The organism is Yersinia massiliensis (assembly GCF_003048255.1).
GTDB classification, from domain to species: Bacteria; Pseudomonadota; Gammaproteobacteria; order Enterobacterales; family Enterobacteriaceae; genus Yersinia; species Yersinia massiliensis_A.
The window spans coordinates 1-115,343 of record NZ_CP028488.1; the positions used below are offsets into that span (position 1 = coordinate 1).

Here is a 115,343-nt window from a genome sequence, read left to right on the forward strand (position 1 = left end):
ATGACAACCTCAAAAAATAGTTCCCACCATTTCGGTTTTATGACACGCCGACATCTTCTGGGGACCCTCATTCTCTGTGGAATGATGGGAAATGCTTATGCGGGCTCTTGCTCAGGGGCTCTGGGTAATTATACTTGTTCTGGCGTAGAAGACACTGCAAATGATATTGAGCAGATTTTGACGGGAAACTCATTATCAGTTATGACGTTACCTGGGTTTGGCATCTCGACTAACAGCGGCAACGCATTTTCCTTAGCCGCTGATAATGAACTTGTCTTCACCGATAATAATGGCGCTACGATTACAGGAAATGTCGATGGTATTTATGCCGTTAACATTGCCTCAGGGGCGATACTGTCCATCACCACCACAGGTACTGTGACAGGGAGTCAAGGGCTTGGTATTTTTGGAAGTACTCTCGGCACAGATCTGACAATAGATACAGCCGATGTCTCGGGTAATACTTACGGTATTTATGCTGAAAACTATGGAACTGGTTCAATATCTATTACCGCTACGGGTTCCGTGACTGGTGCAGTAATCGAAGGTATTGTCGCTGTCAACGCCACTGGCACGGACATTACGATAGATGCTGTTAATGTCTCTGGCCAGCCTTCCGGTATTATTGCCCTTAACTATGGCACAGGTGCAACGTCTATTAGCACCACCGGCACCGTAACAGGAAAAGACTCTGTGGGACTTTATGTAGGTACTCTAGGCACTGGCTTGACGTTAGATACTGTTAATGTATTGGGCGGTAGTACAGGTATTCATGCTGAAAATTCTGGCTCTGGGGCAATGTCAATCACCACAACAGGCACTGTGACAGGGGCTCTAGCGGCAGGCATTCATGCTTATAATGCCGGTACGGACCAATCGATACGTGCAGCCGATGTTACGGGCTATACTAGCGCTATTTATGCTGAAAACTCTGGCTCTGGGGCACAATCCATTACCACCACAGGTACGGTGACCAGCATGACAGGTTACGGTATTGAGGCTCATAACTCGACAGAGTCCGCGTCACTGATTGTGCTTGGGGGCAGTACGGTGCAAGGTTATGCTGGCGGTATTTTCGTTGACTCGGCTTCGGTGACAGCCCCTGTTGATATCACCAACGCTGGTACGGTGCGTAACGTTTCAAGGCTTTCTTCAGACCTTGCTATCTTGGTAACAGGCGCTTCGGGTATCATCACTAATAATGGTTTGTTGCTAGGAACGGTTCAACTGAGCGATGAAGGCAACATTTTCCGCAATAACGTGGATGGAATTTGGAACACTGCCGGAGGAACCAATGATTTAGGTGCACTTATAGCATCCAATGCGGTATTCAATAACGGTTCTATCGTTGCAGCAAACGGTTCTGTTGCTGACCCCCTACAGGTTACGACCTTCAACAATGTCGGTACTTTCAGTAATGCTGGAGTCTTGACCATGGCCAATGGCCGTGCGGGGGATATGACGACCATCAACGGTAATTATGAGGGGAATGGTGGGACGTTGCTGTTCGATACCGTGTTGGGCGATGATAGTTCTGCGACCGATAAACTGGTGATTAATGGCAATACAGCTGGAAACACCTACGTGAGCGTGAACAACGCCGGAGGTAGCGGAGCCCAGACACTGAATGGTATTGAACTGATTCAGGTGAACGGTCAGTCAGATGGTCAGTTCGTGCAAAATGGCCGTATTGTTGCGGGGGCGTATGATTACTCTCTGGCCCGTGGCGTGGGAACGAATGCGACCAATTGGTATTTGAGCAGTGCAGTGGCTCCAGTCGACCCTACTGACCCTACTGACCCTACTGACCCTACTGACCCTACTGACCCATCATTAATGGTCGAACGTCCAGAAGCCAGTGCTTATACAGCGAACCTAGCTGCCGCAAACAATATGTTCGCCATGAGTCTGCATGACCGTTTGGGTGAGACACAGTATATCGATGCGTTAACCGGGGAACATAAAGTCACCAGCCTTTGGCTGCGTAACGCCGGTGGGCATAATCGTTCTCGTGATACGCTGGACCAGTTAAGTACGCAGGCTAACCGGTATGTTGTGCAACTGGGCGGCGATATTGCTCAATGGAGTCATGACGGGCAGGACCGTTTCCATCTTGGTGTGATGGGCGGTTATGCGAATAGCAAGAGCAGAACGGGAGCGAGTTTATCAGGTTATAGTGCCCGTGCTTCTGTTGATGGCTACAGCACGGGTGTCTATGGTACCTGGTATGCTAACGAAGCCGATAAATCGGGTTTGTATGTAGATAGCTGGGCACAGTACAGCTGGTTCAATAACACCGTTGATGGACAGGGGTTGAATACTGAAGAGTATAAATCTAAAGGGTGGACAGCTTCTCTAGAGAGCGGTTATACCTTTAAAGTCGGTGAGAATGCAGCTAAAAATGCCACTTACTTTATCCAACCGAAAGCCCAGGTGACCTGGATGGGCGTCAAAGCGGATGACCATAAAGAAGTGAATGGTACTCAAGTCTCTGGTGAAGGGGATGGCAATATTCAAACCCGCTTAGGTGTGAAAGCTTTTATGAACGGTTACAGTGAGCAGGACAAAGGAAAAGACCGGGTATTCCAACCTTTTGTTGAAGTCAACTGGGTTCATAACACTAAAGATTTTGGTACGACGATGAACGGCGTAAGCATTAAGCAAGATGGTGCGGCCAATATTGGTGAACTGAAAGTCGGTGTTGAAGGGCAAATCAATAAGCAGGTCAATCTATGGGGTAATATTGGTCAGCAAATTGGAAACAAAGGTTACAGTGACACCAGTGCCATGTTAGGGATTAAATACAACTTCTAATCATCATCAGTACTCGTCAATAACGGTGCCTAGGCACCGTTATTGACGTCCGGAATAATTAATAAATCGCATTGTAAATAAATTTAAATTGCCGGAAAGGACACATATAACATCATGAAAGTGATTGTGATTAGTGAGTGTGGATTAACAAACTTGTCGTTAAATATTATTGTTCAGGGAATAAAAAGTATTGTAGGTCTGGGCAGACGTATTAAGGTTGATTCATATTACGCTGTCGAAAATCAAGATATCTATAATCAGTTAAATAATCGAGATGTTATTATTCTGGATGTTGAAAACATTCCTCCTGTTTTTGTCTTAAAAACCATTAGTCAGATAAGAGATTCGAGCCCACTAGCTTACATTATGGTTCTTTTTCGTAAAAATGAAAAAACTGATGATATTATTTGCTTGTCTGAAATATCTGATGGGATTTTATGCAAAACCGCATCTATTGAACGAATTGAGAATTTAATTATTAATTTATTAACTTCACGTAAAGTGCCAAAGATATTTGATAAGTCAGGTTTGATACAAAAAATTAAAAGACAATTAACGCGCAGAGAAAATGAAGTGTTGGAATACCTCTTGTTAGGATTAACGAATGGAGATATCTCAAAAGTGCTGGGGATGAAGTATAAAACGGCCAGCGCGCATCGGCGCAACATATACAGTAAGTTAGGCGTCAAAGAAATTAATCAGACACTACAAAGTCTTTTGATACTGAAGTGAGATAGGGGTTCCATTCACATTTCCACGAAAAGTGCCACATGAAAGGTGTTAATTATGGCTCTGTCGCAGCCACTGTTGCAAATAGGCCGTGGTGATAAACTGAGCTCTCTTTTTTGGGTTCTGTCGCATTAAGGCGCTGTTCATGGTTAGGAAGTTGAATCCCTTTTTCTCCCTTAGGTCAGAGGCAAAATAGAGGGATAGGGCCATGACTTTCAACAGTCAGGGCTTTGTTAGATCGACGGTTGATTAAAATAAATACCGTTTTGATGCGAAATCCAAATTTCAGGCAGACCTTCCCTATGCCGCCTGCCGCAACCATCGCTCTGTTTTGAACGCCTGCCGACGTCGCGCCAATAACTCTTCTGCACGGATACCGGCTTCCGCACTGTTAAAAACCATCCAATTACCACACAACACGCACTGGTAAGGATCCACATTCGTAAATTGTTTCATCAGCGACGCAAAGCCCGGTTTCTGCGGTTTTTTCTTCATTTCAATCCCCAGGGCGGTGTAGACCTTAGGCAATAACTCACCCCGTTTGCGGTTGGCCAGAAAACCGTAATACCTCACCATCTTAAAATGACGTGACGGGATATGGCTGATATAGCGCCACAGCATCTCTTCCTGGCTGAGTCGTTGCGTGCGGTGTTGCTGAGTCCGATGGTCATAGTAATGATGAACAACGGCTCCGCCGGTGTAATGACGCAGTTTTGAGGCGGCAATCGGTGGCCGTTTCAGATAGCGGCCGAGGTAGTTGACGTTTTGCCGGGCATGTTTCGTCTTTTTAGCAAAGTGGATTTTCCAGCGACGCTGAAACTGCACCTCAAGAAACTGGCACCATTCCCGGTAGTCCCGGATAAGTGGATAGCCTGCAGCCGATAAATTGAGCGAGGCATAGCTTTCTCGCAACAGGGTGATGACGGCCTGACGCCAATAGCGCTCAACGATTTTCTTTTTGAAGTAAACCGGCCGCCAGACGCCGTATTTGAGGCACAAACCTCCACGCGTGACGGACAGATGAATGTGCGGATGCTGATTGAGCTGGCGGCCATAGGTATGCAGGGCTACAAACAAGCCTATTTCGATATCGAGTTTTTTAGCCCATTTCAGCAAGGTATTGGCAGCGCAGGCGAAGAGTTTGTTGAGTAGGGGCCAGTTGCTGGCAAAGGCGGGCCAGAGTTTATCGGGCATGGTGAAGGTGATGTGTTGCCATTCGCAGTCGGGCAGGATGTGCTGTTGCTCAGCAATCCATTGCTCGGTGGCTTTCATGCCACAGGCGCTGCAGCCTTTGCTTTTACAACTTTGGCAGAAGTATTTGGTGTGAGAACAGTGGGCAGAAGCGCAACAATAGCGGCGAACGCCCATGGCACCGGTCCCGCAGGCGAGCATCCGCTCGACGACCAGTTTGGTCCATTCGGGGATGAGGCTGCCGTGTTTAGCGAGTAACTGGCCCCAGCCATCATCAATCTGGAAGAGGAGTTTTGCCGGTCGAGGTATGTGCATACACGGGAGTATAGCGAGCTACGATGGCTGAATAAAGTCACTCTCTAACAGAGTCTTAGCTCCCGCCGCAGGCGGGCTAATGTTCATGGAATAACTTCAAATGGATGTAGGATAGAAATTCTGTTAGGTTGGGATAGAGTTCTAGATTATTTTTTCCTTGTAATAGAACCAGACCGCGACCCACCCCTTTACTCTAACTTGGATGAAAATGATTTTGCATCTCTATCTCTTGAATATTTTCAATCAGTTTTGGATAGGTTTGGAATTACGAATGTTAGTTTGAATATTGGGCATAGAGATAAACTTTATGAGAAATTAATGAAAGAAAGTGGCCGTACAGATTAACTAACAGGTTAAACCTAGTCAGTTACGGGGTTTGAGGTCCAATGGGGCGAAATTACCTGAGTGCTCAGAAAATTAAATCTTTCTGGGCACTCAGGTAATTCTGCCCATTGCTGGCATTTCGTTACCTAAATATACCAGCGAGTTAGGTGACGAAATATCTGGCTTACAATCCCAAAACGTAAGTTTCTGTTAAAATTCTCTAAGGAGAGCATAAGCCGGAACCGTCGATATTTACGGGCCGTAGTCTTGAGGTATATTAGTTAAGTTCCCTGTTATATCTACCGCGGCCATAACTGTACAAGGGTCGCGAAAGTGTATTTTCCTAGAGCCGTTGACGCTAATGATTTAGTCAGATGTCGCATTTTGCAACTTCGCTCCCACTAGGCCTATTTGTTATGGTGCGATTCCAACTTCCCATTTATAGGTGTTAGGGCCATTTTCTCCGGTGGTTGCATTAGTCACAATCTGAACGTAGCGTTCTCCAGCCAGCTCTCGGATCATTTGATCTAAGACCCATTGCAAATGATGCATTTCATCAGTTCCACCATATCGACAGGCCAGTTCGATAGCTCGCTCAATTCGTTGTTGTTCTTCTGTCATACAGAGTTCCTGTAGTGTAAAAAATGTGTTTAACGTTCAATATTGTCAGTTTCCCAAGCTGACCCAAAATTACACCATTACAAACCCACTGTATGGGAGATAGCTAAAGTTACAGCTGAATATCAATGTATGGGGAATACCTAAAGTTTATGTGCCAGAAAAAGAAGGCTCCGGATTTTTGGTTATGATGGTAAAAATTAATTTTCCGTCTTCGGTCTCTGACATCGATGCCGACAGTGGTGTTTCTTTACTGATTTTTTCTAGTGCGGGTTTGATGAACGTTCGCTTCATTTCAGCAAAATTATCGCGTTGGGATTGTGGTAATTGATAGCGTTCGGCAAGCCAGTTCGGTGTAGTGATCCATATACCTGACTTCCTAAACTGACACAGACTTTCATACAGACGGATTGCCCGGACACTGTTAATACGGCCACAGTCATACAAATTGTAAGTCGTAAATTGGCTGCTTAGATCAAGGAGATAAGGCATTACCTTATGATTGAATTCAATTGACCACGAACCCCGGCCACGTTTAAGACCAGCCTCAGCTAACCACGGGCGTTTACGTTCTTCATATTCACCGTCTGACGGGAAAAATGTCACAGAGCTATTAGATAAAGCATCAATTCCTTTTCTAACGTCGGTACTGGCGGTTGCCTGGCTTACTTTAAACAGGCGCTGATAATCTGCCACACGGACGGTAAACGTTCCCTGATGTTCTTCTTGGCGATAGGTTTCCATAAGGCATAACCAGAGCACTCGTTTCGCTTGTAGTGAGAGATAGTAGGCCGCTTCGGTAAGCTCATTTGATTGTGCAATGGCGGGACGGTTTGTTTTAATAATCCCTTTATTTTCATTCATATGAAAGCCTATGGGTTGTTTTCAATGTACCCATAGTGGCACCTGTTTTAGTTATCGGTCAAGACTAACTTGTGCTAGTTCCCATACACAACCAAACACAAAACAAACTTTAGCTATTTCCCATACCAACTTTAGCCATTTCCCATACGTACTTTAGCTATAACCCATACTAACTTTATGTTCTTCCCATTCTAAGTTGTGGTATTTCCCATATTGACAAGGCTGAGATGCGCACCAGTCAAGGCTTTACTTAAGGTCTAAAAAGCTTTAAAAAGCATTAAAAAGCAAGTAAAAAGGTTTTAAAAAACAATCCTGTATATATGTGGATAACTTATTTATGGGAAAGACCTATAGTATCCTTAGGTAAACTGCAGTACCCCCCATCGGCGAGCCGACGGGTCCCGTAATCTCAATTATTCATATCCAACAGATGAGAGTAAGAAAGGCATAGTAGCTCAATAACCGGTTAGTCAGGCATCGCAACGGCACGTTGCGATCCAAGCTTCGGTGGGGCTTCCTGCATCGTAAAAAGACAGGCCTAGCAGGATGGCGGGAATTACAGTGATCCTAATTGATCATTCATTGGGTTAATTAAGATGGAGGCATGTTGGGTAACGAAAATATAGGTTTAACTTGAACATATGGTAGGTTTTAAACACCATTAAACCAGCAGAGTGCCAGGGTTATGACACTCTTTACATAGCTACGCTATAGCCATACCGTTCCAACTATCTTTATAGATAATATTGCCGTCACAACATTTCCATGTGATGGATTCGTAGCGTAACTGAAGGGTTTCGAGGTGCGTTCCTGTTTGACCTCCAGGATGTAAGCTAGGTGTAATTGCCGTCACTTTAACGTTATCTAAAATTATATTAAAATATTCCTTTTCCACTCCTGAATCCAAAATACTATACATTTTTATTGTTGCAGATTTTAGCACCTGACCTTTACACAACGCTCTATACAGAATAGGTGTAGTTTTATCGAATTCTTTTTGCATAGAAAACGGTGCATGAACTCTTGTACCTGTCAGTCGGCCTGTGTTCCCGTCCGTTGGGATTGAAACATTATGATTAACTGACTTTAATTCAATAGCCCCTACTCTACCTGAAACCAAAGAACCACCAACAATGGGCGAACCATTTTCATCAACTAACCAAAGATATGCTGGAATAGACATATTAGGGGTCTGACGCTCAGTGGAACGAAAACTCACGTTAAGATTCTTTTCTGAAAGTAGGAGGCCAACAGAGCGAAAACTTACCGTGAGGTTAAACTTTCCGCCCTAAGGGCCATTTTAATTAATAGAAATGAGCGTTTTACTCTATTTCTCTGACAAAGCGAGATTTCTGTTGGAACTTAAGATCCTTCCAAGGCATCATTCTTTGTTTAGGGTACGTAACATAAAGCCAACGCTTTGCGCGAGTTACTGCCACAAAGGCATTATTACGTTCTTCATCAATTTCTTTTAATGAGTTAGCTCGGTAATCAGGGAAAACACCCTCACACATTCCCATCAAAAAAACGATGTCTTTTTCAAGTCCCTTCATAGTATGAACGGTACTCAATAACAACCCATTTTCTAATGAGTTTTCTGTTAACTGACCAAGGGCTAAAGCATTTCTAAAAGCGACTAAAGAATTTCCCAACCCTTTGCGTTTGAATAAGGTCCAAGCTCTGCTAAACTCATTCAATTCATCTAAACTTAATTTTATCTCTTCAGACTTCCCTTCAGATGGAGCTGTACCTTGACTAATTAAACTAGTTAACTTTTCTTCAAACAAACGAACGAACTTTCTTATATTAGGTTCATCAACGTCTAGGCTATTTATTGAATTCATCAACTCAGAATACAATTCAGCGTTTTCTCTATCCAGATTTTTAGTTTGATTGGCTAAAATATTTAAAACACCATTTGACCATGACGTAGGCGCTATAACTCCCAATAGCGAGCACAACTTTTTACCATCAACCCAATCTTTTGGATTTAGCTTTATGCGAATAGAGTAATCGAGAATTCTTCCAAAAATTGTCGTAGGCTCTAGTTGACGCTCTCCTTTTCTCATGGAAAAATGGATATTATTTTGTTTTAAACAAGCTTCTAGTTTATTAAAAACGAATCTATTCCTTGCTATAACCACCATTTTATCTAAAGATATGTCACCCTCTATTTCAGGATGTGTTTTTAACTCTAAGAGCAGCTTAACTGTAGATGTAATCCATTCAGCCTCAGCTTCTTCCGTATCAGCAGAAACTATCTTAACACCGCCTTCTAAGGCATAATCAAGTTCCGCTTGAGAGTTCGGCTTTAATTTATTCGCAGCCCTAATAATAGCCTTTGCGCTACGATAGTTTTCTCTTAATTCAAACTGAAATGGAGTAAAATCCTCCAAGAAATAGGTGCAAAGATACTCTTTTGAAGAACCATTGAACCCATAAATCATCTGATTCGGATCTCCCACCATGAATACACTGTGGATGACATCTCCGCACAATGCCTTAATAAACTCATACTGGGCTTTATTTAAGTCTTGAGCTTCATCGATACAAACATGTTTGTACTGAGAACGATAAATTTGAGCGATCCAGTTATGTGTTAATAAAATTTTGTGAGCATAAACTAATATGTCATCATAATCTATCCCACCACTATTGACTAAAGATGATTGATAGTCTTGAAAGACCTTCCAAATATTACTGTTTGGATATTTTTCTGTTACATCTGATTCTGTAAATAGCTCACGCTTGATCCTTGAAAATATATCCATATAATTTTGAAGATTTTTTTCTCGACTTTTTAGCTCCTTAGAATCAGAAATATTCAGATATTCATCAATATTTACGCCATCTTCACGTAAGGATTGGAGGAAAACTTCCATTCGATCTTTATCTCGATCATAAATATGAAGCTCTGCAGGTAATCCTACTGTATGCCCATACTTCTCAAGAATACGCTGAGCCACAGAATGAATTGTTGCTATCCAAGCCCTATCTTCCGCTTCAATACAGTCCTCTAGGCGAACAGACATTTCTTCCGCAGCTTTGTTTGTGAAAGTAAGCGCTATCACTCCATCTTTTTTTGTATTCTGCAATATATAGCGAACTCGTTCAGTTAAAACTCGTGTTTTACCAGAACCGGCTGAAGCAAGCACTTGAATCGCTTTATTAAATGGTGCGTGCACTATTTGAGCTTGACTTGATGATAAGTTCAACATCATTATCCCCACCCTTTTAGCTGAGTAAAAGTATCAATAACAGCCTGAGGTATTAATTGTTCCACTGTTTTATTGTTTGGATTTCTTAATATGACATCAGCTAGAAAACCAGCGTAAGATGCCTTGGAGGAACGCATTCTCTTTAGAAGCTCATCATCACTAAGCGCCTCGATTTCTCTAGTTTTAGCTTCATTATAGGCAGCATTACTTCCCCCCCTTGTCTCCGTATTAATCAGAGCCTCGATAATTTCTTGACGCATCCCCACAACATGAATTAACTCAGCCTCAATATCATTTTTAGGTGACAAATAGGAAACATGTAAATTTTTTTCAGACAGAATTAATGATGTGTTTCTTTCAATCTTCCTTAATTGAGATTCAATTTCCGTTTTAGTATTTCCATCGTTATCACTGACAATGCACACAGGAATGCCAAAACTCAATGCCATTTTTATAAATGGCGGGTAGTTTTTCCCAGAAACACTTATACAATTTACTCCAAGAGAAAATGCAGATTTTCTAAAAAAGGCTGAAAACATTGAAGGTATTATTTGTTCTTCAGTAACACCTTCGAATAATATTAGCGCTTTTGAGAACAATAGCTCGCCTCTGAATCGCATAATTTCTCGCTGAAGAATATTTATATCTTCTGGATCTAATCCACTAATTAATTGCGTAGCATTGATAGCATTTGATGTTCTAATCAACCCACGTAAGTTTTCAAGTTCTGACATCCCCACTAAATATGGGGAGTGTGTACTAATGATAACTTGGCCAGGACTATCTTGTAATTGTTGGAAAAGTGTTCTTTGCGCATTCGGATGTAAATGTGCCTCAGGTTCTTCCGCCGCTAATATTGGAAAGAATGGTTCAGCTTCTTTCTCATGGTTTGTCGCCATCAACTCTGTAAATGCTTTCACTGCTAATATAGACGCCCAACTGCGTGTTCCCATACCATGGTATTCCATAGAGAATGAGCTTTTATCAGACTCTCCAAAATGCACGCTGAATCGTTTTGAAAGATCTCTTATTTTTTTTGGAAATGGTGTCAGTTCAGTTTGTCCAGACCCTTCAAATGATTGATTTAGAGTATCAAGATGAATTTTTAAACGTTTAAGAGGTTCGCTTTTATTAATCGCTTCCTTGTTGATTTCGGCAACCATTTTTTCCAATTCTGCTACATCATCATCACCGTATTCAATACTTGATAGAACTCTACCAACAAACGAAGATTTTTCTTTCAACTCATTATGGATATCTCGCTGTGCATCTATAGAAATAAAAGGTATGGACTCGAGTCTCCTTCCCATCTTATTTTTACTGTTAATGCGAGAATCTTGCCAATTTTCGGCATTCGGCCAAACATCTAAATAAAATCGTTCGACGTTATATCCACCTTTAACTCTATCAGGCTTTGCAGTTGTTCGTATTGCTACAAATTGTTTCCCATCAGCCTCTGCTTGTATCGAATCACCAAATTCTTGTTGCCATGATTCTGAAAACTCAGCGGTTCTAATGCCGCGATCTAATGCAATAAAACGCAAGTCAATTGTAATGTTATCTTGTCTCTTTTCATCATCGCCAATATGAAAATCCTCATCAGATAAATACCGAGAATAATCCCCTAATGAAAGTTGCAGGGCTTTTATTATCGATGTTTTCCCTGCGTTATTTTGGCCAAACAATACAGTTACCCGAGGCAAAATAACCTCCACATTGGAGACACCTCTGAATCCACAAATTCGAACAACATCAATTTGGATATTCATTATTCAAGATACCTTTTTTGGCTCATTTGGAGCACTTTGTAAACCGAGGAGCGGGCAATGTTTAATATTCTCGATATATCTGTAGCCCCAATCCCTTGTTCCCTAAGAGCTAAGACCTTTTGTTTATCCACACTAGGTTTTCTCCCAAATTTAACGCCTCTACTCTTAGCTTCTAAGCGTCCTTCGTTAGTACGTTCCAGTATCCGTTGTCGTTCTGCTTGAGCTACAGCGGACAGGATAGTGACTATCATCTTACCCATTGTCCCTTCTGTGCTGATCCCATCATCCAGAAAGCGTATAGCGACACCCATTTCATCAAACTCTTTGATAAGTTGAATCATATCTGACGTATCTCGGCCAAGGCGGTCTAGCTTTTTTATTAGGATGACGTCGCCTTCCTCAATTTTTAGCCGAAGCATCTGGAGCCCTTCGCGATCCATCTTAGTGCCAGTCACTTTATCCGTAAAAATACGATTTGTTTTTACTCCCTCAGCTTTAAGCGCTTTTACTTGCGAATCAAGAGATTGCTGACTGGTGGAGACGCGAGCATAACCAAAGGTTCTCATGGCAAAAATGTCTCCTAAATCGATTTGTGTACATTTCATTCATTATTTGTCTATTATATGACATTTATCGATTTAATGGACACATCTTAACTATTAATTTAAGACGTCTATAAAGTTATAACATTTCGGACGGTTGCAAAAGTGTTACTAAATGCCCGTCAGGCAGGGAGACCGATATGCCCGTTGACTTTCTGACCACTGAGCAGACTGAAAGCTATGGCAGATTCACCGGTGAACCGGATGAGCTTCAGCTGGCACGATATTTTCACCTTGATGAAGCAGACAAGGAATTTATCGGAAAAAGCAGAGGTGATCACAACCGTCTGGGCATTGCCCTGCAAATTGGATGTGTCCGTTTTCTGGGCACCTTCCTCACCGATATGAATCATATTCCTTCCGGCGTCCGGCATTTTACCGCCAGACAGCTCGGGATTCGTGATATCACCGTTCTTGCAGAATACGGTCAGAGGGAAAATACCCGCCGTGAGCATGCAGCGCTGATACGTCAGCACTATCAGTATCGTGAATTTGCCTGGCCCTGGACATTTCGCCTTACCCGTCTTTTATATACCCGGAGCTGGATAAGCAACGAACGTCCTGGCCTGCTTTTCGATCTGGCGACAGGGTGGCTTATGCAACATCGTATTATTCTCCCCGGAGCCACTACGCTGACCCGGTTGATTTCAGAGGTAAGGGAAAAGGCGACGTTGCGCCTGTGGAACAAACTGGCACTGATACCGTCAGCCGAACAGCGTTCACAGCTGGAGATGCTGCTGGGGCCAACTGATTGCAGCCGCCTGTCTTTACTGGAATCACTGAAAAAAGGCCCTGTGACCATCAGTGGTCCGGCGTTTAATGAAGCAATTGAACGCTGGAAAACTCTGAACGATTTTGGCCTGCATGCTGACAACCTGAGTACACTCCCGGCTGTGCGCCTGAAAAATCTCGCACGTTATGCTGGTATGACTTCGGTGTTCAATATTGCCAGGATGTCACCGCAGAAAAGGATAGCGGTTCTGGTTGCCTTTGTCCTTGCATGGGAAACGCTGGCGCTGGATGATGCACTGGACGTTCTGGACGCCATGCTGGCCGTTATCATCCGTGACGCCAGAAAGATTGGGCAGAAAAAACGGCTCCGCTCGCTGAAGGATCTGGATAAATCTGCATTGGCGCTCGCCAGCGCATGTTCGTACCTGCTGAAAGAAGAAACACCGGACGAATCGATTCGTGCTGAGGTGTTCAGCTACATCCCCAGACAAAAGCTGGCTGAAATCATCACGCTTGTCCGTGAAATTGCCCGGCCCTCAGACGATAATTTTCATGAAGAAATGGTGGAGCAGTACGGGCGCGTTCGTCGTTTCCTGCCCCATCTGCTGAATACCGTTAAATTTTCATCCGCACCTGCCGGGGTTACCACTCTGAATGCCTGTGACTACCTCAGCCGAGAGTTCAGCTCACGGCGGCAGTTTTTTGACGACGCACCAACGGAAATTATCAGTCGGTCATGGAAACGGCTGGTGATTAACAAGGACAAACATATCACCCGCAGGGGATACACGCTCTGCTTTCTCAGTAAACTGCAGGATAGTCTGAGGCGGAGGGATGTCTACGTTACCGGCAGTAACCGGTGGGGAGATCCTCGTGCAAGATTACTACAGGGTGCTGACTGGCAGGCAAACCGGATTAAGGTTTATCGTTCTTTGGGGCACCCGACAGACCCGCAGGAAGCAATAAAATCTCTGGGTCATCAGCTTGATAGTCGTTACAGACAGGTTGCTGCACGTCTTGGCGAAAATGAGGCTGTCGAACTCGATGTTTCTGGCCCGAAGCCCCGGTTGACAATTTCTCCCCTCGCCAGTCTTGATGAGCCGGACAGTCTGAAACGACTGAGCAAAATGATCAGTGATCTGCTCCCTCCGGTAGATTTAACGGAGTTGCTACTCGAAATTAACGCCCATACCGGATTTGCTGATGAGTTTTTCCATGCTAGTGAAGCCAGTGCCAGAGTTGATGATCTGCCCGTCAGCATCAGCGCCGTGCTGATGGCTGAAGCCTGCAATATCGGTCTGGAACCACTGATCAGATCAAATGTTCCTGCACTGACCCGACACCGGCTGAACTGGACAAAAGCGAACTATCTGCGGGCTGAAACTATCACCAGCGCTAATGCCAGACTGGTTGATTTTCAGGCAACGCTGCCACTGGCACAGATATGGGGTGGAGGAGAAGTGGCATCTGCAGATGGAATGCGCTTTGTTACGCCAGTCAGAACAATCAATGCCGGACCGAACCGCAAATACTTTGGTAATAACAGAGGGATCACCTGGTACAACTTTGTGTCCGATCAGTATTCCGGCTTTCATGGCATCGTTATACCGGGGACGCTGAGGGACTCTATCTTTGTGCTGGAAGGCCTTCTGGAACAGGAGACCGGGCTGAATCCAACCGAAATTATGACCGATACAGCAGGTGCCAGCGAACTTGTCTTTGGCCTTTTCTGGCTGCTGGGATACCAGTTTTCTCCACGCCTGGCTGATGCCGGTGCTTCGGTTTTCTGGCGAATGGACCATGATGCCGACTATGGTGTGCTGAATGATATTGCTAGAGGGCAATCAGATCCCCGAAAAATAGTCCTTCAGTGGGACGAAATGATCCGGACCGCTGGCTCCCTGAAGCTGGGCAAAGTACAGGCTTCAGTGCTGGTCCGTTCATTGCTGAAAAGTGAACGTCCTTCCGGACTGACTCAGGCAATCATTGAAGTGGGGCGCATCAACAAAACGCTGTATCTGCTTAATTATATTGATGATGAAGATTACCGCCGGCGCATTCTGACCCAGCTTAATCGGGGAGAAAGCCGCCATGCCGTTGCCAGAGCCATCTGTCACGGTCAAAAAGGTGAGATAAGAAAACGATATACCGACGGTCAGGAAGATCAGTTGGGAGCACTGGGGCTGGTCACTAACGCCGTCGTGTTATGGAACACTATTTATATGCAGGCAGCCCTGGATCATCTCCGGGCGCAGGGTGAAACACTGAATGATGATGATATCGCACGCCTCTCCCCGCTTTGCCACGGACATATCAATATGCTCGGCCATTATTCCTTCACGCTGGCAGAACTGGTGACCAAAGGACATCTGAGACCATTAAAAGAGGCGTCAGAGGCAGAAAACGTTGCTTAACGTGAGTTTTCGTTCCACTGAGCGTCAGACCCCGAATAATGTCACCCGGTGCCGCATCATCGAGCAGTCGTAAAAGTTCTGGCCGTTGGAGTGAAGCCCCGGATACATTTTCGGTGTACCAGCTGGCCATCCGAAAACCTTTCTCTTCCACAAAGGCTTTCATGCGATTTTTGGCTCGGAGTGCGTCTTGTTCTTTCGTCGAGGCGCGGAGATAGCCGTGAATGTACATTTTTTACCCACAAGTGACGTTTAGGTGATGATCATAATGTACATGACAGATAAGTGATGATCCAACAGTGAAATGACCATAATTTTAGCTATGACATTAGGGTATACCGCTCACAAATTGCGCTGCTTTAATTCTGTCTAAACATGGCGGTAAAGCATCCCAAGAAATCGCGTAGCGTAATCCTACGTTAGATATTATCCTCGGATTTTCTCTGAATAATGGTTCGTATGAAGGCTGCTGATATGTGAAGTGCTAACTCAGCATCATATTCAAGAACCGAGGATACCTTGTTGCTCCCGTGCCTGACCGCAGGTTCAGCGTTCGTGTAGGCGTAAAACTTTTCTATTACGGTGATAAGCAAGGGGGAAATAGAACTTTCCTTCTTCATTATTTTTAGCGCATCCCCCAGTGTGGAGGCGGTCGGATATAATGTACGGCATACGCTTTCAACGGCACTGATCGACTCTTTGATCGAGTTCTCTGGGTCTTTTTGTGAACCGAGAGTGAAAGCACGTGCTTTCGCATAATGTTTTCTGGCAGGTTCGAACTTGTCTTTAAGGGACGAATCTGTCTGATTAACCCTGAGCTCTAAATCATGAGGCAGCGGCGTTTCTAAGGTACTTGATTCGTTCAGCTTCCACTCTATCTTATGCATGGAAAACAGATCGTTAACTTTTTGTCGGTAAGATGCATAGCTGAACTCTTCGTAGGTTTTCTTAGCCCAAGAAAAAGTTTGTTCACCTTCAATTTCTTTTAATATCTGCCCGATAATTTCTACTGTATCGTAAAATTTATACCACTCTAGATGTTGTATTCTCGTCTTTAAAGATTCATAACAATAAAATGAATCAAAGTCTTCTTGATCTGTTTCATGACCATTTTCAGCGCATATTCTTTCTATTAATGCTTTTATTCCCAGAGGTTTGTTTTCTGTATTTTGGACACGGCTATCTCCGTCAACAAAAATAAGGTTATCGAGTACTTTAAGAAAGAAGAAAGACTTTAGCCAGTCAGGGGCATCCTGTTTAATTGGCTCATTTTTGTAGTCTGGATCAAACCCATTACGATAAGAAAATTTCACAACAGCCTCGCTTCTGGCGGATTATGGATACTTATTGTTTATAACTGCATTATTGCTTAAAGCAATTTTATTCAAACTTCCTGTTGTTTCAGCATGGCCACGGCGTCCTGCCCCGGCATTGAGAACTGCACCCGGTGGCGTGCCGCCACGTCCAGCGCAAATATCCGTGTGTAAACTTCAGTCGATTTCAGGCTTTTGTGACCCATCAGGCTTTGCAACACTTTGAGCGGCACCCCGGCGTACAGCAGGTGCATGGCGTAGCTGTGACGAAAGGTATGCGGTGTCACCGGTACCGAGAACGTTACCCCATCGGCGGCGGCCCGTGTTACGGCATCATTGAGCCAGGTGCGCACGGTGCGATCCGTTACCTCCCAGAGGCGGGCGGGCTCCATGCGACCGGTACGTTTATTTTTGCGCTCAAGTGGAATGCGCAGTGTAGCCACCATGCTGTTCAGTTGGTTGACGTAATGGCTGTCTGACAGGGGGACCAGGCGGTGAGTCACGACTTTCCTGGGCGGTGCGCCGGGACCGCGTTCGGCTTTGGCCTGGCGCTGTTTGAGGGTGGCCAGTGACACGTAAGGCTGGGCGGCATTCAGGTAAAAATCCCCGCGTGTCAGTGCCAGCGCTTCGTTGATACGTGCGCCAGTATTCCATAAGGTGGCAATGAGGGTTTGCTGGTACAGGTCAGGGATATAGTGCAGCAAAGCGCCCACCTCAACGGCCAGCAGGTACTCCGGCATGTCACCGTGGGTCTGCGCCATGCGCCGTAGCGCCAGGGCAGCGGGGTAGTCGATGGCAACAGGGAGTTGTGTCGCTGAAGCATGAGGCGGACTGTAAAGAGTTATGCCTGTCATTGTCGGTATATACCTCAGTTATCCTGTGTTTGCACATTCAGTGAGCCCAGGGGGCAAGTGCCATCCCGATGTAAAAGAGCGCTGTTATGTGTGGGCCATTTCTGGACGTTACCTGTCACCCCATGTCTGCCCGCATTTCTGCGTCAAGCTCCTGAAGGTATCGCAGGTTGACGTCTATTCCATCCAGACAGTCGGAAGCGGCCCCCATTTTTTCACCAAAAAGACGGGTGTTGATGCAACGGATACCGTCGAGGCTGCGTGTGCCGTCATTTCTCCGCGCATAACGGAAGTCGGTGGCGCACTGATCCACTTTATGAAGCTCATTAACCACTTCTTTTACTATGCAAAAATCAGAAGATCTGTACCGGTCATCGACTTCCAGTACCAGTTTTTGAGCCACGGTGCAGAGGGTGATCAGGTTATGATTGTCTTTTTTGTATGGATGTTGTGCTGGATCCTCTGCCAGTGGCAGTGCCAGCTCAATAATTTGCTTGAGGAGTAACTCGATATGATGCCGGTAAAGAAATAGCACAGGGTAAACCAGAAAATCCTGATCCCGGCCGGACTCGTCAATGTGCTGAATGAGGATATCCGCTGCCCTCCGGTAACCTTCGGTATACGCTGTTCCGTGATCCTGCATGTAATTAAGTCCGGCGTTATTGTGCCAGTCGCTGTCACTTGCCAGCAGTGTGGATGGTGCGTCTTTTTTTCTGTTCATTGCCACTCCGGGATGTTCTGTTGGTCAATTGCGCCAATTCGCTGATCAGTGCCGCAAATCCTGTCGCCCATGATTGTCATCGCCCTTTAAACGGTTTCACATGAACCGGTTAGGTAAACTCTTTTCGATACCCGTTTGACTCTCCCCGTCTGCATTGCCAGGGGAGGTGGCTGATTAATGCGCGCCGCCGTGCTCTTGCGCGATCTCTTCGGCGATGTGGCAGAACTGTTCGTGCTCGGTTTCCAGGTAGTGATAGTAGATACGTGCGTCGCGTTCGCTCAGTCCGCGCGGGTTGCCGCTAAAAAAGCCCTGCAGGGTATCTATGGCATGCCGATAGGTGGCCAAATCGTAAGACCAGTCGGCCAGTTCACCGGCGGCCTCCAATTCCTGCTCAAAACTGGCGTACTGCCGTGCCAGGGTATCGAGTCCAAGTCGGGTGGCGGCATGAATATTGCCCTGACTGGGATCGGCGATGGCATGGCGGATCTTTTCAAACTGATACCCAAATCCCTCTTTACCCGTAATAGACGCAAACATCTTTTTCTCCATGGGTCATTAACGGCAGTGAACACACTATAAGTCAGTGTGATTGATTATTTCATATTTAATAAATATCAAAATTAATAATAAGTTTGATTAAAATAAATTTATTAATTATCACTATATAAAAAGTCACGCTAAGAACAGTCACTGTTAGCAATTACCTAACCCGCCGTTTTCTCTGTTCCGACTTTTTCCCTATTTTCCGTTTTCGGAACCTTATCACACTCGCCGCGCCGTCAACAGCCCCCAAAGCGCCGCTGTCGGATAGTCTCCCAGGGTCAATAAACACAATATGCAGTAACTTAACACGACATATGGATACTAAATATAGTGGTTGTGCAAAAAATTGCCCGTCGTGGAGGCCAGATCCGCTTCTACCACTTTTCGGATCTTCCATAAAAAAGAGAGCGTCTGTATGTACGTTCTGTATCATATGTATTGTATGTATTGTATGTATTGTATGTGTTTTGTATTGTGTACAAAACGCGGGCAGGTTAAAATGTACACATCCCTTCTGAACGGAGCATTTCATGACTAACCTGCCTGCTGACACCGTCCGCCGTATTGAGGACGCCGCCGCGGCCCTCATTGCCGCCGGCAACCCGAACCCGACAAACGAACAGGTTCGCGCGCACCTCGGCGGCGGCTCCCTGTCGCATATCTCCCCAGTGATGCGGGAGTTTCGTGCCCGTCAGCGTGCGCTGGCCAGCGAACAACCGTCGGTGCTGCCGCCGGAGCTGGCACAGCTGCTGACCGGACAGTTGGCCCTGCTGTGGCAGGCTGCGGTGAAACAGGCAGAAGCCGGGACGCTGGCGGCCCGTGAACAGGCCGACGCCGATATCGGCCAGGCCGACCAAGAGCGGGATGAGGCGCTGGCGAAAGTAGCCATGATGGAAAGTGAACTGGCGGTGTTGCGGGAGGTAGTGACCGAACGTGACCGGCTGCTGGAGGAAGTGCGCGAACTGCGCGCGGAAGCCCTGCCGCTGCGCGAGCAGGTGGCCCGTCTGACCGCCACCGGCGAACACCTGACGGCTCAGTTGAAGGAAACCAAAAGCGAGCTGAAAGAGTCGCGTGCAGAAAACCGCACCCTGCAGGCCGAGCTGCTGATCCTGGCCAGAGCCGAGCCAAAAAGTGCTAAGGATACAAAATGACCCCTGAAATTAAACGCCGTATCCATGCCTTTCGCAACGCCCTGGTGCTGGCCGCAGACACCCGCTCGAACGAATGTTTTGCGATGGGCCGCTGGCTAATGGAGATGAATCATTTCCCGTACGGCTGTTGTGACCTGGCTAGCAACTTTCTGGCACAGTACCTGCAGGACTGCGACCCGTCCTTGCAGCCGGTTATTGTGCATATGATGGCGACGGAGGACTTCCGGGAAGAACGCCATTCAACTATCCATTCCCACGTGATCGTGAGGCTGGACGACTGGTACATCGATCTCACCCTGAACCAGTTTGAGGAGTACCGGAACCGGGTGATGATCGATAAAAGCTCCGGCACGCTGGGCACCCTGCTGAAACACATCCGGTCTCATGACGGGACAGTCACGGAGCGCGGCATTCAACTGGACACGAGGACGGAACGTGGCCGCGAACTCTATGCCTGGCTGCGCGTCACTGCGGACAACCTGCTGGATCAGATTGAGGGAGAAACCAGAACCGGGGAAAAAATCAAATGAGCACAGGAAAATCGGGTTCAGGCTGGCTCCGGAGCAGCCTTTATGTCGCCGTAACAGCAGCCACCGGTACTGCCTTGCTGATACTGCTGATTGTCCTCGTGTATGACCTCAGGCTCACCGGCAGTGCCGCCGACTGGCTGGCGACGGTTTTCAATGGCGTGATGGCTACAGCAGCGGTAGCGGCCTTCCTTGTGGCCAGGAGCTGGCTGCCCCAGTTGACCACTCAGGAGGGCTATAAAACCGCAATCGGTCTGGTCAACGACCAGTACAGTCAACTGGGCAAAGACCATCTGCCTGGGGTTGCCGCAGATAAAGCGGTGGAGGCGTTCCGGGAACAAGCTGAGGCTGGTCTGGGCACCAGTCTGGACAAGTATGACAACGCGGTTAACCTGCTGAGGGTCAGTCTTGAGGCCGTACAGTCCATAACGTCAGAGATCAATAACGCCCGTTTCTGCCTCGCCACCTATGGTCTCACCGAAGCGCCACGTTATAAGACTGACCTGGGGGCGATGGTGTCAGCTTTTGAAGCATCGCTTCCACTTGGAGAGGAGTTGCTGAAAAAGCTGAATTCCGATCTCAGTCATAGACGTATTGCCAACACAAAGACGCAGTCGAAAAGTGGGATGACCGAAGGATACATGTTGTGGATAACCAGGCTCGAGCAGGATGGTCAGCTGCTTCTGGCTCAATATGAATCCTACAACAGCGCTATCACGACGCTCCAGCAAGCACACGCCGCCGTCTTCGACAAGCGCCCGGCGATTGGTAAACTGTTTGTACCCGAGAGACGTAAATACCTGTCTTGAGGCCACCTCTGGAAAATCCGTCAACAGCACAATAAGCCCAGTTTTGGGCTTATTGTGTGTAGCTGATAATATGGGAGGATGCAACCAGATATCCACCTGAAGCTGCCATAACTTAGAAGGGGTCAGGAAGCTGAGGCTCAGCCTCGACGACTGGCACATATTCAATATGTTCTGCGTTATCCAGGTCCAGTAAGAAAATACTGTCATCAAAACTCAGTATATGAACCTCCGCATTTGCCCTGATCCCATCCATAAATCCTATCTCAAGAGTGGCGGTGTACTGTTCAGTGTGCCGATAGGTGTCATTTGAAACCTCAATGCCATAGTACACACGATCTTCTTTATCCCAGTTCGCCCTTGAATAATCCTCGAAATCGTATGAGGCCGTTAAATCAACCCCGAAAGTAACCTCATAAGTGGCGTCATCTTTATTGACGCCAATCAGCTGTACGTCATCAATGCTTACAGATGATATCTCTGTTTCGTAGATCTCAGGATCGTATTCGCTTGTGGATGCCGGTATGAATTCTGCGTCACGCAGTCGTTCCCGGGCCATTCTTATTACATCTTCTTTCATCTGTTCCAGCACGCTGTCTGCAAATGTTGATAACTCAGCCAGCTCTTCGTCATTCCTGTTAACCAAGTTAAGGAGCGCATCGATGCTTTTAAGATGGATAAAATTATCGTTAGCCTCTGCTACAGCAGCCATGTCCCCATCATTACTGACAACATAAACTTTGTGATGACGGGCTCTTGCCACGGCATCGATTGCAGCAAGTGAAAATGCGTCCGGGAACTCTGACTTTTTCGCCTCACGGTGGAACGGCGCAGTTCCGGAAAAATAATCATCAAATATCTGTTTCGGATTAACGCCAGCGACGGACACTGTTTCAGTTAATCCGTTATCTACTAAGGCAATGAATTTACTCATCGCCGCATTAAGGACAGCATCTGAGGTGATCTCCGGGAAAAGACCGCCCCCTGTAATCTCATCCGCTACACATAAAAAACTGCCGTTTTTGCGGAAATTTTTATGCTCCCGTACAGCCACCTCAGCGAGTTTTTTCAGATGAATTTCGATTTCTGTACGAACCACATCGGTAATAAGCAGGTGAATTTTTTCATCTTCAACAAGATCCTGAAGCCTACCCAAGACGAAATGACCAAACTGAAGCTTTTTTGTTTCGTATGCGGAAGTGTCAATAAAAACGAGTCTTGTCTGTAGCTCCATGTGGTCCTCTGACCATTGAATTTACAGAGCACTATATCAGCCGTAAAAGCAGAGATGAAGACCATGGCATACAGTAACAACCTCTGATTATAACGAGTTTCCAATACCCGACTTTGCCACTTTTCGGATCTTCCCGTCCGGGAAATAACAATGCGGTCAAAAAATATCAATTTAGCACCATATTGCAATATTAATTAAATGTATCGACACATGAATCATGTATGCATACTATGAATGCACTGTTATTGATAACATCATAAATTCGTCAGGGGATACATAATTGACCAGCATAAATGAAAATGAGGAAAAAGGCGTCACAAGGACACTGACTGTACGAAATGTACCAATTGACATCGATATAGAGCTTACCGAGCAAGCGAAAGCCGCCGGAAAGTCAAAAAGCGATTTTGTCAGGGAATTTCTGACCGCCTCTTTTGGCGATTTGATCCGCAACTTTATGCAGAGCAGCGGTCTGGTTGCGCTGATGGACAGAGACCTGGCGCAAATGATGAACGCCGGACTGGCCGACTACTGGTTTGACGGCGCACAGACGCTGGCCGAAAACCGTGCCTGGTGCCGTCTGTTGTGCATCCGCAGTGAAGACGATCTGCAGCGGATCATGCGCGACGGCGTCCCACTGCTGGAAATACGCGCAAAGCAGCTCAGCGAGCTCACGCATATTTCTCACGGCACCTCGCTGCTGTTCGCGCTTTTCGCCGAGGTTGCTACTCGTGAGTTACCGGTGATGCTTGCCGTTCACCACGAACTGTTTTTCTTACAGAGGGTGGAGGACTTTCTGGATGCGATTGATGAAATTCGTGCAGCCAGGCGTCTGCCGCCTGTGGAACGAAGGGTGTGTTGACGTTCTGAAACGAGAAAAGCCACCCCGAGGGATGGCTTTTCCAAACAACTATTGTCGCGTGAGACCTCTGTAAGAGGCGGCTCCGCCTTGATGTGGCTTATTACGCCATAAACTGACCGACTCGTCAACTCAATTAAAGGCTGATGTCGTTGCATGGCATAAGGAAAGGACAATGCGTAATTATATCTCTACCGAGCGTCTTGATATCTACGAACAGCATCTCAAAATTGAAGCACATCAGGTACTGGCTGCTTATCACTGGAATAAGGCTCTCGCGGGGGCGATGCTACCCGCAATGCAGTGTCTGGAGGTAACTCTGCGTAATGCCATAGATATGGCTATCCTGTCGCATCCGCCCACTGGTGCTAATGGCCTGTGGCTGACGGACCATAACTGGATCTTCAGTCTGCCACGTTATATGGGGAAAAAAGCAAACCCCAAACTCTCAAAGCGTTACAAGATGGCCAGAAAGGCGACTGACTCCCAAGATAATCATGGCGTTCTACTTGACCAGTATGGCCATCGGGTCATTGCCCGCAAGGTCCGTGAAGAAACTCTGGTTGATCAGGCCCGTGACACCATCGTTTCCGAAGGAAAAATTATCACTCCGGCACGGGTGATTGCCGGTATGAACTTTGGGTTCTGGACAACGTTGTTGAGCCATAAATATGAAGATAAGGCCAGTAAGTCACTGTTGTGGCCAAACCTAGAAACGGTGGTGTTTCCGAACCTGCCTGAGGGATATACAATGGCGGATATCCGTCAGGATTTTCATCGCATCAGGGCACTGCGTAACCGACTTTCTCATCATGAGGCACTCTGGAAATTTCACTATGATGATCCTGCCACAGGTTTGCCGGACTACGGTCAACCAGTCTACGGAGTTCAAGCAAGCTGTAGCCTGTTACGCAAGCATTATGATGACATGCTGGAAATGATTGGCTGGATGAGTCCCGACAGGAAGGCCAATTTCTTAAGTCATTCGGCGCATTTGCGATTTTATGCGCTTTGCTCAGTTGATGGGTTAAACAGCTATATCGAACCGTCGAAAATTAAAGCAAAAGTAACATTGTCCCGGGGAGGAAAAGCTCTCAACAGGATCATTAAGGTACTTGAAAGGCATGAGTTTATTCGTATCGTCAGAGGAGGACAGACTGTAATAACTTTTGGAGCGGACAGTTCAACTCATAGTGTAATTATGGTCAACGACCAGCTTGGCCGCCTCTAGCTTAAATTCTGCCGTGAAATATTTACCCATGTGATCACCTGTCGTGTAGTTGAGGCAGGGACATGATCTCCGATCAGGTGGCCAAATTCACTATGCCATTACAATTGCAGTCGGAGGATTGCAGTAAGGAGTAATCAGGAAAATGCTGCTAAAGCAGGTTGTTCAAATGTAAGATAGAGGAACATAACTGAATGCACAAAAGCAAAACAGGGAGTTAAACCTTGGCGACAAGAAGACCATATTACGGTAACGATAGGGATCAGGAATACTTTGAGCGCGTATTTCAGTCTGCAAATATCAATTTTCTTATTGGATCAGGTGCCTCGCTACCCGCTATAAATGTGCTTGCTAATATTGAAAAAGAATTACAAAAATTAATTAACAGTGAAAAAGAAAAAGAATATTTCGAGGAAGCATCTACATTTCTTAAATCAGTGTGGGTGGCTAATAATATTTTGATCGGAAGAGAGTATGAGTCGATACTTTATCCTCCGGATAAAGTTTCTAACACTAAAAAGACGGAAAAATATTATGCGGATTTTTTGTCTTCAATAGAAAAAATTCTTACCCGACGAAGGACGGGGTTGCTGCCCCGCCGGGTTAATATATTTACTACTAATTATGACCTTTTTATTGAGGATGCTGCAACAAAAAATCATAATATTGAGGTTAATGATGGGTTTAGTCGTCGAGTGAATATTTTTAATCAGTATTCTTTTGATGCCGGAAGTTTCTACCGAAGTATTCACGCCACCGGGAATTTGTATAACTATAGCGTTGAATTACCCACGGTAAACCTCATAAAACTGCACGGTTCGCTTTCATGGAAAAAAGAAGGAGATAATATAATATATTCTCTACAGGATTTACCGCCTCTAAAATTCAAAGGACCGATTCATACTAAAAATTGGGTAAATAAGCATGCTATAATTTTGCCGAGAAAAGAAAAATTTAAAGAGACTCTTCTCGAGAACGTATACTATGATTTATTACGCACATACTCTAACGAGCTCGATAAAGAAGGCACAGTCCTTATTGTATTCGGTTTTTCGTTCGCGGATGAGCATATTGAACTTCTGACGAAGAAAGCCTTGCGCAATGCGACGCTTAAAATTCTTATTTTTGCTTATAATGAATCCGCGCTGGATATGTTTGTAGATAAGTTCAGGGATTTCTCCAATGTGGAAATAGTGTATCTGCCTGGGGGAACGCTGGAATTTGGCAACCTCAATCACATTATTACGAACTATCTACGTGGTTAATGATGAATACTAATTTTGTCGATGAAGAATCTATTTTACGTGTCGGAGAAGTGTGCGAAGTTTCTGGCAGAATGGTTACGATCCTTGTGGATAAGAATAAGAACCTGAGTGACCTATTCTACCAAGGAAAGGTTTTAAAAAATGTTTCAGTAGGCAGCTTTATCGAGATCAAAAAAGGGTTTATGAGCCTTATCGGTAAGGTAGAAGCCGAAAAAATCATTGAAGAAAGGCAGTATCAGGGCAGCGGTAGTGATGCGCAGCGTTATCGGCGCTACTTGACCGCTACCTTATCCGGCTATATTGATCGTCAGGGCCGTTTTATCGGCGGCATGCGAGAACTTCCTCTAATAGGAAATGAGGCGTTCATTGTCACCGAAGAGCTGGTTCAGATAATCCATCAGATCACCGAGGCAGGGAAACCCGGGTTGCATTTTGCCCGTACCGATCTCGAAGATATTGATATTACCCTACCGGTCAGTGGTCTGATGAACTCGCATATCGCTATCTTTGGCAATACGGGTAGTGGAAAATCTAACACCCTGGCTGCGCTTTATAAGCACGGGTACAGTGCTATCTCAGACATATTGGGCAAATCATTTATCGAGAAAAGCAAATTCCTGTTATTTGATTTTAACGGGGAATACGGTGCTACGGAATGCATCACCGAGAATAAAGTTGTCTATAAACTTAATACGCACTCTGCGTCAGGGAATAAAATTCCGATGTCGGCCAGTATATTAGTAGAACACGAAATATTAAGTGTTTTAACTGATGCCACGGATAAGACGCAAAAACCCTTTCTAAAAAGGGTCTTAGACCTTAAGGCCAGTGTTGATGGAGCAGATGATCCAATAGAGTATTTCAGGAGTATTTTAAAAAAGAGGGTGAAGGAAACTCTTTTTGGCAGTGAAAAGTCGCGATGCGATACGGTTTTTGATTTTTTTAGACCAATTTTCAACGACCATGAAAAGATGATATCGGATTTAGAGTTTCAGTTTTCAAGAAAAGTTTGGTATACCAAAAAAGGTCATTACTTTGATACTGCTGATGATACAGAAGATTCTAATCTTTTCAAATTAGCATGTCATTACGAGTTTCCGGAAGATTTAATTGAAAATTTACTTTCTTTTATGTATCTCCAACTGATCTCTGAGTTCCTTTCAAATCGCTCAAACCCAGAGCATATTTCACCTGTTATTAACAGGATGAGAAGTAATAGGAAAGACATTGCCAAGATTTTTGATACCCGAGGTGTTACAGACTTTTGGAAGGAGGGGAATTTTGTGGTCATTGACCTCAATATGGTAAATATCACCATGAAAAAAATGCTCCCACTGATATTAGCAAAATGGGTCTATAACGAGAAAAAAAATGAGACAACAAAGTCCACGTTGAATATCATCATTGATGAGGCCCACAATATCCTTTCGAATACCTCATTTCGCGAAACGGAGAGCTGGAAAGATTACCGGCTGGAAACGTTTGAAGAGATTATCAAAGAAGGCAGAAAATTTGGCGTATTTGTCACCCTCTCCAGCCAGCGACCTAATGATATATCTTCAACCATCATCTCGCAGGCACACAATTATTTTATTCACCGGCTGATTAATCAGAATGATCTCTTTGCAATTGAGAAATCGGTATCCTACATCGACCGTATGACAGAAGAGTCTATCCCTACGCTATCCACTGGCACCTGTATTTTCAGCGGCGTCGCCTGCCCGATGCCATTGAAATTACGCATCACAGAGCTGGACAATAAGGCTAAGCCGCATAGCCATACAGTTTCATTTGAGGAACTGAAACAAGACAACAAACCGTAGATAATTACGGGTCTGTACAGGTTGGCGTTACGACAGCTGGGAGCAGTTCTTCTATCAGCTCTGTCACGAATGCTTCCACCTGCTGGGTCCCCAGGTGGTACGAATGGTTTAACTGAAAGTCAGTGCGCTTGATGAAGGCGTGACCGTCGACTACGCAGAGGAGATGCTGGACAACTATCTGCCTTATATTGCTCGCTCTTTTGTTTACAGCCCTGTGATAAGTCTCAATCCATATTACTTTGCCTGGGATGGCGCATGTAAGCTGCCTGACGAGGTGCTGGGGACTATCCGCGAGACGTTCGGGGCCTTTGCGAAAATTAACGCCCGCGCCCGCTTCGTGAAACTGACGTCAAAGTAGCTCAATGAAAACGAGATCACGTTACTTTGTACCGACTTTGAATACACTAATATGACTAAACCAGTATAAATTCGCCACTTAGCCCATGTTATGTGGGCTACTTCCCAATTTTTTCAGCTTATGAATATGAAAAAGCATATGCGTCCCATTCTCGTCGTTTATTCGTATTCCCAGCGGTTTTGCTGCCAGCATTCTCATTTCAGTGCAATTCATGCAAAAAGATGATCTGCCACTGTTGCTGCTTCATGAGTAAAACCGGCCCGTTTCAGTTTTTCCACCGTCTGTGCGGGGTAATAAGGCCTACTGACGCTGCTCGTCCAGATACCGTCTATCTCAGCCTGCCATATCTCACTCCCCTTGTTGGCCATCGCATTCATCTCCTCGAGATAATACGCAAACCGATGGTCGTGCTCTTCACAGAATAAGTCTCCTCCGGAATGCTGCAGAGCGGTGATACCGGCCAGTTTTTCTGGGGTTGCCCATTGCTTAAATAGCTGGCCGGCCTGCCCCAAATCTTTTTGGGCTGAGTCGAGGAAATTCAGTTCCTCTGACATTGGTACCGGGCCAGAAAACGTAGAGGCGATTTCTCTTCCATATATATACTCCCGTAGTTTTTTGGCCAGCACACTACAATCCCACGCAGTCTTCCAAATATCGTTAAGTTCTATGAAGTCTGCTTCTGACAGGCCCGGTACCGTAACGGATAATCCGATCATCCGCGCCGTATCGCGGGTTTTCTGGATTTTCGCAAAGGCTAAACTCAGTTCCTTTCCGCTGAGGCCATACGTTGTCGAGATCAACGTCTTTGCGGCAGTAAAGTTTGCAGCCCCCCACTGCTTCCTAGCAGGCAGCAGCTCTGCAATGGAGACAATATCGGCACGGCTAAGATTACGGGTAAACGTGCCTGTGCGATATTCGAGCCTCAAATAGCCCATCAGGTGGCGGATTTTTTCAAAGTGTTCTTTGATGTCCTTAAATTGCTCCTGTAGAACCAATACGTTAATCAGGCTGACGTCCGTGAGGTGTTTTACGGATAGGGTGTCGTAACTGTACCTGAACGTCTGCCCGGTCGGGTCGGTTTCGGCAATGCATTTTATATGTGCGTCGAGAGGCGCGGTTTCCTGGCTGAAACGGCGGTCTACTACTGCCGATTTTTGTACAAAATAGTCCCACAAATTCTTGATGTCGTGTTGACCTATCACACTGTTAACATCTGCAGTCAGCGGTCTATTACTCACTTTCGCGAGCTGGGTCAAATCCCCTATCAGGGCTTTTATTGTCAGCTCTACGGAGTGCCTCAAGTTAAAACAGATTGGATAGATCAACGTGTCCAGTGACCCCTTATGTTGAGTTAACCCTTCAATGAGCAGAACTACACTTTCGGCAAAACCGTCAGCATATTCATAAATACCGGGCGCACCATTATTACCAACACAGGCATTGAAATTTGATCGCTGTGGGTCTCCGCGAAACAGGGTGTTCCATTGGAAGCGGGGATGCAGCGACGCTGCGGAAGCGCTTGATGAAGATATGTTAGTCATATGTTCGTCTATTAAGATTGTATGAGATTTAATAGTTTACCTGTATCTATAGCAGGGGCATTACATATGTTATTGGGGAATTGGTAGTTCACGTTGTTCGTTCGATGGGGCAAATTATGACTTCCAAAGCCAGTATGCAGGTTCTGTTATTTTTCTAGGTATGATTGTGACGTTTGGCCATACGTAATTGTCATAGGCTTCGAGCAGGATGAAATTTGTATATATCTTTGTATTGCTATTTTGAATGAAAAACTAACTGGCACATCAAAATGGATAGACTTATAATGAATGTAAGATTATGTCTTACATGAGGTGTTTATGGCCAGGACAATGACAGTAGATGTTGGCGAGGAACTTCGCGACTTCATCGATTCGCTGGTTAGCGCAGGTGATTATAGAACTCAAAGCGAAGTGCTCCGTGATGCTTTGCGTTTATTGCGTGAAAAGCAGGCTGAGTCCCATTTGCAATCATTACGGGACTTGTTGGCTGAAGGGGTGAGTAGCGGCACTCCAGAAACATGGAGTAAAGATGTATTCCTACAGCGAATAAAGGAAAGGGTTAATCTGAATGAAAGAGATTAATCTGACACCGAAAGCAATTGATGATTTGGAAAATATTTGGCTTTATGGTCAGGTACAATTTGGTGTAGCCAAGGCGGACGAATATGTCGCTCGCTTTTCTGAAATATTTGATATTTTGGCCAGACATGAAATTGGTACACAACGACCTGAGTTAGGTGAAAATATTTATTCACTCCCTATTGAGAAGCATGTGATTTTTTTCGTTCCTTCAGAGTCTTCTATCACTGTAATTCGTATTCTTAATCAATCACAAGATGTAAATCGTCACATTTCTTGGCGATAGAACTCCAGTCTAGGTACAAGGGCAGGACTATGCCCTGCCTTCTTATGGTCAAAAACCAAGCCAACTAATACCGCCAGCTACAGAAACCTTATATCAAGCCCGTTCTAGGCAACATCTACATTGAAATGTAGTGGCCTTAGCTCTGAAAAATCTCTCAGATTTCACGTAGCGTGATCGATATTCATGCGCATGCTCTTATTCTGATATGGAGATCTGCAACTAAAAATAAAATTCAGTTTATTTTAGAGTAAAAAATTTACATTACCGCCTATGTGTAGCATTATCGTGTATATTCTTAAATGCTACATGTTGAGGTGTTTTGTGACGGTAAATACTAAGCAAATCTATAGAGTGGCTGAGCGCTCTGAACACATGCTCACTCTTCTGACCAAACAGATTAAAGAACAAAAGGAAGAGCTGGAAGAAACGACTTATTTCCAGACTTATGCCAAGGCTGCTGTTGCCAAATTACCTAAATTGACTCGCGCAAGTGTTGACTATGCTGTCACCGAAATGGAAGAGCAAGGTTACACATTTTTGAAGAAGCCGGCAGGTACATCTATAAAATATGCAATGTCACTGCAAAATATTATAGATATTTATCACCATCGTGGTGTTCCTAAATACCGTGATCGCCACGATGAAGCCTTCACGATTTTTGTTGGTAATTTGAAAGGCGGCGTATCGAAAACAGTTAGTTCGGTTTCACTTGCTCATGGATTACGTGCCCACCCTCACCTACTTTATGAAGATTTAAGAATTCTGGTTATCGACCTTGATCCTCAATCTTCAGCTACAATGTTTCTAAATCACTCTCGTTCTATTGGGGCTGTAGATACAACCTCTGCTCAGGCAATGCTACAGAATGTATCCCGCGAAGAACTTTTGTCTGAATTTGTCATTTCTTCTATTGTGCCGGGTGTTGATGTTATCCCTGCTTCTATTGAAGATGCATTTATTGCATCGCAATGGAAAGAGCTATGTTCCGAACATTTACCTGGACAGAATATCTATACCGTTCTTAAAGAGAATATTATTGATAAACTCAAGAAGGATTATGACTTTATCTTTATCGATAGTGGCCCACATCTCGATGCTTTCCTGAGTAATGCTATTGCTGCATCGAACTTGCTTATGACGCCGATCCCCCCTGCCCAAGTCGATTTCCACTCCACCTTAAAGTATCTCACTCGTCTTCCTGAACTTATTGAGATGATAGAAAAATCAGGGGCTAAGTATCCCCTTCAGGGCAATATAGGATTTATGTCTAAATTGCAGAATAAATCTGACCACAAACTTTGTCATAGCCTGGCCAAAGAGATATTTGGAGGGGATATGTTGGATGTGGCCCTACCACGCCTTGATGGTTTTGAACGATGTGGCGAATCTTTTGATACGGTTATTTCCGCCAACCCCTCGACCTATGTTGGCAGCAGTGAAGCATTAAAAAATGCTCGTGCTGCGGCGGAAGATTTTGCTAAAGCTGTATTCGATCGCATCGAATTTATTCGGATGAACTGAGGTATTCCATGACAAAAAAACGCCCAACCATCGGCCGGACATTTAGTGGTTCCCCTTTGTCCAATGTATCAACTGATAATTATCGCCAGATTTTTACTCTTGCCTCAGGGAAAAAAGTTGTCTTCATGTTTGAAACTATTCCAGCAGAAGATATTGCTGAACGCTCATTTGTATCTCTAGCCACAAATGGTAGAGATCAAGCCGGTGTTACAGAGGAGTCACTTCAGGACATTATCAGGACCATTCGTTTTCAACAATTTTTCCCGGCAATTGGACGTATAATTGACGGAAAAATTGAAATTCTCGACGGGTCACGTCGCAGAGCTGCCGCATTGATTTGCCATGTCGATCTCAATGTGCTGGTTACTCAAGACGATATTGATATGGATGATGCGAGAAAACTCGCCGCTGATATTCAAACTGCAAAAGAACATAATTTACGTGAGATTGGATTAAGGCTTTTACTTCTCCGCGATTCAGGCATGAACCAAAAGGAGATAGCCCAATCGGAACGCCTATCTTCTGCGAAAGTTACTCGAGCTATTCAGGCCGCATCGGTACCTGAGATGATGTTAGAACTTTTCCCTGTTCAATATGAACTAACCTATCCAGATTATAAATTCTTGCTCGATATTGATGAACAATTACGGCTGCGTAGTCTCGAACTAGAAACATTCGTTGATTCGGTTAGGAAGCAAATAGAAAAAATTCCTAATGCTAATGAGCTGGTCTCTGATGAACTGAAAAATGAAATAATAAAATCGTTTCGACATGTTTTAGACGGGATTTTAGCTAAGCCTGAAAAAGAGGCTGCTGTTGTTGAAAAATTATGGGACTTTGAAGAAAAAGATAAATACGCTCGAAAACGTATCAAGGGACGCACTTTTAGCTATGAGTTCAGCCGTTTGCCAAAAGAGTTGCAGGTAGAACTTGACCGACTTATTTTGCACACAATGAAGAAACATTTATCACAGTAATTCTATCAATGAAGTGGCGATTTCAGGCTGAAATCGCCACTGAAATCAGTACTGTAATCTGCTTGATTTTATATCCACTCATGAAAATTCGCCATCAAATAAAATTCATTAATCAATTGTTTTATATTGATATTTTGTTTTTATTTCAGGGTGAAATCGCCAGTAACTCAATAAAGTTAATCTATTGAAAGTAGGCGCGTTAGCTATGGCGAACTTTTATGGTTATGGCTCGAAATATTATGCGCCTTTTCTCCTTTCATCAAATTTGGTTAAATAAAGAAAGTTAGCCACTGCAGATTTTGACAACAGATGTTTGTCGTATCTTTTTTTACTACATATTAAGCACTATTACACTTATCCTGATGCACTTGAATGACTCTATGCGTTGAGTGTTTGGACCTAAGCGAAAACGAAATTTGGTCATACTCGATGAGTTTTGGTCGTTAGTTTCATAGCTGTACTTTTGGTAAATCTCCCCAGCGGGTTGTATAAGCCGGGGAGAGCATTTGCCGTTTCATCTTCCAGCCTTTATCAATACCTTGTCCCGTAAACCACACCTTTCCAATCCCTTCTCGGTTTATGCGGTCGATAACATTCATCAACTGTTCACTATTGGCTCTTGGCGGTGTTTCGTCAAACATGTCTATCTGACCTGGACGGCTACAAAAATCATTCAGGATTATCCCTGCTTTTTGGTATCGATACCCATCACGCCAAATTTTTCCAGTGCTCTCATCGAGGCCGCCACAATATCTCGTGTGTCCTGGGTGGCCAGCATTAATCGATGGTTGGCATTGTTGCTGTAAAACGGTTCATTCGAATACGGACTGGTACGAATAAAGACGCTGATATAACGGCAATATTGCCGTTCCAGCCGCAGTTTTTCCGCCGCTCGCTCCGCGTACTGGCACACAGCCTGGCGCATATCCTGTAATGTTGTGATACGTTCCCCAAAACTCCGGCTGCATATGATTTGCTGTTTAGCGGGGAGTGCATCGATGGAGATACACTGTGTACCATTAAGTTCCCTCACTGTTCGCTCAACGACAACACCCAATGTTTTCTTTATCAGCTGAAGGTTGGCGTCAGCCAGCTGCAACACCGTTTCTATTCCCATCGTCTTGAGTTTTATGCTTAGCTGGCGACCAATTCCCCAGACTTCCTCTACCGGTAAAAGGGCCATCAACTTGCGTTGCCTCTCTCTGTCTGACAAGTCAACAACACCGCCGGTAGCCGGCCATTTTTTCGCACCGTGGTTGGCGAGTTTGGCCAGAGTAAGAGTCTGGCCGATGCCGATCCCGGACAATAAGCCTGTTTGTTGAAATACGGTATCTCGCACACGCTTTCCGTAGCTGGCCAGCGGCTCACAATGTTCGATACCATCAATCATCAAAAATGCTTCATCGATACTGTAGACAGTCAGCGATGGCGCTAACGATTCCAGGATAGTTGTAACGGCTCGCAATCGAAATCCCCCAGGCTCGCAATCAGCGCTATTTTCGGCTCAGATTAAGTGACAATGAAAATGGCTTCGGGCTCACATTAAGTGATAATGAGCTCGCTTTTATCTTTTTCCGGCTCGCAATCCATTACGCCGGGCTCACAATAACTGCAAATGAAATTCGTCATATCAGTAGGGCGTGTGCAAAGTTGTTTAACGGTAAATTCTCCATCTAAAGCAGCGATAACAATATCGCCATGTTCTGCTTGAAGAGATTTGTCGACCACAAGAAGATCGCCTGAAAGGATGCCCGCTTGAACCATAGATTCCCCCTGTGCAATCAAATAGAACGTAGATACAGGATGAGGCACGCAGTAATCGTTTAGATCTAAGGATTGCTCAATATAGTCCTGGGCTGGAGAGGGAAATCCGGCCACACAGTGATCGGCGAATAATGGAATAGTTGAAGTTGGTAAATCGATGCCCGCTAAGGATAGGAATTGAATTTTCATGGTGTGGCCCATCATTACTGTATGCATATGAGTCTCCCACCATGATCGGGGAAGACCCATGCATATACAGTAATGATGGCCGGAATTATCTCAATAGCAAGTAAGAGAACAACGCCGTATCAGGTCTTCGACCTAACATAATAATTTCAGAACAAATTAACTTCCGGCTATTCCTGCAATTCTCGGTGTACGCATTTTCTTATTCTCCCGCCCCGCTAAACAGTTCCACCGCCAGGCATGACAACAAGTGTGCGCTATCGCCGTCTACTACATCCGTTCTCACTCCCTGCGGTCGTTGCGCTGCGGCTTTGCAGACGCACTTGCAATCACGCTTATCTGGCAGAGGCCCTGACGCTTTACGGCGCGAGAAACAGAAAACTCGCGATTAACAGCAAAGGGGAATACACCAGATGAAAGTTCATAACGCCGAAATACCGGGCAACTCATTAAATTTAGGCCACCTGTTCTCTCGTTCACCACTCCAAAACCTGTTTGATTCCTCGAACCGGCGCCCTGGCGTGTCAGCTGCTCAGTATCGCAAGGAGTTTGTATCGATTTTCAAACACTTGGCACCACATCATCACCGTTTTGATGTATTTCGTGATTTTGTTCATGCAGCTGCTATTGCTATTCAAAATGCTTTTTTAAAGTCAGATGAGTTAGAACAAGAATATTTTGTAATTGAAAAACGTTTAGGCAAAGAGAATATGAGTCAGTTATCTCAATTGATTGGGTGTGTCATTGGAGCTTTGGACGCAGAGCCGAGTGACTTCCTGGGGAGTCTCTATATGGAATTAGAGTTGAGTGCGTCCAGTTTAGGTCAATTCTTTACGCCTTATTCATTATCGCAAATGATGGCGGCTTTAACGATGTCTGACGCAGTACAGAACTTAAACAGACGTCCCTTTATAACTTACAATGAACCAGCCTGTGGGGCAGGTGGGATGGCTATTGCAGCAGCTATGTATATGCGTGAAAACGGATATAACCCTCAAGAGCAAGTTTTTATGGTTTGTACAGACATTGATGGCATGGTTGCTGATATGTGTTACATCCAATTATCGTTGCTGGGTATTCCTGCCCAGGTTATTACCGGTAATACACTCACACTGACAGTGAATAGAACTTTCCACACACCTTTTTGGTATCTGGGTGGGTGGGAAGAGAAGTTAAAACACGCTGAAACCGTTGAGCGGATGATGACGATATTATCCCGCCTACAAGCAGTTTAACTGAACCTCTAAGCCGTTCATGACCGTTTGGAAGCGTTCAAAACCCCCAATGCGCCCTATCATGGAAATGTTGGGGCGGCTTATCTCACACCTCTGATTCTGCCAAATAGAAATCGCTCGGATGAGCGGTTTTTTCATCCCAAATCTGCCCATTTGCCTTTATTGGCCAGAACCGGCGTTGAGCCGGCACTGACCAATATACCCCCCCCGCTTGCAACGAGCTTCGCTCGTGCCGCTCTCACTGCTGGCACTGATGTGCCAGCGTCTGGGAAAGCCAGGCTAAAGCCAGGCCTTTCTGGTGATCCCCTTTATTCTGGCAATAGCGCTGCGAGTCTTTCGTCGTGACAGACGCTATGCCGGGGCGCAGTCAGCGCAAGGGTTCGCTGGCGCCGGCTACGCCGCCCTTGCACTGCCTGCTTATACCCCGTCTCGGTCTTAATGTCACAGCGCCAGACACCCCGCGCCGGCAAAAGCCAAAAAGGGTATACACCAGAAGAAAGTCGAAACGAGAGGGTTTTATGACTACAACACTGAGAGATGCATTAGTCGCACTGGTTGGGCCCGAAGAGGGGAATACCCCGTACAGAACGGATGAAGAGGATAACCTGGCCCGCAGTACGCTAGCTGCCCGTGCTTTATTGAATTTTATGGATAACAGTCAATGCGAAGAAATCGATGTTGAATCGGTATTCAGTGACCTTATAACTGATTTGTTTCATCTGGGGTCATTGTTGCATCGGCAGGGGTTGTACACCGATTTTGGTTTGTGGGAAGAACGTGTTCTTGTTCGTGCGATAAACCATTTCCGGGCAGAAACGGACATTGAAATTGATGTTAATGGTGCGCGCCCTGATGCTGCTTGCTCACTGCTGCTCTACATAAACAATAAAAAATCAACACAACACGTTGCGACAATGGCCAGCAGATTATCCGCTGAGTTATCACTCATTATTAAAAATGTAGAGGGGTTACCAACGGCGAATGCACTCCTGGCGGTTGTCAGTGAATGTCATAAATAGTTGTATGGCCAGTGTAAGGGGACGTATTTAACTATTTCCCCCCTTGTTCAGGGTGGTATCAGGGCAAGGGGGATCTGGGTCATGCATCACTAATGTTACTCATTCTGAGTAGCATTAGAATCAACTTTAACCTATCAAGAAATTAAAAAAAACTCAATTTGAGATAATTAATTGACTCATATTGAGTAATTAAACTCAAATTGAGTAACTTAAAAGGGCACTGAGATGAAACATATTTGCTGCGACGATGGCTCCACTAATGTAAAACTGGCTTGGTTTGATAATGACAACCTCCACACTTTCCTTTCCCCCAACTCTTTTCGCCCCGGATGGAAAATCGAAGGTATGGGGAGCCGTCGCACGTTCAACTATCAAATTGATGGCGTAAAATACACGTTTGATGACGTCAGCCACCAGGCAATAAACACAACTAATATTGAGTATCAGTACAGTGATACCAACTTGTTGGCGGTGCATCATGCTTTGCTCAACAGTGGCTTGGAACCCCAGGCAGTAAAATTGACAGTAACATTGCCCATCAGTGAGTTTTATACCGAGGACTGCCAGAAAAATACGGTGAATATTCAGCGTAAAATTGAGAATCTTTTACGGCCGGTAGTGCTGAATAAAGGTCAATGCTTTGAAATTTCGGCAGTAGAAGTGATGCCAGAATCATTACCCGCTGTTTTCTCTGCATTGGCCCGTGAGAATGTCGGGCCGCTTGAAACCTCACTTGTTATTGATTTGGGTGGTACGACGCTCGATGCAGGGGTGATTGTTGGCCAGTTCGATGACGTGACGGCAATTCATGGTAACCCGATGATTGGTGTTTCACTGGTGACGCAGGCTACCTTAACGGCATTACGTATCGCGGAGAGTGATACCAGTGCATTCGTAGCCGATACGGTTATTCAGCGTCGTCACGACTGGGAGTTTTTATCTCAGGTTATCAATGACGGCTCGCGGGTTGATAATGTGATTGATACGATTGAGACAGCCATCAGTCGCTTGGGTGACCGTGTTGTGAATGAATTAGCCCGTTTCCGTCATGTAAATCGGGTATGGCTGGTCGGTGGGGGCGCCCCACTGATAGAATCAGCGATACGAAATGCCTGGAAATTACCTGCAGAACGGATAACGCTAGTTCCCAATCCGCAATGTGCTCTGGTCAATGAAATGGCGTTGTTTAAGCTAAAGGGGTAACAGAACGTGAGCGAGAAAAGCAGTGATAACCGCCGGAAATTTACCTGCTATCTGCAACTGGATAGCGAAGCTGATCGCCATGCGTTGGAAGTCGTTGAGTCCATATCACAGCGGGTAAGGGGGGATTTCTTGCGTAATGCCGTTATTACGACAGCAGCACTGCATCAGCTCGACCCTCGGTTGCCGGTGCTATTGGCCACCCTGTTTAATGGCCAGTTGACGGCTGATCAACTGGTCAACTTGCTGACTCAAACTACCGGATGGAAACCCAGCCAGGCGGATATTCGTGACGTGATCGCCTCATTAGGGACGGTCGACACTGCCCCTAATGAGGCAGTAGAGCATAAGAAAGATGAGCCCAATTCAGATGGACTAGAGAATATTCGTAGAAAGATGGATAAACTCATATAACTGATATAAAAATAAGCAAAAATTTCCCCTTTCATTACTTAAAAGGTGCAAAAATTGCTTAAAACATATTAAATTTATGGAGCACAGGAGCCGTATTAAATGACTGGCTACGACTTGCGATTATGGCGCTCTGGACAATTTTGGGCGCGAGATGAGGTTAGATCAATTCGTATCGGAAGTCGGTGGCGGCAGGAGGATGCTGCGGAGCAACTTGGTGTAACTCTGCGAACCTATCGCACTTATGAACAATATACGCCACCCTTAATGGTTGAGTTAGGTGTACAAATTTTATCACTCCAAACCATGTTATCGGAGTTGGCCAGATTGCCTTTCGAACAGGCAATAAATCGTTTGCGAACTTTGACGGTATGCCCTAAACAAGAGCTCGGGGTCATGCCGACTTATCAGGTGGTGATGCCATCGTTAGGGTTAAAACAGTGGCGCTCAGCTCTAAATTGGACTCAAGTACAGGTTGCAGAAAAGTTAGGCGTCACTATTCGGACCTATAAGAGTTATGAACAAGAATCCTACAAACTTCCTCGACGGGTTATGTTAGCTATTCAGGCGCTGACCTTGCTGGTTATGCTTCCCCAACTGGCTAATGGCCAACCTGATGATCTCCTGCCACAACTCCGGTTGCTGCTACAAACCGACGGGGCATAGCCCGTAGTTCTATAGCGTCGATAAACCGCCAAAGTAATAGATATCCGCCAAGCTAACCAGGAATTGTAAGCTGATTTGGTTAAGTCACTTTTTGTGAACATATTTGTGTTCACGTATTGTGAACATTAGCGGAGGCGAGTATAATTATCTCACGCCTAACAGATAGAGGGATTTATGCGGGTTATTTCAAAGAAACCGTTTGATGAGGCGGGGAAGTTATTTCCGAATGATGCTGCGGCGCTAGATGATATTTATAAAGTGCTGCATACCGAGCGGTTTTTAACGCCTGATCATCTTAAAGCGCGTTTTCGAAGTTTGGACAGATTCAAATACAGACAAAAATGGTGGGTGATAGATATCGGTGGGAACAATTTACGAATAATCGCCTATATAAAGTTTGAAACTCAGAACGTGTTTATTAAGCACATTGTGACTCACAAAGAATATGACAGGCTCACCGATTACTACCGGAGAACTCCAGAATGATGACAACAAACAGTTATGAGGTTGCTTTAAATGCGACGGCCGCATTAATAAATGCCGTGCCCTTGTTGGGAGGGAGCCATAGCCGTGAAGACTACGAGCAGGCTCTTGAGATGGTAGAACGCCTAATCGATACTGACGACGAGAACCCGCTGATCGACCTGTTGGCTAAAAAAATTGCTGATTATGAAAATACTGCCCCCGAATTCGAGGCGTTCAACGCGCGTATAGCTGCATTACCGCAAGAGTTGGCGATGCTACGCGTGATAATGGATCAGCACGGGCTAAATCAAAGTAGCTTCAAAGAGGAAATTGGTGCCCGTTCTTTGGTCAGTATGATCTTGAAAGGAGAGCGTAAGCTGACTCTGGAGCACATGAAAGCTCTTTCAAAGCGCTTTGGACTACCTGTTTCTGCCTTTATTGATGAAAACGTATGACGTTTGGAATAAAAACGTCGTTCTTTGGTGGCCAGAAACTGGCCACATAAAGGATACCCGACCTTGTCGGGTCCCCCATGGACGATATTCTGCCCGATCACCGAAAATTCCCCTCACGCCGTGCCCTTACACTAATCCGGGCCACGGTTCCCACAAGGGAATGCTACGCCAGCTCTTTACCCGTTCGCACTCCCTCCCTGCGGTCGTTCGCTTGCGCGTGCGGCTTACAGTTCTGCCCTTGCAGGCTCCGTTATTTGCCCGTCTTGGTTTAGGGGCACGGCGTAGGCCGTTCTCTTAGTCTGATAACCCGGAGCGAATGTTATGAGCAATTTTATCCCTCTTCATGTCCAGCAAGCCCCCGTTTACGTTTTGTCATTGGAAAGTACCCCGTTTACCCGCTCGATATCTGACGATGATTGCTGTGCCTGGTGCCGACATCTTTTATATCGCCCAGGGGAACTGAGTTTGTGTCAGTTACATAACATGCATGATTGGCCTGCGCGTTTTAATGAAGATGGATATGCCCTGGACTGCGAACAGCAGCTGGCGTGTCGTTAATCTGTTGGCTGGCCTGCCTAGAGCGGGCCTGTTTCCTTTATCCAGGAATGTGAGTACTGAATTTCCAGGCTACGAACATGACCGGCCTCGAACCGGCCATGTCCGAGGTGACAATATCGACACTATCCTCGTTTGTAGTCAGGCATTCCGCCCTATGGGCGGGGGATTTAAATAGATTCTGTGTCTTTTGGGGCTTACGCCGTAGCCCGAACGTAGCCGGGCCGCTGCGCCAGCAAGGGTTCGCTATGCCCGTATCCTCACCCGTTCGCACTCCCTCCCTGCGGTCGTTCGCTTGCGCATGCGGCCTCCGGTCCGGCCCCTGCCTGCTCCACTTTTCGCCCGTCTGTGTTGTGGCTACGGCGCAAGCCGTTATCCGATAACCTTTAGATGGGAGTATGTAACATGCCAAATTGGTGCGCGAACCGATTAATTGTGACCGGCAGTAAAGAGCAACTCGATGCCGTTGAAGCTTTTGCGCTGGGTGAAATGCCGCATAAGTATGAAATGGCCATCAAACAGAGTATTCGCCTATTTGTCGCAGGATGCGCTGGTCTGCTGCAGACTGTGGATGGCTCGGAATATACGCCATACCTGGATCTTACCTCTACGGGGCGAGGTGTGATCTCGCCAGAAAATTTGGCGTTTACCGAGTGGGTCACGTTGCTATTGAATAACGTAGAACTGGATGACACAGCTTGCACATATATTGACCGGCTATATGGACAAAGCGGGATAGGGGATAAGACATGGGAAACCTTACCCGATGCGGCTCAGGAGACTATTGAGTCATTGTTTAAAGAAAAGGGATATGACTGGTTTAATTGTACAGTATCAGGGACATCGCCATCTTATTCAGAATATTGGGATCTCCCTTTATCTATCGATAATGGACAGCCGTTTGATATGCGGTCGTTGTTGCCGACACGGCTCGCGAATGAGGTCAATGGCTTTAATGGCCGACTTCTGGCGAATATAAGTAGCAGTTGTAGCCTATATCTCAGTCTGTACGAGGTTAAATGGCCAACAGCTTGTAGCCTTGATGTCTTCGGGGAAACATGTGAATTAACGTTAGATTTTGATACTCCTTGGGGACCCCCGTCAAATGATGTGTTAAGTGCGTTGAGTCGTCAATTTGACTGTGATGTTATGCACTATTTCAGTGAATCAGGATGTGGGTTCTGTGGGTATGGCGAATATAGCAAGGGGGATTTGCTTGATGGAGCGAATGATAATATCGAGTTTGAAGAGTTTATGGGGGATGATGGATATGAGTATTCCCGCGAAATTGGACCGGACTATATTATAGATAACCTCCCCCATTTTGGTGGCTAAAACTGATGAGCGTCCCTATGGGGCGCTCTTTTCTCGATTTAAGCCTCGTCCTGCCCGGTTAATTGCGAAAACGGACGCCATCGAGAGCGTCCGCTTTCGTTCCCTTTGCTATGTGCAAAGGGACGGTAGCTTGGCCACTGCAGGCAGTGGCGGTTATTAAATCTATTTCTTCTGCAATATTGTCGTTGTGACGGCTAACGCCGTGCCTTCACTTTAGACGGGCCGCTACGGCTGCAAGGGTTCGCTTCGCCGCTATCCTCACCCGTTCGCACTCATCCACTCAGTGTTCTTCCCGTTGCCCGCTCGTTCAATATTCACTCGCTGGCCGTCCAGTCCACTTCGCTCCTTCGCTTGCGCTGCGGCTTCCGGTAGCGCCCCTGCATCCTCCACTTTGCGCCCGTCTGTCGTGTCGGCACGGCGTAAGCCGGTGTTGTTATCCCACAACCTGCGGAGGAATTTACATGAGCACGATTTCACCTGCTGTCTATGTCGGCACGTACCATAAATACAACTGTGGCAGCATTGCTGGCCAGTGGTTGGATCTGACTGATTTTGACAGTGAAGAGGATTTTTACGCCGCTTGCAGCAAGATCCACTGCGACGAATCTGACCCAGAGTTGATGTTTCAGGATTGGGAAGGAATACCGTCAAAGCACGCTTCTGAATCCCATGTTGACTGGACGTTTATTGAAGCGTTCAGACAAGCTGGGGAAGAAGGGCGGAGCGAGGCATTTGTGGCTTGGGCTGAATACTCAGGAGAGTGTGATTTCGATAGATTTCAGGATGCATATATCGGGGAGGCGGGAAGTGAGGAAGACTACGCCCGCGAATACGTGGAGGAATCTGGTCTACTCAGTGAAGTTCCAGACTGTCTTCAGAATTATATCGACTTTGAAGCATACGCGCGGGATCTGTTTACCAGCGGCCTGACTTTTTATAGTGGTTTTGTTTTCACATCCTGACACTGTAAAGCGGCAAGAAGAACCTTGCCGCTAAGGAAATTTCATGCAACTCAAACCAGAAAGCCGTGACATCCTCAGACAGTATAAAAACCTGATCAATGAGCGTAGAAAGGCCAATGAACTGGCCCCCGTCACTACCGCGCAGATTGTCGATTCAATGTGTGAATATTTAACGTGGCAGGCATCAGTTTACATTTGTAACCAATTTATCATTCAAGGGGGGAATGGAAAACTCCCGGATGCATAAAGAACGAGGCAGGGGGACCTGCCAAATGCCGCGCAAAACCCTGGCAGGCTTCGCCTGCCGTAATGCGCCTAACGGCGCTACGCGTACTGATTCTTAGCATACTTTTGATAGCTTATAGCGACTCAGTGAACCGCAGAATATCAATGGAAACAAATAGCTAAAATTTTATATCTGACTGTTATTTATTGAATTTATAATGATTAATTTCATTATTCGCCTAGTGAAAGTAGACCCGAAAACCTTGCTTGCCACCTCCGGCTGCTGACCGGCTGGCGCCGTTCAACAGTCGAGCCACACTCCGCCAAGCAGTCTCCGCCGAACCCCTACAGGTTTCGGGCCATTCGGCTAGTGTCTGATGGATAACGTCAAATTCCACCCCGCAGCTGGCTATTGCCAGCGCCATCACCGCCCCGGCGATAACCCCTCCGGGGCTGCAAGGACGCCACGCCGTTTCGTCGTGTCGCGGTGTGTGCATTCTGTTTGCTTGTTCGGTGTGTTATCTCACGGCCAGCATCTTTGGCGGTGGGCTGTGTGTAGCACCATCCCCGTTCAAAAAACAAGGTAGGGTAAACGCCGCAAGCGGCCCCTTGTTTTCTGCCCAGGTCTGTCGCTCCTACGCCCATTGCCGCGAAAGATACTCACCGAGAGATATGAAAAACACCGAAAGGGGAGAAGCAGAATGCACACACAAATAACATCAACGTCAAAACCGCCGCTTCAAGAGCCTACCGAAAGATATGGTTTTACTGAGGCAATGTTTTGGGATGTTTATCAGCATGTTATCTCTTTGGTGGGGGGGCACAGTACGGGAACAATCGAAGCGCCAGCGCTACCTGCTGATGCGGTATGTCTGACCGTCAATTGCGGCCCTGATTATTACTCGGTTTGGTTGGTCGACAGTTGGCCAGTCGCCGCCAGTGATGAACTTTGCATGATCCATTGGTGCATAAGCTACACGTAAAAAAAAGCAGGGTTACCCCTGCTTATCCGGTTGTGTATGGAGTTCTAGCTTCATATACAACCTTAACAAGCAATAACTTACAGGAGTTATCACATGTCTAATATTGATACTAAAGCAACAGCCAAAGTGAAAGCAACCCCGAAAAACAGCAAGGTTGCAGCTAAGGTGAATGAAGCGCTAGCGAATACCCCAACAATTACCGTCCCACTTCATCGGTTGGTATCTACTGAACTGAATGCCCGTAAGAAAAAGTCGACTCCTGCTTCAATTGCAGGGCTGGCCGCAAGTATTGAAAGCGTTGGGTTGTTACAAAATCTTATCGTTTTTCTGACCGACGAGGGCAACTATGGTGTAGCAGGAGGGGAACGCCGACATTTGGCATTTGAACTGCTATTGAGTGAGAGCCGTTCTACTCCGGCTGGACTTGTTACCGCTGACTATCCTATTGATGTAAAAGTCTTTGATAAAAATATGGCGCGTCTGATCTCTTATACAGAAAACGGTAAGCGTGAAGATATGCATCCGGCAGACCAAGTGACCGCGTTTCGGGACATGGCTTCTGAGGGCAGAACTCCAGTACAAATTGGTAGCTTGCTGGGCTACAGCACTAAGCATGTTCAAAAATGTCTGCGTTTAGCATCAATGGCTCCCATGTTATTGGAGGCGCTGGCTAAAGATGAAATCAATCTTGACCAGCTACAAGCGTTATCTGCCAGTGAGGATCATGAGCGTCAGTCTACGGTTTGGAGTAACGCTTATGGCTATACCAAACAACCAGAATATTTGCGAAGTGAGGTTTTGAGGGGGGAGATTTCTGCTGAAAATAATGGGCAATTGGCATTTGTCGGTCGCGATGCCTACGAACAGGCTGGAGGCTCATTCAGCTATGACCTGTTTACCGAAGAGGGTTTTATTTCAGATCCTGTTTTGCTTGAGCGCTTAACCCGAGAAAAACTGGCTGAAATAGCTACCATTATTTCCAGAGAAGAGGGGTGGAAGTGGGCTGAGGGTCGTATGCATCGAGTCTACAGTACGGGTGAAGATGCCGAGTTATACAGTTTATTACGCCAGCCCACGCCAATTTTTACTGATGAAGAGTCAGCGCGGATGGCAATTCTGGAACAGCTTCTCGATGCTTATGACATCGAGCATATGGCGAGTGAAGAGGATGATCTTGAAAAAAATGCTGAAAGCGATGCATGTAAGGCAGAGTTAGACGCCATTACCGTAACGGCAGACATTCGCGGATGGTCGAATGATGTACGCGCACAGTCTGGCATTGTGGCGTATTTGAATGAGGGTGAGTTAGTCATTCAGCGCGGTGTCATGTTGCTGTGTGATGTACCACCTAGCGAAGAAACTAACGAAGAGTTGACCACTCAACAACCACAAAAAGCGCAATCAAAGCAGCTATCAGCTGTGCTGGTTAAAAGTCTTTCCTCAGAGAGAACGATGGCAGTTCAGGCCGCTTTGGCACAGCAACCTGATGTTGCACTGGCTATCTTCATTCATGATTGTATGAAGTCGGTATTTCGGAGCGACAGCTTCAAGTTAAAGACATTGGCCTTTAGTCTGCATCACAACAAATCAGCGTTAGAAAATAATGCACCTACTGTTGCCAATAGTAGGGCTATGCAGGTTCTTGAGGATATGCATCTCGCCTGGGTTGCGAATTTTCCTGATGGCTGGGAAAACGACTACGAATGGCTGATGGGATGGGATAAGGCCAGCCAAATTGCTTTGCTAGCATATTGTGTTGCCGGAACATTGGACGGTGTAACGGAACAAATGAGCCGAAATAATAAAGCCGGTGAGACGTTGGAATCAGTTGAAGCCTCACTGAATTTTGACATGCGGGATTGGTGGCAACCGACAAAAGCCAATTTCTTTGGTCGTATCAACAGAGACGGTATTTCAGATGCGTTGACTGATGCTGGATTAACGGGAGCCGCTTCTGATTCCCTGAAAATGAAAAAAGGTGATGCAGCCGAACTGGCAGAAGAGGTGATCAGTAGAACTCGTTGGATGCCAGCGTGTATCCAGCGTGATGCGGTCGAACAAACACAACCGCTTACCGAAACCTCAAATAACATTGATATTGCAGCCTAACAGGGAGATGCCGCCCTCAAGGGCGGCAATGACAAACAATGACAAAACAAGAAAGTTTCTCTCTGGTGGCCTTGCAAGGTTTAAGCCCTGTTGAACTGGAGCAATATTGGGAACGCGGGACGGATTATCGCCAGCGCCTATCCAGTGCAGTCTTACAATATCTGAATTTGCCGTCAGGATGGCTGGTTGATGTGGAATATGGGCGTGAATTCGGCGGCGTACATCCTGTTTCACTGCGTGTCAGTCCCACTGGCATGAGCGATATCGTGCTCAACGTGTGCAGTGCTGGGGAGGAAAACGAGTTTTGGACGATATCACTGCCTTTTGATGGCGGTGAATCAAGGGCATGGGTGTGTATTACCGAGTACTTTGATCCCAATATTATGAATAAGGTTCTGGCCCATGTGGCTGAGTATTATAAAGCCGGATTCCAACAGGCAACGGAACTGGCTAAAGCGCTTCACATGGGGGGGATTGCCGTATGATCCCGAATCATCTCGCATTAATATCCACGAACGTATATCAGCAGGCGGCAATCCATGCAATGGCCATTGTCGAACGGAAAAAAATACAAGGCCACCGACTGGCTGAATTTCCGTATGCCAAGGCATTTTTCCTTATGCTGAATGAGGGCCGGACAAAAATTCTGGCTCGTGATATCCGATTGGTTGCCAGTAATTACTGCCCGCAAATACGTGGGGGCGAACCAATGCAACGTTATATGCAAGCTCTGGATAGGTTGATTGAAAGTGGTGGCAAATATTGTCCGTTGCCTCTACCAGATGACACCCCTAATAAGTTGTTCCCCTCTTACGCCGTATTATGTCGAGAACGCCGTGATCGTAAATGGCTTATGCAATTTGAGCGCAAAGAGCGTAATAAGGCAAAGCAAAAAAAGCAAAAGAGGCGGCGCTATCAGTGCCTGGAAGCGCAGGCAGAAATTGAACTGGCATTTATTACCCCGAGCGAACTGGCGGCGTGGTACAAGCGTCAGGAACGGCAGGGTATAGATGACGATGATTTGGTTGATATGGTGCAGGCTTGGGGTCGCCAGTTTGTCAATTTACGGTGTGAACCTTTCTTCATGGGGAACCCGATGTGGTCTATTGTCAGAGAAATGCGCGAAGAATTGGAAAGTAGAACGTTTGTGGAACAATGGCTTGATTCACTAATGCTCTCAAATAAACTGGAAAACAGTGCAGGAGGGAAAGTGAAATTTGGGGGGAGTGCAAATGGCGAATAGGCTAAAGGAGCAACTGAACTACATAAAGAATATCAACTCATACAAGCGCTGGTTGCGTAAGAATTATTTCTATGATTACCACAACGATAAGCGAGTGATCTCAAAACGATGGCTAGAAGAGGGGCCGGAAAAATACCCTTGCTATGCGATACGTATGTGTACCAGTTGCAATTACGAAGAGTCAGAACCATTTTTCATCTACGGTGATGACTTAATGGACATGAGTCAAACCATACAACGAATGGTTACCTTGAGTTTGTAGGTGATGATCTGAAAAATTAACGCAGAGTGACTAAAAGGACTGTTAAGTCAAAAGGCTGTTGTGGATTCGCCACTACGGCCTTATCCCTCAATATGATATATATCGATATAATTCAGCATTGAATTAGGTCAGCATCTTCAAATTTTTTATCCTTTTCTCTGTTTTTTTACTCATCCCTATGGTGGCCATTTTATCTAGTCGATTTTCCTCGCTACATCATCAGGCAGGGATGGGGGCCCCTTCGGCTCCCTGTGCGCAAGCGCCCAGGTCGTCGCTTACACTCCAGCTCTCCCGCGCCTTGGGCGCAGTCCAGCTTCCGCAGAGCCCCGCGATGCGTGTCTCTGTCCTGCCGGATAGATACGCGATGCCTGAACGTCAATGGCCATCGCTTGCAGCGGCCTATGGCCGCGCCGCTTTCCACTAAGGACGCCACGCCGTTTCGTCGTGTCGCGGTGTGTTCATCCTGTCTGTGCAGTTCGGAACGCCATCACTCGGTAAGCTCTTTCGCGGAGGGCTGCTTGTAGCACCACCGCCAGGATGCCCGCAAGGGTAAATGGCACGCCGCAAGCGGCGCCCTTGCGTTCCTCCCGTCGTCGTTGCTCCTTTGCCCTTTGCCGCGATAGAACTCACAGAGAGATGGACAACCACCGAAGGAGAGCAACCAGGATGAACACACAAACGTCAAGACCGCCGCTTCCTGAATCTACAGAAAGATATGGGGAAGGACAAAATCACTACACACTTAACATAGCCGAAGGTGAGAAAGGAACCGGCTACGCAGACTTTGAATGCTACGGATTTGATTCACTGAAAGCATTACAGGGATTTCGCAAATCCTTTCCTGAAAAAATGAAAAATGAATATCACTACCAGTTGAGTCAATGCGTAATGTCGAAAGGTAGATATAGAAATATCGATATCGTGACCGCAAAGCATTACAAAAAATTCATCAAACTGGTTAAAGCGTCAGGGGTCAATTTTTAACGTTTATGCATAGCCAGCCGGTGGCTGACTTTAACTCGAGCAAGGAGAAACACGATGTATCAGACAGTGTGTAACACGAATGACCGTTTTAGCTGGGATAGCAATACTGAGGCAGCTTACTGGTTGTTAAGGGAAGAGGCGGCCAAGACTAAGCCAGCCGAAATTACGTTGGAACGCTACATGGATATGATCGGCACGATGTATCCGCTCGACTGGCGCGGCGACATGGTAAACGAATCGTTCAAGTTGGGTGAAATGTATTGCGGCAATGTGGCTTGTATCTACGCCAAGGTAGGAGATCGTTATTTTGAGTTTCGTGACGTTGTCACCCTGAGCCACGAAGAGATAATCGAACGGATAGAAAAGGAGGTGTTAAGCCAAAACCAAAAATGAAAAAAGCAGACTTTCGTCTGCTCTCTCTGCCGGTTTAGTCCCTCGAAAAGATGAACCGGCAATCAATAACATCACATGGAGCATAAACCATGAAACACATTGAAGCGTCAATAGTTACATCTACGGCCTGTTTTGTAAAGACCCCACAGAAAAAACAGCAGCGCGTAAACCATCCTGCAATTGCTGTAGACGAGATCAGCCTGTCAAGCAAAGCGCGGGCACGCCACATTGCCAAATGCCAGAGCAAAAAAAGGTCGGTCAGAGTACCGGCAATGCTTATCAGTGAACTGGGCCAGTTACTCCGCACGCTGGAACTTAAACGGGCTTATGCCTGATTAAACGCACCGCCCCAATGATGGGGCGGTATTCCATCGAACAGGAGTGATGCAATGAATGAACAAACAGTTTTAAGTGCCACTTATCTGGTTAGGGGCGCACTGGATCAACGCGAAGATTTTATTAAAGCGCTTGATAGGTCTGCGGTCAGTGAGATGGACATGATAGCGGGCTTGATTTCACAGGCAAAAGGGGTAGAAGCTGTTGTAGAATATGCATCTGAAAATTATGATTTTCCGGGTGTTTGGTTGTATGAGATTGTAGAGCCATTTGGCGCGGAGTTAATCAAGTTTCATGATATTCCTGATACATCCCTCGCGTCTGATGTACTGGCTGTTCTTCTCAATAATTGGCTAAGTATTGATGAAAATGAAAGAACCGTATTCATCGATACTATTAAATCTCTGTATCGGAATGCATTTGCCTAGTGTGAATATGAACCGTTAGATACCGTCTTTATGGGCGGTATTTTTTTGCTCGTCAATCGGTGGATGCCGGCATTGAACCGGCTCCCCCCGAAAAATCACCGCTTGCAGCGGGCAAAGCCCGCGCCGCTTCAACTGTTGCCACTGATAGTGGCAACGTCAAGGATACCTGGCTGCGCCAGGTTGAGAGTATCTGCATCACTCTTCCAGTCCACAGGCTGGGCACAGAGTGCCTTATGCCGTGACAGACACTAGGCTGGGGCGCCGGAGTCACAAGGGTACGCTTGCGCCGTTATCCTCTCCCGTTCGCACTCCCTCCCTGCGGTCGTTCGCTTGCGCGTGCGGCATGCGGTAACGCCCTTGCGCCTACGGCTTATACCCCATCTCGGTCTTATTGTCACAGCACAAGACGCTCTGAGCCCGGCAACGCCGGAAAAAGAGTTACACCAGAAACACACTCAAGGGAGAATCAATATGCAACGTCTATATAGCGGTTTTGGTAATGCGACAGTTATCCGTCAAGAGCGGCCGCTAACCAATGGTGAGCTAGAAAGATATGTACCAAGTGTTTTCTCAGAAGAAAAACACGAATCGCGTAGCGAACGCTATACCTACATTCCGACGATCACCCTTTTGGATAAATTGCGTGAAGAAGGCTTTCAACCATTTTATGCCTGTCAAACTCGTGTTCGTGATGAGAATAAGCGCGGACATACTCGCCATATGTTACGTCTACGTCGTAATGGTTTTAACAAAAATGATGAAGTTCCCGAAATTATTTTGCTTAACAGTCATGACGGTAGTAGTAGCTATCAAATGATCCCCGGCCTGTTTCGTTTCGTCTGTAACAACGGTTTGGTATGCGGTGATACGTTCGGTGATGTGCGTGTACCCCATAAAGGCGATGTGGCAGGACAAGTTATCGAGGGTGCCTATGAGGTTTTAGGTCTGTTCGATAAGGTGACTGAATCCCGAAACGAAATGAAATCCATTATGTTGAATAATGACGAGCAACATGCTTATGCAGAGGCCGCATTAGAGTACAAATATTCAAACGATCATCAACCTATTACCGCAGATCAAATTTTAAATGCTCGCCGTTGGCAGGATAAAAATTCTGATTTATGGACGACATATCAGCGAGTTCAGGAAAATATGATCAAGGGTGGGCTACATGGAATTAATGCGCAAGGTAAGCGCAGTAAAACCCGCTCTGTAAATGGGATTACAGGAGATATAAAACTCAATAATGCTCTTTGGAAATTGGCAGAAGAAATGAAAAAAATCAAAGCCTAATTATCTTTATGGCGGTGCTGATCACACCGCCTATAGGAGTACTTATGAGTAATGAACTTGAAGTTAAACGCTGCCTTGTTTGCTCCACAGCTCACATGACATTTGATGATAATACTGTTCTGGGCATGTACGGTTGTAGGATAACCCCACAAGTCAATTGGGTTTTAGAATATGAGTATGGATTTATCATTGACTTATGGGGCGGGAGAGTTTCTGTATTACGGTTGAAGCGTATAGGAATATCAAAAATTTTAAGGAAATTTGTTTATCAAATGATGATAAAACATGACATCAAAATGATTCAGTTTGATTGTGATGGTGGTGTAATTCCAGGAATGCCAATCTGCGACTGGTGATAACTCCTTATCCATCAGCAACACATTGAGTGTCGCTGATGGATATTAATTTATTCGAAATATGAATCTATATTGCATCAAATTTACCCTTTCTGTCGTTCACGGCATTGAGCCATGAACGGCAGACTTATCAGCTCTGTGCTGCCACATTAGTTCCGGTGTTTTCTACTTCTGATTTTTTAATGCTTCTTACTTTCGATGATGAAGGTGCTTTCTTTTTTGTCATAGCTACAGATTTAATGGCTTCCTGAATAGCCCTTTCACTGACAACAATTTCGCAACTTTCCAATGCCGATTTTATATCTTTAGCTGTATACCCTTTTTGCGTAGCCAGAATTAAAATTTGCTCTTTCAATCCTGCCAATACTTCCTTACCCGTGAGACGCTCTGTTCTCAAATCCGGTAATTCAGATAATTGTACTTTTGCTAATTCTAACTGCTCAGTACTGTAATGATTTTTTGCCGCCATATGCCATATTTCCTCATTCTAAAAATTATAGGTACGACAATAGTATACGGGCGTTTCAAATCGGCACAACTCCGAAAAAAGTTCTCCCATGGTGTAATGACTTCTCAGGCCATTTAGGGCAAAATACAAATATCCGGTTTCAAATACGGGACAGGATATGTTTTGTAGCACCGCCTGCACGCAGTCGGCCCTACAAAACGACCTGGTCAGGGCAGAGCCCCGACACCCGCTAGACTGAGACTACGAGACTGTAAGGGAAATTATCACCATGAGTAATAGCGAAAGCCGGAACAGAACAGCCCTGCTGCCCAGCATTCGCTGTTACCCCGAGGAAAAGGAAATCATTGCGACTAAAGCAAAAGCATCAGGCCTAAGTGTGGGAGCCTATATGCTTCGTAGTGGCCTGGGACGTCGTATTGAATCAAAATGTGATACAGAAATGATAATGGAACTACGCCGGCTTGGAGGATTGCAAAAACACCTGTTTAACGAAGGGCGTGGCAGTGTCAGTGAGGTATTTAGCAAAGAGTACTCTGAGGTACTTGTAGCTATAAAAAAGGCGATTATCAGTATAGACCTGGGCATTGATGGCTTAGCTGCTGAGCGAGATAAAGCATGATCCCAATTGTTCCAGAAAAACGGCGAGATGGTCGTTCCAGCTTCATTCAACTGGTGAGTTATTTGACTCTTCGCGATGAAGTCAAACCTGATATGCCTATCTCTCCTGATAATCCCTATATCCGACCTTCACGCTCTAAGGCAGCTATCTTTGATCGCCTGATTGATTATCTCGACCGGAAGGCTTCTGTAGAAGACCAAACTGTGTTGGCCATGTTTGATGATGGTACTCAGCAGATTAAAAGTGGAAACGTTGTTTGCGAAACCAATTGTTTCAGCCTGGAAACTGCGTCGGCTGAAATGAACGCTGTTGCGATGCAAAACACGCGTTGTGTGGATGCTGTTTATCATTGCATCTTGTCCTGGCGTGAAGAAGATACACCGACTGATGAGCAAATTTTTGATAGTGCTCGATACTGTTTGAAGCAACTCGGTATGGCCGATCATCAGTACGTCGTTGCCGTGCATAGAGATACAGATAATGTGCATTGCCATATTGCCGCGAACCGCATTAACCCTAAATCATACCGCGCCGCTAATCTCTATAATGATGTTGATACATTGCACAAAGCCTGTCGCCATCTGGAGATGAAGCATGATTTCACCCCGGATAATGGGGCATGGAAAGTGAATGGATCACACCAGGTCGTGCGCAGTGAAAATGACTTTAAATCTATCCCCCGTAAAGCTAAGCAATTGGAGTACTACGCTGACTCAGAGAGTCTGTTTAGCTATGCGACAGGAGAGTGTCGTCAAAGTATTGGTGAGATTGTGGCAGGGGATAACCCTTCATGGAATGCTATTCATACTGAACTTATTCGTGCAGGGCTGGAGTTAAAACCCAAAGGGGAGGGATTAGCGATTTATTCCCGCGAAGATGAAAGCCTGCCTCCTATAAAAGCCAGTAGTCTGCATCCAGACCTGACCTTGTATTGCCTTGAAGAGACACTGGGTAAGTTTGAACCGTCACCGGAAATTGTGATGTTGACCGATGATAATGACAACATTATTCATTCCAACTATAAACGAGAATTCATTTATGAGCCTCGTCTACACGCTCGGGATAACACTGCCCGTATCGACCGACGTCTGGCCAGAGCCGATGCGCGAGAGGATTTGAAAGCACGCTATCAGGCTTATAAATCTGCATGGGTCAAGCCAAAGTTGGAGGGCGGAACACTTAAGCAACGTTACCAAAATGTGGCTAAGCGTTTTGCTTGGCAGAAAGCCAGAGCTCGAATTGCCATTGGTGATCCATTGCTCCGCAAGTTGACTTATCACATCATTGAAGTTGAACGAATGAAAGCTATAGCTGCCTTGCGTATCGCGGTTAAAGCAGAGAAAAAAGTCTTCAATGCCGACCCGGATAATCGCAGAATGAATTATCACGCTTGGGTTGAGAAACAGGCCTTTAATCATGACCAGGCGGCTATTGCACAGTTGCGTGGCTGGTCGTATCGACTGAAACGTGCTAACAAAACACCACCGCTTTCTGAGAATGGTATCCGATGTGCAGCAGGTGATGATTGCAGACCATTCCACATGGAAGGTTATGATACTCAAATTAACCGCGACGGCGTCATTCAGTATCGGCATGATGGAATCATACAAGTACAGGATCGTGGTGAACTGATAGAAATAGCCAATCCATTTATTTCTGATGGCCAGCATATCGCGGGTGCTATGACGATTGCAGAAGAGAAATCTGGGGAAGTGATGGTCTTTGAGGGGAGCCGTACTTTTGTCAATCAGGCATGTGGATTGGTAGGATGGTTTAATGAGGGGGGCGAGAAACCGCTACCGCTTAGTGATCCTCAGCAACGTATTTTAGCGGGTTATGAGGTTGACCGGCAGGCGTCATCTTCGGGGGTTTTACAGCCAAAATCAGGTGCGGATAAGTTGCAAGAACTGGAGCAAGGTCATAAACCACAAGGTGGATATCGACCTCAGTAAGCTATCATAGGCACTAAACAAAAAAGCCGACTCCATTTAAATTGGGTCGGCTTTTTTGTTTTTAATTAATGTGTCCGCGCAGCAGCTGCATCGCTGGTTGATATGATAACCAGGCATTACTGTTGTCACCTGCAATCTCGGTAAAAATAGCTATCAAGCGTTGAAATACTTCATCGTGTTTCGTTTTATCAAATTGTACGGGCATTGAAAACAAGTTGAGCAATCGAGCGCACTCATCGCGCAGGTTCTCAGCACGAGACGCACTTAATGCTTGCAACCTGTGCCCCTCCCTGGTGTCTAGCTGAACTATCAGCATCATGGCACACAGTCGTACCATTTCGGTGTAACCTCGCTGATAATCCAGGTTGTTATCGCTCATCGATGTGCCTCAGTATTTAGGTAAAAGCGGCTGACTTTCCTGCCATAATCGTTCAAATTCCTATTCGTAGACCGCGACCAACTGCGGCTGGTTCCGCACGACTAGAACGTTTTCAGCATTACGCTTGTTTGCACTGGCCGAATAGTTATAGCTCCCTGTCTGGAGCGTATTACTGTCAGCCAGAATTATCTTATTGTGCATTATAGAGTAATTATCATTTAGGCGAATAGGAATGCCCTGATTGGCAAGGAATGTCACCGAGGTATAGCTATCGCTGTTACTTTTTTTGTCTGCTATCACCCTGACGCTAACTCCTCGTTGTTTGGCCGCCACCAAAGCTTGCGCTATTCCTTTATCGGTAAAAGAGTAAGCCTCCATGTACAGGGTGTTCTTGGTCTGGTTAATTACATCCAGTACGGCAACTCTGGCAGAATGCGAAGGGGAGAAGCCAACTGTGAACGTCGGCATCGCGAAAGCAGGCCAAGACAGTGTCAATGTGGCCAGGATTATCAACGGTGAGCTTTGCGCAAAAAGGCGATGTTTCATTTTTATATTTTCTCCATTCATCCTGGCGTTACTTCATTGGCTATCTCGATAACATTAAAGTCATCGGTCCCAAAAGCCTGGCAGTTGTGCCACATAGTTACGCACAGTGGGCAGGTAATTTTACCGTCAACGGGTGAAGGTATTAATTCGATGTCTGTTGCACGAAACTCAACGCAGCAAAGCGATTTAAAACCTATTACGTCGGTAGCTATGTGGGTCAGATATTCTTCTTTTCCCAAATGGGGGGGATAGAGATAACTGGAACGATAAGATACGGTGTGGGGATACAATGTGCCTGCCGCTAAGAATGATTGATCTTCCATTGCTGTGCTCACTTTTAGATATGTATTTGTTCCCTATGGTAGAGCCGAGGGAATATTGGGATATTATTGAAAGGCCAACAAGTCAGTTTGATATGGTATTTTGCTAGTCAGCATCAGCTAAGGAGGTAGCCACTTCTTTTGAGACCCGGATAGTTTTCGGTGGGGTTGGCTGATGACGCCATTTGCGTTTATTTTGATGTAAAGCTTCTCTGGCCGCTTCAAACAGCAGTATGCCCCGTTGGGTTGGGTTGTAGCTGATGTCAGCGCGGTTATCCAGATCAAGGGTGAGGTCTACGATACGTTTAAGAATTGGGTCCATGATGCCGATTTGATGGGTGCTGTCTTCTGGGCCGTCTAAGTGCAGTAATATATCTTCAATTTCTTGCGCGGATGGGGGTAGTTTACGCAATAAGGTCGGGTTGAGAGCAAACAGCTCGGCTTCTGTTGGGGTTTGTACTTCAATGAATCGGTTTATTCTCATCGGTAGTGCTGATGTCATTTTGTCATCATCCGGGATATAGATAGCACTACTTGGTACCAGAGCACTTTTGAAAGAAATCATCCCTTCACCAGGATTTAGCTCTTTCAGGTCACCGAGATCCAGCCGGTCTTTTTCACGAATGTAGTTGTTTGTGGCATCTTCATAGTTGGGTGTAATAATGCCGCCAGTTTGTTCAACTGCCCCCAATTCGGCGTAATATCCTTTCCCGCCAGTAATCTTGGCCAACTCAAAAGTATCTTTCTCATCCTGCAGGGCCATAAACCATTTGGTGAGCAAGTTAGCGTTTACCGTCATGTATTCACCACGATGTTCTGCGATAAACCGCTGAATATCCTGAGCAGAAACAATCAGCATATATCCCAAGCTACGCATCTGGCTGGCCAGGTTATCCATACCTGGACCAAAATAGGCACCTAACTCATCCATCGCGATGGCAAACGGAAATTTACCGCTGTATTTTTTAACGATTAACACATCGTTGAGCATTCCCTCGAGCTCACAACCCAAGTCTCTGGCCATGGTCATGCGAATAGCCGATATATACAGTTTACCTATATTGGACGCTTCGCCTTTTGACAGTTCCAAGGCTGGAATAGTGGTACACAAAATGCGGTCGTTGTGCAGTATATCCTCAATGTTTATGTCGCCGGCGTCGGTAGAGAAAATGTGGCCATACAAGTCGTTGAACATGGTGAGCATGCGGTTGAATTGCTGAATTAAGTAGCCGTGTTGATCATAGACACCTTGCTCCCAAGTTGAGGGCTGGCTAATGAGTTCAATGCGAAAGCCGGCTAATGTATTGAAATAGTTTTCTAATGGGTTATAGGCTTCTTTATGCCAGCCATCGCGTTTGGCTTCCAGGTAGAGTTCAGCCAATTTTCGTAAAGGTAAATACGATTGGATAACTGTTTGAGATATGGTCCGTTTTTCTTTTTTACATTTGTAGTAAACCGCATAGACCAACGCAGCATTCATGGATTTGGCTTTGTCCTGCCAGCCAGCATCACCGCTTCCCGCAGGAGGAAGCATGGATTCCATTAATTGGATGATGAAAGTGGTGTTGGCGGTACCAAACAGATTGATAGTGTTGGACGGTTGGCGTTTTTTGTCATTGAGTAGCAGCAGTAAAAGCTTGTCCATTCCTCCCGTCATAAAGTTAAGTACGTAAAAATCATCTTCCCGACCAAACCGGCGAGCTAGCGACCACATAGCAAAAGCCAGCGAGTTTTGCCCTTTACCATCTGAATAACAGATGCCTCGGCCCCAGCAGATGGCATTCAAGAAGACAGACAGCAGCGCTTCTGTTTTACCTGATCCCGTCGTGGCCAATAACAACATATGACGCAATGCATCATCCAATGTTAGCCAAAGCTCGCGAGCGAGGGCTTTACCTCTGGCAAAGCCCAGACACATAACACCTGCAGCTGGAAAAAATTTGCGGGTCCGTACCACATAGCGGAAAAATCCCCATAACCCATTACGATACTTGGGCATTTCTCGCTCCGTCGTCAGGTCTATTCCGCCCACATCTGTTGGCATGCGCAGGGGCATTCGAAAAGGCCGGTCACTGAACAACATGACATGGAGTAAAAGTCCGGGAACACTGATCAGAAGACTGGCAGGGAATATCCAGCCCATAACCAAGCCAGCAAGCAGGAAGAACTGGACGCCAAACGGGGAGAGTAGGGCGTCATTTATAAAGGTGTAGCCAAGCGGTCGCCGAACTCGGCGGGCTTCGATTTCAACTGATTGAGCCATTTACAAACCTCAACGACGGGTGAATATTTGAAAGGGGATACGGCGGGATTACAGACCAGAATTATTGTGGGAACGGTGTATTCAGGAAAGCTTCCAAGGCATCGTCACTTTTTAATGATGTTAGAGGGATGTAACGACCATCATCTGCTATTAATGACGGTGTACCTGGTAGGTTATATGCATCAAATGCGGTGTCATTACGGTTAATGGCTTCTGTACCGGTTTCACACGATGCGAGCGGGAGTGTGCTTTCATTTGGGCCCATACCTGAATCTATCTGGAATAGTTTTTTCCATAAGGTTTTACGAGACTGAGGTGTTTGGCAAAGGATAGGGCTCACCAAGTCAATGGTCTGTTGCTTACCCACCAGTGTGACTGGGAAAAGCTCGACATTATATTTTTGGGCTAATGCCTCCAGTGCTGGCTCAATGATTTGGCAGTTATGGCACAGCGGGTCTGAAAATACATAGAGTGTACGCTGATGGCCAGATGACAAGGCGATGGTGTAAAAGCCACTTTCAGCCGCATTACGTAATACCTGCGCCGTTTTTTGGTAGCCTGTTGCTGCAGTCGTAGAGGTGTTTGTCTGCGCTGGCATGGTTTTAGGTATTACCGGGACTTGTATTGGTGAAATGGGTTGTGGGGCGACAACGGGAGCTGACTGAATCGCTGTTGGGTTACTTGTGCTAAGTTGTGTCACTGGTGTCGGATTATTTCGGGTCATATGTTCGCCGAGCGTTGTAAACACATACCAGCCATATGTGATGCACAAGACGAGAGCCGTAACTAATAGAGTTAAGCACGCTATATTTCTGACCTTACAACGATGGTAGATAGCATTGTTGATAGCTTGTAAAAATAGCTCAGCTTCTTTGGTGGATGGTGCCTGATATATCATTGCGGAATTTACACCAAAGCTGTCGTGATATATCCCGTTGTCTTTTATGTAAAAACGGGAGCGCGAGCCAGGTTGAAGCAGTGTTATAAGGCAACTTGCACCAGATTGATGGGTATAAACGGACAGAGTGGAACCCTGCAAAGTGGCAGTATAGGTCTGAGTCATGAGGTAGCCTTAGTGTTTGGATTTAGCGTTTTTTAGGTCGGAACGGTGCGCGAGGAGCGGATTTTGTTGGTTGAACTGCTGGCACATCATCTTTAGGTATAGGTGTTGTTGAATTTTGGTTTTCTGATTTAATTGATGAAGCCCGTAATATGACTATATCGCTGTCATCATCTTCTTCGTCTTCACTGTCATATTCTTTGGCGCGGGATTCTGATTGTGCTTCTCGTTCTTCCAATACCAGGCCAATGCGGCGTGAGTCGGCAAGTAAACCCTCGATAGCTATATCCATTCTTGTTGCAGGTACTGGAATGGTTACCCGGAACTTTTCAGATATTTCAGCGATCAATGTTTCCCATTTTGCTGCTGCAATAACCCCTGCCCCTTCAATAAATACCTTGGGGCGCCCGGAGGACGTCAATGCGTACCAGAGTGTTCTGTCCAGGCCTTTTAGCCATCGAAAATTAGCACCAGGTAAACGTAAATCGCGGTCATGGAGTGCGGAGAGTGCTGTTCGTGTTGAGCTGTAATGACGCAGCCAGCGTACAGCAACGGGGGAGTTTGCCACTTTGTAGAAAGCATCATTTGCCAGGCGTAGAACGGGATAACCTTTTTGGCCTTTATCACGACGGCTTTTGATGAGGCAAGAGCGATTCAGACTATCCAAAAGTTTTTGGGCACCTTTGCGGTCGTTGAAAAATACTTGTAATCCAAAGACTGCCACCAGTGCGCGTTCGTGAGCATTAAAACTGGAGAAGTCTTTAAGTGGTGTGCCTAATTGTTGCTCAAATACTGTTTGGGCTCGAGTACGGTCAAGGCGTTCACCAATAACTAACTGGTGTTGTATGGCAAACTCATCTGGAGACTTGGCGCTACGATGCTCCGATGGATCGCAATTTAATAACTGTGTTTTTTTATCTCCGTAGCAGAGCGCTGGAATTATACTTGGCGAGAACTGCGCCATGATGTGGGGCAGCGTATATACATCAATATGTCTGCGGGTTAGGTTCCGAGGATGATTACGAATTGCCAACATACTTCCAACCACAATGATAGACAGTGGCACCATTAAGATGCCGGCAGTGCGATTCATGACAGCAATAAATTCCCCCCAGGTCATATTGTTTACTTGGTTACCAGCCAAGGCCAATAGATTGATGCGTTCTGCTACGTAAATATGTATGCGTGGAAAATCGCAGAGAGACCAAAGCTGGTAAATAAGCCAGATGCATCCATACATGATAGGGGGTTGGTATATCCAGATAAGGAAAATGAACATCAATGCGATACCGATAAACATAAGGCCATATTCTTGGCCCTGTTGTGGGTGTACAGCTCTTGTGGACATGGTTGCTCCGGGCATGGGAAAAGCCAGACGATCACATCGACTGGCGATAACAAGGTGGGTTCACACCAGAGAGAGTTTTATTGGGGGCAAAGAAAGAGCGCCGATAGGCGCTCCATTAAAACTAAAATATTGTATTTAGCTAACTTGATATTCTGTTAGTTTGTTACTAACGGACGATAGGTAGAAGAAAGTAGGTTGTCTAACTTATGGCAAAACACTTTAATCTTGGCGTTGCTATTGATGTTGAACGTTGGGCGCTTGATATTATTGAACTTCAAAGTTAGGTTGCAATCTTCTAACTCATATCCTTTCCATTCATCAAATTCAGCTATAAAGCCATTAGCAAATTCTTTATTATTTAAAGATACAATCAGCATTGCCTTACTATTAGAGTCGATACCTACATACTTTCCATTGTTGATATCAATAAAGGTCAGGTTTTTATCAGGAGAAAAGTTGGAATTAGTGTTATTAGCAACAATTGTTGCTATTCCATTGCTAATGGATTTTCTTAAGAAATATAAGACAGTCCATAATGATATGGCAATTAAACTTGTAACTGAAAAATAGGTAATTCCTGAATGGCCACGACTATCAAAGTAGTAATAGATGGTAAATAATGAAGCTATTGTGAAAATAGCAGCAAGAATATGAATCGTGCCGATCATTTTTATTGATTTCATTCATCTTTCCTTATCATAGCTATTTTATGCCATCGGAATTATCGCTACTTCCTTTATTCATTGATTTTAACCCTGGAGTCCTCTCAAGTCCACGACCAAATCCAGCAAATATGCTTTTAGTTGATTCAGCGATTCCACCAAGAATACCAGCTGCTTCACGCCCACCTAACCAAGAAATGATGTAGTCCGGCATGGTAACTTGCAGAGCAAAAACTCGGGTAACCGTCGTAGTGCAGATCCTTGCATAAACCAATAAAATTCCTGCTAGTGAAATCAAACCGGTAAATGAATTTGCCTGTACATTGGCTATTGTGGCACCGAACATTAAGTTAAGTAACGTGCCTAATGCGACAATAACTATGCTTGCAAAAACAAAGCCAAACACCATTAGCATAGGTCTAATCATGACATCGATAAGGAAGATGTAACCGTAAGCAGACCTGTGTCCCCCCTCTCTCTCAGTTGCAATATGGGTTGCTGCCCAAAGGGTTCCTCCTGTAGCACCAACCAATACACTGACAACCCAGTTAGCAGCAGAAGCTAACCAATAAATAAAAGGTATAAAAGGTAAATATATTGACAGGCTAAAACCGACACTAAGTAATATAAGTAATATGAAATAAACTGCAGGAGCCGCTGCTAAAATCGCATTTTTAGCGAAACTTCCAAGGCCTAAAGAGACAACTTTTATAATCAAACTATCGGAAGCCGTTTCAGCGGCTATTCTAGCTGCGCTAAATACGGTATAAACAATTTCGGCCCCCCCTAATGTATAGTCGCCTACAGCTTTCATTTTCAATAAAGGATTCATCTGATCACTTCCAACGGTCAAATTTCCCATTTGAGATGTGGCAATAAAGTTTGCCAGCCTCAGCATTGGGCCGTTAAAGATACCAACAAAGACTGCGTCAGATGTTGAGGCATCGGTAGCTTGTTGAGTGTCTTTAGTACCCTGCGTCCCAAGAGGTGGGGTGTAGCTAGAGTTCTGCAGTTGGGCTTGATACGCAGTTTTGATGCTAGTGTAGACATCACCCGCCCCTAGATCACCCACTCCAGACATACCTGCAATTACAGGTTTTAGTTGAACTGCCTCATTAATTTTGTTGTTAGCTGTAGCGAATGTTTGATACCAAGAACCCAATGCGAGCCATCCATTTTTTTTCAATTGCGCCGTCAAAACAGATGCTAATTGATCTGCTTGTCCCTGCGCATTTAATGCCTGATTTATTCTATCTTCATAAGCTCGCGCCGATTTTTGTATATCAGTTTCAGCATCGGGTAGAGAGCCACTACCATTTGTCTGTTTATTTGTAACAGATGTAACAAATTGAGATGCTGACTGAGATAGAGTATTTTGCATCTCGTTCATTGCACTACGTTGTGCATTTATGATGCTTTCAGTGTTAATTGGTACCGGGAATAACCAGCTTGTCGTTTGATCAATGAGACTTTCTGGAAGACGGGCTGACCCGCATAGAGCACTACCGTTCCCAATTTCAAAGCCATCTGGCAGGGTACTGATTCGCATCAATGGCGTGCCACCTTGACCATATTGTTGATACATAGTGTTGAGTTCACTATTGATGCCGTATAAACAGAGGTTCATTTCATAGATAGCTCGTGCTGCCCCGACAGTTTGGGGTGCAACGGGTTGTACCACCAGAGAATAGCCATCCTCCATTAAATCAACGATGCGGTCTGTCACCAAATTAGCGCTGCCAATACCCATAACCGAAGCAGCCCACAAGAAGGTGAGTTGAGCAATTGACCAACCGGAAACAGTAGGGACTAGAGTCAGAAAACCCGCAGCGGTGCTCACTGGCCCAACCATTGAACTACCTTGGTTAAAAACCTGTCCATTCTGGCCAGCTTTGACCAGATGCTTGAGTGTAACAAGCAGGAACCAGACAACGGCAATAGCCATAACGATACCGTTAAAAACAAAGAACATCTGACCGATCATACTGGAATCGGTTGATAGTGGGTTAGTGACAACGTCACCAAAAATCATAACCAGGATTTGGCGGGATAAATCAGAGCTACGTTTTGCTGCCTGTTCGATAGTGCTAAAACTTACCGCTGTATCGGCCCAAGCGTTAACGGTAAACAGGTACAACAATACGCTAGCCATTATTTTTCGTATGGCATTCATAGTATTGGCTCACAGATATATAGAGGTGCCCGCCTGGGTTAACAGGTGAGGATGGAAAAGCTCATGGGATAGTAGAAGGCTAAAACTGTAGGTCGATTACTTGAGTCGTAGGGTTATTTGCGTATATCAAGCAATCGTTTTTTACTCTTTACTTGCGGTGATGATGAGATTGTTGATTTAAACCAGGCAACTTCTGCCAAAAAATCGCTAAACCCACCACGTTCTTCTGGCGAAGTTCGTTGTTGGCTCAGTTGCCATAATCGCCAGGTACAAATAAGTGCCTGGACAAATGGCACTGCAGCCAGTGACAGCAAAACCAGTATTAGTACAAAACCTTTTACAAGTACTAGAGGTGTGTAGATGCCACTAACCGCAATTGCTAAAATAAGTCCTATAGCCAGTAACGACGGCACAGCTGCTAGGGTGAGGCATACCATTTTTCGGCACTTAAATCGATGTTGTAAGTTATTGACTGACAGACCACTGGCGGCTACCGCTTCCTCAAAGCTCAATATGGGTTCTTTCAGCTTTTGTTTCAGTTGATGATACGGGGAGAGATATTTGAGCCGTTTGAAATTATTAAACAGCGAAGGCCCTATTTTGGACGCCGCGTAGCGTACTTCTGAAAGTGGTAAAATTATGTTAGTCGAGTAATACAAACCTTTGCTTAAACGTTTTCCCCACTGAGGTGATTTTTCTGTTTTATTAGTCATTTCTGGATATCCCCGCGTTCACTTCACGCATTTTGGCTTGCAATTGCGGACGGTAATTCTCCGTTGCGGCGAGAGACAGCTGTTGACCTTGCAGGATGTTATTTTTCTGCATTTCACGTTTGATGCCTAATAACAGCCAATTTTGTTGGGACTGAATCAGAATAGCTTCACGCAACAGGAGATCCCCCTCCATATTCGAAATGTCATTTAGGTATTCGGTATTGGCATAGCGTCGACCTGCCTCGAATTGCTCAAACTCTCGTTCGGACATTATGCCGGTGTTTTTAGCTTCTTCTGAGGCAGTGCGGCTGAAATAGGCCGCAGCTGACGGGGAACGTAATGTTTCCTTTGTAATAACGTCTTTTGTCGCCTCGTTAGGCTGACTTGCGGCGATCATCGCCAGCATGGGTTCACGGGCAGCTGAGTTAATCGCTTCGTATTGGGTCATGATCCCAATATATTGCTGACCAGAAGTTGTTTTGACTTCACCTTTCCCTAACTGCTTACCTGCGGCAGCTGGCGCACTGTTAATGGCGTATGCCATAGCAGCATCGGTTTGTTGCTGGTTGAAAGTGAGGTCTGGGGTTTTTCCATCTTTACCTGCGCCATCCAATAAAGAGGTTAATCGCTTATCTCCCCCCGGACGTTCTGAAATAGCTTTGCATAACGCTGTCCCACCGTAAGCCGCTACATCCGTAGCATCACAGTAATCAGCATGTATAGCTGCAGTGCGAAATTGTGCTTGCTCTTGTGGTGGTGTTGGCGCGGTTACACCTTGTCGAATGGTGTTATTACTAATTCCGCCACCACTGGCCAATGCTCCTTGATGGGCCCGTGCGCCACTTTGTACTTGAGCCGCTACACCAGAACCAGATTCAGAACAGATGCTATCGGGAATGGTATAGGTTCTACGCGCCTGCTCAAGTTTTTCAGCCTGTCTCGCGAAAATATCCTGATCACGTTGAGCCTGTGCCGCTTGTTCAATTTGTGTGGCCACCTTTCCTCCATTTTGATTAATGGCCGCGCCAACTTGATGTTGAGTGGTGGCAATCTCAGTCAACGTCCCGTTGATGGTCCCAAGGGCAGGAGCCACTTGTGTTTGTATCGGGATGCTCGTCATAACCTCTACCGGATAGGCTAAGGCGTATCCAGGTAGGCAAGCGGATAGAACCAAGCTGGTCAATAGACTGAATTGGCCAGAGAAATAACGATGGGTGTGCATGATTAGCGCCTTACCATAAGGGTCATGAAGACAGATAGAAACAAGATGCAAACGAATAGAAAGAAGAGAAGTAAATCTGTGGGGTGGAATAAGTGTATAAACTGCGAGTTTAAGATAGCGTTAATAATACGTTTCACCGTTCACATCTCGATGTCGATGGTTTTGAATCCTTGGTTGCAGTGTGTTGGTGCTATGCGGCGTTGCCTTGAATATAGCCAGCCTTGGCAATTAACTCGTCGGCCAGTTGTCGAATGACACTGTCTTCATCGTCATTACCGGCACGTTTTTTCATCATCTGAATATGTTTCTCCGCAGATCCACTGGGGAACGTATCAGCTAATAGCCTACGTGCGGTTTTGCCGTCCAATGCGTCATATAAAAAGTTGCGCAAAGCTCGATTAGCCGGTGTTGAGTTCAAAGCCCATAATCGCAGTGGGCCCGCCGTATTTTTCAGTAACTGAGCGACGTTACCGTTGGTCGTTTGGAATACGGCAAGGAAAGTGACACCGCTGCCATCTGCCGCAGGTCCCCGTGTGGTACTCAAAAGTTTAAGGAGTGTTGTGCGCGGCACATTGAATGTTTCTTGCAGCACCGGGAAATCTTTGGTTCTAACACGCATTAAATAGAGTGAGTTGGCTGATTCCAGAATAGATTTTGGATAATCATCAAGATACTGAGAAGCAAACACGGTACGAATACCGAATTTACGTTGCTCGCGGTCCTCTGTTTGCAGGGCCTCCCACAATGTGTCGATGCCTTTAATATTGTGTAACTCGTCAATAAATATGAGTTTTACTTCTTGATCTAATTGTTCGATACGCTTGCGATGTAGAGGGATGTAACGTTCATTTAATTTGCCGTATAACTCATCTTGATACTGCGGCAGGTAGAAATCATTCGCGCCGGCAAGGTGGCGAGCGAACTGGTACATAATGCCGGTACGAATCTTCCCTTCCGGGGTGTTTTTTCCCGCAACATTATTGACATCGACAATGCGAATTCGTGTATTGGGGCTGACGGTAAAGCGAGTACGCCCCGCAATCAGTGGATAATCGAAGAGGGCTTGTGTCAGGCAACGAGAAACATAGCTGAGCAGTAGTTCATCAGAGCCAGGCCGATTGACTTTGCCAAAAGCGACTAGTAATTCTTTGCTATTGAGTGCCCCTTGTAAGTCATTTAACTCGGGTACCGCCTGTGCCTGAGCGAGCGATGCCTCATACACATGCCCGTGATCAAAGAGTAAATCTCTCACTTCATACCAGGTAGCCATTTCCCACCACTGAGCGTCATGTTCAGCAATGCAACCACTTTTTTTCAATGCCGTATCAACAGCAGGTACAAGGGTCGCACCATACCGAATTGGTTCATCATCACTATTTTTGCGATATACCAGGTCCACAGCGCGAGACAGAATTTGTCTGCAGGATGCAGAGTCTGGGGCGATGCCTTTCTCTGGATCGATACATAAACTGAGTAGCATTCCCAATATATATTCACGCTCGGTACTGATGGGGTATTTCAAACCAAGAAGAATATCAAACGGGTTACGGCAGTGATCTGCATCGTTACGCAGGATAATACTGATGATTTTGTCTTTCTGATCAGGAGAAAGACTGTCGGAAATTAGGTCATAGAAACCTTGTGCGGTAAACCCCTTATCGGTAAAGGCCATAAAGGGAAGGTCACTGTTTCCATTAGCAATGGCATCAAGATGTAAGCTGTTAGCTAACAGAGACTTTCCTGAGCCAGGAGAACCGGCAAGTAATTCTGTATGCTTTTCCTGTAGCGAGCTGGCTAACTGGATAGGATACGGTTTACCGTCCACAGTTTGATGAATAGAGTTTCCTTCGTTTCCCCATGGGCTGGCCGGACGCTGCAGAGGCATTAACTTGATACCTTCCGAAAGCGGCGGGAACATCAATGTAGAAGCACTAAAACTTGATGCCAGCGGTAGTGTGTTGATCCAGGCACGGATTGGGTCACCAAAGGTTTTGGTCACACTGGATACACCCCACGATTGAAGTGACTTTTGCAGCAGTGTTAAGTTGCGTTTAAGTCGGCTTTTATCTGCATCCCAAGTACTGGCTGTAATGCTCATCATGCACACAGGCTCTTTCTTATTTTGTTCCAGCAGCCAAGAGACAGACTGGTAAATATCGCGTAATCCAGGGACAAAAGCGACAAAGGACAACAGGTTATGTTTGCTATTGAGCAAATCCCCCCCACCAGGCATCAGATCGAGTCTTAACCGCCAAGGAATTTGCCTCGGAACCTTCTTAAACAACTGGCTAAAGGGTTCAGGGCGTTGCGGGGCAAGCGTCATGGCCAATTGACCATGGTACAAACCGTCCACTTCGATCATGCTGCCGTGTGCTTTCACTTCGGTGTCACAATATTGAAAGTTGAGATGAGGGGCCAGTGCAGCACTAATATCGTCACCGCGTAGCTTGCCATGAGGGATAACACGATCACCTGGTAACAGTGGCTGCCAACTTTCATCTGTGCTGAGTCGTTCGATTTCATCCCTGAGAACGTGGCCTGCTTCATGGGCGTCGAGCAAGCGCACCATTACACCTTCATTGCCATCTTTAAGATCAGTTGCCAGTTTGTCGATAAACGCATCATGTCGCATTTTCAAGCCTTCGAACTCGGCAAATACCGGATTCTGGCCGAAACGCGCTTCTGGCATATCTTTAAACTGTTTGTCTTGGCGTTGAACTTCTTCCTTACGTTCTGCCGGAGGCAGTGATGAAATTGCGGTATAAACCGTCAACCAAACACGTTCTCGGGCAACATAAGGCGACATTTTGACAATTTGTTCATCCACTAAATCATCCAGTTCAAGCCCCAGCTTACGGTATGCCAGCCTTTGAGGCTCAACCAGCCGCGTTATTTCTTCTTTCCCCCGTGTAGGATCGCGCTCAAAGACAATACATAACTTTTGCCCCAAGGCTTTAAAATCGCCCGTTAAGGAGTCTCTGAGTTTCAGAACAAACCTGAGAAAGCTATCAGTATCGGGTATGTCGCCCACAGTACGAGGCTCGGCTTCACTGAATTCTCTGAAAGCGCCCAAAACCTCAAAGCAGCTGGCGTAATCATTGTTGTGTGTCACATGAATGTACGGCGCGGCCAATGAGGGGTGCCGTATTTTGTCGTCGGGAGTCAGCCCAATGACTGTGCGTAGGTCACAATACTGGGAAAAATCACGCCCTAATGTGTAGCGAGAAAAATAAGCAAAAGCATCTTCGATTTTATCGACAATCATGTTCAGCTCCGGGAGCAATAATCACGGTATAGGAGTGACCACCAGGTTGTATTGGCATCTAGCCCTGTGGTTGCCAGTCGTCCTTTTAGGCGGCCTGGATGTAGCGCCAATGCCAGATGGCGACAGCGGGACAGTAAGGATTCACGTTTTTCATCCGGGAGACGTTTCAAGGCTTCACCAAATGCTTGAGGATGCGTTGTTCCCCATGATTTGCGTACTGGTTTGTCGTGAGAGGTGAGCCAATTGAGTAGAGCTTTGGCATCTTGCTGATATTCTTCACTGTCAGATTCAAGTGCCTGAGCTATGGCCCGTTGGAGATGATTGATATCCTCCGGTCGCAAAACTGGCAGATAGACAATGACCCCGGCTTCCGCCGTCACGGTATCCAATTGTTGCCAGGCTTGACACAGTGGGTCAGCGACACAAAGGTTATCTCGGAGTGTATTTAGTTGGTTTTGGTCACGAAATATCACGGTATTTTTAGGTGACTCGTAGCCACAGAATTCACAGTTATGTCCCGCCATACGGGCTGTTTCATCTAATGTATTCTGTTGTTGAGGCGTGCGGGAAAGGCCCGTCACACGACGGGAAACGGAAAAGACCAGCATAAGTACTCCAAAGAATGGGGGCTTTCGGAAAGAAGCCTCATTGAGACGTTCGAGTTAAGTAAGGCCGGCCACAAGGGCCGGCTATCTACGTTAACCGACAGATACTGGGTTCAGCCCCATCTGCTTCTGGCTACGATTAGCAATCTGATCAAGCGCAATAAGACAGCCTCCCGCTGCAAATAATATCAAGATGTGCCAACCCTTGATTTGTGGGTTATTTTTCTTGGAAGCCATCATGCCGATGGCAACAGCTATTAAAATGAGGCCGAGGGTCATTGACGCTTTCACGATAGGCTCTTTTAATGAATAAATGCCGTCCAAAGGGGCTTTAATCATATCGACAAGATCTCCATCGGCATGGGCGAGAGGGGTCAGGAACCCTGCCAGTAAACCTGCAACGATGCGAACATATTGCCGGCGGAGTGTTTCTGCCAGTAAGGCTGCTTTAACTGAGATGAAAAGTGGAAAGTCTTTCAAGATTTGACGAGCGTTCATTATGACCTCTGTATTTACCAATGAAAATTGATTGTGTTTTGTAGGGCATCGAGTACCCGTGGATTGACTGCGAGCAGGGTGCCAATAATTATTCGCTTAGCGCCGCTTGCGACATCATCACCGGCGCTAAAACCGGTATGACCGTCTTTTGTAGAGCGTCTCAGACGTAATAAGCCCTGATACGCATAAATGACACCGATCCACTGCAGAAGTGTAAGACCGGCATTAATAGCGACCGCAGCAGGGCCGTATTTGCCTTCGGAAACATAGGCTATTGCACCAAAAGTGACGTCACCCAAAGCCATTTGTCGTGAGGTTGCATTCATCACCTGATGCAGTGCAATAACGCAGCCGCATATCAGAATGATCAGCATGATTTTTCCAGGGCCGTCTTGTACCTGTCCTCTGCGTGCACGACTGGCGATATTGCCAAAGTGCAAGACCAGCATGATTAAGCCACCTACTGCCCCCATCGCGATGATCAGCTGAATTCCAACCGCCGTAACGTTGTTGACGGCGTTGGCCAGCATTTGGACCAAGTCCATAGGTATCCTTACCGGATAACACCGGCAGTGGTGATGACCTCACGATTTTGAGTGTCAATGCGTTGCACTGTGGCATGACCAATGCGGTCACCCGGTTGCAGTGCCCAGGTACTTCCCTGATAAGTCACCCAAGCTAATCCCGGATATAAACTGTTGATACTGGCACCCCGTAATCCGCTGTTTTTTGACGCGGTGCGGAGGGAGGCTTTCGGTGCAACAGCAGAGGCTGTGGTCATGGTGGATACTGATGCAGGACTTGGGCGTTGTGCCAAATAGGCAACCTGTTGCTCCAGGAGGCGCAAACGTTGATCCAATGCTTTTATTCCTTCACGGTTGTTTTCCCCGTATACCCGCAACTCTTCAACTATTTGCGGGCCAGGCTCTGCCAGGGGACTGGCCACAGGTTCCCTCGTTGGTGGTGCGTCGATGGTCGTGTTCTGCACTGATGTTGACGGTGGTGAGTAAGGAGCGGGCACAATAGGCGGTGTGGTTATGGGCTCTTGAGCTGCAAATTGCGGTGGCGCATCGGCTTTCGAGGGGGCATTACGCAATACCCCGAAAGCGACAATTCCGACGATGACGAGTCCCATCATCCCGGCTTGCAACGGGGCAACCTTTAAGCCGAAAGGCAAAGTGATAAGTTTTGAGGTTGGCTTACTGGCGATAGGTGTTTGGGTTACCTCTGGTTCATTTTCGGGCAAATCAACTGGGGGCGTTTCCAGGTCAAAATGAGATGTTGTCATTAGCGTGCTCCTGCTTGGGGTATGGCGGTCGCGTTTTTGTTGAGACGGTCGCTCTCATACACACCTTTCATAAATTGGATGGCCACAACTTGGTTTTTGAAAACGCGAACCTGTTGGACGGGAAGTTTGGCGGCATCACTCGCCATCACTTGGCCAGCTTGAGAGCCAATGCCACCGACGATGGTACCTGCTACAGCTGAGCCTTTAACCGAGCCAGTCCCGCCGCTGATCGTGCCAGCGTTGGTCGATAGGATTTGCGTGTTTTGTTGTTTATACAATTCACCCAATCCACCAATACCAGTGGCAACGGCGGGCAATATAATTCGGGATATATAACGGTTGTTGACGTCACTGGCGACGGAGGATTGCAACGTATCGTCTTGTAACGCATAGGCATCGACCTGATATTCAATACCGTTGAGTGTCATGCTAGTGAGATGGATGACCACTCCGTTACCCGCCAGTTGTATACCCCGAGCGGTGAAGCTGGCTCCCGCTAAAAAGCCTGCAGGAATATGAGCCTTAACGATTGAATTGAGGTTGTCAGAGTCGATTGCAGTGTCTATTACACCCGGCCTAAGTGTATTCGGTGGCACAACCATGAGGTCTTGAACCACGTTATTGGCTGTTGTTTGGCTCGATACAGTCACCGGCGCATTGCCTGGGAGCCCATTACTCCATGCGCTAAAAGCATTCTCTGATGTACTGCCTGATTGCCCATTGCCTTGTTGGCTGTGACCAAAAGAACTAGCCAATTGTATGCCACCAGGCTTCCAGCGCTCGTTGAGTAGTTTCATGTAACTATTGAGAGCGGCTTTTTCGTTCTCAGCTATACCTGAGTTGGTTGTGTCCCCTTGAGAGGAGGTTACGGTTGTAGTATTTAGGCTTACAGGTTGTAGAGCCGGTGTTGGGGCTACAGGTTTGACATCACTCATGCGTAAGGACGCCACAAAGCTGTTTCCCCCGCTGTCTGCCGTTTTTCCACCGATGTTATTAGCTTCACTTTGCAACTTCCGGTACTGCGCTGTTTCAATACTGTTATGCGCGGCATTGTTGGCCACGCTGTTCAATTTATAATTTGACGGTGTTGGCTCTGCTCTGTGTAACCATCCCCACCCGAGGTAAGCTCCTGCGCCAACAATAGTGACAACAGCAATGCCCAGTATCAGTGATTTTTTTCCGTCATTTGCAGCATCTTGTTCAATGGCCATCGGCTTACTCCAGGTTGATGTTCAGTGTGGTATTTCGGCTCTGAACGGAAAAAACCACTTCGGGGGTGACGGGCAATTTCCAAACTCGAGTTCCATCTGCTGCTGCCGAGGTTTCTACAAACGCATCCCGTATATCGCTGCGTGAGCGGATATATAAGTCATCGCCTAATTGCCAAACAGATGTCATCGGGACGTTGCCACTGGTTTTTAGACGCTTAGCTTCTTTGGGAGGGACACCATCCAAAAAGGATTGCAATGTTGGATTGTCCAAACTGATTTTTTCTCGCGCAATAGGTTGGGCTTTAGCGGCTGGGCCCCGCATAGGAATACGAAGGTTCAGACTGCTATCTGTAATTTGTGCTTGTCCGGGGTTATCTGGTTCGCCACTGGATAAGGCGATCACTACAGGCACCGGTAAACCTTTCAGATATACCGTCACGCTCCCAGAGTCATAGGCCCGTCTGGCCTGAACTGACATTACCGGACTGTTTGGAATGTAATTGATGGAAAACCCGGCTTCGTTACCGTTGATTGGCGGCGCGTCAATATTCCAGGGCGCGCCTGTTTCATCAGTGAAAGATACGGTCGCAGGAAAGTTTGGAAGTGCCCGCAGCATGGGTAGTGAGGCACCAGGTGACAGGTTGACCGTCAGAGAACTAATCCGGGGAACCGCAGTGACGGGCGCTCGCCCCTCACTACGTTGCAGTTGGTCAAATGTCCCCCGTAAGCCAGTCACATCATCAGGCGATAATGGAGCCATCTGACCCTGAGCATAAGTTAGCGCGGGTGAGGGCAGAGGGGTTGCTCCGCCTTGAGGAAGTGGGGCTGTAGGCGCAGGCCCTACTGTTGGTGCCACCTGAGCGGCAACATTTTGTGGTGTACTGGTTGTCGGTGCTGCACTTAGCGTTTGTGCTGGTTGCCAGGCATTGGGGGCTGCAGCGACGTCAGTGGTGATTGCAGCGCTAACACTGTTAACCAACGTTAACAGGAGCAGACTGGCATACTGGATTTTCATGGTTATTGAGCCTCATAGGTAATGAGCTGAGATACTTCCAGACCGGTATTCTTCAATCGTGGGTCGGTACGCTGAATAAGCAGTGACAACACAAAACTTTGTTCAGGCAGTGAAGTTGTCTGACCGGTCAATTTGAATTTGACGGGATATTGAATTTTCCAGGCATATACCCCGTTTTCTAACGTTCCCTTGCTAACGACTACGCCTGGAGACGTCATCACCGACATGTTCATTTTTTTGTCTTTGATGGAGGCAAGTACGTTGGATGTGGTCAGCGCAGCGTAATAGCTGCGAAAGCCTTCATCTGAGAATCGGGGAAGTAAGTTATTCATTTGTGTGCGGTAATTCACGAAGTCGAGAGTGAACGCCTCACGAATAACACGGTTGCCAAAATCGGTAACATCCGCATCACTGTAAGCTGGCTGATCTGTTGGGGTCAGCGGGATAACACGACCATCTTGCGTTGCAAAATATTTTACTGGCGGGTTTAAAACGGCATATCCCAGAACAGCGATAATCAACAGACAAAGAAAAAGAGAAGCACTTTGCCATATGTTCACCATGAGAGATTTTCGGGTGAAACTGACATTGAGCTGGCTTTCAATGTGCTGTGCTCTTGCAGACGCATACGGGTCAGCACTCCCCCCATCAGAGGGAGCGGGTAGATTTTTTTTCATGGTGATATCCACTGGCAAGCCCCGTAGGGGAGACCGAACGGGGTTGCAAAGAAGAACAGGGGAAACCGCTAAAGGTACGGTCGGTTAGCGAGTGAAGATGTAACCGTCCCCGGAGGCGGAGCTCACTGGGGACGTAGCTGCAGGTATCTGACTATAAGTGGTAGGTGCATAGGACTGAGGTACACTGACTGAATTCGATGAGGTGCCAATTACACCGCTGGTGCGAGACGACAAATCTCCCCATGGGTCAATGTTACTCGGTACATATTCTTGTATCTTGTCTCTTGCAGCACGACAGATTTTGTCCTTTATCCCGTTCAAGATGCCACTGAGATCAGGGAAAGTCGGTACCGTAATGGCTGTGCTGATATCTCCCAAGCATTGCTGCAATCCGCTTGATACCTGATTTTCACGTTGTGACCATGCTTCTGCAGCTTTGCGAGCACGTTCGTAGCCAGCCTGCGCCCCAGCTTGTGCCGCAGTAGCCGCACGGCAATCCGCTGCTTGAACCTGCAGAGATAAGGTGCTGGCCACCAGGGCGGCAAGTATAAAATAGTATCTTCGTTGCATTGCCTTTCCTTATAAGCCTGGACGCGGTGCCTGAGGTGCCGGATTGATTCGGTTTTCCACGGTGTGATTGTCCCGGCTCTGCGGGGCTTGCGACGGTGGAATATAGTCGTGCGTAAACCCAAGTTGCTTATGCAGTGCCGGGGGGCACTTTGCGGGTTCAACCAGCGTCGCATAAAGTTTGTCTTTTTCCCCCTGGAGACGGAACACGAAAGCGTTATTGGCTCCTTCGGCGTGATTGATGGCATTACCGTGGCCTATGGATTTGACGCCGTCAGCCGTAACCGCATTTAAGGCTACATAACGTGTCCCTTTGTCATTGATACAAAGTTTACCGAGCACCGGATGGTACTCACCTTCGTATTGCACGACGCCTTGCACATAATCGCCTAAGCCTTTTACCAGTAATAACTTAAGTTGGTTTTCGGCTGTCATCGTTTTCATGAGTACAGTACCTGCATCTTGGGTCTGTGCAGGCAGTGGGGTGGTCGCCGGTCGAGTGGCAGGGGCTGTTGTACCTTGGCCGTTAGGCTTAAACCACACAAGGTCATTGGCCTGTGCAGGCAATGGAGGCAGTGATACCCCAGCTTTTGCCGCCAGTTCAACAACCTGCTGTTGTAACGCAAAAAAATGGGCCATGTCATAAGCTGTCAGTGATGCTGGCGGTGTAGTCTGCTGTTCATGGCTGACAAGCAACTGAGGGTCGACTGCCGGCTTTATAGCCCATTGATTACGGTGGGAAATGATTTCCTCCGTCTGTTCAACTCCGTTTTTATCGACCACGATCTTATTGTTCGCGTCACGTACTTTAGCCTGGACCGTGACCTCTTTACTGCCGAGCCAGGTTAGCGTCACCACATCGTTTTTACTGAGGCCACTGTCTGGCATGACCTGTGCCAACTCTTTCCCCCAAACGTAACGTTCTCCATGCGCGGTACGTAAATGTACGTAATAGCTAAGATTCTCAGACGAATCAAAATTGTACGGTGCGGGACCATGCCCCAATAAAGCGCCTGTCAGACCTGCTTCGCTTTCCTTACGACTGGCATTTCGCGGTATTTCTGGGGGAAGCACTGTAGGCCGTAATTCTGGAGGTAATTCGTTCGCCAATGGTGATGATGTTGCTGTTGTTGTTGTTGTTGCTGTGGCAGGTTCTGTTGTTTGCCCCTCAGTCATAATAGATGCTGTCTGTGGGCCAACGGGTGTTGCCTCCGCTCCTGGGGTTGGTTCGTCTGCCAACTGCTTACGGGCCTCATCTAACATCAGTTGCTGCTGCGGGTTTTTCATTTTGACATCGAGGTTGTATTCAGCAATTAGCATAATGGCGCGATGCTTGAACTGATCGCTCCCCGTAAGCTCAATGCGCCCCCGATATTGTTCGCGTGAAACAAGTAAGGCCGTCAATATCATGGCATCACTTTGGCTTGCTGCCGCGTTCGCCATTGTGATGCGGTCGCCGTGGTCGACAAAGGCGGGTTCACCAGAAAAGAGATATTTTACTGACCGTCCATCGAGGGCCATTTCATGGGTAATTTGTTGCATCAATGCATCTAGATCGAGTGGAGCCACTTGGCGAGCTTGGCCCGCAGGCATCTCGATACAGATAGCGTCTTCCGTTTGTGCTGTCAGGTTAGCCTCTGACTGGGCTTGTTGCTCATTAGGGGTCGATGTTGCAGGTTGAGGTGCCAGCCGGCCAGCGAAAGAAACTAACTCAATGGGTTTTTCTTTGAGCGCCGTAACTGTGGGTATCGTTGGGTTAGCAATTGGTGCAATATTTTCCTGTTTTGCTTCTTCAGCCTCATTTTTAACTGCCGCAGGTGTTTCTGGAATAACGATTTGCTCCGTAGCTAAAGGTGCTTCCTGAATAACGGTCTGCTCTGCAGTGACAGGGGGTATGGGGTCATTGATAGCATATGGTGTGAAATCTTGGACCTCTTGGTCGAAGACGCTATCAGCAATATGACCATAGTCAGCATATTCATTAACGGGTAGGTCTTGTACGGAGGGTATATCAATTTCGGGTGTGGGCTCAGTCTGTGTATTTTCCATTGTCGTGGGTTCCAGAGGTGATGGACGATGTAACGGAGCAAAAACAGGGGCCAATTGTTCTGCGAGTGCCGACAAACCGCGTGACTGGTGAAAGTCATTGAAGTCCGTCAATCCCTTCTCGCGCTCAGCTGCAGTAAAGGCCGGTAATATAACAATGCCGCCAGTAAGCTCAGCGGCTTCTGTGGCTTTTTCTTTCCCCGGATTGCCAGGGCGTTTGGGCTTAGGTGGATCATCATCCGCTAAGAACAAGGTAGGACTGTCGGGGTAACGCTCGTGCAGTGCTTTGGCCACCTTGACCAAATTGCCGGAATCAACGGTCATCACCACCGGGTACTTTAGAGCCATAGCGCCACTGGCGGCGGTGGCATAGCCCTCGGCAAAAACAATGGGCTGACCATTTTTAAGGGTGCCACCAACAATGAAGAAATTACCTTCCTTTTGCCCACCCTTGCTTAAACGTTTACTGCCATCGGGTGCAATGGTTTGTAGTGTTCGTATATCACCGGCGACATTCAATAATGGAATGACCAATTGATTACGATCATCAATGAGCATTCCTTTGGCTACCTTCACGCCCTTTTTCTTTAAGTAGGGGTGGTCTTGGCTGGCTTGGCTCAACCGCTCGTATAACTTGGTGACTTCGACTGATTTCTTATCTTGTTCTTGGCGTATTCTGGCATCGCGCCGTAGTTGCTCTTGTGCAGCCATTGCCTTGCGGTGTGCTAACACTATGGGGTCAGGCCTGTCTGAGTTCGATGACCAGGTATTTCTATGGCCATCACGATGATCAGCAAACCAACCATTGGCAAAGCCATCCAAATGACCAACATAAACGCCAGATTTTTTACCTTGCTTGTCATCATTCATCGATATCCGATGAGTTAGACCATCCATCTCTGGGTCGCCTTGAAGATTTCCGCCGAGTGAACGGATAAAGTCGCCAAACTCTTGGGCGGAATCGTTATTGGTTTCGGTGGCCAGCGTATTATCGATGCGCCAGCGAGTGAGTTTGTCGAGTTCAGCGCCCTCTTTGGCAAACCACATTTTGCGATCAGGGTCGAACTCCAGCGCATTCTCACCATTGTCCAGCTTACCTGCCTGCCGTTTGGCTTCTTTCAACTGTTCGAATGGAATAACGAGGTAGGTAGATTCAGTCGCTTTCATTGTGTCTCCCAACAGGTTGGTAAGGATGGCCAGAGCTGAGGATTATCATATAGGACTCCTATTCAAAGAATTTTCGATACCACCAGGGACGACCAGTAATGATGTTGCCGCGCAACCGGTGCAATAAACGCTGGAATACCACCGTGAGGGTGTAATCAAAGAAAGCCAGTAGTTTGTAAAACACCAACAATCCGACACAGAAGAGGAACATCAGCATACTTGGCCAAAATACCCACACGATAAACACCAGATAAACCAGCACTGGAATGCCAAAGATCGTGACGGCGCGACCCGCATCTAACCAGTTGCAATAATCGTTGTTCATTATGTTTTTTTCCGTTTTTCGTTAAATTCGCGCCATCCCATCACTTGTTCCGCTACATGTTCAGCAACTCGCCCGTTCATAAAAAGTTCCCAGGTTTGATCTGCAATGCGCGTCGAACTCTCACGAAGTGACGCGTTAATCAGATCAGGCCAGCGAGAATAATGTTGTTGAGATAATTTGCCGCGCCAATCATCGTCAAATAGGACGTATTCTCTAACAGCGATACGTTTACCATCAGTCGTTGGCAGGAGGCGTTGCACGATGACAAACCGCAAAGCATCAAGTAGATCAAAGGCAACTTGTTCACGGGTGTCACTGGACGCCATTCGGATACAACGAGAAAAAGCATGGCCCGGAGAGAAAGCATGCAATGTACTGAGGGCCAGATGGCCAGAGTGAGCACAGGCGATGGCGGCTTCTAACGTATCAAGATCACGTATCTCACCAACACCAATTAAAGTCGGTGCCTGACGTAACGAGAGACGAAGGCCATCAGCAAAACTCGGAACATCTCTCCCAATTTCGGATTGTTGAGGCTTGAGCACCCATTGAGGACCCCCTAGCAGATATTCGACCGGATCTTCATAGGTGGTGACCTTTCCGTCGGGATGTGTTTCTCCGTAATGCTGGTAAGTTGAGGCTAATAATGTGGATTTCCCTGAGCCGGTTGGACCACACGTTAAACCCAGACCATCCATAGGTAATAAACTGCGACGGAGATCATCTTCCAGGCCCATTGTGTCTAAGGGCGGGATAGCTGATGGAATAATACGTAACGTGATGGCCATTGCTGTATTAAGCGAACCAATAGTGGCCTGAATGAAGTTAGTGCGATAACGCACCCGTTCACCACGTTCGAGTCCGAAACGGCCAGTATTATCACCTTCCAGCTGTAAAGCCCGGTCAGCACCACAGCCCCCTTGGACCAGTGATTTAATATCAGGGGTGTATATCTCATCGACGAGGCGCACCAATTGGGAACTATCAATATTGAACTTGTTGGTTACAACCTTGCGGCCGTAGTGATCAACAATGATTGGGCTTCCACTCTGTAGATGGATATCAGAGACTTTATGGCGATAACAGTGAACAAAAAAACTTCGGAGTTTGTTTGCGTCGAGTCCGCCTGAAAAATCAAAATCATCTAGTGCCACTAAATCATCAAGTGCAGGCATTGAGAATGCTCCTGAACGGTTACTGTTGCGTTGTAATGATGGGTTTCCAACGTTTCTTATCCAACTCAAAGCCAGCGCGTTGTTTCAGGTCGCGTACTTTGTCACCCAACATCAGTTTGTCTTGGGAGCCAGTAACGGACTGCAGCTGTTCACTGACCACAGGTAAGGTGATCATGCCTTGCTGTACCAGAGTGGAATAACGCACCATGCCGGCATAATCCCGAGTTAATCGATTGAAGTTGCTTTCCAACGTTCGGTCGGCACTTTCACGTCCTTCTTGCCAACCCTTTTCTATCGCGGCACGCCAGACTTTCTCTTCGGCGCCATTTTTCGGGGCGATTTCTGTAGGGATATCGGTATTCACTGCCAGCCCGGCCAATAAGTACTGCCGCCAAGAGGGCGGATTACTGACAAATCGCTCTTTCACCAGAATGGTGTAGGTTTTGTTGGCGGTTCGTATCTGGTTATCTGTAATGTTTGCGAGAGATTCAGCCGCGACAATAACGGGAGGTAACCACCCCTGGCGACTGATCAGCGGAGCAAAGGTATAGAGTCTATTTAAGTCATCATTCTGAATACTCAGCGCTTGTTGCAGTTCCCAGGCTCGCTGTGCTTTTCCTCCCCGAAAACCAACGGTTTGCCCCGCATCATTAAGAAGTTGCCATAATGTGTCGTTCAGACCGTGTTTATCAGTGGCCTTTGGCGATAGGTAGGCATTGATATCCGGTGGTGGAGGTGTATCGATGGTTGCCCCGATAACTGGCACGGTGACCAGTGCCAGACAGAGGGCCAAGGCTTTTCGTATCATGCTAAAGCTCCTTGTTTTAGGGGCAACATAAAGTAGACGCGAAGCTCTCTGGACTGCTGATCTAGCTGAGCTCGCCAGTCGGTTTGAGTACGGATAATTCGAAGCAGGGTTTCAAAGGTAACGTCTTGAACATGAATAGTGACAGGAAGTGGCAATCTGACACCGGTATAAGCGAATGATAAGCCGCGTTGTCGTGCTAATTCAGCCAGGAGTTCAATAGCATCGCCATCCCATGTCACTGAAAGTCGTTGGCTGTTTGCCCGAATGCTGCCAGGTACGAAATGTACTTTCTGATTTAGCGCTCCGTTCAAGGCGAGATCCTGTAACGAGGGGCTCATTTGATCTGTATGAATAGATATCGGTTGTGGAGTAGGTATCGGATGTTTTGCCTGTGGTGCCTGACAACCGGATAGCAGGAAAAGGCCAAGCGTGGCCAGATACGATGGTTTCATATGGTTAATTCCTGTATTACGAATAACGGATAAATACGAAGAGGATTTAAATAACTTGAATGGTGTTTACTTGTTAGTGAGTAATACTTATTGAGAACAAGGGGATTGGAATGAAAAATTCATCATACTTTCCAGTAAACAATAAAATCACTGGGCAGGTGCGCACCAGATATAACCTGCTGTATATGTTGCATAGAAACCACCAACACCGACGGCAACATAATTAGCTGGGCATCGGCCACCATCACCAACGTATTGATTCATTACGTTATTGAAATCAATGCCCCCACCAGATTTCTTCCATACTCCCCCAATACAGAATAACGGTGCTCCCGTATTATCCCGACTTTGGCGTCCAATTTGAGGGCAACCCACGCCGGCCACACTAACTTGGTCGAGTTGCAGTGTTCCAGCTGCATTTAACAAGTCATCAGCCCGAACAGTCCCCGCTTTAACTTGACCGGCAGTGTAGATACCTTTGTTATTGACGCTGCGCACCCAGTCGTTATCTGACATGTAAAAACCACCCTGATAGGTTTCATTTAACCAACCTTTGTTGTTGCGGGTTACGATCCATCCCTCGTTACTGCGAATATCTTTATTGGCGGTTATACCTTGGTTAGCGGTGACTGATTCTGAAAAGTTACCGTTTTTGGCTGTTAGATTTCCTGAATACTGACCGTTAGCTGCCGAAACATCACCAGAGAAAAGACCATTCTGAGCATTCAGATTGCGGGTGTTGTTAATATCGTTACTGCCCATATCGATAGCCGTATGCATTTTGTTTAGGTCCGGGCGTCCATTGACCTCAAAACGATACAGACGATCACCTGCTTCACTGTCACTGCCGAGTGAGTCGGAAGATAACATGACAGCAAGGCGACCCACCTGACCCGATAGGCCATAATCAGGGAGATTAACAATCCAACTGCCATTGGCACCAATCGCTTGATTAGCAGGCCAAATATAACCACCTAGTCCACTGATGTTTTGAGCAATATACCTAAGTCCATTAGGCTTAATTTCCTTGCCCGCAGAGGTCAGGACGAACGCCATCAAGTTGCTCTTACCGTCTTGGGTTACAGCTACCAGATATGACTGGCCATCATCGGTAGTTAGACTGAATCCAGGTGGAAGGTATTTTGCGTCTTGTAACTGTTTACCTGTGATAACAACATTTTTTGCGGTTTTGAGCTGTGTCGTCAGAGTGTCTTTATTGTCCTTGATATAGCGATTGGCTGACGCACTGACGGCAGACAGCATGGTTGCACTGATGTCCCAGGCTCGTTCCTGGTTGTACTCTATAACCCGAGGGATACTGTAGGCCATTATTACCGAGAGCACAGTGATAACTATGCCTGCTTCGGCAATGGTTAACCCACGGTTAACGGGGGGATGTGAGATAGATTTTTTTTTACTCAACATAGATATTTCCCTCTGTTGCCAGAATGGGGTGAATAAGATGAATAAGTATCACGGCTGGAAGCAGCCATGGTGCCAGTGGGTGCGGAGTTTTTCGTCCAAACAAGCTGACGGTGATTAACAAATAGAGTACCAATGCACCAGACAACCAAAGGAGGGGTAGCCAGGCACATAGACCGGCAAGTAGATGAACATCACCCAATCCAAGAGCATCAGGTTGTTTGCGTGCCAAAATCCGGTATACCAGGCTCAGAAGTAGAAATGCAGCCAGACTGGTGTAGACAGCAGCGTAAGGAGATATCGCAGCACCAGGGAGTAACGTGAGCAAAAGTCCCGCCAGCCAGAAACTGTTAGTGAAACACAGCGGTAGCCAGCGTTCTTGCGCGTCTAGGGCAATAAGATTCAGGCTAAATATCAGCAGTACAAATGACTGTAGCAAGTGTGCCGGTGAAAGTGTAAATGTTCTATTGAGTAGCAGAACCAATAGCGCACAACTCCAGGTAATCCATTGGAGAAGGTGAATAATTTGACGTGAATAAATAGGTTGGTCGTAGCTGAGGAGAAACAAATTACCTTGTCTTAGAACTGGGCCATGACTAAGAAAAGCAAATGTTAGTGGTAGGACAGCAAATAACAGCAGCACCAAAAGAGTAGAACTCATGAAGAACCCCCACCCAGGCGCATGTATTCCTTATATATATTCTTCGAATACCACATTCTGCGCGGTTCTCTGTCGGGAGAGAAACCGGCATTGTATGAACCTAAGCACGACCAGTTGCTACCACAGACTTGCAGATGTTGGGCTAGTATCCAGGCTCCAATTTGAATGTTGAGACAGGGATTGGTCAGTAAATCCTGTTCGCTTTTGATAATACCCAGACGTTTAAGTCTGGGTAATTGTTGGGTGTTAATCTGCATCAAGCCATAATCACGGCTTAATATCTTGTTACCCGCGCGGTTGATGCCGATAGCATTGGGGTTAAGCGAGCTCTCTCTGACCGCAATAGCCCGCAGGAGTTGTGCGTTTATGTGATATCGAGCGCCAGCTTCATCAAAACACCAGGCATGAACCGGTGTGGTCAGGCATAGCATCACACTGCCAAATAGTGCGATAAGGGAAAGCCGCATATAACCTCCTTAGCTTTGGCTGATGAAAGTCAGGGTATTGTTACCGGTTGATCCCGAGTCAGCCGTACATTGCTGCACAGCATTTGCCGACGTTAATGGACCCGATGTTGATGTTCCATTCACTTTTGTTGTCACCACGTTAGATCCAGAACTCAGTGTGGTGGCGATTACGGTACAAGCATCTTGTGGGATATTGGAGGTTGTTAGCGAGAATCCAGATTTTTGGCCACCAGAAGAGGTTTCGGGCATAAGAGATACCGGACCGCCATAGGTATTGGTCAAACTGGCTGAGCCAGAAGATGCCGTGCCAACAAGATTTAGACCTACTGGAGCCCCGCTCGCCATGACGATATACGTGCCGGTCATATCGGCTGAGCCGTTATAGGGATACTGCCCCGCGTTTTTTAACAATCGAGGCGTTTTAGCCATCATTTCGTTATAAGCGTTAATTTCTTTGGACGTATCACTGGTTGAAAATGCACCTTTAGATGCGGCATAAACTGCAGCCATGACGACACCAACAATAACCATCCACATAATTATTTCTGTCAGGGTTGTCCCTTTATTAATATTGTCGTTCGGTTTTTTCACAGTGGTAAACGGGCGTGAAATTTTCATAAAATTTTCCTTTCGTTAGGGGTTAGTGAAGCGTTTTGACGAGCGCATTGATTTCTACGCTAGCCAATATTTGCAGCACGATATAACTAGCGTTGATCAACAGAATTACGAAGTTGGCGACCGCACAGGTTTTGGTGATTTTTCTGAGACTTTCCGCCTGCCAGAAAGAGGCAAACGATTTGATAAGGTCTTGGGCATTATTCCCTCCGCTTAGAATCGACAGATGTACTGCGGCATCACGAGAGGGGAAGTTAAACCCAGTTGAAAGCAGGGCTTGTCCAAAATTCACCCCTTTACTGAGCTTGCGTCGCGTAGCATCAAGGCGCTCAAATAACCAAGGTGAGGCATACACGCACAGAAGATGGAGTGACTGTTCCATACGAATAGATGGATGCATCAGCGCTGCGTAATTAAGCAGAAATGTTGCTCCCTCCGTCTCTTTATACACACTCCATGGAAATAGCCGGTCAAGAACACGATTACGGAACTTTCCTGTCAAATTCGGCATGGTCCATAGAATGGATATGATAGTTAGTGCAATTGCCGATAGTAGTAGGAACATGTTGGAGACAAAAAACTCAGTAATACCGACAAATAGAGCGAGTTTTCCAGTTAATGCTTCCCGTGGGATGATGGCCAGAACCGTCGGTATGTATTTGTCGTTAAGAAAATGCATCGCAACCAGAGTACCGATACATAAAAAAAACGGATATATCTGACTACTGATGACCTTATTTTTTAGCTTTCCGATCGTATCGATATTTTGGATAGTGCGTTTCAGCGCATTACTCAAATCACCTGTTAGCCTGGCTGACATAATGATGGTGCTTTCATTGTGTGGAACCCAAGATGACAGGCCTTTGTCCAGAGTTTGCCCTGTGGTCAATGCAGAATGAATATCACTTAGGCAGTACATCAGAGAGCTGCGTTCTTTCCCTTTTTGCTTGGCGGCGTATTGAAGTTTGGTAATAGCGTCTTTAAGTGAGTATTGGTTATCGAGCAAAAAGGCCAGTTGTTCGTAAAAATGTCGCCGCTCACTCATAAAGAAAGTTTTCCGAGCTACCCAAATATCGAGCCGAGAAAACCAATCTGGGGGACGAATTTCAGTAGTGGGCAGGCTTTTTAGGCGAGCTTTTATCCATGAAATCATGCAAGGCTCCTAACAGTGAGAAAGGTATTTAGCTGGGGAAGACGAAGAAACTAATCGGTCAAACAGAAAGGGAAGTTGTGTCCAGGGCTAACAAGGTGTCCTCATCCAACGGATTGATACGGTCTCCCTCAAGGGGGTCAACCTCCCCACGATTAAGATATTGCTGAAGATGCATGCCGCGTGTAGTGCCTTCCATCTTATTAACCCAGTAGTTTCGAGCGACAAGTTTGCCTTCATGCCGATAAAGGTGCATAAACTGAGCATCAGGCCGAATAACCTCAACAATAACCCTGCGTCCCACAGTACCGTAGTGACAGTTATTGCAACCGTTGTGATTACGAAAGCGGATTTTGTCTTTGTCACAATAGGTAGAAATTAGCTGTAATTCATCAGCTTCAAGGCTGTCTTTCACCTGTTCATAAGTCTGTTTGCAGCTAGGGCATAGCAAAGGCACCAGGCGTTGTGCAATCAGGCCGACAATCAGTTGGGGATCAGTGATAAGCGCAAGCGGCACGTCCAATGTATCAACCATACGGCTGATAATACTCGGCGCGTCATTGGCATGCAGTGTTGCCATCAGAAGGTGCCCAGTTTCGGCTCCAGAAATCGCGGTTTTAACAGAGTCTTTGTCACGCATTTCCCCTACTATCAATGCATCAGGGTCAAGACGTAAGCTGGCCGCAATAGTTCGGGTCCAGGCTTGTTTGACTGCTATAGGATCACTTTTGTCGGCGAAAATAGGGATCTGGATGCCAGGTAGTTTGCCCTCCGGGGGGTCTTCGATTGCCAGTAAGCGTTTAAGGCCATAAGTAAACACGGTATACATCTCAGCAAGAGTACGCAGTGTGGTACTTTTCCCCGAACCCGTCGGGCCCGAAAGGATGATAAAGCCATATGGACTGCGGAGCATACGCCGTATCAGGGTGATCTGTTCGGGATTGAAGCCGAGAATTTCCAGCGAGGGAATATCGTCTCTTTCATCCTTGATCAGTCGGACAACGGCATAAACACCATTCTCAGTAGGAATATGCGCATAGCGAGCCGCATATAAATTAGCTTTGTGTAAATACTTGTTTTCAATGCGGGCATCCTGGATCTCGTTCTCCATGAACTCCCTGGCGCCTGTATCCGTCATGGAGTTAACCATGCAACGTAGCAGAGTCATCCCCTCATCAGTCTTTTTATTGGCCACGACTGACAAATCGCCATAGATACGCTGATAGATGGTGGTACCGTCTGTATTGACCAAAAAATGCATATCAGACGCTCCCGCAGCTGCTGCTTGGGCAAATAGGTCAATGACTTCCGGTTGTAGGTTTTCTGCAGTTTCTACATGGACGCGGTTTTTTTGGCGGTGCTGGGCTATTTCATCAAAGCGAACTATCTCAGTGATCAGACCGGGGATCTTGGCCAGCGCTCGTTGCAGCTCACTTTGAACCGCAGGCATTTTGCAATGGTCGGCAGACACATAGCAAACTGGGGGGGAACCTATTTCCCAGAACATATATTCGTTAGCCAGTGCATTGAATTCAAAAACTGGAGGGGAATTAGTGAGTGTCATGTTATTCACCAAAAGTCAGGGTATGACGCTGGCCCTGCGTATTTTTCACTTCGACGGTACTGGCAGAAATATCCGTCACGAGTAAATCGCGGCCGGGGATGTTACTGCCCGTGCGGACAATGATAGATAAACCCGTATCAAGCATCAGGCGAGCCGATAACGACCGTCCTTGTCCACTGATTTCAAGGATACGGGGAGGGCCAGACTTTGTTTGCTGGGGAATGCTGATTGAGGGATTAGGCAATCCGGGTGGCAAATTTGTACCCGACAAAACCATCTGCCCTGATGATGTGTCGCTGTACTGGCTCTTGGCTTTTTGAAGTGAGGCCCGTGCATTGGCCAATTGGGCTTGTGCTTCGGTCAATAACGTTTGCGTATTGAGTTTTTCCAATTCGTTCAAGGTACCAGACGGTAAGGGAACGGCTGTGTTTTCTTCCGGGGGTATTTGCTGCGTTGGAATTTCGGTGTCTGCATGTGCCGTTATGGCCAGAGCAAATAGCAGCGGAAAAATAAAAAGTACACGGTTATGGATTGGCATAAAGAGTTCCTTCGAGTGTGTAGCTTAGGCGAACACCCTCACGTACTGTGCGAATACGGGCTATGCGTAACCCTGGCATCGGTAATGAATCGATATAGATGTCAGGCGATATAGGGAGGATTAACGTAAAACGTACTTCCCGCCAAGGTAGCGTGATGTTCTCTCCGTCGATTAATCGTGTATTCGGTTGGGGGTCGAGCTGCAACTGTGCATTTTGCCGCTGGGCAAATGTGGTCAGTATTAGCATGGCTTCTGTCAGACCTATTAGTTTTTGCTGTCCTGAACCAGCTAACGCAGATATGGGCAACGTGACTGTCGCTTGATCTGCCCCTCCAGGAATATTGAAAGCAACCTGGTGTTCGCCAAACAACTCTTGTGCCCGTCGTCTAAAATCAGCAACGCTGGCGTTACCGGTCCGACGATAGATAAGAGCGATATCGCTCTGGCGTGTGTAGGTTTTACTTTCTAGCATCCACCCGGCGACGGACAGAGGAATTAGATATTCACCATTACCACGAATAATGGCGGGAGCATCTGGCAGAGAAGGCCAGGGGGGTAATACGGGTTTTTGTGCCTGAATGTTTTCTTTGAGTTGCAGTTTTGCCATCTGCAATGCTTTATCTTCTTTCCACCCTTGATAGATATGTGTTCCTACGATGACACCTACTACAGCTAGCGCAATCAGTGAAAACCGTTGCACTGGACGACGCAGGGACATCGAAGGGATGTTGTAGAGTTTGTTAACACTGGACGAGAGGGTGAAGTCAATCAGAGGCGTTGGGTTAGCCTCCCTATCCTCAAAAAAACCCACAGGCGCAATAACATGCCATTTATGGGCGCTCTTATTCATAGACAAGAAAAAAGTGACAGCGGCTAGCATACTTTCTTTGTTGCCCACCTTGTCACTCAGAACGGAGAGTTGGCCTTTACAGTTGGCCACAAACCAATAGATACCACTTTGTAGTTCAAACACGGCGTAGCAATCATCACTGAGTTGATGAGCTACAGCCAAGGCAGCACTGATAGGCGCTTTCTTTTCACTTTTTGGCACTTGTACCCAACACGCCAATAACTCGCTCTCAGAAAAAGATGTAGCGAGAAAGTGTGTTGCACCCTCTTGGGTGGCTCTGCGCCGTAACTCGGACTTACTCTGTGTGGGCGCTATTTCCCACCTTAATGCAGCCAGCCAGTTCTGGTCGGGGGGAAGAGGGAGGCGGGTGGCACCGTTTAATATGTGTAACGAATCGTCCATTTATTTATCCCACAATGTTAGCTGTCACCAGAATGAGTAACATATTGCGACTTTTCTCCGCGTTTCCGCCGCCACCTAATCCCCAGAATGAGGTTGATCCAACGCCCTGTTTGGATGCCGTGTTGTTGCCCTGATCAAAGGCAGTCAGCAGCATGGTATTGCCAGAGCGGAGAATAACGCGGTAAGTGGAGGTTTTAAGGTGTGTTCGGGAAAGCTCTGATTGCGCATCACCTTGTTTGACGGTGCGGAACGTCGGATCATCTGAGATGCTTATAGAAAATTGCAGTTGCATCTGGTCGCTTTCCGGCATCATGTAAGGCATAGCCACCATATTAAAACCCGTGGTAATGGTGGCTCGCTGGATATCAGTAGAACTGCCTACATTGGCAGTCTGAGATGTCGTAATTCCAGCGACAAAGTCTTGCTGTAATGCCATTTGTAGAGGTACTGGTGACATATTCGTGGTCATGGCAGAGGCTTGAGTCACGATACTGGTGTTGGTTTTTTCAGACAGTGCTTTAATAAATGCCGCAGACCCTTTTCCTTTTCCATCCAGTAGGGTAACCCCACCACTCATCGCATTCTCGGCCGCATTCGCAAATGAACCTGTTAGCATGCCTTTGACGCTGCCGCTGTTAAATACGCCGGTCAAATCGAACCCCAGGTTTTCCTGATTACGGGCTTCGACACTGTAAACCTGAACATTAAAGACCACTTGCCGGTTAAGCTGTTTATTACGGTCAGCGATATAACGACCCACAGCTTCCAGTACTTGAGGTGTATCGCTTACCGTTAACATTCCAGCAGAAAGATTCATACGACCGACTTTAGGCGTCAGCATAGCGGTTACAGTGGTTTTGATATCGTCATATAAACTGGTTTTTATCTTCGTTTCGGTCGATTGTGATGTGTTGTTATCGCCAGAAATACCGCCGGTAGACGTGGTCCCTCCTGAACTGCCGTTGCTGGTTGTTGTTCCGCTGACTGTTGTGGAAGAAAAGACCGTCATGTTATCCATGAAATTGACAGGAAACGTGCGTGTATCAATGTAAAAAATAGTTATTTTACCCTGCTCATAACGCCACGATAGCCCAAGGCGGGTAGTGATGCTATCTAGGAAGCCATCTAGCCCACCTTGCCAGAAAACACCATGCAAAGTGTTATTGGTCGTAGTCATCGGTGTAGCAGAGGGTCCTGACATTGAACCTAATTGTGCCAACGGGATCATGCCCGTAGTCGGATCAGGCGGGGGAATAGAACCGCTCATTGCCTGAGTCGTTGTTCCCCCTGAGTTACCGACCCCTTGGGCATCCGGCGTGATAAATAACGGAATTCGGCAGGTTGTAGAAATGAAGGCACCAATCTCTGCAAGGCTAACGTCACCGGCACGACTAAATGTTGGTGCGCACGAAGGGAGTTGGCTTTTTTCGCTACCTTTTCCGGTTATGGGGGTTGTATTAATCCATTGCGATGTCAGCTCTTGAACGACCTTGCCCTTTCGCATGTCCTCAATCTTGCCAGTAACGATTTTCTGAGTGTTTTCTGTATCACTGATCTGAGTATTGATGCGTTCCAGACTTGAACAACCCGTCAGTAACAGGCAGACAAAAATAGGGGCAAGTTTCACCCTTGGATGTAGCAACATGTGTTCTCCATTAATTGATGTAGACGATTGACCCGTCTGGAATTGATGTGGGAGCAATGAGTCCTGTGCTGAGTCCCGCGTGATCAAACAACTGCCGGTTGTAGACTCGACCTACAAGCGATGAACTCAGTGATGCATTGATTAATGCATTCATAAGGCCAGGATAGTCAGTTTGATAAACCCATGTTTTTCCTTGGGTTCGGAGGTTATTGACAGGGCCTAGAGGAAATACTGGTTTTGCGATATCAACCACACCATCATTCTGTGGGTGAGTGTAGAGCGTGTCGTTTATCTGGTTGATATAACTTACCGTTGCCACAGCTTGTGCCTGCACTTCGGTGGTTTGAGTAGACAATGCATTCATTTCAGTGTGCCGGGGCGGGACGAGAGTCAATGTCAACAGACCGACCATAAACACCATCATCCAGTGCGTCATTTTGGCACCTCGTCACTGACACTCACCTGACACTGCTGACTCCGGGTTCCTGCATAAAGCGGTACCGAAGCATTCAGATAAAGGCTGAAAGCACCGTTTAGTGCATCCATAAATGTCCCATGGAACACAAGCGGAGCATCGATACGGTAATTCACGGAAGTTAACCACTCCACGGTCCAGTGTTTAACGTTTGGAAGTGAACATTTCTCTTCGGCAGACCATGTCAATATTGAGTCTTTGAGAGTACTACCTGGGGCCATAACCCACTCTCGTTGAACTTCTTTCTCAATCGGTATCGATATCTTGGCAGAAAGTATTGTGGGAGCATTCTTCTCTGGAACGGATTGGCCAGTGAATGGATTGGTTTTATTGACTACTTTGGTTTTAAGGGATGGTGCTGTAGTTGTTGTGATTACGGAGGCTTTAGGCACCAGAGGGACTGTCGCAGATACCGTAGAAATAGAAATCCTTCGATTTGACCAGTCGATTGATGCTTTTAGTTTTTCCTGCGTAAGCAAACTATTCAGTACATACGGCCATTGATCATTACCGCGCCACTGTAATGGTCGGCGTACATCGGGTGTGATACCTGGACCATAACTATGTTGCCAACCTACTGGCGCTATTCGTGTAACTGCCTGCCTCAGCGTCTGAGCTTGACCCGCGCCCGCCAGCGCGGGGGTGCCTTGTCGTCCATCAGTAAAACTAACAGCGTGTAATCCCGCAATCTTCTGGCCCGCCAGCATCGATGATTGTGATTTATTGGCTGCATTTAATACCAGTTTGTTTGTTTTTTGTGGCACAGCCGGCAACGGATTCTTAGGTTTTAATCGGACATTGCTAACTACTGCCAGTTCAGCCTGGGCTTGCTGAATAAGAGGACGCTGTTCTTGTATCAGCGTGGTAACAAATTGTTGTGCCGGAGTTGTAGGAGGCTTGTGAGTAGTTAGGGCACACCCGCTCAACACCACCGGCGCTAATGCGATGGGGATGAGCATTTTCATTGGTGTTTATTCCTGGGGCCGCGTGGTCGACGTGGTTCGTTGGCTATATCGAGGACTTTCTGAGCCAGTTCAGCGCTGTCGATTTGGTAAGCCAGGTCCAGAATGGCGTAAAGGACATGGCGACAAGCAATGGGCCGGTCGAGCCTTCCGGTCAGATTTACGGCCTGTTCTGTCAGCATTTTGTCATGCTGAACACCCAGGGAATATGTTTTGCGTAGAGACATTCAAGTCACCTCGGTTACGCGGTGGCGTATGCAGAGAAAAAAAACCACCCGACATTTCGGGTGGTCAAGAGGAGTATCAGTGGAGACAGAGGGTGCTACTGGGGGTAGGAATGACGGCGTGACCTGCAAGAGTTCAAATGGGAAATATACTGAGGAAGATAATCTTTACCGGTGTCATATGTTTTATTACCCGGACTACGAACATCATCTTCTAAGGTAAAAGTTTGTAGAACAAAATCATCAGATTGCCATTCAATGGCAGGGGGAACATCTTGGACTTGCTTTGACATCTATCCTCCGGTTAGGCAGAGAAATACTGAAATCAAATCAATAAATTCATCGGTAGTTAGCGTATTGCCTCGATAAAAGCATAAAAGAGGGCACTGCGTACTTCACCATCTTTTTCATCAACCAGCGACTGGATCTGCTGGCGTTGCACGTTATTGAGTGGAACCTGATTCTTATCCCATTGACGTTTTCCAGGATGAATGCTGGAAAATGCCTGCACACAAACCGGCAACCGCATCACACTGTCCACGACTGTTTCACGAATAGGAACGATCTCGCCCGCAAAACGTACCAGATGGCTGATACCTGGGGAGGTTTCGATTTTTGATGAGTGATGAATTTCGGGATCGAAACAAATAAAGATATAACCAGGAAATAACTGCTCGATGACTTGTCGGCTTTGGCCAGGACGGTCGGCCCGAGGACGGTAAACGCGCATTATTGGACTAAAAGCCATGACATTAATGCGCTCCAGGGTCATCTGGGCTTTGAAGACGTTATCTTTTCCTGCTTTATGGCAAGCGAGATACCAGCGTTCCATGATGTTCCCCGGTGATGGGCGGAAGAATAATGAAAAAGCGCAATGAAGTGAGTAAGCTCCGCCAAAATTGAACCCAGTGGATTCAACTGACAAAGACGAGCGATAGTGAAAACGTGCATCGCGGTTCTCCTAACTGCGCTTTAGCCTGGACTGCACCCGACAACCAAGGGCAGAGAGGTGCCGGTAGGAAGCTACCAGGCACAGTCCAGGCTAAAGCAAATGTACGGGTTTTTGGCGGGTGTAAGTTGGCGGACTCGCAAACCGTTTAAACCTGTACTTAAGTATGGTGTTGAATGGTATTTTCAATCTAATCTGTTGTAAATTACTTTTTAACGATCATATATCCTGACATGAGCACTTCAAACAGCGATAAATAACTATTTACCCCTGTTTTTTGATCAAAAGATCTAGAAAAGATCCTTTTTGCAGATCAATTGATCTTTAAAACAAAATAATCAGAATATTTGACTTTCATAGTTACCTTGCTGACAGGCTAAATATTGATCAATTCAGTGCTGGAAATCTAAGGAATCGGAATGTTCTTGTTTTCTTTTAAGGCTAACTATGTTCATGAGAAGGTTTTCTAGCGGGTTTTATTTGCTGTTTTATCTGGAGGGGATACAAAATAAACATACAGTAAGATAGGATATGCAAATACCGTCTTGCAGCACAAAAAGAGATCGATAGAGATCCATTTGTTGCAAGCCGGCCAAAATCCGGTAGTATTTACGCATGTTTTTGCTAGGGTTTCTTAGCAGTATAAGTATCTGAAGTGGTACAGAAGAATGAGAAAGGGCGACGTTTTATAACGTCGTTCTGTTACTGGATGGGACATATCCTTAAATGTCCGGGGTAAAAGGTACCAGGACAGCGGGCCTTAAATGCAAAAACCCCCCGAAATCCATTTGCAACTTGGCGGAAGCGTGGATATCAGGGGGTCACAAAGCAGGCGCTGGCCTGTGAGAGATTATAACTCATGCAATTTAGAAAACAATACCCATCCGCCATCTGTGTAGGATGGGGTGAATAGTCAAAGCCAACAGGCCATTCAGGTACATCCTGATCCTCTAAAACGTACACGGCGAGGCGAATCAAACGCTTTGCGACGTGGACAATCTAAAGTTCATCGGCGTTATACACCACAGTTGTGTTGCTCTGTGCCTCGAGGCATGGCGGCAAAAGTTGTGGCGCGTATGCAAAGCCATAATTGGCACCGCAATCATGATCTCATTGAACTGCGGCGGGAAGGTTATGTGCCATACACCAAGCGCAATGACCCTTACTTTACGCCAAAGGCAATGCGTATATCGGCACGTTCTGAAAGCTGTGAAGCGCTGACCGCGTTGTCAATGGCACTGGCTGCCAATTGCGATTACAACCCTGACAGTGACTACCCGTTCGAAATCATGGCTCCGTTTGAGCAAATTGCGGCCGCGATGGGTATGTTGCATGTTTATGATAATGGTCGCAAAGCCTATGACAGTCCATTACATGCCTTATCAGTACAGGAACAGCTCGGGTATGTGATCGCGCTTCACGGTAAAGATACTGATAGTGGCCAGAACAAGCCGCTGCGTTTATGGTTGACTGAAAAGTTCTTTATTTCCCGAGGCATTGCCGTTGAAGAGATCCGTCATTGGCTTGGCCAGTTCAAAACATGGGCAATAAAAAACGGTTTAACTGAAAGTTTGCGTAAGAAATATGAAAGGCATCTGCTGCGGATTGAGCGTATTGGCATTGATCTAAATGACAAACCCTCGCTACGGAATCGCTTGAAACAAATCAAACGTTGGGTTGTTAGCCCTGACCTGGCAAAAGAGAAGCAAGATAAAGTGGCTTTTCTGGAGGGACGACTGGCTGAAATCAACAGTGGTAATTCCCGGCGTCTCGATCTCCTTCTGGACGAGACACAGCGTAAAATTAACAGTTTGGCCAAAGCGAAGCGTAAACGGCAAAACCCTTATTATGATGCCTATGTCAAATGGTCAACCAGTGGAGTAGTCATGACGCATGTAGTTGTGTCACAAGAACTGGCGTTGCAGAAAGAACAGCCTGGACTCAAACACAGTGACCCAGAAACCTTTTACCGGTTATTGCTTGAGCGTGCTGGCATAGTCTAGCCTTAATTATACCTCTTCCTCGAATTCTACCGTGCCTAGCGCGGTTTTTGTCTTGACCCAACATCTGGAATTGGGTGTTATTTGACCACTTCCGTATAACCCATTTTCCATTATTAACCCGAATTCGTGACTGACAGAGACGTAATTTTGATTGTGCTGAATATTTGCACCGTTAACTTCGAATGGGGTCAGTTAATTTCGTAGTATCATTGATAAATATCATTAATTTCGAACGTTATTCCTGAACAAAATAAGCCTCTAAAAAGAGGAGTACTTTTCGAGCGGCTAAAGCCAGCTCTCTAAAGTAGCTCCCCTCGCTCCGCTCTGGGCAAATGACAACTCAACAATCGAGAATAAATAACTATAATAAGTAGCTCCCGGCTAAAGCCGGGCAAAATAGTTCACATAACCATCCGTTATTAACTGACATTAATTTGATTGCATCTATCTCAGTCGCTAATTCTTTCTTTTGTCTCCGACCATTAAACTATTTCATTGCTGTAAGCTGAGTTGGACGGCTCTCGCACAGCTCAAGCCTCCAAAACAAGGTCTAGCAGGAAGGGGGGAGTTTACGGGATTATGGAAGTCTGGAACCGCTCCGCGGGTCACCGGCGACCCTTACCAATAGAGTTTTCTTTTACATTGTTGTCGCCTGCATACGGCATAGCCGTATTGATCAGTATTCGATCAATCGTCAACATTTGATCGTGTTTAACACTGAATTTACAGGTAGGCAAAGTGCTATTCCAAAAAAAATGACGTAGCATTATGGGTTTAGCCATGAATTCAGATTGCCAGGTTTCTATGTCCACGTTGTTTATTGATTTACTAATCAAACCACGTAAAAGATTTACGATAAAAACCCGCACGCATGATGCATTCGTACAATGCCTAGTTGAATACGTGCAATTACACTATGCGAGAGAGCCAGGTTGGTCATTGTACAAATATGGTACTAGCTGGGGATGTTTATGCCTGGTAGTTACACGGCCTTTCCTCAGTTGGCTTGAAAAATTTCGAGATAACCCGCGTATTAATGAAATCCTAGATACTTTTTTACCCCATATACCTGAGAACGGAAAAGAGCTCGATCCTCCAATAGCGGTATACATCCCTCTTTACTGGTTCTGTATAACAATACCTCCGGTTCGTGATCAAATACGAGATATGTGGTTAGGTAAAACTACTCACACTATTTTGACAGCACCACCGCCGCGTATCAGAGTGCCTTCTTTAAGGCCTTCTGATTATTATCTACTCTATGAGGGGCGGGCTGTAGCTCGGGATTTACAACAACATTTCCAGCGATGCTTAAATGAGAATATCCCTTTTATCGGGGTATGGCACTATCGACCGAAACAACAAACTTATGCGCACAGGTATGACATTCTCTTCTCCTGGGAGCCTTTTATAAAAAGCCATCCTAATATCTTTGATAACCCAAAGTATCCTGGAATTGATAAGGTTATCCTGCGCCGCATTACACAAATTATAAAAGATAATAGGCAACGTGATGGTTTTGAAAAAGCTCAGATACAGAGCCAGTTAAGCAAAGGTCAGCTCAATATTCTCAAATTGAATTTTACGGCAGCTGAACAGCTAACGTTAGATCTGGTCAAGCTGACGCTGCAGCTGATTGAGGAAATGGAACAAAAGTTAGAAACAACTGAGGCCTTGGGAACAAAACTTGGTTTATTGGAGTAACCTAGATAGGGCACTATATACTTAGCGCCCTATCTACCTTAACTATTTCTACGCTGATTTAGAAGTTCGATGGCAGATTCCATTTCTGCGTGCAATTTCTCCAAATCGCTTCCTTTATGAACATGGTTTGGTTCAATGATCCCGGAAAAATCACGCACGCTGACGTCAATACTGGAACAGGGAGCATCAATGTTTAATTTTATCGTTGCAGGCGAAATTTATGAATTTTTCCAGGAGCAAAAGGGCAGTGAATCATTTCCGGTATCACGCCTATTTGAATCCACCTCGGACAGCATCAGAAATAAATTACTGCCGCTGACAGAAGAATCACTTAAATATTTATCCAGCCTGCCGGTCATATTTATGACCGAGCCGGAAAAAGAGACTAACTATAAAGAGTACTCACTGATCAGAATAGGAAGCATCAGCAATTTGGAAGTCTTACCGGAAAGGCGCGAACCTAAAATAAAATTCGACTTCACCATTTTGACGGATTTAGGCAAGTGTGAGATTCCTTCTGAAAAGGATTATTCCAGCCTTCTCGGGCTGGGTTTCTTTGGCCTTCACCGCACACGCTGGTCAGTAAAAGATCTGGAGTTAACAGACGCGCTGAATGTAATGGGGATCGATACTCAGGTGCCTCCGCCGCCGCCGGGCAATGTTATTATTCCACATGAAAGCAGCGATGATCAGACGATAATTACTGACGTAAACGCCTACCTTTCTGAAGTGCTTGACCATTCCTTCACGGAAAACGAAGAAATCTTTTACCGGGGACATTCCGATTACCGGTATGAGCTGACGCCGTCCTTGTACCGCAAGGATGATGAGCACGGAAACTTCCGCTACCGACAGCATGAGTCAGAAATGATCAACGAGCTGCTGACGGTTCAACCTTCCGAGTTCATGAACGACAGGTATATGCTGGACAAGCTGGTTCGTATGCAGCATTACGGCCTGCCTACGCGACTATTGGATGTCACTACAAATCCGCTGATTGCGCTCTACTTTGCTTGTTCGACTATGAAAAAAGAGAATGACAGGGAGATCGACGGGAACGTCATTATCATGACCACCCGGAAAAGCCAGATTAAGTTCTTTGACTCAGACACAGTCAGCTGCATCGCGAATCTGTCACGCCTGCCTGAATCGGTAAAGAAGGTGCTGGATTTGAGCCAGACTAAGTCCAGCTTTAACGAGACGGACGCCTGTGCGCAGCTGCTTCACCTGATCAAGGATGAGAAGTCGTATTTCAAGCACGTCATCGAGCCTGACGATTTACAGCGGCTGATTGTGGTTAAAGGCAGAATGTCCAACCCGCGCATTAACTCGCAGTCGGGGGCATTCCTGCTGTTCGGTGAGGATGCCGTTCTGCCGGAGACTGGCCACAGTGAAATCAAGATCAAAAAGTTCCGCATCAGGAACAAGACCGGTCTGATGACTCAACTGGCGCGGTTCGGGATCAATGAAAGCACTGTGTACCCAGGCATAGAAAGGGCTGCGGGCGAAATCGCCAAAAAGTATGACCTGTCAAAAAGACGCTGAGAACACCGCCAGAGAAACTAATGGAGGTGGACATGGAGTTTGACGTTCAACGGAACAGTTTCACACGTTAAGGTTTTTTTGTCTGATACAGCTTAACGTAGGTTTTCGCCCCATTTGACCTCAAACCCTTACGCCAGCAAATTTGGCCATTTCACTAACCACTTAACTTGCGGTTATTGTTCCAATATCTGAAACCCTAATTATGCATTTTCTATCGGTCAAATTACACCAGTAGAAAAGCCCTGTATGGGAGATAGCTAAAGTTACGGCTGTATAAAGATTTATGGGGAATACCTAAAGTTTACGAGCCAGACAAAGAAGGCTCAGGATTTTTAGTTATGATAGTAAAAATCAATTTTCCGTCTTCTGTCTCTGACATCGATGCCGACAGTGGTGTTTCTTTACTGATTTTTTCTAGCGCTGGTTTGATGAACGTTCGCTTCATTTCGGCAAAATTATCACGCTGGGATTGTGGCAATTGATACCGTTCGGCAAGCCAGTTCGGTGTTGTGATCCATATACCTGACTTTTTAAACTGACACAGGCTTTCATACAGGCGGATTGCCCGGACACTGTTAATACGTCCACAGTCATACAAGTTGTAAGTCGTAAATTGGCTGCTTAGGTCAAGGAGATAAGGCATGACCTTATGATTGAATTCAATTGACCAGGAACCCCGACCGCGTTTAAGACCAGCCTCGGCTAACCACGGGCGTTTACGTTCTTCATATTCACCGTCTGACGGGAAAAATGTCACTGAGCTATTAGATAAAGCATCAATTCCTTTTCTAACGTCTGTACTGGCGGTCGCCTGGCTTACTTTAAACAGGCGCTGATAATCTGCCACACGGACGGTAAAAGTTCCCTGATGTTCCTCTTGCCGATAGGTTTCCATAAGGCATAACCAGAGCACTCGTTTCGCTTGTAGTGAGAGATAGTAGGCGGCTTCGGTCAGCTCATTTGATTGTGCAATGGCAGGACGGTTTGTTTTAGGGGTTTGAGGTCCAATGGGGCGAAAACCTACGCTAAGCGTCTATATATTCGTTAACCTGTTGATTTAACGGCCTTAGCTCACCTTTCATCACATTTTCAGACAAGGTGAATGAGTAATGACCTAACATATTGATATGGCCATGCATCAATGGTGATAATCTGGATATATCTTCTTCATTAATTTCAGTAGGCTGGCTATCAGTATTAATAGGGGGCCGCTTGGAAAACGGAAAAAATCCCACGCTAAGGTGATTTATTGTTCATTGTATGGTGCTGCCTTACTTATCAGTACCCTATCGTTAAACTTTTTCTTTTCACAACAAAGATGAAATTTTGCCCGTATTGCCCCGACTCCGTTGTTCCTGTTATCTACCACTGAAGAATTAATACTAAACGAATTCGATATAACATATATGTTTTTGACTTCCTGGTTTAGAAGCGCGACACTATTCATTCAACGCAGGAGGTCACGATGTCATCAATTTCACCCCTACAACTCTTTAAAAGCCTGTCCGATGAAACCCGTCTGGGTATCGTCCTTCTCCTCAAAGAGATGGGTGAACTATGCGTATGCGATCTCTGCACGGCGCTGGAACAGTCGCAGCCTAAGATCTCTCGTCATCTGGCAATGCTACGTGAAAGCGGATTGTTGCTGGATCGCAAGAATGGAAAATGGGTTCACTACCGCTTATCTCCGCATATTCCTTCATGGGCTGCTCAGGTTATTGAGCAGGCCTGGTTAAGCCAACAGGACGACGTACAGGCTATCGCCCATAAGCTGGCATCAGCTAACTGCTCTGGTAGCGGCAAGGCTGTCTGCATCTAAAAAATTTGCCTGAACATATATGATTTTTCAAATGTGAGGTGTTCGTGATGAAAACGTTAACGGTGTTTGACCCGGCTATGTGTTGCAGTACCGGCGTCTGCGGTACAGATATTGATCAGGTTCTGGTTGATTTTTCTGCGGATGTACAGTGGCTAAAACAGCGTGAAATTCAGGTTGATCGTTATAACCTGGCACAGCAACCCATGAGCTTTGTACAGAACGAAAAAGCCAAAGCATTCCTTGAGGCATCCGGGGCTGAAGGGCTTCCATTGTTGTTGCTGGATGGAGAAATGGTGATGGCGGGGCGTTATCCGAAACGCTCAGAGCTGGCCCGCTGGTTCGGAATACCGCTGGAGAAAGTAGGATTAGGATCTAAAAGCTGCTGCGGTGGTAATACTTCTTGTTGCTGAAATGTCAGGAGGACATATGAAATTTTTACAGAATATCCCACCTTACCTGTTTTTTACCGGTAAAGGGGGCGTCGGTAAAACCTCTATTTCCTGTGCCACAGCTATCAGCCTGGCGGAACAAGGCAAGCGGGTTTTGCTTGTCAGCACCGATCCGGCTTCAAACGTAGGCCAGGTGTTCAGCCAGACTATTGGCAATACCATTCTGCCGGTGGCCTCTGTACCGGGACTTTCAGCGCTGGAAATTGATCCTCAGGCCGCCGCCCAGGAATATCGGGCCAGAATCGTTAATCCTATCAAAGGCATTCTGCCGGATGATGTCGTTAACAGTATTAACGAACAACTCTCTGGTGCATGTACCACAGAAATTGCGGCTTTTGATGAATTTACCGGTCTGCTGACTGACGCATCATTATTGACCCGCTTTGACCATATTATCTTTGATACCGCGCCAACCGGTCACACTATTCGTCTTCTCCAGTTGCCCGGTGCGTGGAGTAGCTTCATTGAGAGCAATCCTGATGGTGCTTCCTGCCTTGGCCCGATGGCAGGGCTGGAGAAACAACGTGAGCAGTATTCACACGCCGTCCAGGCATTGTCTGATCCGTATCGTACGAGGCTGGTTTTAGTGGCTCGACTGCAAAAATCAACGCTTCAGGAAGTCGCCCGTACTCATGATGAGCTTGCGGCGATTGGTCTCAAAAATCAGTATCTGGTCATCAACGGCGTGTTGCCTGAGACAGAAGCAGTCAACGATACCCTGGCGGCTGCAATATGGGGCCGGGAGCAGGAGGCGCTGGCAAGTCTTCCCGCTGGTCTGGACGCTCTCCCTACTGACACATTATTCCTTCAACCAGTGAATATGGTCGGTGTGTCTGCTTTAAGGGGACTTCTCACCTCCCAACCTGAGACGGCTTCATTTGCTGAAGTGTCCGCCCTGCAAAAACCAGAGATATCGTCGTTGTCTGCTCTGGTTGATGAGATTGCCCTTAATGAACACGGCCTGATTATGCTGATGGGTAAAGGTGGCGTGGGTAAAACAACCATGGCCGCGGCCATTGCAGTCAGACTGGCCGAAATGGGGTTTGATGTGCATCTCACGACGTCAGATCCTGCTGCACACCTGAGCACAACCCTCAATGGAAGCCTCAATAACCTGCAGGTCAGCAGAATCGACCCTCATGATGAAACAGAACGTTATCGCCAGCATGTCCTTGAAACAAAAGGACGTGACCTGGATGAAGCGGGGAAACATCTGCTGGAAGAGGATTTACGCTCTCCGTGTACCGAAGAGATTGCTGTGTTCCAGGCCTTCTCACGGGTGATCCGTGACGCGGGGAAACGGTTTGTCGTCATGGATACGGCACCGACAGGACATACATTGTTGTTGCTTGATGCTACCGGGGCATACCACCGAGAGATAGCAAAGAAAATGGGAGATAAAGGGCATTTCTCTACGCCAATGATGCAGCTTCAGGACCCGGAAAGAACAAAAGTATTACTGGTCACTCTGCCGGAAACGACCCCCGTTCTTGAGGCTGCAAATTTACAAGCCGATCTTGAACGTGCCGGGATTCATCCATGGGGCTGGATTATCAATAACAGTCTTTCCATCGCTGAAACCCGTTCACCGTTGCTTCGTCAGCGCGCGCAGCAGGAACTGCCTCAAATCGAGGCTGTAAAGAACCAGCATGCTACCCGTGTTGCACTGGTTCCTGTTCTTGCGGCAGAGCCAACCGGTATAGACAAACTCAAACAGCTCGCAGGTTAATTTTTACTATATACAGGGCAGTCATGCTGCTCTGTCAGGAGGTTTTATGTTACTGGCAGGAGCAATTTTCATCCTGACCATCGTGTTGGTTATCTGGCAGCCGAAGGGGTTAGGGATTGGCTGGAGCGCCATGTTTGGCGCAATACTGGCACTCATATCTGGTGTAGTACACATTACCGACATTCCGGTGGTATGGAATATCGTCTGGAACGCCACAGCAACCTTTATTGCCGTGATTATCATCAGTTTGCTGCTGGATGAGTCTGGCTTTTTTGAATGGGCAGCATTGCACGTTTCCCGCTGGGGAAATGGCCGGGGTCGCCTGCTGTTTACTTATATCGTTCTGCTCGGTGCTGCGGTGGCAGCGCTATTTGCCAATGATGGTGCAGCTCTCATCCTGACGCCGATCGTTATTGCCATGTTGCTTGCGCTGGGATTCAGTAAAAGCGCTACGCTGGCATTTGTAATGGCTGCAGGGTTTATTGCCGATACCGCCAGCCTGCCGCTGATTGTGTCGAACCTGGTCAATATTGTTTCTGCTGACTTCTTCCATCTGGGATTCACGGAATATGCCTCCGTGATGGTGCCTGTGGATATTGCCGCCATTATCGCCACGCTGGTGATGCTGCATCTGTTTTTCCGCAAAGATATCCCACCGACCTATGACCTGAACCGTCTGAAAGAACCGGCTCTTGCTATCAAAGACCCGGCGACGTTCAGAACTGGCTGGATTGTATTAATCCTTCTGCTGGCAGGTTTTTTTGTGCTTGAGCCGCTGGGTATTCCTGTCAGCGCTATTGCGGCTGTGGGTGCAGCTATCCTCTTTGTCGTTGCTAAAAGAGGTCATGCCATTAATACCGGGAAAGTCTTACGTGGCGCACCGTGGCAAATCGTTATTTTCTCCCTCGGAATGTACCTGGTGGTTTACGGTCTTCGCAACGCTGGACTGACAGAATATCTCTCTGGGGTGCTGAATGTGCTGGCAGAAAATGGATTATGGTCAGCAACTTTTGGTACTGGCTTCCTGACGGCGTCCCTGTCGTCGGTCATGAACAACATGCCCACGGTGCTGATTGGCGCATTATCGATTGACGGAAGTACGGCATCCGGTGTCATCAAAGAAGCGATGATCTACGCCAACGTTATTGGGTGCGATTTGGGACCCAAAATCACCCCCATCGGGAGTCTGGCAACCTTGTTGTGGTTGCACGTGCTGTCCCAGAAAAATATGACCATCACATGGGGTTATTACTTCCGCACGGGCATTATCATGACGCTGCCCGTGCTGTTTGTCACTCTGGCCGCTCTGGCGTTGCGGCTTTCCGTCACTTTGTAATGAGATACTGATATGAGCAATATAACCATCTATCACAATCCGGCCTGTGGCACGTCGCGCAACACGCTGGAGATGATCCGTAACTGCGGCACAGAACCGACGATTATTCATTATCTTGAGACCCCGCCCTCACATGATGAGCTGGTAAAACTCATTGTCGATATGGGGATAACAGTACGTGCGCTGCTGCGTCAGAACGTAGAGCCATATGAGCAACTGGGCCTTGCCGACGATAAGTTTACTGACGAGCAGTTGCTCGGCTTTATGCTTCAGCATCCGATACTGATCAACCGTCCTGTTGTGGTGAGTCCCCTGGGGACACGACTGTGCCGACCTTCTGAAGTGGTGCTGGATATTCTTCCTGAGCCACAAAAAAGCGCATTTACGAAAGAAGATGGTGAAAGAGTCACCGACGAGTCAGGTAAGCGACTCCGGTAATCGGTGAAACCCCATTCTCAGGTGCTGAATGCCGCTTTCACCCTGAGAATAGTTTGCCGGGTGGTGTTAAATTCACGGGCAACGGCGCTGACACAGCTTCCCGCATTGAGACGTTCCATCGCAGCCCGCTTTTGATCTTCGCTCAGCGCTGATGGACGGCCAAAACGTTTTCCTGATGCTTTAGCTCGTGCAATACCAGAGTGTGTACGCTCAAGAAACAAATCCCGTTCAAATTCCGCCACCGCTGAAATAACCTGCATGGTCATTCTCCCGGCAGCGCTTGTCAGATCAACACCTCCGAGCGCCAGGCAGTGAACACGAATATCTGATGCAGCCAACTGCTCAACTGTTCTCCTGATATCCATGGCATTACGCCCAAGACGGTCCAGCTTAGTGACAATCAGCACGTCGCCATTTTCCATGCGATCAAGCAGCCGGGTGAAGCCTGGTCGCTCACCGGCGGCAACCGAACCGCTGATATGTTCTTCAATCAGTCGCTGGGGTCTGATGGAAAAACCTGCCGCTTCAATTTCCCTTTGCTGATTCTCGGTGGTTTGCTCAAGTGTGGAAACCCGGCAGTAAGCAAAAACGCGTGACATAGGAAACTTTCCGTACGAAATGGATGTCCGAATTATAACGCCTGTACGAAATGAATTTCACTTACTTTCGGATAGATATATTAGAAGGTGTACGAAACCGACCGGTTTCGGTCATAGCCAATCCATAACATATGGAAACTATACGCGAGGGAAGCATTTATGCCACGGCGACAAATACTGAGCAGTGAAGAACAGGAGCGCTTGCTGGTTATTCCAGATGATGAAATTATTCTGACCCGAATGTGCTTTTTGAATGAGCAGGATATTGCGCTCATTAATAAACACCGACGGCCAGCGAATCGCCTGGGCTTTGCTGTATTACTCTGTTATCTGCGTGGAGCTGGATTTATTCCGGACAAAAGCAGTGCTCCTCACAATGGCGTTGTATCCAGGGTTGCTTCGCGACTGAAACTTCAGCCTGATTTATGGCAGGAATATGCATCCAGAGAGCAAACCCGCTGGGAACATCTGACCAAACTTTATCGCTACCTGGAATTATCCCCGTTCAGCCGGTCAATGCAAAAAGACTGTATCCGGCATCTGCACCCCTATGGGCTCTGTCGCATTAGTGATATGAAGTGGGCAAAAGTTGCGTTGTCGGTTATTTAGGCAGCCAGCAAGTAGAATTGTTCTGCGGGTGACAATCCCTCAGTTTTCGGGTATTGATATTGCCCTTTTCGTATCATGTGGATCAGTTCGATGCCAGCCAAGATCGTCTGAGCCCGTCGAAACTAGCTGAATCCCAGCATCGGGCGTATGCGGCGTTTGATGTTGCGGTGATCTTGTTCAACCAGATTATTCAGATACTTGTTCTGCCTGACAGTCATGGTTTCTTCTTCTGGTTTATCGGCGTTGAGTGTAGTCAGCGCGGCCGTGTTGGCACCACTTTTATCAATGGTCACTATCTCAGGTTCGCCGTGGTGTCGAATGGCCTTGCGAAAGAAGCGTAATGCCGCTGGAGCATCCCGTTTGGCGGTCAGTAGAAAGTCTATAGTCTGGCCGTCGGTATCCACTGCTCGGTACAGATATTTCCATTGCCCTTTAACTTTGATGTAGGTTTCATCCATACGCCACCGCCGACCTACTGTGCGCTTGTGTCGGCGAAAAGCCTTATCCAGCAGCGGCACCAGGCGGATAACCCAACGGTGAAGCGTTGAATGGTCAACGACAATACCACGCTCTGCCATTATCTCTTCCAGGTTGCGTAAACTCAGTGAGTAAGCCAAATACCAGCGGACACACTGAGCAATAATATCGACGGGATAATGTAAGCGACGGAAGGCGTTTCGGATCAGAGACATGAGTAGGTAACATCACAAAAAAACAGCATGTTATCGAACAGCGCCTTAATGCGACAGAACCAACAGACCCCCTATTTCCGTCCCAACGCAGCTTAAGTTAATTAAAAATTAGTAGGAATATTCTGACATCAAGTTCACTTCCATTCCGATATACGCCCACGCCTGTTTATTGTTTAATCACTCCAACGAAATATATTGATCTAGATCATGTTTTGATGAAACTCAAAATAGAGCTTACATCCACATGCTGACAGACAAATCTTCATTTACCCTACATTTTAAGTTTGGATATCTTACACATGAAAAAGCAACTGATTGGTCTGACTGTTTTATCTTCTCTGGTTTTGGGTATGACTGCAGCACATGCCGCTCCTCCGACAGCTGAATTGAAAGTTATCGGTACACTGACTGTTCCAAGCTGCACCGTCGCTTCTCCAGATGAAGGTGTTTATGATTTCGGTAAATTGTCTTCATCTTTAGTGAAATCAGGGACGGCCACGACTGCGCTGACACCAATGACGAAAACTTGGACGGTAACCTGTGATGCTGATACTTATTTGAACTTCACGCCAGTCGATAACCGCGCAGCATCTGCCAGTGCCGTTGCCACCACTAACTTCGGTCTGGGTAACGTGAACACTACCGGCAAAATCGGTTACTACACTGCGTTGATTAAGAACGGCACTGTAGACGGCAAAGCGTCTAACTTGTTCTCTTCTGCAACATCCACGTTCACGGCGACAACTACAGCTAACCTGACCACAGGTCTGCGCACCGGTTGGTCATCTGCGGCTAACACCCAGAGCACCGGTAAAGTGTTTGTGGCTGATATCACAGTGAGCCCAATGTTGGCTGGCACCACCACGATGGGCGGTCCAATCACTGACGATGCAGAGCTTGACGGTTCAATGACCATGAACTTCGCTTTCGGTATCTAATTACCGCGAAGATAAATTAATAGTGGATATATATTAATAGTCAATAAGGGTCGGAATATTATTTCGGCCCTTATTTTTTGTTTTGGTTTTATTGATAATGATATTTTTTCACAAATAAAAGAGAATATACCAATGCTTATCGGCGTGAATTCCTCGCTAATATCAAGGGTAGCTGACTCGCGATGACGGAAGGGCAAACAGGTACCCATCTCCCACTTGGAACCTTCAAAAATGATTGTTCCTGAGCATTAAACTCATAATTAACACATTGATAATAATGGATTTAATAAGATAAAAATTTCGTAGGAATATTCTTACATCAAGTCCACTTCCATTCCGATATACGCCCCTTTCTGTTTATTGTTTAATCATCCCAACGAAATAAATTGATCTAGATCATGTTTAAGTGAAACTCAAAATAGAGCTTACATCCACATGCTGACAGACCAATTATCACTTAACCCTACATTTTAATTTTGGATATTTTACACATGAAAAAGCAACTGATTGGTCTGACGGTTTTATCTTCTTTGATTTTAGGCATGACAGCAGCACACGCCGCACCACCTACCGCTGAGCTGAAAGTTAAAGGTAAATTAAGTGTCCCGACATGCACTATTATCTCACCGGATAGTGGTGTTTATGATTTGGGTAAGATATCGGCAGTTAATGTAAAATCGGGGGTCACTACAACAGCATTAACACCGATTAAAAAGACTTGGACCATTACCTGTGATTCCGACACTTATCTTACCTATAAAGCCCAAGATAATCGCAGTGGAACAGAAAGTGCTGTGGCTTCCCAAAACTTTGGGTTAGGCCTTGTTAATGGTACTGGAAAAATTGGCTATTACACTGTTGTTATGAGTAACGCTAAAATCGATAATGTCTCTTCAAATATTTTATGTATTCAAACTGATGGGACATCTAATTGCACTACAACTTCACGCTTACTGCAGGGAGAGTTGCAGGGATGGTCTAATGCAGATAAATCATTAAAAGCAGGTAAAACGTTTAGTGCAGACCTTGAAGTTAGTGCTGTATTGGCTGGAACAACAACAATGAACGGCCCAATCACTGAAGACACCCAGATCGATGGCTCAATGACCATGAATTTCGCTTTTGGAATCTAAGTTACTGCACATCTTTTTTTAAAATATATTTAGTGTATTTTTCGGCTCTGTCGCATTAGTGATATGAAGTGGGCAAAAGTTGCGTTGTCGGTTATTTAGGCAGCCAGCAAGTAGAATTGTTCTGCGGGTGACAATCCCTCAGTTTTCGGGTATTGATATTGCCCTTTTCGTATCATGTGGATCAGTTCGATGCCAGCCAAGATCGTCTGAGCCCGTCGAAACTAGCTGAATCCCAGCATCGGGCGTATGCGGCGTTTGATGTTGCGGTGATCTTGTTCAACCAGATTATTCAGATACTTGTTCTGCCTGACAGTCATGGTTTCTTCTTCTGGTTTATCGGCGTTGAGTGTAGTCAGCGCGGCCGTGTTGGCACCACTTTTATCAATGGTCACTATCTCAGGTTCGCCGTGGTGTCGAATGGCCTTGCGAAAGAAGCGTAATGCCGCTGGAGCATCCCGTTTGGCGGTCAGTAGAAAGTCTATAGTCTGGCCGTCGGTATCCACTGCTCGGTACAGATATTTCCATTGCCCTTTAACTTTGATGTAGGTTTCATCCATATGAGCAATAATATCGACGGGATAATGTAAGCGACGGAAGGCGTTTCGGATCAGAGACATGGACAGGCAACACCGTAAAAAATAGCATGTTACCTGACGATGTTTTAATGCGACAGAGCCTACTTTTTATAAGGTTTTGTCACCAACCAGTTTGGCAAGTTCATTTTGAGCGGCTTCAGAAAAAAAGTGGCTGCGATCACGATAGATAGAATGATTGCTTTGAACAGCATAATCTATGCGAGTGATTAAAAAATCAGGAATGGCAATACTGACTCGTTGTTGTTTACCTTTGAATGATGATAAGTCAATGTCTATAATAAACCATGTATTATAAGTCACATACTCAGGATACGAAGCATAAGCGAGAAAACCAGCATCTTTAATATTTTCAATGGAAAAATCAGGAGTATTCAACTTAGATTCAATAGTCAATAGTCAATAGTCAATAGTCAATAGTCAATAGAATAAATTCTCTGATAATGGTTAATATATTCTCTTTAATTTCAATTGCAGATACTCTAATAGTTCGACCAGCATATAAAGCTGGAATAATAATATTATACATATCATTTGTATTTTTGTGCACTTCTAAACCAACAGAAAACAACATACACACCTCCAGATAACCATATAAAATCAGGGAGTAAAGAAAAATTACATCGACTAGGTGTTTAACGTTCAGTGGAACGAAAACTTACGTTAAGTTATACCCTCACTTATTTTGATTGGAGCGGTTAATTTTCCTTTTTTAAAACTATTCTAATGAAAGAACATAGGTTCTTATCGTGAAGCCATTTTTTTCACCAATTACCTTTATTACATAACCGTATTTTTACATGATACTGACCGTTTCAAACATTTCCAGCAAAGGCGATCAAGTCTACTTGTCCCTAAAAAAGGAACGGACCCTCATAAGTTCCACCATTGACGTCACGCCGAGTTTCTTCATGGCTGAACGTTTATGCCCACTTATGGTCTTTTGGCTTTTATTTAACGCTGATGCAATCGTGTGGCCTGACCACTCGTCAAAGACTAAGTTAAGCACTTCCCATTCTTTTGGTGTTAAACTTGCAGAGAGAGGCTTTGTTGGAAGAGTCCTCGATATGTTATACAACAGTCCATGGGTATAAATAACCGACTGAAGCTTATATCTTATAGTAACTAGATCGTCATCGGTGAAAATAATATGTACATGAGACAGAATGGATACGTAATGAAAGAAATGACTGAATTGTCTGTGGGTAATAACAAAAACTCTTTCATGTGGATTAGGAGGATATAATCGGCTGATCAACTATTTTATGTTTAATGTCTCTAAAAAGATAAATATGATACAGTAATTTTCTTCCTGTAAATCAAACAATCTATGTGACTCCCACACAGCAAGAATCTCATCGGTAATAGCCAGAATCCCGCCCCACAAAAAACTATCGCCACACCCTTCTACTTTATATTTAATCATGCTTAGTCACTTAATTTAATAGCAGTTAATCACACTAACAAGTTTGGTAAGATATTAACTTACATGTGCGGACTAATTATTGCAACAGTGCTCCTTAAACAATAAACAGGCGTGGGCGTATATCGGAATGGAAGTGAACTTGATGTCAGAATATTCTCACTAGACTATTTTTCTAGCGGCTTAATGTATTGGGAATAACCTTTAGTGATTTAAAACTCAAGGGCACCATTCTCTGGTGGCCCCTGAGCATTAGACGAGTATTAACGTGTGACAGGAAGAGCGACTTCCGTTTGCACAAAACCATAGCGGCTCAGTGGCGTGACTTTCACAGATGTCGGTGATGACTTGATCGAGAATTGTTTGCTGGTGCCCGGCATAATATACGGGTTACCCAACGGAACGACTTCATTACTCGGGACTAAAACCACCTGTGGCCCCAGACGAACAACATGTTTACCTGGGTTTTTAATCGTCAAATTATTCCCTGATACGGAGAAAACCAGCTCCTCCCAAGGGTTTTTAATTTGTGGCACTGCGCTCGGCTGAATAAGAAAACCAATTTCCTGACGGATAGGCATGACGGTGGCATTACCAGAGACCTGCTCAACCCCTTCAAATGCCGCTTTTAGCAATACTTCATTGTCCAGTACGGCGCCTTTTTTCAGCACGAAGTTCACTTGCTGACTTTGGCCAGCATCAATGCGTGTCACTGGTGGTGAAATCAAAATCTGCTTACTGAAATCTTTGCCATCAATATCAATCAGTTTTGTCACCAGCAAAATAGGGTTGGCGGAAGTGTTATCAATGGTAAAACTCGCACGCCCCTCGCTTTCTTTCAATATGACGGTCGTACTTTCTAATTTGAACGATGCATTAGAGGCTAGACTCCAGCAGCTCAATAGCACCAGCACATTGAAAACAAGAAACGATTTAAAGCGATTATATACCGAGGTATAGGTCACGGTATTCTCGCTGCGATGACTGACAATGGTCTTTTTCATAATAAATCCTGTGTCTGGAATATCGATTAGATCTCTTTTGCTGGCCGCCACTCACATTAATGACATACCGCATCAGCAACTTCATACAATGTATCTGGATCAAATTTCTCCGGCACCCCATAACTTACAATGCACTCGCCCCGGTTGGCGGCCTTAACTCGCAGCGTGGCACCAATTGCGTTGTTTTCCAACATAAAATTACCATCTCCAATCAGCGTTCCGAGGAAATTACCCTTGTCATCCAGCACGTTTGCTCCCACTGGCAGAGCCTCGCCATTGCTGTCACGAATGGTCAGCAGCAACTGGCGTGTTTCTGTTGCCTCAAAATTACGGGTTGCCACCGTGCCGCGGGTCATCATCAAATCGGCACTGGTACTGTTGAGACGTATATTCAATGGCAATGTTTTGGTACTAATTTGGGCCTTGGATGCACTGTAAGGCATCACTGATGGCAACAGCGCTGTGCCAGCATAGTCGGTTATGGACATCCCACTGCTCGGTGATGATACCCGTAAATTTGACTGACTAGGCACGTTCACTATTGCGAAGGTGTCACCAATGGCCGATGCCGAAGTTGCAAAGGTATTGTTCGCGTAAGCCATTGAACCACTAGATGCCACATACGCTGAACGACTATTGTTATTGGCCTGAGAAATCCCACTCGCCAGTTGTGAATAGGCTGTTTTCACATTCATTGCGCCATTAACTCGTTGCTGATTATTACCGCCCGTCACCCCCACGGAATACCCTTTGTTATCACCCCAAGCCCCTTGATAAGTGCTGCCCAGCGTCGTATTACCATTATTACGTTGCATCCGGCCAGTGAGAGACCCATTACCCAGTGGCATACTGAGTCCCAAATAGACAGCATTACGCCCCTGTGAACTTGACTGAACACTCAACGTAGTGGTCACTCGGCCAAATTGTTCACTGGCGGAAAACGTATGGGAGACACTGTTCTCTGCCTGATAATACATATTATTAGACAAAACATAGGAAAATGCGCCCCAGCGAGGATGTGCCCAGGTCACGGCTGCTGATGTGGCATTTTTCAGTTTGCCAACGGACAGGTCAGCCAAATTATTACCGCCACTTAGGGCATTATCAGGTGACCAGTAATTGCTTGATTCGTAAACCGTCGATAAAGACGCACTCAGGTTGCCGTTAATAGACACCTGATTTTGCAATCCGAGTTGGTAACCTTGTCCGGCACCTTGGGTATTGGTATAGCTCGCGGTGGCTGAAATCCAAGCACTCTCAAACCCGCTGTATAGATTTTGCGCACTGATATTTTGGTAATCGGCAGAAAGCAGCCCAGCGGTAGTGACCTGAAATGCATTCGCCGGACTAAATGCCATCTCGCCTGTTGCCAGTAAGGGAGACTTGCTTTCACTGCCACTGAGAGTGTCGCGGTAGCGGCCCAGTGCTAGCTGGTAGGTTGTCGCTTGTTGTTCAAAATTGGGATCAAGGGCGTTCGCGACGGTAAAATGTTGCTGGGTGCCGTCTTCTTCAATCACATCAACATCCGTAGGGACACCGCTGGAGAAATTGCTGATATTGGATAATGAGAACGGGCCCGGTGCCACCACGGTGCGGTAAATAACCCGCCCACGCTGGCGAATTTCGATAGTGGCGTTGGTGTTGGCAATCCCTTCAATGGGCACAACCAGTTGGGTGTTATTGAGTTGGGCATTATCGGAATAAAGCTGGGCACCCATCACTGGCAGACCAGAGTATGTATTGGCGACTAGGCCAAACTCCCCCAACTGTACCACCGACTTTAAAGATTCAATGGCGCGTAATGCGTAGGTTTCCTGATTATCATAATGGCCCACCCCTTGGTTGTAATTATAAGAACCTCGGTTGCGCACCACCCAGTTATAAAAATTAATACCCGGCTCGAATTGCCCCTGAAATAAATTCAGGTTGTCATTGTTGTTTTCGATGCGCTGGCCGAATAAATTATAATTTAGCAATAAGGCGTGGCCGCCCCGCTGATATTCACTTTCTTCCAGTTCAGGGTCAAAGGCTTCTTGCGGTAATGTCATTTCTACTCGGAATTGCCCAGGAAAGAGCTTAACGACCACTCCGGGCCACAGAGTTTCAATATTCTCGCAACTGTCGCCACTGTCTTTATAGTGTAACTTTAATGCCATCAGCAGTTTTCGGTCCGCACATAGCTGACCTTCGCTACCGAAAGTCGCTTCAGTACGGTAGGTTTTACTGGCATTGATAATAATGGTGACGTCATGCTGACCCGGTAAGAATTTATCTGCTCCGCTAAAGAAATCAGCTAATTCTGCTGAATAGCCTAAACCTTCCAGTGTTTTTATATCAAATGCGGCAGCGCCCTCTTTTGTTGCAGAGAATCCTGCCACAGGGAAAAGGGAAAGTAGGCATGCTATATAAAGGAATGAACGCTGGCGACTGGCCACAAAGTATCCCAAATAGAGTGAGCAATTATTTATCGATAATAGTGCATCTTTCTGCTGATTATTATAAGTCGACAGAAAAATACACTAAATATATTTTAAAAAAAGATGTGCAGTAACTTAGATTCCAAAAGCGAAATTCATGGTCATTGAGCCATCGATCTGGGTGTCTTCAGTGATTGGGCCGTTCATTGTTGTTGTTCCAGCCAATACAGCACTAACTTCAAGGTCTGCACTAAACGTTTTACCTGCTTTTAATGATTTATCTGCATTAGACCATCCCTGCAACTCTCCCTGCAGTAAGCGTGAAGTTGTAGTGCAATTAGATGTCCCATCAGTTTGAATACATAAAATATTTGAAGAGACATTATCGATTTTAGCGTTACTCATAACAACAGTGTAATAGCCAATTTTTCCAGTACCATTAACAAGGCCTAACCCAAAGTTTTGGGAAGCCACAGCACTTTCTGTTCCACTGCGATTATCTTGGGCTTTATAGGTAAGATAAGTGTCGGAATCACAGGTAATGGTCCAAGTCTTTTTAATCGGTGTTAATGCTGTTGTAGTGACCCCCGATTTTACATTAACTGCCGATATCTTACCCAAATCATAAACACCACTATCCGGTGAGATAATAGTGCATGTCGGGACACTTAATTTACCTTTAACTTTCAGCTCAGCGGTAGGTGGTGCGGCGTGTGCTGCTGTCATGCCTAAAATCAAAGAAGATAAAACCGTCAGACCAATCAGTTGCTTTTTCATGTGTAAAATATCCAAAATTAAAATGTAGGGTTAAGTGATAATTGGTCTGTCAGCATGTGGATGTAAGCTCTATTTTGAGTTTCACTTAAACATGATCTAGATCAATTTATTTCGTTGGGATGATTAAACAATAAACAGAAAGGGGCGTATATCGGAATGGAAGTGGACTTGATGTAAGAATATTCCTACGAAATTTTTATCTTATTAAATCCATTATTATCAATGTGTTAATTATGAGTTTAATGCTCAGGAACAATCATTTTTGAAGGTTCCAAGTGGGAGATGGGTACCTGTTTGCCCTTCCGTCATCGCGAGTCAGCTACCCTTGATATTAGCGAGGAATTCACGCCGATAAGCATTGGTATATTCTCTTTTATTTGTGAAAAAATATCATTATCAATAAAACCAAAACAAAAAATAAGGGCCGAAATAATATTCCGACCCTTATTGACTATTAATATATATCCACTATTAATTTATCTTCGCGGTAATTAGATACCGAAAGCGAAGTTCATGGTCATTGAACCGTCAAGCTCTGCATCGTCAGTGATTGGACCGCCCATCGTGGTGGTGCCAGCCAACATTGGGCTCACTGTGATATCAGCCACAAACACTTTACCGGTGCTCTGGGTGTTAGCCGCAGATGACCAACCGGTGCGCAGACCTGTGGTCAGGTTAGCTGTAGTTGTCGCCGTGAACGTGGATGTTGCAGAAGAGAACAAGTTAGACGCTTTGCCGTCTACAGTGCCGTTCTTAATCAACGCAGTGTAGTAACCGATTTTGCCGGTAGTGTTCACGTTACCCAGACCGAAGTTAGTGGTGGCAACGGCACTGGCAGATGCTGCGCGGTTATCGACTGGCGTGAAGTTCAAATAAGTATCAGCATCACAGGTTACCGTCCAAGTTTTCGTCATTGGTGTCAGCGCAGTCGTGGCCGTCCCTGATTTCACTAAAGATGAAGACAATTTACCGAAATCATAAACACCTTCATCTGGAGAAGCGACGGTGCAGCTTGGAACAGTCAGTGTACCGATAACTTTCAATTCAGCTGTCGGAGGAGCGGCATGTGCTGCAGTCATACCCAAAACCAGAGAAGATAAAACAGTCAGACCAATCAGTTGCTTTTTCATGTGTAAGATATCCAAACTTAAAATGTAGGGTAAATGAAGATTTGTCTGTCAGCATGTGGATGTAAGCTCTATTTTGAGTTTCATCAAAACATGATCTAGATCAATATATTTCGTTGGAGTGATTAAACAATAAACAGGCGTGGGCGTATATCGGAATGGAAGTGAACTTGATGTCAGAATATTCCTACTAATTTTTAATTAACTTAAGCTGCGTTGGGACG

Annotated in this window: 112 protein-coding genes and 4 pseudogenes; 51 read left to right on the top strand and 65 right to left on the bottom strand. The window is 46.2% G+C overall.

What is annotated here, in order from left to right; translation table 11 throughout:
• Positions 1-201: 201 nt before the first annotated feature.
• Both DA391_RS23155 and DA391_RS23160 read left to right on the top strand, forming a co-directional pair.
• Complete coding sequence (locus DA391_RS23155) at positions 202-2,814, top strand: autotransporter outer membrane beta-barrel domain-containing protein (RefSeq protein WP_108088351.1); 2,613 nt, start codon at positions 202-204, stop codon at positions 2,812-2,814.
• 114 nt (positions 2,815-2,928) lie between these two features.
• A complete protein-coding gene (locus DA391_RS23160; RefSeq protein WP_088130884.1) occupies positions 2,929-3,546 on the top strand; it encodes a response regulator transcription factor in 618 nt (205 codons plus the stop codon).
• 297 nt (positions 3,547-3,843) lie between these two features.
• On the opposite strand, the gene DA391_RS23165 is transcribed toward DA391_RS23160, so the two are convergent.
• From DA391_RS23165 to DA391_RS23200, 7 genes are all read right to left on the bottom strand, one after another.
• Positions 3,844-5,049, bottom strand: a complete 1,206-nt coding sequence (locus tag DA391_RS23165) for an IS91 family transposase (RefSeq protein ID WP_108088326.1) — start codon at positions 5,047-5,049, stop codon at positions 3,844-3,846.
• 738 nt (positions 5,050-5,787) lie between these two features.
• The gene (locus DA391_RS23175; RefSeq protein WP_050288967.1) at positions 5,788-5,994 is read right to left on the bottom strand and encodes a hypothetical protein; all 207 of its coding nucleotides are present in this window, start codon (positions 5,992-5,994) and stop codon (positions 5,788-5,790) included.
• Between the two features lie 147 nt (positions 5,995-6,141).
• A complete protein-coding gene (locus tag DA391_RS23180; protein ID WP_050288965.1) occupies positions 6,142-6,855 on the bottom strand; it encodes a replication initiation protein in 714 nt (237 codons plus the stop codon).
• Between the two features lie 703 nt (positions 6,856-7,558).
• Positions 7,559-8,038 carry an Hcp family type VI secretion system effector gene (locus DA391_RS23185; protein WP_050288964.1) on the bottom strand — a complete coding sequence of 160 codons (480 nt, stop codon included), beginning with the start codon at positions 8,036-8,038 and terminating at the stop codon, positions 7,559-7,561.
• Positions 8,039-8,177: 139 nt separating this feature from the next.
• On the bottom strand, positions 8,178-10,073 hold the full coding sequence (locus DA391_RS23190) for an ATP-dependent helicase (RefSeq protein WP_167398203.1): 1,896 nt from the start codon (positions 10,071-10,073) through the stop codon (positions 8,178-8,180).
• Positions 10,074-10,075: 2 nt separating this feature from the next.
• A complete protein-coding gene (locus DA391_RS23195) occupies positions 10,076-11,842 on the bottom strand; it encodes an ATP-dependent nuclease (protein ID WP_108087335.1) in 1,767 nt (588 codons plus the stop codon).
• A complete protein-coding gene (locus DA391_RS23200; RefSeq protein ID WP_108087334.1) occupies positions 11,842-12,408 on the bottom strand; it encodes a recombinase family protein in 567 nt (188 codons plus the stop codon). Before DA391_RS23200 ends, DA391_RS23195 begins: the two co-directional genes overlap by 1 nt.
• A gap of 176 nt (positions 12,409-12,584) precedes the next feature.
• On the opposite strand from DA391_RS23200, the gene DA391_RS23205 reads away from it, so the two are divergent.
• Positions 12,585-15,590, top strand: coding sequence for a Tn3-like element Tn3 family transposase (locus tag DA391_RS23205; protein WP_108087333.1), 3,006 nt, complete (start codon positions 12,585-12,587; stop codon positions 15,588-15,590).
• A gap of 34 nt (positions 15,591-15,624) precedes the next feature.
• Here the strand turns inward: DA391_RS23205 and DA391_RS23210 are convergent.
• From DA391_RS23210 to DA391_RS23230, 5 genes and pseudogenes are all read right to left on the bottom strand, one after another.
• Positions 15,625-15,819: pseudogene (locus DA391_RS23210) on the bottom strand (recombinase family protein); the annotation flags it as partial.
• Between the two features lie 187 nt (positions 15,820-16,006).
• Positions 16,007-16,900: a hypothetical protein gene (locus tag DA391_RS23215; RefSeq protein WP_088130867.1), complete on the bottom strand. Its 894-nt coding sequence runs from the start codon at positions 16,898-16,900 to the stop codon at positions 16,007-16,009.
• 71 nt (positions 16,901-16,971) lie between these two features.
• The gene (locus tag DA391_RS23220) at positions 16,972-17,754 is read right to left on the bottom strand and encodes a tyrosine-type recombinase/integrase (RefSeq protein WP_088130866.1); all 783 of its coding nucleotides are present in this window, start codon (positions 17,752-17,754) and stop codon (positions 16,972-16,974) included.
• 115 nt (positions 17,755-17,869) lie between these two features.
• Positions 17,870-18,472 carry a hypothetical protein gene (locus DA391_RS23225; protein ID WP_088130865.1) on the bottom strand — a complete coding sequence of 201 codons (603 nt, stop codon included), beginning with the start codon at positions 18,470-18,472 and terminating at the stop codon, positions 17,870-17,872.
• A gap of 174 nt (positions 18,473-18,646) precedes the next feature.
• Positions 18,647-19,009: a hypothetical protein gene (locus tag DA391_RS23230; RefSeq protein WP_088130864.1), complete on the bottom strand. Its 363-nt coding sequence runs from the start codon at positions 19,007-19,009 to the stop codon at positions 18,647-18,649.
• A gap of 536 nt (positions 19,010-19,545) precedes the next feature.
• On the opposite strand from DA391_RS23230, the gene DA391_RS23240 reads away from it, so the two are divergent.
• From DA391_RS23240 to DA391_RS23250, 3 genes are read left to right on the top strand one after another with little or no spacing between them, the layout of a single operon-like run.
• Complete coding sequence (locus DA391_RS23240) at positions 19,546-20,166, top strand: DNA-binding protein (protein ID WP_088130863.1); 621 nt, start codon at positions 19,546-19,548, stop codon at positions 20,164-20,166.
• Positions 20,163-20,696 carry a hypothetical protein gene (locus tag DA391_RS23245; RefSeq protein ID WP_088130862.1) on the top strand — a complete coding sequence of 178 codons (534 nt, stop codon included), beginning with the start codon at positions 20,163-20,165 and terminating at the stop codon, positions 20,694-20,696. Before DA391_RS23240 ends, DA391_RS23245 begins: the two co-directional genes overlap by 4 nt.
• Positions 20,693-21,502: a hypothetical protein gene (locus DA391_RS23250; protein ID WP_108088328.1), complete on the top strand. Its 810-nt coding sequence runs from the start codon at positions 20,693-20,695 to the stop codon at positions 21,500-21,502. Before DA391_RS23245 ends, DA391_RS23250 begins: the two co-directional genes overlap by 4 nt.
• A 112-nt stretch (positions 21,503-21,614) precedes the next feature.
• Here DA391_RS23250 and DA391_RS23255 read toward each other — a convergent pair whose 3' ends face one another.
• Positions 21,615-22,733 carry a PIN domain-containing protein gene (locus DA391_RS23255; protein ID WP_108088329.1) on the bottom strand — a complete coding sequence of 373 codons (1,119 nt, stop codon included), beginning with the start codon at positions 22,731-22,733 and terminating at the stop codon, positions 21,615-21,617.
• Between the two features lie 280 nt (positions 22,734-23,013).
• Here DA391_RS23255 and DA391_RS23260 point away from each other — a divergent pair, with 280 nt between their 5' ends.
• From DA391_RS23260 to DA391_RS23280, 5 genes are all read left to right on the top strand, one after another.
• Positions 23,014-23,595, top strand: a complete 582-nt coding sequence (locus tag DA391_RS23260) for a hypothetical protein (protein ID WP_108088330.1) — start codon at positions 23,014-23,016, stop codon at positions 23,593-23,595.
• Positions 23,596-23,767: 172 nt separating this feature from the next.
• Positions 23,768-24,823, top strand: coding sequence for an Abi family protein (locus DA391_RS23265; protein WP_088130858.1), 1,056 nt, complete (start codon positions 23,768-23,770; stop codon positions 24,821-24,823).
• 221 nt (positions 24,824-25,044) lie between these two features.
• Positions 25,045-26,085 carry an SIR2 family protein gene (locus DA391_RS23270; RefSeq protein ID WP_088130857.1) on the top strand — a complete coding sequence of 347 codons (1,041 nt, stop codon included), beginning with the start codon at positions 25,045-25,047 and terminating at the stop codon, positions 26,083-26,085.
• 2 nt (positions 26,086-26,087) lie between these two features.
• Positions 26,088-27,908 (top strand): ATP-binding protein, encoded by a 1,821-nt coding sequence (locus DA391_RS23275; protein WP_088130856.1) that lies wholly within the window; start codon positions 26,088-26,090, stop codon positions 27,906-27,908.
• Between the two features lie 163 nt (positions 27,909-28,071).
• Complete coding sequence (locus DA391_RS23280; protein WP_088130855.1) at positions 28,072-28,266, top strand: hypothetical protein; 195 nt, start codon at positions 28,072-28,074, stop codon at positions 28,264-28,266.
• 209 nt (positions 28,267-28,475) lie between these two features.
• On the opposite strand, the gene DA391_RS23285 is transcribed toward DA391_RS23280, so the two are convergent.
• Positions 28,476-29,807, bottom strand: a complete 1,332-nt coding sequence (locus DA391_RS23285; protein ID WP_088130854.1) for a hypothetical protein — start codon at positions 29,805-29,807, stop codon at positions 28,476-28,478.
• Positions 29,808-30,125: 318 nt separating this feature from the next.
• On the opposite strand from DA391_RS23285, the gene DA391_RS23290 reads away from it, so the two are divergent.
• The 4 genes from DA391_RS23290 (at position 30,126) to DA391_RS23305 (ending at position 33,170) form a co-directional block, all read left to right on the top strand.
• The gene (locus DA391_RS23290; protein WP_088130853.1) at positions 30,126-30,389 is read left to right on the top strand and encodes a type II toxin-antitoxin system ParD family antitoxin; all 264 of its coding nucleotides are present in this window, start codon (positions 30,126-30,128) and stop codon (positions 30,387-30,389) included.
• Positions 30,376-30,672: a type II toxin-antitoxin system RelE/ParE family toxin gene (locus tag DA391_RS23295; protein WP_108088331.1), complete on the top strand. Its 297-nt coding sequence runs from the start codon at positions 30,376-30,378 to the stop codon at positions 30,670-30,672. The genes DA391_RS23290 and DA391_RS23295 overlap by 14 nt, the downstream gene beginning before the upstream one ends.
• A gap of 306 nt (positions 30,673-30,978) precedes the next feature.
• Positions 30,979-32,193, top strand: coding sequence for an AAA family ATPase (locus DA391_RS23300; RefSeq protein ID WP_264192669.1), 1,215 nt, complete (start codon positions 30,979-30,981; stop codon positions 32,191-32,193).
• Positions 32,194-32,201: 8 nt separating this feature from the next.
• Complete coding sequence (locus DA391_RS23305) at positions 32,202-33,170, top strand: ParB family protein (RefSeq protein WP_088130851.1); 969 nt, start codon at positions 32,202-32,204, stop codon at positions 33,168-33,170.
• A 449-nt stretch (positions 33,171-33,619) separates the two neighbouring features.
• On the opposite strand, the gene DA391_RS24560 is transcribed toward DA391_RS23305, so the two are convergent.
• From DA391_RS24560 to umuD, 3 genes are all read right to left on the bottom strand, one after another.
• A complete protein-coding gene (locus tag DA391_RS24560; protein WP_226720718.1) occupies positions 33,620-33,811 on the bottom strand; it encodes a DUF4113 domain-containing protein in 192 nt (63 codons plus the stop codon).
• Between the two features lie 38 nt (positions 33,812-33,849).
• Positions 33,850-34,635 (bottom strand): hypothetical protein, encoded by a 786-nt coding sequence (locus DA391_RS23315; protein WP_226720719.1) that lies wholly within the window; start codon positions 34,633-34,635, stop codon positions 33,850-33,852.
• A 77-nt stretch (positions 34,636-34,712) separates the two neighbouring features.
• Positions 34,713-35,123, bottom strand: coding sequence for a translesion error-prone DNA polymerase V autoproteolytic subunit (gene umuD / locus DA391_RS23320; RefSeq protein ID WP_088130874.1), 411 nt, complete (start codon positions 35,121-35,123; stop codon positions 34,713-34,715).
• A gap of 410 nt (positions 35,124-35,533) precedes the next feature.
• Here umuD and DA391_RS23325 point away from each other — a divergent pair, with 410 nt between their 5' ends.
• From DA391_RS23325 to DA391_RS23365, 9 genes are all read left to right on the top strand, one after another.
• Positions 35,534-36,355, top strand: a complete 822-nt coding sequence (locus tag DA391_RS23325) for an N-6 DNA methylase (protein WP_088130827.1) — start codon at positions 35,534-35,536, stop codon at positions 36,353-36,355.
• Positions 36,356-36,873: 518 nt separating this feature from the next.
• Positions 36,874-37,374, top strand: a complete 501-nt coding sequence (locus DA391_RS23330) for a hypothetical protein (RefSeq protein ID WP_088130826.1) — start codon at positions 36,874-36,876, stop codon at positions 37,372-37,374.
• A 225-nt stretch (positions 37,375-37,599) separates the two neighbouring features.
• Positions 37,600-38,577, top strand: coding sequence for a plasmid segregation protein ParM domain-containing protein (gene parM / locus DA391_RS23335; protein ID WP_088130825.1), 978 nt, complete (start codon positions 37,600-37,602; stop codon positions 38,575-38,577).
• Between the two features lie 6 nt (positions 38,578-38,583).
• Positions 38,584-38,988: a plasmid partitioning/stability family protein gene (locus DA391_RS23340; RefSeq protein ID WP_088130824.1), complete on the top strand. Its 405-nt coding sequence runs from the start codon at positions 38,584-38,586 to the stop codon at positions 38,986-38,988.
• Between the two features lie 99 nt (positions 38,989-39,087).
• Complete coding sequence (locus tag DA391_RS23345) at positions 39,088-39,651, top strand: helix-turn-helix domain-containing protein (RefSeq protein ID WP_088130823.1); 564 nt, start codon at positions 39,088-39,090, stop codon at positions 39,649-39,651.
• Between the two features lie 174 nt (positions 39,652-39,825).
• Entirely contained in the window at positions 39,826-40,137 is a 312-nt protein-coding gene (locus tag DA391_RS23350) for a type II toxin-antitoxin system HigB family toxin (protein WP_088130822.1), read from the top strand.
• The gene (locus tag DA391_RS23355) at positions 40,134-40,571 is read left to right on the top strand and encodes a helix-turn-helix domain-containing protein (RefSeq protein WP_404810719.1); all 438 of its coding nucleotides are present in this window, start codon (positions 40,134-40,136) and stop codon (positions 40,569-40,571) included. The genes DA391_RS23350 and DA391_RS23355 overlap by 4 nt, the downstream gene beginning before the upstream one ends.
• A gap of 520 nt (positions 40,572-41,091) precedes the next feature.
• Complete coding sequence (locus tag DA391_RS24285) at positions 41,092-41,304, top strand: hypothetical protein (protein ID WP_159074585.1); 213 nt, start codon at positions 41,092-41,094, stop codon at positions 41,302-41,304.
• A gap of 227 nt (positions 41,305-41,531) precedes the next feature.
• Complete coding sequence (locus tag DA391_RS23365) at positions 41,532-42,461, top strand: DUF1281 domain-containing protein (RefSeq protein ID WP_159074586.1); 930 nt, start codon at positions 41,532-41,534, stop codon at positions 42,459-42,461.
• A gap of 258 nt (positions 42,462-42,719) precedes the next feature.
• Here DA391_RS23365 and DA391_RS24395 read toward each other — a convergent pair whose 3' ends face one another.
• Positions 42,720-42,938: a hypothetical protein gene (locus DA391_RS24395; protein ID WP_176396509.1), complete on the bottom strand. Its 219-nt coding sequence runs from the start codon at positions 42,936-42,938 to the stop codon at positions 42,720-42,722.
• Between DA391_RS24395 and DA391_RS23375 the strand changes: the two genes are divergently transcribed.
• From DA391_RS23375 to DA391_RS23440, 13 genes are all read left to right on the top strand, one after another.
• Positions 42,923-43,423: an antirestriction protein ArdA gene (locus tag DA391_RS23375; protein WP_167398252.1), complete on the top strand. Its 501-nt coding sequence runs from the start codon at positions 42,923-42,925 to the stop codon at positions 43,421-43,423. The two genes, DA391_RS24395 and DA391_RS23375, sit on opposite strands and share 16 nt — an antisense overlap.
• A gap of 43 nt (positions 43,424-43,466) precedes the next feature.
• Complete coding sequence (locus tag DA391_RS23380; RefSeq protein ID WP_088130818.1) at positions 43,467-43,670, top strand: hypothetical protein; 204 nt, start codon at positions 43,467-43,469, stop codon at positions 43,668-43,670.
• 679 nt (positions 43,671-44,349) lie between these two features.
• Complete coding sequence (locus DA391_RS23390) at positions 44,350-44,631, top strand: ribulokinase (RefSeq protein ID WP_088130816.1); 282 nt, start codon at positions 44,350-44,352, stop codon at positions 44,629-44,631.
• A 93-nt stretch (positions 44,632-44,724) separates the two neighbouring features.
• Positions 44,725-46,740 (top strand): ParB/RepB/Spo0J family partition protein, encoded by a 2,016-nt coding sequence (locus tag DA391_RS23395; RefSeq protein WP_088130815.1) that lies wholly within the window; start codon positions 44,725-44,727, stop codon positions 46,738-46,740.
• Between the two features lie 38 nt (positions 46,741-46,778).
• A complete protein-coding gene (gene psiB / locus DA391_RS23400) occupies positions 46,779-47,225 on the top strand; it encodes a conjugation system SOS inhibitor PsiB (RefSeq protein WP_088130814.1) in 447 nt (148 codons plus the stop codon).
• On the top strand, positions 47,222-47,983 hold the full coding sequence (locus DA391_RS23405; protein WP_088130813.1) for a plasmid SOS inhibition protein A: 762 nt from the start codon (positions 47,222-47,224) through the stop codon (positions 47,981-47,983). Before psiB ends, DA391_RS23405 begins: the two co-directional genes overlap by 4 nt.
• On the top strand, positions 47,973-48,245 hold the full coding sequence (locus DA391_RS23410) for a hypothetical protein (RefSeq protein ID WP_088130812.1): 273 nt from the start codon (positions 47,973-47,975) through the stop codon (positions 48,243-48,245). Before DA391_RS23405 ends, DA391_RS23410 begins: the two co-directional genes overlap by 11 nt.
• A 666-nt stretch (positions 48,246-48,911) precedes the next feature.
• Positions 48,912-49,229, top strand: a complete 318-nt coding sequence (locus DA391_RS23415) for a hypothetical protein (protein WP_088130811.1) — start codon at positions 48,912-48,914, stop codon at positions 49,227-49,229.
• 54 nt (positions 49,230-49,283) lie between these two features.
• Entirely contained in the window at positions 49,284-49,622 is a 339-nt protein-coding gene (locus tag DA391_RS23420; RefSeq protein WP_088130810.1) for a hypothetical protein, read from the top strand.
• An 89-nt stretch (positions 49,623-49,711) separates the two neighbouring features.
• Complete coding sequence (locus DA391_RS23425) at positions 49,712-49,957, top strand: hypothetical protein (protein ID WP_088130809.1); 246 nt, start codon at positions 49,712-49,714, stop codon at positions 49,955-49,957.
• 54 nt (positions 49,958-50,011) lie between these two features.
• Complete coding sequence (locus DA391_RS23430) at positions 50,012-50,386, top strand: hypothetical protein (protein ID WP_088130808.1); 375 nt, start codon at positions 50,012-50,014, stop codon at positions 50,384-50,386.
• Positions 50,387-50,857: 471 nt separating this feature from the next.
• Complete coding sequence (locus DA391_RS23435; RefSeq protein ID WP_088130807.1) at positions 50,858-51,679, top strand: DUF932 domain-containing protein; 822 nt, start codon at positions 50,858-50,860, stop codon at positions 51,677-51,679.
• Between the two features lie 44 nt (positions 51,680-51,723).
• Positions 51,724-52,035, top strand: a complete 312-nt coding sequence (locus tag DA391_RS23440; RefSeq protein WP_088130806.1) for a DUF5983 family protein — start codon at positions 51,724-51,726, stop codon at positions 52,033-52,035.
• A gap of 130 nt (positions 52,036-52,165) precedes the next feature.
• Here the strand turns inward: DA391_RS23440 and DA391_RS23445 are convergent, their stop codons facing one another.
• On the bottom strand, positions 52,166-52,504 hold the full coding sequence (locus DA391_RS23445) for a mobilization protein MobC (RefSeq protein ID WP_088130805.1): 339 nt from the start codon (positions 52,502-52,504) through the stop codon (positions 52,166-52,168).
• A gap of 268 nt (positions 52,505-52,772) precedes the next feature.
• Between DA391_RS23445 and mobA the strand changes: the two genes are divergently transcribed.
• Together mobA and traI are read left to right on the top strand one after the other, a co-directional pair.
• Positions 52,773-53,123 carry a plasmid mobilization protein MobA gene (gene mobA, locus DA391_RS23450; protein ID WP_088130804.1) on the top strand — a complete coding sequence of 117 codons (351 nt, stop codon included), beginning with the start codon at positions 52,773-52,775 and terminating at the stop codon, positions 53,121-53,123.
• Positions 53,120-55,075, top strand: a complete 1,956-nt coding sequence (gene traI, locus DA391_RS23455; RefSeq protein WP_088130803.1) for a TraI/MobA(P) family conjugative relaxase — start codon at positions 53,120-53,122, stop codon at positions 55,073-55,075. The genes mobA and traI overlap by 4 nt, the downstream gene beginning before the upstream one ends.
• A 61-nt stretch (positions 55,076-55,136) precedes the next feature.
• On the opposite strand, the gene DA391_RS23460 is transcribed toward traI, so the two are convergent.
• The 34 genes from DA391_RS23460 to DA391_RS23625 form a co-directional block, all read right to left on the bottom strand.
• Complete coding sequence (locus DA391_RS23460; protein WP_088130801.1) at positions 55,137-55,454, bottom strand: hypothetical protein; 318 nt, start codon at positions 55,452-55,454, stop codon at positions 55,137-55,139.
• Positions 55,455-55,514: 60 nt separating this feature from the next.
• Positions 55,515-56,000 carry a phospholipase D family protein gene (locus tag DA391_RS23465; protein ID WP_108088352.1) on the bottom strand — a complete coding sequence of 162 codons (486 nt, stop codon included), beginning with the start codon at positions 55,998-56,000 and terminating at the stop codon, positions 55,515-55,517.
• Positions 56,001-56,426: 426 nt separating this feature from the next.
• Positions 56,427-58,583, bottom strand: a complete 2,157-nt coding sequence (trbC, locus tag DA391_RS23470; protein ID WP_240624842.1) for an F-type conjugative transfer protein TrbC — start codon at positions 58,581-58,583, stop codon at positions 56,427-56,429.
• A 61-nt stretch (positions 58,584-58,644) separates the two neighbouring features.
• Complete coding sequence (locus tag DA391_RS23475) at positions 58,645-59,307, bottom strand: thioredoxin fold domain-containing protein (RefSeq protein ID WP_129111489.1); 663 nt, start codon at positions 59,305-59,307, stop codon at positions 58,645-58,647.
• A gap of 361 nt (positions 59,308-59,668) precedes the next feature.
• A complete protein-coding gene (locus DA391_RS23480; protein ID WP_176396512.1) occupies positions 59,669-60,991 on the bottom strand; it encodes a conjugal transfer protein TrbA in 1,323 nt (440 codons plus the stop codon).
• A 155-nt stretch (positions 60,992-61,146) separates the two neighbouring features.
• On the bottom strand, positions 61,147-61,674 hold the full coding sequence (locus DA391_RS23485) for a hypothetical protein (protein WP_108088334.1): 528 nt from the start codon (positions 61,672-61,674) through the stop codon (positions 61,147-61,149).
• A gap of 19 nt (positions 61,675-61,693) precedes the next feature.
• Positions 61,694-63,805 carry a DotA/TraY family protein gene (locus tag DA391_RS23490; RefSeq protein WP_240624840.1) on the bottom strand — a complete coding sequence of 704 codons (2,112 nt, stop codon included), beginning with the start codon at positions 63,803-63,805 and terminating at the stop codon, positions 61,694-61,696.
• Positions 63,806-63,939: 134 nt separating this feature from the next.
• Entirely contained in the window at positions 63,940-64,539 is a 600-nt protein-coding gene (gene traX / locus DA391_RS23495) for a conjugal transfer protein TraX (RefSeq protein ID WP_108088336.1), read from the bottom strand.
• Positions 64,532-65,761 carry a conjugal transfer protein TraW gene (gene traW, locus DA391_RS23500; RefSeq protein ID WP_108088337.1) on the bottom strand — a complete coding sequence of 410 codons (1,230 nt, stop codon included), beginning with the start codon at positions 65,759-65,761 and terminating at the stop codon, positions 64,532-64,534. Before traW ends, traX begins: the two co-directional genes overlap by 8 nt.
• Positions 65,762-65,951: 190 nt before the next feature.
• A complete protein-coding gene (locus tag DA391_RS23505) occupies positions 65,952-69,026 on the bottom strand; it encodes a conjugal transfer protein (protein ID WP_108088338.1) in 3,075 nt (1,024 codons plus the stop codon).
• A 2-nt stretch (positions 69,027-69,028) separates the two neighbouring features.
• On the bottom strand, positions 69,029-69,634 hold the full coding sequence (locus DA391_RS23510) for a hypothetical protein (protein ID WP_108088339.1): 606 nt from the start codon (positions 69,632-69,634) through the stop codon (positions 69,029-69,031).
• Between the two features lie 90 nt (positions 69,635-69,724).
• A complete protein-coding gene (locus DA391_RS23515; RefSeq protein ID WP_108088340.1) occupies positions 69,725-70,129 on the bottom strand; it encodes a DUF6750 family protein in 405 nt (134 codons plus the stop codon).
• Between the two features lie 14 nt (positions 70,130-70,143).
• The gene (gene traQ, locus DA391_RS23520; RefSeq protein WP_108088341.1) at positions 70,144-70,674 is read right to left on the bottom strand and encodes a conjugal transfer protein TraQ; all 531 of its coding nucleotides are present in this window, start codon (positions 70,672-70,674) and stop codon (positions 70,144-70,146) included.
• Between the two features lie 8 nt (positions 70,675-70,682).
• Positions 70,683-71,417 (bottom strand): hypothetical protein, encoded by a 735-nt coding sequence (locus tag DA391_RS23525; protein ID WP_088130789.1) that lies wholly within the window; start codon positions 71,415-71,417, stop codon positions 70,683-70,685.
• Entirely contained in the window at positions 71,417-72,628 is a 1,212-nt protein-coding gene (gene traO, locus DA391_RS23530) for a conjugal transfer protein TraO (RefSeq protein WP_088130787.1), read from the bottom strand. Before traO ends, DA391_RS23525 begins: the two co-directional genes overlap by 1 nt.
• Positions 72,629-72,632: 4 nt before the next feature.
• Positions 72,633-73,643, bottom strand: a complete 1,011-nt coding sequence (locus DA391_RS23535; RefSeq protein WP_088130785.1) for a DotH/IcmK family type IV secretion protein — start codon at positions 73,641-73,643, stop codon at positions 72,633-72,635.
• A gap of 2 nt (positions 73,644-73,645) precedes the next feature.
• Complete coding sequence (locus DA391_RS23540) at positions 73,646-74,320, bottom strand: DotI/IcmL/TraM family protein (RefSeq protein ID WP_088130783.1); 675 nt, start codon at positions 74,318-74,320, stop codon at positions 73,646-73,648.
• Between the two features lie 84 nt (positions 74,321-74,404).
• A complete protein-coding gene (locus DA391_RS23545; RefSeq protein WP_108088342.1) occupies positions 74,405-74,890 on the bottom strand; it encodes a hypothetical protein in 486 nt (161 codons plus the stop codon).
• Positions 74,891-74,899: 9 nt separating this feature from the next.
• Positions 74,900-78,100: an LPD7 domain-containing protein gene (locus DA391_RS23550; RefSeq protein WP_108088343.1), complete on the bottom strand. Its 3,201-nt coding sequence runs from the start codon at positions 78,098-78,100 to the stop codon at positions 74,900-74,902.
• A gap of 58 nt (positions 78,101-78,158) precedes the next feature.
• A complete protein-coding gene (gene icmT / locus DA391_RS23555) occupies positions 78,159-78,425 on the bottom strand; it encodes an IcmT/TraK family protein (RefSeq protein ID WP_050074346.1) in 267 nt (88 codons plus the stop codon).
• Entirely contained in the window at positions 78,425-79,600 is a 1,176-nt protein-coding gene (traJ, locus tag DA391_RS23560; RefSeq protein ID WP_108088344.1) for a plasmid transfer ATPase TraJ, read from the bottom strand. Before traJ ends, icmT begins: the two co-directional genes overlap by 1 nt.
• 19 nt (positions 79,601-79,619) lie before the next feature.
• Entirely contained in the window at positions 79,620-80,408 is a 789-nt protein-coding gene (locus DA391_RS23565; RefSeq protein WP_050074349.1) for a type IV secretory system conjugative DNA transfer family protein, read from the bottom strand.
• Entirely contained in the window at positions 80,405-80,860 is a 456-nt protein-coding gene (locus tag DA391_RS23570; protein WP_108088345.1) for a DotD/TraH family lipoprotein, read from the bottom strand. The genes DA391_RS23565 and DA391_RS23570 overlap by 4 nt, the downstream gene beginning before the upstream one ends.
• 147 nt (positions 80,861-81,007) lie before the next feature.
• Positions 81,008-82,285: a shufflon system plasmid conjugative transfer pilus tip adhesin PilV gene (gene pilV / locus DA391_RS23575; protein WP_088130772.1), complete on the bottom strand. Its 1,278-nt coding sequence runs from the start codon at positions 82,283-82,285 to the stop codon at positions 81,008-81,010.
• Positions 82,275-82,943: a prepilin peptidase gene (locus DA391_RS23580; protein WP_088130829.1), complete on the bottom strand. Its 669-nt coding sequence runs from the start codon at positions 82,941-82,943 to the stop codon at positions 82,275-82,277. Before DA391_RS23580 ends, pilV begins: the two co-directional genes overlap by 11 nt.
• Positions 82,940-83,410, bottom strand: a complete 471-nt coding sequence (locus tag DA391_RS23585) for a lytic transglycosylase domain-containing protein (protein WP_088130770.1) — start codon at positions 83,408-83,410, stop codon at positions 82,940-82,942. The genes DA391_RS23580 and DA391_RS23585 overlap by 4 nt, the downstream gene beginning before the upstream one ends.
• 9 nt (positions 83,411-83,419) lie before the next feature.
• Positions 83,420-84,028: a type 4 pilus major pilin gene (locus tag DA391_RS23590; RefSeq protein WP_088130769.1), complete on the bottom strand. Its 609-nt coding sequence runs from the start codon at positions 84,026-84,028 to the stop codon at positions 83,420-83,422.
• Positions 84,029-84,050: 22 nt separating this feature from the next.
• Positions 84,051-85,178, bottom strand: coding sequence for a type II secretion system F family protein (locus tag DA391_RS23595; protein WP_088130767.1), 1,128 nt, complete (start codon positions 85,176-85,178; stop codon positions 84,051-84,053).
• A gap of 58 nt (positions 85,179-85,236) precedes the next feature.
• Positions 85,237-86,739 carry a GspE/PulE family protein gene (locus tag DA391_RS23600; RefSeq protein WP_176396511.1) on the bottom strand — a complete coding sequence of 501 codons (1,503 nt, stop codon included), beginning with the start codon at positions 86,737-86,739 and terminating at the stop codon, positions 85,237-85,239.
• Position 86,740: 1 nt separating this feature from the next.
• On the bottom strand, positions 86,741-87,277 hold the full coding sequence (pilP, locus tag DA391_RS23605; RefSeq protein WP_088130765.1) for a type IV pilus biogenesis protein PilP: 537 nt from the start codon (positions 87,275-87,277) through the stop codon (positions 86,741-86,743).
• Complete coding sequence (gene pilO2 / locus DA391_RS23610) at positions 87,264-88,529, bottom strand: type 4b pilus protein PilO2 (protein ID WP_088130763.1); 1,266 nt, start codon at positions 88,527-88,529, stop codon at positions 87,264-87,266. The genes pilP and pilO2 overlap by 14 nt, the downstream gene beginning before the upstream one ends.
• Before the next feature lie 4 nt (positions 88,530-88,533).
• Positions 88,534-90,174, bottom strand: coding sequence for a PilN family type IVB pilus formation outer membrane protein (locus DA391_RS23615; protein ID WP_088130761.1), 1,641 nt, complete (start codon positions 90,172-90,174; stop codon positions 88,534-88,536).
• Between the two features lie 10 nt (positions 90,175-90,184).
• Positions 90,185-90,610, bottom strand: coding sequence for a type IV pilus biogenesis protein PilM (pilM, locus tag DA391_RS23620; RefSeq protein ID WP_088130760.1), 426 nt, complete (start codon positions 90,608-90,610; stop codon positions 90,185-90,187).
• Entirely contained in the window at positions 90,607-91,614 is a 1,008-nt protein-coding gene (locus DA391_RS23625; RefSeq protein ID WP_088130758.1) for a TcpQ domain-containing protein, read from the bottom strand. Before DA391_RS23625 ends, pilM begins: the two co-directional genes overlap by 4 nt.
• On the opposite strand from DA391_RS23625, the gene DA391_RS24295 reads away from it, so the two are divergent.
• Complete coding sequence (locus tag DA391_RS24295) at positions 91,601-91,960, top strand: hypothetical protein (protein ID WP_129111488.1); 360 nt, start codon at positions 91,601-91,603, stop codon at positions 91,958-91,960. The two genes, DA391_RS23625 and DA391_RS24295, sit on opposite strands and share 14 nt — an antisense overlap.
• Before the next feature lie 224 nt (positions 91,961-92,184).
• Here DA391_RS24295 and DA391_RS23640 read toward each other — a convergent pair whose 3' ends face one another.
• Entirely contained in the window at positions 92,185-92,667 is a 483-nt protein-coding gene (locus DA391_RS23640) for a transcription termination/antitermination NusG family protein (protein ID WP_088130754.1), read from the bottom strand.
• 1,022 nt (positions 92,668-93,689) lie between these two features.
• Here DA391_RS23640 and DA391_RS23645 point away from each other — a divergent pair.
• From DA391_RS23645 to DA391_RS23655, 3 genes are all read left to right on the top strand, one after another.
• On the top strand, positions 93,690-94,787 hold the full coding sequence (locus DA391_RS23645) for a Replication protein (RefSeq protein WP_319004320.1): 1,098 nt from the start codon (positions 93,690-93,692) through the stop codon (positions 94,785-94,787).
• Positions 94,788-95,567: 780 nt separating this feature from the next.
• Positions 95,568-96,491: a hypothetical protein gene (locus DA391_RS23650; protein ID WP_088130750.1), complete on the top strand. Its 924-nt coding sequence runs from the start codon at positions 95,568-95,570 to the stop codon at positions 96,489-96,491.
• 135 nt (positions 96,492-96,626) lie between these two features.
• The gene (locus tag DA391_RS23655) at positions 96,627-98,036 is read left to right on the top strand and encodes an FRG domain-containing protein (RefSeq protein ID WP_226720725.1); all 1,410 of its coding nucleotides are present in this window, start codon (positions 96,627-96,629) and stop codon (positions 98,034-98,036) included.
• Positions 98,037-98,337: 301 nt separating this feature from the next.
• On the opposite strand, the gene DA391_RS23660 is transcribed toward DA391_RS23655, so the two are convergent.
• On the bottom strand, positions 98,338-99,045 hold the full coding sequence (locus DA391_RS23660) for a replication initiation protein (RefSeq protein ID WP_088130748.1): 708 nt from the start codon (positions 99,043-99,045) through the stop codon (positions 98,338-98,340).
• Positions 99,046-99,501: 456 nt separating this feature from the next.
• Between DA391_RS23660 and arsR the strand changes: the two genes are divergently transcribed.
• From arsR to arsC, 5 genes are read left to right on the top strand one after another with little or no spacing between them, the layout of a single operon-like run.
• Positions 99,502-99,855, top strand: coding sequence for an As(III)-sensing metalloregulatory transcriptional repressor ArsR (gene arsR, locus DA391_RS23665; RefSeq protein WP_025376942.1), 354 nt, complete (start codon positions 99,502-99,504; stop codon positions 99,853-99,855).
• Between the two features lie 47 nt (positions 99,856-99,902).
• Entirely contained in the window at positions 99,903-100,265 is a 363-nt protein-coding gene (gene arsD / locus DA391_RS23670; protein ID WP_025376941.1) for an arsenite efflux transporter metallochaperone ArsD, read from the top strand.
• Positions 100,266-100,281: 16 nt separating this feature from the next.
• On the top strand, positions 100,282-102,033 hold the full coding sequence (gene arsA, locus DA391_RS23675; protein ID WP_025376940.1) for an arsenical pump-driving ATPase: 1,752 nt from the start codon (positions 100,282-100,284) through the stop codon (positions 102,031-102,033).
• Positions 102,034-102,079: 46 nt separating this feature from the next.
• On the top strand, positions 102,080-103,369 hold the full coding sequence (locus tag DA391_RS23680) for an arsenic transporter (protein WP_025376939.1): 1,290 nt from the start codon (positions 102,080-102,082) through the stop codon (positions 103,367-103,369).
• 12 nt (positions 103,370-103,381) lie between these two features.
• On the top strand, positions 103,382-103,807 hold the full coding sequence (gene arsC, locus DA391_RS23685; protein WP_025376938.1) for a glutaredoxin-dependent arsenate reductase: 426 nt from the start codon (positions 103,382-103,384) through the stop codon (positions 103,805-103,807).
• 17 nt (positions 103,808-103,824) lie between these two features.
• Here the strand turns inward: arsC and DA391_RS23690 are convergent, their stop codons facing one another.
• A complete protein-coding gene (locus DA391_RS23690; protein WP_025376937.1) occupies positions 103,825-104,406 on the bottom strand; it encodes a recombinase family protein in 582 nt (193 codons plus the stop codon).
• Between the two features lie 159 nt (positions 104,407-104,565).
• Between DA391_RS23690 and DA391_RS23695 the strand changes: the two are divergent.
• Positions 104,566-104,964 (top strand): annotated as a pseudogene (locus DA391_RS23695) (DUF4158 domain-containing protein); the annotation flags it as partial.
• 47 nt (positions 104,965-105,011) lie between these two features.
• Here the strand turns inward: DA391_RS23695 and DA391_RS23700 are convergent.
• Positions 105,012-105,707, bottom strand: a pseudogene (locus tag DA391_RS23700) (IS6 family transposase).
• 299 nt (positions 105,708-106,006) lie between these two features.
• On the opposite strand from DA391_RS23700, the gene DA391_RS23705 reads away from it, so the two are divergent.
• Together DA391_RS23705 and DA391_RS23710 are read left to right on the top strand one after the other, a co-directional pair.
• On the top strand, positions 106,007-106,645 hold the full coding sequence (locus tag DA391_RS23705; RefSeq protein ID WP_108088347.1) for a DUF1120 domain-containing protein: 639 nt from the start codon (positions 106,007-106,009) through the stop codon (positions 106,643-106,645).
• A 491-nt stretch (positions 106,646-107,136) separates the two neighbouring features.
• Complete coding sequence (locus DA391_RS23710) at positions 107,137-107,778, top strand: DUF1120 domain-containing protein (RefSeq protein ID WP_087769695.1); 642 nt, start codon at positions 107,137-107,139, stop codon at positions 107,776-107,778.
• 95 nt (positions 107,779-107,873) lie between these two features.
• On the opposite strand, the pseudogene DA391_RS23715 reads toward DA391_RS23710, so the two are convergent.
• The 8 genes and pseudogenes from DA391_RS23715 to DA391_RS23745 form a co-directional block, all read right to left on the bottom strand.
• Positions 107,874-108,395: pseudogene (locus DA391_RS23715) on the bottom strand (IS6 family transposase).
• Positions 108,396-108,461: 66 nt separating this feature from the next.
• A complete protein-coding gene (locus tag DA391_RS23720) occupies positions 108,462-108,749 on the bottom strand; it encodes a type II toxin-antitoxin system HicB family antitoxin (RefSeq protein ID WP_226720763.1) in 288 nt (95 codons plus the stop codon).
• A gap of 28 nt (positions 108,750-108,777) precedes the next feature.
• Positions 108,778-108,945 (bottom strand): hypothetical protein, encoded by a 168-nt coding sequence (locus DA391_RS24300; RefSeq protein ID WP_159074587.1) that lies wholly within the window; start codon positions 108,943-108,945, stop codon positions 108,778-108,780.
• 270 nt (positions 108,946-109,215) lie between these two features.
• Positions 109,216-109,629, bottom strand: a complete 414-nt coding sequence (locus DA391_RS24765) for a helix-turn-helix transcriptional regulator (RefSeq protein WP_088130888.1) — start codon at positions 109,627-109,629, stop codon at positions 109,216-109,218.
• Between the two features lie 428 nt (positions 109,630-110,057).
• On the bottom strand, positions 110,058-110,798 hold the full coding sequence (locus DA391_RS23730; RefSeq protein WP_098905038.1) for a fimbria/pilus chaperone family protein: 741 nt from the start codon (positions 110,796-110,798) through the stop codon (positions 110,058-110,060).
• 56 nt (positions 110,799-110,854) lie between these two features.
• Positions 110,855-113,233 carry a fimbria/pilus outer membrane usher protein gene (locus DA391_RS23735; RefSeq protein WP_108088349.1) on the bottom strand — a complete coding sequence of 793 codons (2,379 nt, stop codon included), beginning with the start codon at positions 113,231-113,233 and terminating at the stop codon, positions 110,855-110,857.
• 117 nt (positions 113,234-113,350) lie between these two features.
• A complete protein-coding gene (locus DA391_RS23740; RefSeq protein WP_087769695.1) occupies positions 113,351-113,992 on the bottom strand; it encodes a DUF1120 domain-containing protein in 642 nt (213 codons plus the stop codon).
• A 491-nt stretch (positions 113,993-114,483) separates the two neighbouring features.
• Complete coding sequence (locus tag DA391_RS23745) at positions 114,484-115,122, bottom strand: DUF1120 domain-containing protein (protein ID WP_108088347.1); 639 nt, start codon at positions 115,120-115,122, stop codon at positions 114,484-114,486.
• Positions 115,123-115,343 lie beyond the last annotated feature (221 nt).

What these genes read in the sequence shown, in the direction of transcription:
- DA391_RS23585 (WP_088130770.1), bottom strand. Translation starts at nt 83,410, where the DNA reads ATGCGGCTTTCCCTTATCGCACTATTTGGCAGTGTGATGCTATGCCTG.
- DA391_RS23680 (WP_025376939.1), top strand. Translation starts at nt 102,080, where the DNA reads ATGTTACTGGCAGGAGCAATTTTCATCCTGACCATCGTGTTGGTTATC.
- DA391_RS23690 (WP_025376937.1), bottom strand. Translation starts at nt 104,406, where the DNA reads ATGTCACGCGTTTTTGCTTACTGCCGGGTTTCCACACTTGAGCAAACC.
- DA391_RS23650 (WP_088130750.1), top strand. Translation starts at nt 95,568, where the DNA reads ATGAATTCAGATTGCCAGGTTTCTATGTCCACGTTGTTTATTGATTTA.
- DA391_RS23490 (WP_240624840.1), bottom strand. Translation starts at nt 63,805, where the DNA reads ATGGCTAGCGTATTGTTGTACCTGTTTACCGTTAACGCTTGGGCCGAT.
- DA391_RS23280 (WP_088130855.1), top strand. Translation starts at nt 28,072, where the DNA reads ATGCTGGACAACTATCTGCCTTATATTGCTCGCTCTTTTGTTTACAGC.
- traO (WP_088130787.1), bottom strand. Translation starts at nt 72,628, where the DNA reads ATGGCCATTGAACAAGATGCTGCAAATGACGGAAAAAAATCACTGATA.
- DA391_RS23640 (WP_088130754.1), bottom strand. Translation starts at nt 92,667, where the DNA reads ATGGAACGCTGGTATCTCGCTTGCCATAAAGCAGGAAAAGATAACGTC.
- arsD (WP_025376941.1), top strand. Translation starts at nt 99,903, where the DNA reads ATGAAAACGTTAACGGTGTTTGACCCGGCTATGTGTTGCAGTACCGGC.
- DA391_RS23425 (WP_088130809.1), top strand. Translation starts at nt 49,712, where the DNA reads ATGAAACACATTGAAGCGTCAATAGTTACATCTACGGCCTGTTTTGTA.
- DA391_RS23165 (WP_108088326.1), bottom strand. Translation starts at nt 5,049, where the DNA reads ATGCACATACCTCGACCGGCAAAACTCCTCTTCCAGATTGATGATGGC.
- DA391_RS23440 (WP_088130806.1), top strand. Translation starts at nt 51,724, where the DNA reads ATGAGTAATGAACTTGAAGTTAAACGCTGCCTTGTTTGCTCCACAGCT.
- DA391_RS23445 (WP_088130805.1), bottom strand. Translation starts at nt 52,504, where the DNA reads ATGGCGGCAAAAAATCATTACAGTACTGAGCAGTTAGAATTAGCAAAA.
- DA391_RS23300 (WP_264192669.1), top strand. Translation starts at nt 30,979, where the DNA reads ATGTTGAGGTGTTTTGTGACGGTAAATACTAAGCAAATCTATAGAGTG.
- DA391_RS23245 (WP_088130862.1), top strand. Translation starts at nt 20,163, where the DNA reads ATGACCCCTGAAATTAAACGCCGTATCCATGCCTTTCGCAACGCCCTG.
- DA391_RS23550 (WP_108088343.1), bottom strand. Translation starts at nt 78,100, where the DNA reads ATGAAAGCGACTGAATCTACCTACCTCGTTATTCCATTCGAACAGTTG.
- DA391_RS23365 (WP_159074586.1), top strand. Translation starts at nt 41,532, where the DNA reads ATGCCAAATTGGTGCGCGAACCGATTAATTGTGACCGGCAGTAAAGAG.
- DA391_RS24285 (WP_159074585.1), top strand. Translation starts at nt 41,092, where the DNA reads ATGCCCTGGACTGCGAACAGCAGCTGGCGTGTCGTTAATCTGTTGGCT.
- DA391_RS23730 (WP_098905038.1), bottom strand. Translation starts at nt 110,798, where the DNA reads ATGAAAAAGACCATTGTCAGTCATCGCAGCGAGAATACCGTGACCTAT.
- DA391_RS23505 (WP_108088338.1), bottom strand. Translation starts at nt 69,026, where the DNA reads ATGATTGTCGATAAAATCGAAGATGCTTTTGCTTATTTTTCTCGCTAC.
- DA391_RS24300 (WP_159074587.1), bottom strand. Translation starts at nt 108,945, where the DNA reads ATGTTGTTTTCTGTTGGTTTAGAAGTGCACAAAAATACAAATGATATG.
- DA391_RS23285 (WP_088130854.1), bottom strand. Translation starts at nt 29,807, where the DNA reads ATGACTAACATATCTTCATCAAGCGCTTCCGCAGCGTCGCTGCATCCC.
- icmT (WP_050074346.1), bottom strand. Translation starts at nt 78,425, where the DNA reads ATGAACAACGATTATTGCAACTGGTTAGATGCGGGTCGCGCCGTCACG.
- DA391_RS23465 (WP_108088352.1), bottom strand. Translation starts at nt 56,000, where the DNA reads ATGAAACATCGCCTTTTTGCGCAAAGCTCACCGTTGATAATCCTGGCC.
- DA391_RS23625 (WP_088130758.1), bottom strand. Translation starts at nt 91,614, where the DNA reads ATGAAAATGCTCATCCCCATCGCATTAGCGCCGGTGGTGTTGAGCGGG.
- DA391_RS23230 (WP_088130864.1), bottom strand. Translation starts at nt 19,009, where the DNA reads ATGTTTGCGTCTATTACGGGTAAAGAGGGATTTGGGTATCAGTTTGAA.
- DA391_RS23290 (WP_088130853.1), top strand. Translation starts at nt 30,126, where the DNA reads ATGGCCAGGACAATGACAGTAGATGTTGGCGAGGAACTTCGCGACTTC.
- trbC (WP_240624842.1), bottom strand. Translation starts at nt 58,583, where the DNA reads ATGGCTCAATCAGTTGAAATCGAAGCCCGCCGAGTTCGGCGACCGCTT.
- DA391_RS23350 (WP_088130822.1), top strand. Translation starts at nt 39,826, where the DNA reads ATGCGGGTTATTTCAAAGAAACCGTTTGATGAGGCGGGGAAGTTATTT.
- DA391_RS23570 (WP_108088345.1), bottom strand. Translation starts at nt 80,860, where the DNA reads ATGAAACCATCGTATCTGGCCACGCTTGGCCTTTTCCTGCTATCCGGT.
- DA391_RS23615 (WP_088130761.1), bottom strand. Translation starts at nt 90,174, where the DNA reads ATGTTGCTACATCCAAGGGTGAAACTTGCCCCTATTTTTGTCTGCCTG.
- DA391_RS23220 (WP_088130866.1), bottom strand. Translation starts at nt 17,754, where the DNA reads ATGACAGGCATAACTCTTTACAGTCCGCCTCATGCTTCAGCGACACAA.
- DA391_RS23655 (WP_226720725.1), top strand. Translation starts at nt 96,627, where the DNA reads ATGATCCCGGAAAAATCACGCACGCTGACGTCAATACTGGAACAGGGA.
- DA391_RS23200 (WP_108087334.1), bottom strand. Translation starts at nt 12,408, where the DNA reads ATGAGAACCTTTGGTTATGCTCGCGTCTCCACCAGTCAGCAATCTCTT.
- DA391_RS23255 (WP_108088329.1), bottom strand. Translation starts at nt 22,733, where the DNA reads ATGGAGCTACAGACAAGACTCGTTTTTATTGACACTTCCGCATACGAA.
- arsA (WP_025376940.1), top strand. Translation starts at nt 100,282, where the DNA reads ATGAAATTTTTACAGAATATCCCACCTTACCTGTTTTTTACCGGTAAA.
- DA391_RS23475 (WP_129111489.1), bottom strand. Translation starts at nt 59,307, where the DNA reads ATGACCCGAAATAATCCGACACCAGTGACACAACTTAGCACAAGTAAC.
- pilP (WP_088130765.1), bottom strand. Translation starts at nt 87,277, where the DNA reads ATGCCAATCCATAACCGTGTACTTTTTATTTTTCCGCTGCTATTTGCT.
- mobA (WP_088130804.1), top strand. Translation starts at nt 52,773, where the DNA reads ATGAGTAATAGCGAAAGCCGGAACAGAACAGCCCTGCTGCCCAGCATT.
- DA391_RS23745 (WP_108088347.1), bottom strand. Translation starts at nt 115,122, where the DNA reads ATGAAAAAGCAACTGATTGGTCTGACTGTTTTATCTTCTCTGGTTTTG.
- DA391_RS23355 (WP_404810719.1), top strand. Translation starts at nt 40,134, where the DNA reads ATGATGACAACAAACAGTTATGAGGTTGCTTTAAATGCGACGGCCGCA.
- DA391_RS23410 (WP_088130812.1), top strand. Translation starts at nt 47,973, where the DNA reads ATGGCGAATAGGCTAAAGGAGCAACTGAACTACATAAAGAATATCAAC.
- DA391_RS23460 (WP_088130801.1), bottom strand. Translation starts at nt 55,454, where the DNA reads ATGAGCGATAACAACCTGGATTATCAGCGAGGTTACACCGAAATGGTA.
- traW (WP_108088337.1), bottom strand. Translation starts at nt 65,761, where the DNA reads ATGCACACCCATCGTTATTTCTCTGGCCAATTCAGTCTATTGACCAGC.
- DA391_RS23160 (WP_088130884.1), top strand. Translation starts at nt 2,929, where the DNA reads ATGAAAGTGATTGTGATTAGTGAGTGTGGATTAACAAACTTGTCGTTA.
- DA391_RS23525 (WP_088130789.1), bottom strand. Translation starts at nt 71,417, where the DNA reads ATGACAACATCTCATTTTGACCTGGAAACGCCCCCAGTTGATTTGCCC.
- DA391_RS23180 (WP_050288965.1), bottom strand. Translation starts at nt 6,855, where the DNA reads ATGAATGAAAATAAAGGGATTATTAAAACAAACCGTCCCGCCATTGCA.
- DA391_RS23205 (WP_108087333.1), top strand. Translation starts at nt 12,585, where the DNA reads ATGCCCGTTGACTTTCTGACCACTGAGCAGACTGAAAGCTATGGCAGA.
- DA391_RS24560 (WP_226720718.1), bottom strand. Translation starts at nt 33,811, where the DNA reads ATGTTTGACGAAACACCGCCAAGAGCCAATAGTGAACAGTTGATGAAT.
- DA391_RS24295 (WP_129111488.1), top strand. Translation starts at nt 91,601, where the DNA reads ATGAGCATTTTCATTGGTGTTTATTCCTGGGGCCGCGTGGTCGACGTG.
- DA391_RS23515 (WP_108088340.1), bottom strand. Translation starts at nt 70,129, where the DNA reads ATGAACGCTCGTCAAATCTTGAAAGACTTTCCACTTTTCATCTCAGTT.
- DA391_RS23565 (WP_050074349.1), bottom strand. Translation starts at nt 80,408, where the DNA reads ATGATACGAAAAGCCTTGGCCCTCTGTCTGGCACTGGTCACCGTGCCA.
- psiB (WP_088130814.1), top strand. Translation starts at nt 46,779, where the DNA reads ATGACAAAACAAGAAAGTTTCTCTCTGGTGGCCTTGCAAGGTTTAAGC.
- DA391_RS23405 (WP_088130813.1), top strand. Translation starts at nt 47,222, where the DNA reads ATGATCCCGAATCATCTCGCATTAATATCCACGAACGTATATCAGCAG.
- arsR (WP_025376942.1), top strand. Translation starts at nt 99,502, where the DNA reads ATGTCATCAATTTCACCCCTACAACTCTTTAAAAGCCTGTCCGATGAA.
- DA391_RS23195 (WP_108087335.1), bottom strand. Translation starts at nt 11,842, where the DNA reads ATGAATATCCAAATTGATGTTGTTCGAATTTGTGGATTCAGAGGTGTC.
- umuD (WP_088130874.1), bottom strand. Translation starts at nt 35,123, where the DNA reads ATGAAAATTCAATTCCTATCCTTAGCGGGCATCGATTTACCAACTTCA.
- DA391_RS23540 (WP_088130783.1), bottom strand. Translation starts at nt 74,320, where the DNA reads ATGAAAAAAAATCTACCCGCTCCCTCTGATGGGGGGAGTGCTGACCCG.
- pilM (WP_088130760.1), bottom strand. Translation starts at nt 90,610, where the DNA reads ATGACGCACTGGATGATGGTGTTTATGGTCGGTCTGTTGACATTGACT.
- DA391_RS23345 (WP_088130823.1), top strand. Translation starts at nt 39,088, where the DNA reads ATGACTGGCTACGACTTGCGATTATGGCGCTCTGGACAATTTTGGGCG.
- DA391_RS23380 (WP_088130818.1), top strand. Translation starts at nt 43,467, where the DNA reads ATGCAACTCAAACCAGAAAGCCGTGACATCCTCAGACAGTATAAAAAC.
- DA391_RS23395 (WP_088130815.1), top strand. Translation starts at nt 44,725, where the DNA reads ATGTCTAATATTGATACTAAAGCAACAGCCAAAGTGAAAGCAACCCCG.
- DA391_RS23415 (WP_088130811.1), top strand. Translation starts at nt 48,912, where the DNA reads ATGAACACACAAACGTCAAGACCGCCGCTTCCTGAATCTACAGAAAGA.
- DA391_RS23295 (WP_108088331.1), top strand. Translation starts at nt 30,376, where the DNA reads ATGAAAGAGATTAATCTGACACCGAAAGCAATTGATGATTTGGAAAAT.
- arsC (WP_025376938.1), top strand. Translation starts at nt 103,382, where the DNA reads ATGAGCAATATAACCATCTATCACAATCCGGCCTGTGGCACGTCGCGC.
- DA391_RS23595 (WP_088130767.1), bottom strand. Translation starts at nt 85,178, where the DNA reads ATGATTTCATGGATAAAAGCTCGCCTAAAAAGCCTGCCCACTACTGAA.
- DA391_RS23705 (WP_108088347.1), top strand. Translation starts at nt 106,007, where the DNA reads ATGAAAAAGCAACTGATTGGTCTGACTGTTTTATCTTCTCTGGTTTTG.
- DA391_RS23305 (WP_088130851.1), top strand. Translation starts at nt 32,202, where the DNA reads ATGACAAAAAAACGCCCAACCATCGGCCGGACATTTAGTGGTTCCCCT.
- DA391_RS23325 (WP_088130827.1), top strand. Translation starts at nt 35,534, where the DNA reads ATGAAAGTTCATAACGCCGAAATACCGGGCAACTCATTAAATTTAGGC.
- traQ (WP_108088341.1), bottom strand. Translation starts at nt 70,674, where the DNA reads ATGGACTTGGTCCAAATGCTGGCCAACGCCGTCAACAACGTTACGGCG.
- DA391_RS23430 (WP_088130808.1), top strand. Translation starts at nt 50,012, where the DNA reads ATGAATGAACAAACAGTTTTAAGTGCCACTTATCTGGTTAGGGGCGCA.
- traI (WP_088130803.1), top strand. Translation starts at nt 53,120, where the DNA reads ATGATCCCAATTGTTCCAGAAAAACGGCGAGATGGTCGTTCCAGCTTC.
- DA391_RS23390 (WP_088130816.1), top strand. Translation starts at nt 44,350, where the DNA reads ATGCACACACAAATAACATCAACGTCAAAACCGCCGCTTCAAGAGCCT.
- DA391_RS23535 (WP_088130785.1), bottom strand. Translation starts at nt 73,643, where the DNA reads ATGAAAATCCAGTATGCCAGTCTGCTCCTGTTAACGTTGGTTAACAGT.
- DA391_RS23225 (WP_088130865.1), bottom strand. Translation starts at nt 18,472, where the DNA reads ATGAACAGAAAAAAAGACGCACCATCCACACTGCTGGCAAGTGACAGC.
- DA391_RS23485 (WP_108088334.1), bottom strand. Translation starts at nt 61,674, where the DNA reads ATGAAATCAATAAAAATGATCGGCACGATTCATATTCTTGCTGCTATT.
- DA391_RS23265 (WP_088130858.1), top strand. Translation starts at nt 23,768, where the DNA reads ATGCGTAATTATATCTCTACCGAGCGTCTTGATATCTACGAACAGCAT.
- pilO2 (WP_088130763.1), bottom strand. Translation starts at nt 88,529, where the DNA reads ATGGACGATTCGTTACACATATTAAACGGTGCCACCCGCCTCCCTCTT.
- traX (WP_108088336.1), bottom strand. Translation starts at nt 64,539, where the DNA reads ATGACTAATAAAACAGAAAAATCACCTCAGTGGGGAAAACGTTTAAGC.
- DA391_RS23480 (WP_176396512.1), bottom strand. Translation starts at nt 60,991, where the DNA reads ATGTCCACAAGAGCTGTACACCCACAACAGGGCCAAGAATATGGCCTT.
- parM (WP_088130825.1), top strand. Translation starts at nt 37,600, where the DNA reads ATGAAACATATTTGCTGCGACGATGGCTCCACTAATGTAAAACTGGCT.
- DA391_RS23740 (WP_087769695.1), bottom strand. Translation starts at nt 113,992, where the DNA reads ATGAAAAAGCAACTGATTGGTCTGACGGTTTTATCTTCTTTGATTTTA.
- DA391_RS23510 (WP_108088339.1), bottom strand. Translation starts at nt 69,634, where the DNA reads ATGCTGGTCTTTTCCGTTTCCCGTCGTGTGACGGGCCTTTCCCGCACG.
- DA391_RS23435 (WP_088130807.1), top strand. Translation starts at nt 50,858, where the DNA reads ATGCAACGTCTATATAGCGGTTTTGGTAATGCGACAGTTATCCGTCAA.
- DA391_RS23275 (WP_088130856.1), top strand. Translation starts at nt 26,088, where the DNA reads ATGAATACTAATTTTGTCGATGAAGAATCTATTTTACGTGTCGGAGAA.
- DA391_RS23580 (WP_088130829.1), bottom strand. Translation starts at nt 82,943, where the DNA reads ATGAGTTCTACTCTTTTGGTGCTGCTGTTATTTGCTGTCCTACCACTA.
- DA391_RS23240 (WP_088130863.1), top strand. Translation starts at nt 19,546, where the DNA reads ATGACTAACCTGCCTGCTGACACCGTCCGCCGTATTGAGGACGCCGCC.
- DA391_RS23600 (WP_176396511.1), bottom strand. Translation starts at nt 86,739, where the DNA reads ATGACACTCACTAATTCCCCTCCAGTTTTTGAATTCAATGCACTGGCT.
- DA391_RS23190 (WP_167398203.1), bottom strand. Translation starts at nt 10,073, where the DNA reads ATGTTGAACTTATCATCAAGTCAAGCTCAAATAGTGCACGCACCATTT.
- DA391_RS23250 (WP_108088328.1), top strand. Translation starts at nt 20,693, where the DNA reads ATGAGCACAGGAAAATCGGGTTCAGGCTGGCTCCGGAGCAGCCTTTAT.
- DA391_RS23185 (WP_050288964.1), bottom strand. Translation starts at nt 8,038, where the DNA reads ATGTCTATTCCAGCATATCTTTGGTTAGTTGATGAAAATGGTTCGCCC.
- DA391_RS23590 (WP_088130769.1), bottom strand. Translation starts at nt 84,028, where the DNA reads ATGAAAATTTCACGCCCGTTTACCACTGTGAAAAAACCGAACGACAAT.
- DA391_RS23330 (WP_088130826.1), top strand. Translation starts at nt 36,874, where the DNA reads ATGACTACAACACTGAGAGATGCATTAGTCGCACTGGTTGGGCCCGAA.
- DA391_RS23545 (WP_108088342.1), bottom strand. Translation starts at nt 74,890, where the DNA reads ATGCAACGAAGATACTATTTTATACTTGCCGCCCTGGTGGCCAGCACC.
- DA391_RS23375 (WP_167398252.1), top strand. Translation starts at nt 42,923, where the DNA reads ATGAGCACGATTTCACCTGCTGTCTATGTCGGCACGTACCATAAATAC.
- traJ (WP_108088344.1), bottom strand. Translation starts at nt 79,600, where the DNA reads ATGCCTGCACTTGATGATTTAGTGGCACTAGATGATTTTGATTTTTCA.
- DA391_RS23420 (WP_088130810.1), top strand. Translation starts at nt 49,284, where the DNA reads ATGTATCAGACAGTGTGTAACACGAATGACCGTTTTAGCTGGGATAGC.
- pilV (WP_088130772.1), bottom strand. Translation starts at nt 82,285, where the DNA reads ATGTTGAGTAAAAAAAAATCTATCTCACATCCCCCCGTTAACCGTGGG.
- DA391_RS23155 (WP_108088351.1), top strand. Translation starts at nt 202, where the DNA reads ATGACGTTACCTGGGTTTGGCATCTCGACTAACAGCGGCAACGCATTT.
- DA391_RS23175 (WP_050288967.1), bottom strand. Translation starts at nt 5,994, where the DNA reads ATGACAGAAGAACAACAACGAATTGAGCGAGCTATCGAACTGGCCTGT.
- DA391_RS23710 (WP_087769695.1), top strand. Translation starts at nt 107,137, where the DNA reads ATGAAAAAGCAACTGATTGGTCTGACGGTTTTATCTTCTTTGATTTTA.